Genomic DNA, 115,343 nt, shown 5'->3' with positions numbered 1-115,343 from the left:
CATTGGGTGAAGCAACGCCCCTCGGGCGCCTGGGCGATCCGTCGGAGATTGCGGCGGCGGCGGCGTTCCTCGCGTCGGGAGACAGCAGCTTCATGACCGGCGGCGAGCTGTTCGTCGACGGCGGCCTGGCGCAGATATGAGCGGGCGCCGGGCGTCATCGGGGTCTTGACAGGAACAGGCGCCGACCCCCCCTCCCCCGGGGGGCCGGCGCCGTCCGGCAAGCGGGCCTTTCAGATCTGCACTTGCCCGCCGTCCAAGAAAAGTTCGATCCCGTTGATGAAGCTCGCCTCGTCGGAGGCGAGGAACAACACCGCCCTGGCGATTTCCTCCGGCTGTCCGACGCGGCCGGCCGGGATCAGTCCCGCGAGATATTCCTTGGTTCCTTCCGCCTGTTCGCCGCCGCCGAACAGTTCATTGAGGCCGGCGGTCTCGGTCACGCCGGGGCTGACCGCGTTCACGCGGATGCGGCGGTCCTTCAGGTCCAATATCCAGTTGCGGGCGAAATTGCGCACGGCTGCCTTGGTGGCTGAATAGACGCTCAGCGCCGGCGTGCCCGCCACGCTGGTGGTGGAAGCCGTCAGGACGATGGATGCGCCGTCCTTCAGCAAGGGCAAGGCCTTCTGCACGGTGAACAGCACGCCCTTCACATTGGTGTCGAAGGTCCGCTGATAATGGTCCTCGCTGATCGCGCCCAGCGGGGCGAACTCGCCGCCGCCCGCATTGGCGAAGAGGACGTCGATCTGTGCATGGTCCTGCTGGACCGCGTCGTAGAGCCGGTCGATGTCGGCCAGGTCCGCCATGTCGCCGCGAACCCCCGTCACCCTGCCGCCGATGGACCGGACCGCCGCGTCGAGCGCATCCTGACGGCGGCCGGTGATGAACACCGATGCGCCTTCCCCGGCAAAGGCCTTCGCCGTGGCCAGCCCGATGCCGCTCGTGCCGCCCGTGATCACCACCACCTTGTTGTCGAACTTGTCCGTCATCGTCTGTCTCCTTGAGCATTTCGGCAGGATCGCCTTTGCCCGATGGAGATAGATTCGGGACGATAAGGCTTGTAGTCGGCAGAAATGGCACTTAGCGTTCCTTAAGAGGAACGATGATGAAGATTGATCTCAATGACTATGCCTATTTCGCGCAGGTTGTGGCCCATGGCGGTTTCGCGGCGGCCGGCCGCGCCCTGCGCGAACCCAAGTCGAAACTGTCCCGCCGCATCGCCGGTCTGGAGGAGCGTCTGGGGCTTCGGCTGATCGAGCGGTCCAGCCGCCGCTTCCGCGTCACTGACACAGGCCAGTCCTTTTATGAGCGATGCCGCACCATCCTGGCCGAAGTGGAACAGGCCGAAGCACTGGTCATGCAGGCGCAGGCCGAACCCCATGGCCGGGTTCGCTTCAGTTGCCCTAACGGCCTCGTCGAAATCGTCTCGGACCTGGTTCCCGCTTTTCTCCGGCGCTATCCCGGGGTCCGCCTTCAAATCGTCGCGACCGACCGGGCCGTGGACCTGATCGAGGAACGCATCGACGTCGCCCTGCGGGTGCGCACGACGCTGACGGGCGATGCGGCCCTCACCATGCGTTCATTGGGGAAATCGACGCGCATTCTGGTGGGCAGCCCGCAATGGGCGAGCCGCCTTGCCGATATTGCCGGACTGGCCGATCTGCCCTGCCTGGGTACGAGCGATGCCGGCGATGAAAGCGAATGGCATCTGGAAACCGACGACGGGCGTTCGCATTCCATCCGCTTTGCGCCCCGGCTGGGTTGCGAAGACATGCTGGCGGTGCGGAAGGCCGCGGTGGAGGGCCTGGGGATCGCCCTGCTTCCCGACCATATCTGCAATGCCGCGCTGGCGGAGGGGCAGCTTGTGCATATCCTTCCCGCATGGCGCGGCGTGCAAGGGATCGTGCATCTGGTCTTCACGACCCGGCGCGGCCTGCCCCCGGCGGTCAGGGCCTGGATCGACCATCTCGCCGCCGGTTTCCCGCGGGGGATGCTGGCCGCGCAACCGTGATCGCCCTGGCGTTCCGGCTGTTTCCGCCCCGGCGATCCCGCCGCAGAAAATCCCCGCCCCGGCGAGCGGGGCGGGGACCGGTGCGACCCGATTCCTTCGTGACCGCTGGCGCACTAACTTTCCCTGCATCATGCGCAAACAACATGGATTAGGCGGTCCGGCGTCCTCGGCCCTCATGTCGGATTTTTACAATCCGAATCGGGTGGATTGCGCAAGAGCAGCCCTGCGACCCGAAGGGCTTTCATGCCTTTCTCCTTGGCTCGGCGGCTTCGGCTGCCGGGCCAGTTTTTTGGGAGTGCCGGCCCCCTGTCGGTGGTCATGGGGGCATGGGAAAGGGGCGGGCGCTTCCATGACCCATGGTGCGCGCCCGGCTTCCCTCATCGCCGTCTTTGGGTCGCCCGCTCCTTCAAAGGGCACGGTCCTGCGCTAAAGAAATCTAATAGGTCCCCCAGCATTGCTTGTGAGACTAATCTCTACCATTAAAATAGATAATGGCCATTCCATGCCGGAAGGATGAGTATGAAGCCGTTACGTGCCCTGATAGATTCCTGGCTCCGCTTGCGCGATGCCGCCCGCCGCGAATTTCTGCGTGATCCGAATGTGATCCTCTTCGAGCGCGCGCCGCAGCAGGAAAGCGCCGGTGGTCGCTGAGGGCTGGTCGCGGCGTGGTTTTCTGGCGGCGGGCGCGGCGTCCGGTCTTTTGCTGGCCGGCTGTGGCGCCGGGCGCGGCAGGCCCCGGCTGCGCGCCGCGATCGTCGGCAAGGGCGAGACCGACATGCGGTTGCTGTTCAAGGCCGCTGGCATCCCCCGGCAGGATTTCGACATCCACTATAGCGAGTTCCAGTCGGGACATCTGGTGGTGGAGGCGTTGAACGGCGGGTCGCTGGATTATGGAGGAATGAGCGAGATTCCGCCGATCTTCGCGGCCGCCTCTACGATCCAGAGCTTCCGTCAGATCGCCGTCCTTCACGGCGACGTCAATAATCAGGCGGTTCTGGTGCCCAAGGGATCAAAGGCGCGTTCCATAGCCGACCTGAGGGGCAAGCGCGTCGGTTATGTGCGGGCAACCACCTCGCAATATTTCCTGATCCGGATGCTGGAGGAAGCGGGTCTTGGCTGGGGCGACATTACGCCCGTGGCCATGGGCGTTGCCGACGGCGCGGCGGCCTTTTCCCAAGGCGCGCTGGACGCCTGGGCGATCTATGGCTTTCCGATCCAGCGGGCCATCGCGACCGAGGGTGCGCGGATATTGCGCACCGCTTACGGCATCCTGTCGGGCAACTATCTCGTATGCGCCCATGCCGATGCGCTGGCCGACGCGGAAATGTCCCAGATCATCCGCCAATATCTGGCGCTGGTGCAGCAGGCCTATGGCTGGGCCGTGGCCAATGAAGCCGAATGGGCGGGCATCGTCGCGACGGACATCGGCGTTCCGCGCGATTATGTGGTGGACCAGTTCCGCCGCAAGAGCGACAGTTACGAACTGCGCCCCGTCTCCGATGCGGCCATCGCCTCGCAGCAGCAGGTGGCGGACCTCTTCCTCGCGCAGAAGCTGCTGCCCAAGCCGGTCGATGTCCGACCGCTCTGGGACGCGCGATTCAACGATTCCATACCGAAAAGAGGCTGAAAATCATGGTCCGCCACCCACCCGTCGCCTCAGGCCGCCGGGTGGGAAAGGCCGATCGCGCTCGCTATTCCGGCAGGACGCCAGGGAAGCCGGCGGTCATGCATGAAAAGCAGCAAGGCCGCGACACGGTCGCAAGGCTTCGCGTCGGCATCTCGGCCAGTATGCTCCCGCCAAAGCCCGCCACCGCTGCTGCCGGGCACTGGAACATGCAGGCTCTCCGCCAGTTGGCTCCTTTTACGGCTGACAGGAGAGATCCATGGTTCCCCAACATATTCCCGACGGCAAGGATCAGGCTGACGGGACTGGCGCGTCCCTGGACGACCTGCCCGCAGCGGGTGGTAGAGACCCGCATGGGGCTGTCGGCAGCGGCTCACATCTCACCCCGGACCGCAAGCCTGACATCAGCACCCCACCCGCAGCGGGCACTGACAATCGGGGCAAGCGGCCGAAGGAGGGCATTGGCGAAGTCGAAGGCAGCGGTGCAGGCGCGGGCGGCGGCGGGAATCCCGAGGATTTCGACAGCGACACCGCCGGCGGCGGCGCGGCGCAGTAACGGGCCCGCCGCGCCTTGCGTCTGTGCGAAGACATGCCGGATGGCTTGGTCGCGGTCTGACGCAACATATATGTCCCGGCGATCCGACCACCGTCAAAAGGCGGTCTTCTCCTCCAGATGCTGTTCGACATCCGCGCGATCGATCCACAATGTGCGGAATTTCTTGTCGGCCAGCAGTGGGAGCTGGTCGCTGTTATGCTTGGAGCCCGGCTGGCTGGAATTGCCGTAGCTCATCAGGCCCACCGCCTTCATCGGCGTGCCGAATTCGACCATCGACACCCAGGTTTCGCCGTGGACGGGCGTGCGCTCGCCATTCTTCATCGGCCCCCAGGTGATCGTGCGAAACACGCCGGTGTTGCCGAAGCCTCCATTGGCCGGAAGGTTCACGTCGCCGATATGGAAGCGCGAGACTTCGCCATATGGGCGGTCAACCGCGCCATAGACTTCCCTGGTCTTCGCCACCGCCTGCTTCAGCATGGCGACCGCCGCCGCCGGGGCCTTCAGGCCGCGTGGCGTCTCCAGCGGATCGTCCAGCGTCCATTTGACGGCATAGTTGGATTGATCCGTGAAATTCTTCGGCGCGAAGATAGCGGCCCAGGTCTCGAACAGCAGGGCGGCACGGCTGTCGGGTTCGAAGCGACGGTCCCAACCCTTGAGCAGCGTCACGGCCGTCTGCACATCGGGATCGGCGGAGGCCGACGCGGCCGCCAGCAGATCGGGCAGCAAGCGTTCCGCCATCAGCGATGTCGTCGTCACCTTGCGCGCCACGAAATCCTCGAAGCCGATCTTGTCCGTACCGCTCATCAGCTTGACCGACATCTGCGCACGCTGGCTCATCGGTCCCACCGGCGCGACATAGGCGGGGAAATCCCTGGGATCGAGCGCACGGGGCCAGGTGGCCAGCCATGGCGGATCATTGGCGTTCTGCACGAAGCCGCTGGCGGGATCGAGCACCTTGGGCATGTCGTCATAGCTGTGGACATCCTTCCACAGCGTTGCGGAGGTGTCGCCGGGAACGGGCGCGGACCAATAGCTGAGGTCGCCGTTCGCATGTCTGGGCAACAGGCCGTTGTCGAGATAGAGGATATGGCCCGCACGGTCGGCATAGATGATGTTGAACATCACCACCTGCATCTTGCGCAGCGCCTTTTCGAAGCCGGCCCAGTTTCGCGCCTTCCCCATTTCGAGATATTGCTGGAGCACGCCGGGGCGGTCCAGCCCGGCCACCTTGAGCGCGATGGTCGTTTTGCCGTCGGGCAGGGTGAAGACCGGGCCCTGCACGGCGCTCTTCTGTTCGAAGCTGACGGTTTTCAGCGATCCGTCCGCCTGTTTCACCTTGTAGCTTTTCGTGACCGACCTGAACGGCAGGACCCTCCCGTCGAAGCGATAGCCACTGCCTTCCAGCGTCAGCCTGTAGCTGGTGAAGCCCTGCATCGTATTGACGGTGTTGGTGAAACCCAGGTCATTGTTGAAGCCGAAGCGCAGCACGGGCAGCCCCACTTGCGTGGCGCCATAGATGGCAAGGCCCGGCGCATTGATCTGCGCCTCATAATAAGTGAGCTGGCTTGGCGCCCAGGGCAGATGCGGATTGGCGAGCAGCATCGCCTTGCCGCTCGCCGAGCGGGACGGCGCAACAGCCCAGGCGTTCGATCCGCCCGCTTCGTTGATCGATGGATCGCTCAACACCTTCCGGTCGGATGCGATATAGCCGAAGTTCATCAGCCTTTGCGCATGACCGATGATGTCCACCCCGGTCAAGGGGAGCACGACCTTGACCTCCGGCGCGATCCTGTCGGGATGCGCGGCGGCATAGGCATTCACCCCGGCAGCGAAAGCGTCGAGGTTCTTCCGCATCTGCGGGGTCTGCTGCCTGAACCATGATTTCGACCGTTCGGGAACGTCGTTGGCGATCAGCCATTTATCCTGGCTCTCATATTTCGCCCCCCAATATTCCGCGGCCCGGGCGCGGCTTTCGCCATACATGCGCAGCAGCAGATTGCCGTGGCTTTGCGCCTGGGCATAGCCGAAACCGTAGAAGCCGCCTTCTTCCGTCCTGGCATAGATGTGCGGCACGCCGAAGCTGTCCCACAAAATCTCGCCCCCGCCCCATTTGGCCGAAGGGGCGGCGACGGAGGCAGTCATTGCGGAGGAAGCGGCCAGCGCCGCCAGCCAGATCGTCATGTGGCGCATCGCCATCATCTCCTGTCATCGCGGAAAATGCGCCGCCTCTGTGGGAAGGCGGCGCTTCATGGTCCTGTGGGTTAGAAGTTCAGTCCGACACGGGCATAATAGAACCCGCCGGTGAAGCCGATGGGCGAAGTGCCGGGATAGGCGCCCTGGCCCAGCGTGGCGCTGATCTGCCCGGTTTCGTCGGGATAGACGTTGAACAGGTTGTTCGCGCCGACGGCCAGGTTGACCAGCGGCGTGACCTGCCAGCCCAGTTCCATGTCCGTGATCCACTTCGCGCCATAGCTGCGGTCGTTCGGATAGGTCGTGACGCCGCCGCTGGTCACGCCGTTCTGCAACACCTGGAACTTCCCGAAGCGCGTCAGGCGGGAGGAGAGCGTGAAATCGCCCAGCGTCGCGAGATTGCTGATCGACAGCTTCGTGCGCGGCAGGTTGGTCGTCATATTGCTGCGCCGGGCGCGGTCGAACAGTTCGAAGCTGATCGTGCTGAGTTCCGGCGGGTTGTCGATGATGTCGGTGATCTTGGTCTTGTTGTAGTTGTAGCCAAGGTTCCACTGCATGGCGAGCGCATCGAACAGGTTGTGTTTGTATGAGGCGACGATGTCGATGCCGCGAGTCCGGGTGTCGATGGCATTGGTATAATATTGGGCCGACAGGGTATTGGCCTGCGATGCGGGAATACCGCTGGCGATCAGGATGTTGGAAACCGCCGTGCCGGTCAGCGTGCTGGTGATGGTGATGCGGTCGTCGACGTCGATCTGATAGGCGTCGATCGTCAGGTTGAAGTTCGGCAAGGGGGTCAGCACAACGCCGCCCGATATGTTGAACGACTTTTCGGGCTTCAGCGGCTTGGCGCCCAGCGCGACCGCCGCCGGATCGTCCACCGCCAGCGTCTTGATCTGAAGCAGGACGTTGTTCACGCCATTGACGGTGCGGAACTGGTTGGTAGTCTGGGTATAGATCTGCTGCGCCACCGCCGGCGCGCGGAAGCCGGTATTCGCCGCTGCGCGCAGGGCGATCCACGGTGCGATGGCATAACGGCCGTTCACCTTCCAGATCAGCGTATTGCCGCTGCCGTCGTCATAATGCTCGAACCGGGCAGCCGCGCCGATGGTGATGTCCTTGCTGGGGTCCCAGGCGACATCGCCATAGACGGCATAGTTGTCGCGCGACATATAGGCGGCGTCGCTGGGCTGGAAGCCGGCGGAACTCTGCGCGCCGGGCGTCATGCCCGATGAGATGAAGGTGCCGACCGCATAGCTTGCCGGATCGCCCGCGAAGGTCTGGTAGCGCTCGTGCCGCTGCTGCGCGCCGGCCGACACCTGGAGGTTGCCGCCGCCGACGTCGAAGCCGCGCGTCAGGTCGAGCGAGGTGACGAACTCCGACGACTTCAGCGTGCCGATGTAGAATTCGGTGGGGCTGAGCGCGCCCAGCGTGGGATTGACCGTGCCTTCGGAAGACTGGCGGGCGCGGTTGCGGCCGTAGCCGGTGGAAAAGTCCCAGTCCCATCCGGACAGTTCACCCTTGGCGCCGACGGTGAATTCGAAATCCTCCTCGTCGATCATGACGTGCGGGCGATAGCCATTGGGGTAGATCGCCATCACATTGTTGACGTCCTTGGGATAGCGGTAGGAATACCACAGGTCCGACCGCCGCTGGCTGTAGGTGCCGAAAGCATAGAGCTGGACGCCGCCAAGGTCGTAGCCGGCGTTGAGCGCGGTATTGATGCTGCGGGAGGGCATGACGCCGAAGCTGGTGGTCACGATCCGCTCCTTGCCCACGGCTGCGGCATCGCGCGGGTCGAGCTGGCCGCCGATCAGCGGATAGAGGCAGGTGGTCGTCGCCGTCACCGAACAGTCGGCCAGCGGCAGCGCCCGGTTCGACATCTCCTGCTTCTTGAGGTTGAGGGAGAGGTTGGCGAAGCCGTTGTCGCCCAGCTTCATGCCGAAGTTCAGGTCCGCCTGGTACAGTTCGCCGTCGGAACGGTCGAAATTCTGGCCGGCGGTGACGTTGGCGGAACCGCCCTTGGCGTCATCCTTCAGGATGATGTTGATGACGCCCGCAATGGCGTCGGAGCCATATTGCGCCGCCGCGCCGTCGCGCAGCACCTCGATATGATCGACGGCGGAGGTCGGGATCATGTCGAGGTCCGAAGGGACCGATCCGTTGTAGAGGGTGGATACCGCGTTGATGAGCGAGGTCTTGTGGCGGCGCTTGCCGTTGACGAGGATCAGCGCCTGATCGGGATTGAGACCGCGCAGACCGCCGGTCGCGATGACCGTGGACGTCGCGCCTCCGGCCCGCACCGGCAGGTTGAAGGATGGCACCAGCGTGTTCAGCGCCTGGAAGACGCCGGCCTTGCCCGTCCGCGTCAGGTCCGCGCCGGAAATGACGTCGATCGGCGTCGGGCTGTCGGTGACGGTGCGCGCCTGCCCGCGCGATCCGGTGACGACGATGGCGGGACCGTCGGGTTCTTCGGTGCTCGTGGCGCCGGCTTGAGGGGCAGGGCCTGCGCCGGCCGACTGAACGGCGAAGGGCAGGGCGGTGACGCCCAGGCTGGCGACCTCTACCGCGCGTGTCTTCTGCGCCCGGGCGCTCAGCGCCAGCGCCATGACATTGTTGTTCGACAATGTGATCTTCAGACCCGACCCCGCGATCAGCCGCTGGAGCGCGACGTCGGGCGCCATCTTGCCATTCACCGACTGGGCGTGCAGCCCGGCAACCTGATCATAGGGAAAGAGAAGCTGGATGCCCGACTGCTTGGCAAAGAGCGTCAGCGCGGTCTGCATCGATTGGGCCGGGATCTTGAACTGCGTCGGTTCGGCGGCGGCCGCCGACTGCGCGCTCCATGCAATGAGCGCCGCCGTTGCGCACAACGACAGGTTCCGAAAATTCTGCGTCATCGTACCCCCTGTGAAAATTTGCATTGTCAGTGGTGGATACGGAGGCCGATCGCGTTTCTGCTAACGACGCTTGAAAATATCTCATTTTCGTGACGTCGAGGCTCATTCTATCGAATGAAGACCGCTGCGCCGCCAAAGAGACGAAAGCGTAGGGAGGTATCGACAGGAACAGGGGACAAGCGTGGACGTGGAATCGATCAGGGCGAGGCTGGATTGGTTCAAGCAGGCCATCCTGCCGCATGAGGGCGCCTTGCGTTCGCGGCTGCGCAGGGTCGTATCGCGCAGCCACGATGTCGACGATCTTGTCGCGGAATGCATGACCCGCGCCTATGCGAGCGGCGACATCCACCGCGCGCATAGCGGAAAGGCCTTTCTGTTCCAGATCGCGCGCAACCTTCTGATCGACGAGGCCAGGCGGGAAAAGATCGTCTCGCTCGAACTGGTGGCCGAACTCGACGTGCTGCAGGCCGACAATTCGACGGAGGAAGCGCTGCAGGCGCGTGACGAACTGCGTCATCTGCAGGCCATTCTGGACACGCTGCCGCCGCAATGCCGCCGGGCCTTCATCCTGCGCCGCGTGCACGGGAAATCGGTCAAGGACATAGCAGAGGAAATGGAGCTATCCGTCTTTACCGTAGACAAGCATTTGACGCGGGCGGCCGTGAAGATAATGCAGGCTATCGGGCAGTTTGAGGGTTCTGGATTTGGCTGGTCGCTACAGAAGCGCGGAGGACATGCAGGCGATCGAGGCCGAAGCGGCTCGTCTGTACCTTAAGGCGCGGGCAAGCGACGCCGCGGAAGACTGGGACCAGGCCTATGCGTGGGTGGCGCAGGATCCCGCTCACGGCTTCGCCTTCGCCAAGGCGGAGGCGGGCTGGGAACTGACCGGCCGGTTGCAGGAGCTGCCTGTCGGCGGGGACGATCAACCGGCCCCCGTCCCATCGGTTTCTGGCGCCGAGGACGCCGCCGTCCCGCTGATCGGGCGGCGGGGCCTGCTCGTCGGCCTTGCCGCTGCCGCCGCATCGATAGGGGTGGCGGCGACAGTGACGCTCAGGTTGCTGGGTGCGGTCGACCGCTATCGCACGGCGCTGGGCGAGACCCGCACGGTCAAGCTGGCGGACGGATCGCTGGTTCACCTCAATACCAACAGCTCGGTCGAGGTCGCCCTGCGGGACGACATCCGGTCGATCAAATTGCTGAAGGGGGAGGCGCGCTTCGATGTCGCCCACGACGCCAGGCGGCCTTTCATCGTCAATGCCGACGGCACGCTGGTCCGTGCGGTGGGAACCATGTTCAACGTGCGCCTGCGTCCCGACGTCACCGAATTGACGGTGATCGAGGGCATGGTGGCGGTGCGCAACGGAGGCTCCGCCGTCCGCAGGATCGGCAGCGGACGCAGCGCCGCCGTGCGCAGCGGCAGCATTGCCGTCACCCATCTCGAGCCGGCCAAGATGAAGCAGCGGATCGCCTGGCAGGAAGGCATGGTCGAATTCGATGGCGATACGCTGGCGCAGGCGGTGGAGGAGTTCAACCGCTACCGCTCCAACCCCATGGTGATTGGCGATCCCGCCATTGCCAGCCTGCGGATCGGCGGCGCCTTCCGGCTGGACCGGTCGCAGGATTTCGTCCAGGCGCTGGAGAGCGGCTTCGGCGTGCGCGCCGTCCCCGGCAGCGACAGTTCGATTATATTGGTGTCCGCCGAATAGCATTAGCAGAAGGCGGCGGGCCGTCCGTATCAGCAGGGATGGAACATGTTTCGTCTCTCCAGCCGGCCAGCCTGTCCAGGCAGGACCGCCTGCGCTCCATCCTGGGCGGGTCGATCGGCAATCTGATCGAATGGTATGACTGGTACGTCTATTCTGCCTTCACCCTCTATTTCGCCCCCGTCTTCTTTCCTTCGGACGACAGCACCGCGCAACTGCTGAACGCGGCGGCGATCTTTGCCGTGGGCTTTCTGATGCGCCCCATCGGCGCCTGGATCATGGGCATCTATGCCGACCGAAGGGGCCGGAAGGCAGGTCTGACCCTGTCGGTCATGCTGATGGCGGGCGGTTCGCTGATGATCGCGGCGATCCCCGGCTATGCGTCGATCGGCGTGATGGCGCCGCTGCTGCTGCTGTTCGCGCGCCTGATGCAGGGGCTGTCGATCGGCGGAGAATATGGCGCCAGCGCGACCTATCTTTCCGAAATGGCGCAGCAGCGGCAGCGCGGCTTCTTCTCCAGCTTCCAATATGTGACGCTGATCGCGGGGCAGTTGCTGGCCCTGTGCGTGCTGTTGCTGCTCCAGCTTGCCCTGACGGAACATCAGCTCGAAAGCTGGGGCTGGCGCGTGCCCTTCGTCATTGGCGGGCTGATGGCGGTGGGCGTCTATCGCCTGCGCCGGGGCCTCAGGGAAACCGAGGCGTTCGAGCAGAGCGCGGCGGTGGAGGAGCAGCCGCGATCGAGCGGATGGAACCTCATTCGCCGCCATCCCCGCGAAGTGCTGCTGGTGATGGCGCTGACGGCGGGCGGTACGCTCGCCTTCTACGCCTACAGCACCTATATGCAGAAGTTCCTGGTGAACAGCGCCGGCTTCGGCCGGCAGACGGCGACCGCCATCATGGCCTCGGCCCTGTTCATCTACATGCTGCTGCAACCCATGGCCGGATGGCTTTCCGACCGGATCGGGCGAAAGCCTTTGCTGATCGGCTTCGGGGCGGGCGGCGTGCTGTTCACCACGATGATCTTCACGACGCTGGAAACGGTGACCTCCTCTTTCAGCGCCTTCCTGCTGGTGCTGGCGGGACTGGTCATCGTCACCGGCTATACCTCGATCAACGCGATCGTGAAGGCGGAACTGTTCCCGGCCAATATCCGCGCACTGGGCGTCGCGCTGCCCTATGCGCTGGCGAACACATTGTTCGGCGGCACGGCCGAATATGCCGCGCTCTGGCTGAAACATGCCGGAATGGAGGGCGGCTTCTACTGGTATGTCACCGCCATGATCGGGGTCTCGCTGATCGTCTATCTGCGCATGCCCGATACCCGCAACACCAGCCGCATCTAGCTGTGGAAAGAAGGGGGAGCCCCATGAAGACCAAGATCCCGTCCCTGTGCCATATCCTGCCGGCGATGCTGCTCTGCCAGCCCGCCGTCGCCCAAGACGCGGCGCCGGCGGAACCGCCGTTCACCTCCGTCCAGACCGCCGATTTCGCCATTGCCGGTTCGCTGTCCAACAGTTGGGCGGATTTCGACAATGACGGCGATCTCGACCTGGCCGTATCGTTGAAGGGCGGCGACATCCGTCTATACCGCAACGACAAAGGCCGCTTCGTGAATGTCGGACCGGAATTGGGCCTGCCGACCTCCGGCCCGGAAATGCGGGGCGTCGCATGGGGCGATTATGATGGCGACGGGTGGATCGACCTGCTGGGCGGGGCCACCATGCCGGGCGATCTGAGCCTTGTCTTCCACAATGAGGGCGGGCGGAAATTCACCAATGTCGCCCCGGAACTGGGCCTTACCATCCCCAACCGTTCAGCGCGTCAGACGAGCTGGGTCGATTATGACAATGACGGCGACCTCGACGTCTATGCGGCCAACCGCATCGGTCCCAACAGCCTGTTCCGCAACGATGGCGGCAGGTTCGTGCAGGTTTCGCAGGGTGCGGGCATATCCGACCCGCGGCCGACGGTGGGCGCCTGCTGGTTCGACTATGATCGCGACGGTTTTCTCGACGTCTTCCTCGCCAACCAGTCGGGCGCGGCGGACGCGCTCTGGCGCAACAATGGCGACGGCAGCTTCACCGACGTCGCCCCGCAACTGGGCATGGACAATCCGGGCCGGTCGAAGGAGGAAGGCGGGGTCGGCTGCGCCGTCGGCGACTATGACAATGACGGCTTTCTCGACCTGTTCGTGCCCAATTACGGCATCAATACGCTCTATCATTATAATGGCGATGGCAGCTTCACCAATGTCGCGAAGGAATTGGGTGTCGCCATCGACAATCACGCCGTCGGCGCCGCCTGGGGCGACTATGACAATGACGGCTTCATCGACCTTTATGTCACGTCCTACCACGGCCCGCGCGATCAGCAGCAGCCCAGGGACAGCCTGTTCCACAATGAAGGCGGCAGGGGCTTCCGCCAGGTCCTGACAGAAAAGTCCAGGCTGAACGTCGGGGACCATGGGGTGCAGTGGGTCGATTATGACCGGGATGGAGCGCTCGATCTCTCTGTCATGCGCGGCTATACCAGCCAGGGTGGACATTTCCTGTTCCACAATGATCTGGATCGCGCGGCGGCCAAGCGCAGCCTGTCCGTCACGCTACTCGACGCGAAGGGGCGCTTTACCCGCATGGGGGCGGAAGTGCGCCTGTATGACAAGGCGGGCAAGATCCTCGCCACGCGCCAGCTTTCGACCGGCGACGGCTATAATTCGGAAAATGCGGCGCCCCTGCATTTCGGCCTGAAGTCGATGGAAGCAGTGAAGGTGGAAGTCAGCTGGATGGCTCGCGACGGGCGCAAGGTCCAGACGCTGCGTAACGTAAATCCGGCGCGCTATCTGGGCAAATCTCTCGTGATCAGGGAACGGTAGCGCATGACCGTTCCGGAAGGGCGATGGGGCGTCACCTGTCGCCCTTCCGCGGCGACGCCTGTCGGCTGAAACCGGCGCGTCCGGCAGAAGTCAGGATCGAATCGTTCTGCGGGGCATGGGCGCGGCTGCACAGCACGTCGCGATAATGGCGCTCAAGCGGATTGTTGCGGGTAAGCCCGGGATTGCCGGTGGCCTCCACCGCCAGCGCGACGGCATCGATGGCGTTGCCGGTGATGAGATATTTGAGGAGTTGCGCGTCCGACGCGGAAGGCGGCGACCCTTCATCGGTACGGCGGATCAGGTCCTGCAGCAATATCCTGTTGTTCAGCAGAAGCGCGTCCATGCGGCCCAGCAGTTCCTGATAACGATAAAGGGAGGATAGGGGCGCCCCCAGATTTGTCGGTATGCGGCTGCTCGCAAATTCCGCAAACCAGTTGCGCCCTTGTTGCGCCACCGCGTCGTAGAGGCTGCCCAGCAGGCCGACCATCCATGCGAGCTGGAGCGAATTATCCTCGTTCCATTCCTCCGGCCGCCGCAAGTCGACGGCGTGGTCGAACGGAATCGCCACATCGGTCAGGATGACGTCGTGGCTGCCGCTTGCGCGCATCCCCGCATGATTCCAGGTTTCCTCTATGCGTATGCCCGGGCTGCCTGCCGGCACGAGGAAGTAGCCGACAAGCGGATCGTCGCCCTCGGTACGGCCCCAGACGATCATGTAGCTCAGGATCGGGCTTCCGGTGGAAAAGAGCTTGTGACCGGAAATCCGCCAGCCTTCCCCGTCGCGCTTCCCCGTGGTGGCCGGCAGGCCGCCGCGCGTGGGCGTGCCCAGTTCCGGCTCAACACGCAATGCATTGGAAAGCGCCCCCCGCGATACTGCTTCGGCCTCGACACGGCGGCGCAGATGTGCGGGCCAGCGGTCCTTGCCGCGCACGCCGGCGTGGGTCAGATACTGCATGATGAGGACCAGCGCCGTTGAAGGGTCCCCCTTCGCAATCTCCCGCACGACTCGGCTGGTCTCCGCAAGGTCCGCGCCCCGGCCACCTCTTTCGGGCGCAATCGTCAGCGCCAATAATCCATGCTCATGCAAGGCGGCGAAATTTGCAAAGGGAAAGGAAGCGTCGCGATCATGATCGGCGGCGGTTGCAGCGAAACGCTCGCGCAAAATGGCCAAAACTTCGTCCGGGACAGGAGTGGGCCGCAAGTCGGATGCTGTCGCCATTATTTCCCCAGCGCTATATCAAAAAAGGACCGATTGCCGATGGCTGATCGACGTCTTTCCTCGCCGCTTCCGCCCGCTGCCGGAACTCGACAACATCTCCGATCAGGCGAGCGATCAACCCTGTCGAGCCACCATGAAAGCCAATGGACGCAACAAAAGGGCGCGTCAATTTTATATCATAAATCCCAATATCGCATTTTCTCATTGGGGCAGGCGCCTGATGTTCCCCACCGGCTTCTCCTCCAGCCATAATCGGAATCCCCATGAAGTGTCGCCCTGAATTCGGTCGCCCCCGGTGAGCCATTAAATTCTCGAGTTCATGCTTGAGAAAAATTCAGATGTGAGCGCGGGCAGCCAGGTATATTCCCTATGCCGATCCTTGAGCCTGCCATGCCGACATCGGCTTTGGAGGCAGGAACATCTTGGCTGGAGCAAGCGAGCATGTTCATCGCAACTTCTATCGCGATTTCAAAATGACAACCCATCCTTATCCTGTATCGCCCGCCCGAGCACCGGGCCGGCCGCACGGCATTCATGAGCAACTTGCGCGGCAGGCAGTGCTGGAACACGGACCCTTCGGCAAGAGTCGCCGTGCCGGGGAACTGACATGTCCTTGATCATCGCCAGCCAGTTGGAACCTGATTTCAACCGCAGCCTTGGCCTGCACCCGTCCGCCCCGACCCTGATCGACGTGGCGGAGGATGAACCGTGGACCGCCGCGAACGAGGCGGACATATTGCTGGTGCGGCCTTCCCTTGCCTGGCGGCGATCCACACAGGAGGCCCGGCCGAAAATATGGCCGGGGCGGCTCAAATGGGTCTATAGCGCCTCGGCCGGGGTGGATTTCTACCCCGGCTGGCTGCTGGACGCCCCGCTCGTCACCTGCGGTCGCGGCGTCGCGTCGGAGGAGATCGCGGACTATGTGATCGCCGCCATCTATGCCCATGCCAAGAATCTGGAGGCGGCGACTGCCCGTTCGCGCGATCAGTGGGTTCCTCGCCCGCTGGGCCGCGTATCCGGGACGACCATCGGCATCGTCGGGCTGGGCGCGATCGGCGCAGCGGTGGCGCGGCGCGGCCTGGCGCTGGGCGCGCAGGTCATCGGCCTGCGGCGAAGCGGCGCGCAATCAGGCATCAGCGGCGTGCAGCATGTCCGCGACCTGGAAACGCTGGCGGCGGAGGCGGATCATATCGTCATCGCCGTGCCCGGAACGCCGGAGACCCGCCACCTCTTCAACGAAGCCCTGTTCGCCCGGATCAAGCCCGGCGCGCATCTCATCAACATAGCGCGGGGCTCGGTGATCGATCAGGAGGCGCTGATCGATGCGCTGGACAGCGAGCGGCTGGGTTTCGCAACGCTGGACGTCACCGATCCGGAGCCGCTGCCCGAGGGGCATGCACTCTACACCCATCCGCGCGTGCGGCTGACGCCGCATATCTCCAGCAACTACAGCCTGATCCGCCACCGCTTGCTGGAGAAGGTGAACGACGATCTGTCCCGCTTCATCCGCGGCGAAAAGCCCAGCGACATCGTCGACCCGGCGCGTGGTTATTAGGAAGGAGCCGCATCAGGACCGATCCGGAGCGATGCCGTCGAACATATCATCATCGTCATGCTGAACCGGTTTCGGCATGGCGGTTCGGCGGCGACAATTTGCCGTCCGGCGCGCCAAAGCGATTTCCAGGCAATGACTGGCCAATCCATAACGACAACTACAGGCTAAAAGCTGCGATCCGGTCAATCGGATCCGAAACCGCGCTACAGCGTCTGCACCGTTTCCCGCGCCAATTCGGCCAGCCGATGCGCCGCCTTGTCCAGTTTTTCCCCAGCCCGCAGGATCGCGGCGACGCGCGGGAGTTGCGGCAGGCCGTCATGCTCCAGCACCTGGTCGTTCTCCAGGAACAGATGCGTGCGGCAGGTAATGCCCAGGCCAGCCCCCACCGCCGCCTTCAGCGTCGCCAGATTGGGCGTCTCCACCGCGATCCGCCATTGCAGCCCGCTATCCTCCAGCGCCCGGATCGCCGCCTCCCGGAAACGGCAAGGTTCCTCCAGCACGGCGAGCGGGATCACCTCCCGCTCCGCCAGCGTGGCCTCGCCATACCAGCTCATCGGCGCGACCGTCACCGCATGCGGATCGTTGGGCGCGGCGAAACCCAGCAGGATGTCCAGCTCGCGCCGGTCGAGCAATGTCTGCAACTCCGCCGTGCCGGCGACCCGCGCATAGATCTGCGCATCGGGATGCAGTTCGGAAAAGCGCGACAGCAGTCCGCTGAGCAGGCTGTCCGCGAAATCCTGCACCATGCCGATGCGCGCCGGGCCGGCGAAACGGCCTGCGCTGACCGCCGCGACCGCCTCGTCATGCAGCATCAGCACCCGCCGCGCATAATCGAGCAGCACTTCCCCGGCAGAGGTCAGGTTCAGCCGCCGGCCTTCCCGCAGGAACAGGGTCTGCTGCACCAGTTCCTCCAGCCGCTTGATCTGGAGGCTGAGCGCGGACTGGGTCACGAACACCTGCTCCGACGCGTTCAGCATAGACCCCGTGTCCACGATGGCGACGAAGCTGCGGAGCAGATTGGTAGGCAGATTGACCGGCATGAAAACCTCATAGCAAGGGAAGCACAGCCGATCCGAAGCCGGGAACGGAGTCGCAGCCTTATCGCGAAGACTTATATATCAATCAAAATAGTAGAGATTTAAAGAGGGCATAAAAATCTTGGCCACAACGATCCGGACGCGCAAACCCGCCATTTTCTGCGGTCGGACGCGTCCGATTCAGGCTCAACCGGTTCAAATGAGCGCTGCTCATAGGTCGGCCAATTAAAACTTAATTGAAACAGTAGAGAATTCATGTTGGGCTTTCCCTCACCTATCGAGAGGGCGAGTTGATGACGGTTTTGACGGCGGACAGGCGCGGCCATGCGCATGGCGGGGTGCAGAAATTTTCCCTGGCGCGCTTCGGCGGACGCTGGCTTTCGCCTGTCCTCCTGCTGCTGCTGTGGGAATTGGGGTCGCGCAGCGGCCTGATTCCCGAACGCACGCTGGCCGCGCCCTCGGCCGTTATCGGGACGCTGGTGGAGATGCTGCTGTCGGGCGAATTGCCCGCGAACCTGCTGGTGTCCTTCGCCCGAGTCGCCGTCGGCCTGCTGATCGGGGTGGGGCTTGGCCTCGCCCTCGGTCTGGTCGCCGGACTGTCCCGCACCGGAGAACTGGCGGTCGACCCGCTGATGCAGATCAAGCGGACCATTCCCGTGCTGGCGCTCACGCCGCTTTTCATCGTCTGGTTCGGGATCGGGGAAACGCCCAAGATCGCGCTCATCGCCTTCGCGGCGGTCTTTCCGGTCTATCTCAATCTCTACAGCGGCATCCGCGGCGTCGACCTGCGCCTGCTGGATGCGGCGAAAAGCTTCGGTCTCAGCCGTTGGGAGCAGATCTGGCACGTCGTCCTGCCCTCCGCCTTGCCTTCGCTGCTGGTCGGGCTGCGCTATGCCCTGTCGGTCGCCATATTGGTCCTGGTCGTGGCGGAGCAGATCAACGCTTCGGCGGGGCTCGGCTATCTCATCAACAATGCCCGCGATTTCATGCGGACCGACATCATCGTCGTCTGCCTCATGGTCTATGCCATTCTCGGCCTTGGCGCCGACTGGCTGGTCCGCACCGTCGAAGCCCGCGCCCTGATCTGGCGCCCCAGCATAGTGGAGCAATAAGCATGGACGCCCGTCTCGGATTCACCGCCCTGCAAAGCGCCGCCGGCCACAGCGATATTCCGCATCCCGAACCGGTGGTGAGGCTGCGCGATTTCACCCGACGCTTCGGTCCCAACACGATCATCGACGGCCTGGACCTCGACATCGCGCCCGGCGAGTTCATCGCGCTGCTGGGTCGTTCGGGTTCGGGCAAGACCACCCTGCTGCGGACCCTCGCCGGGCTGGACGAGGTGCGGGGTCAGGATGTGGAAGTCCCCGATTCCCGCGCCGTGGTGTTCCAGGATGCGCGGCTGCTGCCCTGGAAGCCGGTATGGAAGAATGTCGCCCTGGGCCTCAAGGGCGACCGGGTGCGCGACCGCAGCGAAGCCGCGCTCAAGGAGGTCGGCCTTGGTCATCGGCTCGACGCCTGGCCGCTGACGCTCTCCGGCGGGGAGGCGCAGCGCGTCGCGCTCGCCCGCGCTCTGGTGCGCGAACCCAAGCTGCTGCTGCTCGACGAGCCCTTCGCCGCCCTCGACGCGCTGACCCGTTATCGCATGCACGACCTCGTCCTGTCGCTCTGGCGCGCGCACCGGCCCGCCGTGCTGATCGTGACCCATGATGTGGAGGAGGCGATCGCGCTGGCCGACCGGGTGCTGGTGCTCGACAAGGGGCGCATCGTCGCGCAGGAGCGGATCGCGGTTCCGCGCGGCGAACGCTCCGCTATTTCCGGGCGGCTGCGCGAAAAACTGCTCTCCTATCTCGGTGGCGAGGATCATGGCGAGGGCGTCGTTCCTTTCGCGCCTATTGCCGAGGCAGCCGAATGAACGCTGTCTCGACCCTGCAACGACCCGTCGAGGGCGCCGCGGACATCGGTCGCCTGCGCGGCTTCGTCACCGCCTTTGCCGACCTGCTGGCGGCGACCCGCGATGAAGGGGCGATATTGGAAAGCGGACGCGCCCTGCTGAGCCGCCTGATCGCCAGGGACGACTGGCTGCCGGAGCAATTCACCCGCCCGCATCCCGACCGCTATCAGCAATATCTGCTCCATTGCGACAGTCGGGAACGGTTCAGCGTCGTCAGCTTCGTCTGGGGGCCGGGCCAGTCGACCCCGATCCATGATCACACCGTCTGGGGCCTGGTCGGCGTGCTGCGCGGCGTCGAAAAGGTCGAGCGCTTCCGCCAGTCGCCCGACGGCCGGCTGATCCCCCATGGCGAACAATTTCTGCGCGAGGGCGAAGTCGACGCCGTCTCCCCCCGCATCGGCGATATTCATCGCGTGACCAACGGCCTGCCCGACCGGCCGTCGATCAGCATCCATGTCTACGGCGCCAATATCGGCGCGGTCGAGCGGGCGACCTATGCCGCCGACGGCACGCCCAAGACCTTCATATCGGGTTACGCCAACGGCGTGATCCCCAACCTCTGGGACAGATCGAGAAACGCATGACCACCGATACGCTGGACCGTATTCAGACTGCCACGCCGCAGGATATTCGCCGCGCCCTGCTGGTGGGCAGCGAGATCGCGCTGATCGACGTGCGCGAGGAGCATGAATTCGCACAGGGCCACCCCCTCTTCGCGGCCCAGATTCCGCTGCGCCGTATCGACGAGGAAGCGCGCTGGCGCATCCCCCGGCTCGACACACCGATCGTCGTCTATGACAATGGCGAAGGTCTGGCGCGCAAGGCGGCCGTGCGGTTCGAGGGGCTGGGCTATACCGACGTCCGCGAACTGGAAGGCGGCCTCACCGGCTGGCGCGAGGCGGGCTATGAGCTGTTCGAGGATGTGAACAGCTATTCCAAGGCCTTTGGTGAACTGGTCGAACATCGCCGCCATACGCCCTCGCTGGCGGCGGAGGAGGTGCAGGCGCTGATCCGGGAAAAGGCCGACATCGCGATCCTCGATGCCCGCCGCTACGACGAATATAACACGATGAGCATTCCGACCGGCACCAGCGTGCCCGGCGCCGAACTGGTGCTGCGCGCCCGGACCATCGCGCCCGATCCCGATACGACGATCATCGTCAACTGCGCTGGCCGGACGCGGTCGATCATCGGCACGCAGTCGCTGGTCAATGCGGGCCTGCCCAACCGCATCTTCGCGCTGCGCAACGGCACGATCGGCTGGACGCTGGCCGGGCAGGAGCTGGAGACCGGCCAGACCCGCGTCGCGCCGGAGGTGGACAATCGCTCGGCGGAGGAGGCCCGCGCCCATGCCCGCGATGTCGCTTATCGCGCCGGGGTGAAGCGTATAGGCTGGGGCGAACTGGAGGAGCTGAAGGCGGACAAGGCCCGCACCCTCTATCTCTATGATGTGCGCCAGCCACGCGAATATGAGGGCGGCCATCTCCCCGGCTTCCGCAATGCGCAGGGCGGCCAGTTGGTGCAGGAAACCGACCATAATGCCCCGGTGCGCGGCGCGCGCATCGTCGTCACCGACGACCTCGGGCCCCGCGCCGACATGACCGCCTCCTGGCTCGCGCAACTGGGGTGGGAGGTCTTCGTGCTCGACGTCGACTGGTCCGCCGTGACGCTGGAGAAGGGGCCGGATGGCGCGCCCGGCCCGCGCGGGCCGGAGGGCCGCTACAAGCGCCCTTATGAAGGCACCGACAACAAGGCCGCCGCCATGCAGGCCTATCTCGACTGGGAATATGGCCTCGTCGCCCAATTGGAGCGCGACGGCACCCACGGCTTCTTCGTGATCTGATCGGGAAGGAAACGATCATGAGCGTCAAGTTCATCGGCTATATCGGCTTCAACAACAGCTCCGAAATCCAGTCGGCGGTGCGCAGCCGCGCGCTCGACAGGGATTATGTCGAAGCGGCGGCGAAGGCGCAGGAGGAGGGCGGCTTCGACCGCGTGCTGATCCCCTTCAGCTCCAACAGTCCGGAAAGCCAGATCGTCGCGGCCCATGCGGCGGCGATCACTTCGACGCTGGGCTTCCTGGTCGCGCACCGGCCCGGCTTCACCCAGCCCACCGTCGCGGCGCGCCAACTGGCGACGCTGGATCAATTGTCGGGCGGCCGCGTCGCCGTCCACATCATCACCGGCGGCGCCGACGAGGAAATGGCGCGGGACGGCGACACCAGAAGCGTGAAGGCGGAACGCTACGCCCGCACCGACGAATATCTGTCGATCCTGCGACAGGAATGGACAGCGGCCCAGCCCTTCGACCATCAGGGCAGGTTCTACGACGTCAAGCAGGCGTTCAGCGCCGTCAAGCCCGACAATCTGCCGGTCTTCTTCGGCGGCTCGTCGCCCGAGGCGATCGAGGTCGCGGGGCGCCATGCCGATGTCTATGCCCTTTGGGGCGAAACGCTGGAGGCGGTGCAGGACACCGTTCGGCAGGTGCGCCGCTCGGCGGTGCGCTATGGCCGCGATCCCGGCTTCTCTCTGTCGCTGCGCCCGGTGATCGCGGATACGGAGGAAGCGGCGTGGAAGCGCGCGGCGGAGATCGAGGAGCAGGTGCGTGAGAGCCGCACCGCCGCCGGGCTGCCGCTGACCGGCCACCGCCCGCCCAATGCGGGGTCGCTCCGCCTGCTTGAAACCGCCAGCGCCAACCGGCGCGACAAGCGGCTATGGACCGGCGTCGCCGCGCTGACCGGCGCATCGGGCAACAGCACGGGGCTGGTCGGCACGCCCGAGCAGGTGGCCGACGCCATGCTCGATTATTATGACGTCGGCATCGACCATTTCCTGATCCGCGGCTTCGATCCGCTGGCTGATTCCATCCTCTATGGCCGGGAACTGCTCCCCGTCGTGCGGCGCAAGGTGGCCGAGCGCGAAAAGGCCGAACTGGCGCTGGCGGGCTGACATGGCGAAGAACAGGGGTGCGATCATCGCGGTGGCGCTGGTGGCGGTGGCGGGCTTCGGCCTTGCCGCCGCGAAATTCGGTGGCGGCGACGACAAGGTGCTGCGCGTCGCCAACCAGAAGGGGCAGGTCAAATCCATGATGATCGCCTCGGGCGTTCTCAAGGATGCGCCCTACACGGTCGAATGGTCGGAATTTCCCGCCGCCCAGCCCTTGCTGGAAGCGGTGGGCGGCGGCGCCGCGGACCTCGGCCTTGCCGCCGACGCACCCTTCATCTTCGCCTATCAGAGCGGCAGCCCGGTCAAGGCGATAGGCATCCAGACGCCCTTCGCCCAGGCTGGCGAAGCGCTGGCCATATTGGTGAAGAACGGATCGCCCGCGCATTCGATACAGGATCTGATCGGCAAGTCGGTCGCCACGACGCGCGGATCGATCGGCCATCATCTGCTGCTCCAGGCGCTGGAGCGGGCGCATATCCCGGCGGATCGGGTGCGCGTCACCTTCCTGCCGCCCGGCGACGCCAAAGCCGCCTTCGACAGCGGGGCCATCGACGCCTGGTCCATTTGGACGCCCTATACCAATGTGGCGATCAAGGAAGGCGCGCGGGCCGTCGTCGATGCGAAGGATTATGGCCTGCCGGTCTATATCGACATCGCCCATGGCGATTCCATCGGCCCCAAGCGCGCCCTGCTTGCCGATTTCCTCCGGCGGGAGGCGAAGGCCGTCGAGTGGGCCCGCGCGCATCCGGACGAGTTCGCGCAGGTGCTGGCCAAGGAAACCGGACTGCCGCTCGACATCGCCCGCGCCAGTTTCGACCGCAACAACCGCGTGGCGCGGCCCATCGACGGCAAGATCGTCGCGCATGAGCAGGACATCACGCAGCGCTTCCAGAGAGCCGGTCTGACCGAGGGCAAGCGCCCGGTGGCCGACGCCTTCGACCGCAGCTTCGGCACAGGCGGATGAAGCTGAGCTTCGTCGCCGCCAAGCATATCTAAAATTCAGATTTACTCATGAATCGGCTAGCGAAGTCATTTCTCAATCATATCGATAGTAAATAGATGGTCCCCGGAAACCGGGGGATATATTCATGAACCTTGACCGCCTTTATCTGTGTTCCACCGCGCTTGCCGCGGTACTTCTGACGTCCGCGCCCTCGCTCGCGCAGACCGTTGCAACACCTGACAGCGCGGATGCCGAGGCGGCCGATTCGAGCGCCATCATCGTGACCGGCGTACGCGGCGCGCCCCGCACCGTGGCGGAAAGCCCCGCGCCCATCGATGTGGTCGGCGCGGAGAAGTTGCAGGCCACCGGCTCGGCCGAATTTGGCGAAGCGCTGTCCAAATTGCTGCCCTCGCTCAATTTCGGCGCGACCCATGCGGGCGTCTTCTCCATCGGGCGCCCCGTCACCAATCGCGGCCTGGCGCCCGCCTACACATTGGTGCTGGTCAACGGTAAACGGCGGCACAATGGCGCCTTCCTCAACAATTCGACCGCCGACACCTCGGGCGCGAACCCGGTCGACATCGACCTCATTCCCACCAGCGCGATCGACCGGATCGAGGTGCTGAAGGACAGCGCCGCCGCCCAATATGGCACGGACGCCATAGCCGGGGTCATCAATATCCAACTCGCGAAGAAGGAAGGGCTGAGCGGCGATTTCACCTATGGCACGCTCTACGACGCCAATGGCAGGCCGGACAGCTGGAAGGGGACGATCCGCTACGGCACGAAGATAGGGGAGGACGGCTTCCTGACCCTGAGCGGCGACATCCGCAAGCGCGGCGGCGCCTGGTGGAATCTGCCCGCGACCGACGCGAACATCTACGGCCTTCCCGCCAACCGCACGGTGGACCAGGTGGCGGCGACCAGCGGCCTCACCCGCGATCAGGTGCTGGCCAATGTCGCCGCCGCCAATGCCCGCAACGCCCAATGGAGCCGCGACGGCGCGCATAATGGCGACCCGCAGATCAAGGCGTTCAACCTCTCCTATAATGCCGAACTGCCGGTGACGGAGAATGTCACCCTCTACAGCTTCGGCACCTATGGCGAGCGCGACGCCCAGATCGGCAATAATTTCCGCCGCCCCAACAGCACCGCCAATTTCACCGCGCTTTTCCCGGACGGCTATTATCCGCTCAACAATATAGACGAGAACGACTTCCAGTTCGTCGGCGGTCTTCGGGGGACGCTCTGGGGCTGGGACTATGATGTCAGCTCCTCCTTCGGCCGCAACTACAGCCATCAATATTCGAAGCTGTCCGTTCGTCCTTCGCTGGGACCGACCAGTCCGACAAGCTGGCCCAATCTCGCCAATTTCGAGTTCCGGCAATGGACCCATAATGTCGATCTTCACCGGGAGGTTGAGATCGGCCTGGCCCAACCGCTGCAAATCTCCATCGGCGGCGAATATCGGCTCGACCGTTTCCGCACCTTCGCGGGCGATCCGCTGGCCTATGAACCGGCCACATACAGCTTCCGTCCCGGCGACCAGCAATATGACTGGAATGTCGGCGTCACCGCCTCGCCGGTGGTGCAGGGGGGCATCGTCCTCTCCCCCGCCGATGAAGCCGACATCAGCCGCAAGGTCTATGCGGGCTATGTCGATCTTGGCATCTATCCGCTCGACGCCTGGTATATCGGCGCCGCGATCCGCGCCGAACATTATAGCGACGGTTCGGGCAGTCCGGTCGGCCTGAAACTCAACAGCCGTTATGAGGTCAGCCCCACCTTCGCCGTTCGCGGCACGGTGGGCACCGGCTTCCGCGCGCCGTCGCTGACGCAGATCGGCTATGCGCAGACCGATGGGCGCACCTCCTCCTTCTTCAACGCGCAGACCGGCCAGACGGAATTGCGCCCCACCGTCGCCAAGCTGGTGACGGCGGATTCCGCGGTCGGCCAGCTGCTGGGCGCGAAGCCGCTCAAGGCGGAAAAGACCTGGAATGCCGGGCTGGGCTTCGTCTTTACGCCCACGCCGTCCCTGTCGGTGACGCTGGACGGCTATTATATCCGCATCAAGAACCGGATCGAACGCACCGGCCGCCTGTTCGGGCCCGGCATTTCCGCCATCCTCGCCGCCAATGGCCTGTCGGACATCGAACAGGCTGAATATTTCATCAACGCCGCCGACACCACGACCAAGGGCTTCGACCTGGTGGCCGATTATTCGAGGAACCTGGGCGATCTGGGCAAGCTGGGCCTGACCTTCGCCTTCAACTATTCGAAGACCAAGGTGACGGACGTCGTCGCCACCCCGTCGCAACTCTTCGGTCCCACCGGCGCTTCGCTGCTGGGGGCGGGGTCGGTCTTCTTCGGCGGCGACAAGATCGGTGAGCTGGAAGTGCTCCAGCCGCACACTAAACTGGTCAGCACGCTCAACTGGAGCAAGGGCATTTTCGGCTTCAGCCTCACCGCCACCCGCTACGGCAAATATACGCAGCGCACGGCGGCGGGCGACGACCGTCATTTCGGGGCGAAGGTCATCACCGACGCCAGCGTCAGCGCGAAGGTGACGGAATTCGCCACGCTTTCGGTGGGCGCCACCAACCTGTTCGACGTCCGCCCGGAAACCAACGGGCCGGGCAATCCCCAGACCGGGCAGGGCTATTACGGTCCGTCCCCCTTCAACCCCGCAGGCGGCTATTATTATGGACGGATCGCGCTTGCTTTCTGATCGCCGGACCTTCCTGGCGGGGGCGGCCGCCCTCGGCCTCGCCGCCTGCGCGGGGAAAAGCGGCCGCACGAAACTGGTGCTGGGCGACCAGGTCCATCTGCTGGAGTCGAAGGCGGAGGCGGCGGGCGCCCTGAACGACCTGCCCTATGATGTGCAATGGGCGAATTTCGTCGGCGCCGCGCCGCTGCTGGAGGCGCTTAACGCCGGGGCGGTCGACACCGCTCCGGCGGGCGACCTGCCGGTCGTGCTGGCCGCCTCGGCCGGCGTGCCGCTGAAGATCATCGCGGGTTCGATTTCATCGACCAGGGACATCGGCATTCTTGTGCCCGGCGACTCTCGGATCCGGTCCGTCGCGGGCCTTGCGGGCAAGCGCGTGATCGTGTCGAGCGCGAGGGGCAGCATATCCCATTATCTGCTGCTCGAAGCGCTCAAGGAAGCGAAGCTCGACCGGCGAAAGGTCGACATCGGCTTCATGCTGCCCAATGACGCCGCCGCCGCCTTCGCCGCCGGGCAGATAGAGGCATGGGCGACCTTCGGCACCTACCAGCTCGCGGCCGAACAACGCGGCGCGCGCGTGCTGCGCGACGGGGAGGGGATCAACAGCGGTCTGACCCTAATCGCCGCGTCGCAAGCGGCGCTCGACAACCCGGCGAAGCGCGAAGCCCTGCGCGACGTCCTCGCCCGCCTCCGCAAGGCGAGCCTGTGGTCGCAGGCGCATCCCGCCGACTATGCCCGTATCTTCGTCCGGCAGACGAAGGTCGACCCCAAACTCGCCGCCCTGATCGTGGAACGGCAGAACCCGCTGCTGATCCCGCCCGACGCGACGGTGGTGAAGCCGTTGCAACGGGTGGTCGACCGCTTCCATGCCGATGGCGAGCTGCCGGCCCATATCGACGTCGCCTCGATCGTGGACGCAGGCTTGTTCCCCGCATGAGCGCCGCCAATCGATCGATAAGTCATTCTCATTGGGCGGTGTCCCGCCGCCTCCCTAAAATACCGCGCAAAGGAGCAGCGCCATGGCCACAGTCTTGAAGGACGACCGTTTCCGCCAGTCGGGCATCAGCGAAGCGGAATGGAAGGTCCGCGTCGATCTTGCCGCTTTCTATCGCCTGTCCGCCCTCTATGGCTGGGACGATTTCATCTACACCCATATCTCGGCGCGCGTGCCGGGGCCGGAGCATCATTTCCTGATCAACCCCTTCGGCCTGATGTTCGATGAGATCACCGCCTCCAGCCTGGTCAAGGTCGACCTCGACGGCAATGTCATCGGGGAAAGCGATTATGGCATCAACTATGCCGGATATGTGATCCACAGCGCGATCCACGGCGCGCGGGACGATGCCCATTATATCGCCCATTTCCACAGCGCCGACGGCATGGCGGTATCGGCCCATGCCGAAGGGCTGCTGCCGCTCAACCAGCGCGCTCTGGCCCTGATCCCGCGCCTTTCCTACCATGATTATGAAGGCGTGGCGCTCAATCTGGACGAACGCGAACGGCTGGTGGCCGACCTGGGCGACACCAATGTCATGCTGCTGCGCAATCACGGCACGCTGGCGCTGGGTTCGACGCCGGGCGAGGCGTTCAGCGGCATCTATCATCTGGAGGAAGCCTGCAAGGCGCAGGTCCGCAGCCTTGCCGTGGGCCGCGACAGGGTGCTGATCGCCCCGGAAGCCGCGCAGGAGGAAGTCCGCCGCCAGATGAGCCGCGAGCGCAAGCCGGTCGAAGGCGCCAGGTCGCATTACGACCTCGTCTGGGAGGCCGCGCTCCGCAAGGCGCAGCGCCAGTCGCCGGGCTTCGACGCCTGAGGGCATGGCGCAGGAAGGATGCGCGGCTGTGTTCGCCGCGCTCCTCTCCTTGTCGGTGACTGTCCGTTGAGCGCGTGCTGGGCGATGCGCGCATCGGCTTGCGCCCGGTTGAAACCCTATGCGGTCGATTAGGCCGGCGAACGGATGCGCAGCGGGCGCGGGCCTGCATTCAATCCTCGAAGGAGATTTCCAGCGGCGGCAATCCGGCGATGGACGCGACCAGCCTGTCGCCTCTTCCTATCGGCCCCACTCCAGCGGGCGTACCGGTGAAGATGAGATCGCCGGGGGCGAGCGCCACATAGGTCGAAAGATTGGCGATGATTTCGGGCACCGACCATATCATCTGGGACAGGTCGCCGGACTGGCGAAGCTCTCCGTTGACAGCCAGCGAAATGGCCCCCAACGACGGCGGCAGACCGGGGCGCAGGTCTCCGACGGGTGCGGAATCGTCGAACCCCTTGGCCATGTCCCAGGGGCGGCCCGCCTTCTTCGCCTCCGACTGCAGATCGCGGCGTGTGAGATCGAGGCCGACGGTCCAACCCCAGATGGCCGCGCTTGCCTGTTCGGCGCCGATCTTCGCACCGCCCGAACCAAGCGCCACCACAAGTTCGACCTCATGATGCAGATCGCTCGTCAAGGGCGGAAAGGGAAGGCGCGATCCATTCGCCGCGACGGCGTCGGACGGCTTTGAAAAGAAGAAGGGCGGCGCCCGGTCCGGATCGGACCCCATTTCCCGCGCATGGTCCGCATAATTCTGACCGACGCAGAATATCCTGCGAACGGGAAAGCGCTCCTGCGATCCTTCTATGGCGATGGTTGCGGGGGAAAGCTTCGGGATCGCATGCATGGCCAGTCCTCATTCTGCCGGGCGCCGACGAAAGCGGGAGGATGCGACCCTCCCATGGCGCGCTGCCCCCGATGAGCACAGTTGCCCCCGATCAGGCAATAGCCCTGCTGTCGCGAAAGGCGTTGGGAAGGTTTTTTGCGGGCAGGGGCACCCAAAGCCCAGCTTCACGGCCTGCAATTTCTGGACGGCCCCAAGCCAAGCGGCGCTTCGGTCTCTGAGGTTCAGCCTCGTGGCGGCCGCGTCTCGGGAAGCGTCAGCAGCACGGGAAGCACCGCCAGCGACACCAGCGCGATCATGATGCCCGGCGCCGCGGTCGATCCTGTTCGCTCCGTCAGCAGTTGCGCGAGCCACGGCGTCAGGCCACCGAACAATGCGGTCGCGGTCGTGGCGCCAAGGGCTAGCCCGCTCAGCCGCCCTTCGGCCGGAACCTGTTCGGCCGTCGTCACCGCGCCCACGGCACTGACGCCGCCGGCCAATGCGGCGAGCACCACGGCGCCGGCCAGCGCCGACGACGTTCCCGCTCCGGCGAGCAGTCGGAAGGACAGATAGGGCAGCGCAGCCGACAGGACGGCCAGGGCGACGAGCACCGGGCGACGCCCGAACCGGTCGGCGGCCAGGCCCACAAACGGCGTCACGACAATCACCGCGACCGCCGCGACGGTCGCCAGTTTGAGCGCCTCCGCCTCGCTGAGCCCGCCAGACGAGACCAGATGGATCGGCAGGTAGGTGATGCCGACATAATAGGTGATCGATCCCAGGGCCGAGATGGCGAAGCCCCTCGCCACGCCCGCTCCATGGCGCGATACCGCATGACCGAGCGGCCTGCTCACCAGCGTCCCTGCCGCGCGATGAAGCGCGAACTCTGGCGATTCCCGCATCGCCGCGCGGGCCACCAGGATCGTGCCCGCCAGCGCCGCGCCGAACAGGAACGGCAATCGCCAGCCCCAGCTTTCAAGCGCCGGAGCGGGAAGAAGGCTCACGGTCAGCGCCGACGCGCCCGCGGCCAGCAACCCGCCGACCTCGCTGGTCACCGCCGCCATCGACGTGACGAGCGCGCGACGATGCGGCGCCGCGCCTTCCAGCAGATAGGCGACGACGCCGGTATATTCGCCCCCCACCGCAAATCCCATCACGCACCGCAGGGCCAGCAGCAATATCCCGGCGAGCGGGCCGATCTGCGCCACTGTCGGCAGCAGGGCGCTCAGCAGCATCGCCACCGTCATCAAGGCCATGGACAGGAGCAGCGTCGCCCTTCGCCCATGCCGGTCCCCGAAATGCCCGAACACCATCGCGCCCAGCGGCCGCATCAGATAGGCGACCGCAAACCCCGCCAGCGTCGTGAGCATCGCATTCCCGCCCACGAAGAACACGCGCGCCAGCACCGTGGCCAGGTAGAGGAACAGGGTGAAATCATACCATTCGACCACGGTGGACAGCGCCGCAAGGGTGAGCGAACGGCGGTCAAGTGGTTCAGAGGCGGGCATAAGCCATCCTTATCACCATCCGGCATGGCGGCAATCGCCGCCCCGACCTTTTGTGGAACGGGCGCGATGGACCGGTTGTCCGCCCTTCAGGAAAACTGGCCCGCGGCGGCGGGCGATCCGATGCGCTGCGCGAGCGCCCGCATCAGGAGCGAGCTTGACGCCGGATCGCACCGATCATAGCGTCCGCGACGGTTTGATGTTGCATTCGGAGACCTACTCCCATGGAAGAAAGCGCCAAGGAGCGTCCCCCCGGCTATCGATATTCGCGGCGGGGCACTTTGGCGCTGATCCGCGATCTTTCCGTCATCGACGATCGCCGCAACGCTCTGCTGCTCGTCCTCCAATGGGCAATAGCGATCGGGGCCGGGGCGATCGCCATCCATGTCGACCGAATTCCGGTTTACCTGCTGGCCGGCATCGTCATCGGAACGCGCATTCAGTGCCTGGCAGTGATGATGCACGATGCATGTCACGGCATGCTGTTCAGCAATCGGCGCCTCAACGACCTGATAGGGGACATATTCGTCGCCTATCCGCTCGGCTTCAGCGTCGACCTGTACCGCGCCAATCACCTGCATCACCACCGCTACACCAACACGCTGCGCGACCGCGATTATCGTGTCCAGCGGCGGGATTCCGACCAGCATTTCCCGAAAAGCGCCGCTGCCATGGCCTGGCTGCTGGTCCGCAGCGTGACCGGGCTCAACCTCTATCGCATGGCGCGGGACAGCCGTGTCTGGGCGCCCTTCGCCAATTTCCACAATCCCCGGCGCTTCGGTTATGATTTTCCCCTGGGCCTGCGCATCCGCTATGTGCTGTGGGCGCTGCTCTTCTACGGCCTGATCCTGTTGTCGCCCTATCGCTGGAAGATATTGGGGCTCCTGCTGATCCCGCAGTTCATCTGGGCGAATGTCTTCAATCGGATCCGGGCAATGGCGGAGCATAACGGCGTCTCCGACGAAAGCGAGCTGAAGGGCACGCGCACGGTCATCCCCACCCTGCTCGACAGGTTCCTGATCGCGCCCTTCAACGTGAGCTATCACCTGGAACATCATCTGTTCCCGTCGGTGCCCTGGCCCAATCTGCGCCGGCTGCACGCGCATCTGATGACCGATCCGGTCTATGCGGCGGAAGCGCACGTCACGCAGAGCTATTGGGGCGTGATCCGGGAGTTGATGCCGCCGCCCCTGTCGGCAGGGGAAGGCGAACTTGTCGCCCGCCCGGAAGTAAATCCCTGATGCCGACCTGTTTTCGCGCCTGACGCCCGGCGCTTCTTGCCGATGAAGCGCGAAATCCCGGCGCCGCCCGACTATCCTGGTTCAGGACCGGGCAACGGCACGGCCCCATCCACTTGAAGTCGCATTTTCATTATCTATCGCCCGTTGCAGCTGTCGGCGCACCTTCACGGCCGCCAGATCGTTGGACAGCAGCATGGGTTTGAGGTCGAAGAATTCCTCGCCCCCCATCTCCCTTTGGCTCGCGGCGATGATGGGGCCATCTTCCGTCTCGAACGCCGCGTGCATGGCCGCCGTCTTGAACCTGTTATAGTCTCCATCCTCTTCCGCATGGTTTCGGCGCGTGGCGAAGAAATAATGGGTCTCATTCTCGTCGCCGGGCGTGCAGCTGTGCAGGTCATATTGGCTGACGCCCTGTTCGAAAGGCACATCGTCCTGCGCGGCCGCGATCGACAACTGGATATTGGCGGGCGCCGTCCATGTGACGCGGATGCTGTGCCGCGCCGTCTCCTCCGGGCGGGGCAGGAAGGGGGCGAAGATTCCGATGGGCGGGGTCTGGCTGTAGTCCCAACTGGCCGAAACGCTGTGATCCGTCTCCTCCACCTGCGGGATCAGCGGCGACAATTGTCCGCGCGTCGTGATGATCTCGCCATGGACGTAGTCGACATGGCTGAGGTCCATGACATTGTCCAGGATCAGCCGGTAATCGACCGGCAACTTCATATAGGTGTGGCCGACGCCGTTGGCATGGCCCTCGTCCAGCGGCGCGAAGTCGGGCAGCAGCGCGGGATCGGCGGCCTCCTCCGCCATCCAGATCCACAGGAAGCCGTGCCGTTCGATCAGCGGAAAGCTGCGCACGACCTGTCCCTTGGGCAATTGGCCGCGGCCGTGCGGGTTGTGGACGCAATGCCCGCCCGCGTCGAACCGCAGTCCATGATAGGGGCAGGCGATGGCGTCGCCCATCCGGCTGCCCATGGAAAGCGGGGCGAAGCGGTGCGGGCAGCGGTCCTGAAGGGCGACCGCCTCTCCCCGCGCATCGCGGTAGATCAGGATCGACATGCCCAATATCCGGCGGTGGAAAAGCTGCGTCGCATCGACTTCGCTGGAGAGGGCGGCGACGTACCAGGCGCGCTTGAGATACAGGCTCTTTGCAGACATGATGATCCTTTTCCCATGGTCGCCGCACGGATGGCGGCTGATGCGGATCGTTCAGCAAGCAGCGTGCCAGATTGCGCGTCTCCGCCCCGTCCGTTCCGCATAAGCGGGCCGAAATCCCGTTCTTCCCGGACAAGGGGTGGGAAGGACATGCCGCGCACGACCACCTGGATGGGGGTGGAACAGGATCGGACTGTTGAAAATCATCTGCTTCTTCCCCTATGGTTGTCGAATAATCGACAGGAGTGGGGCATGGCGCGGGCAGGCGGATCGGCATCGGGCAAGTCGGGACTGGGGACCGCATTTCACGATGGCGGAGTCGCGCCCACCGGCGACCGCGACCTTGCCGACCTGCGCGACAGCTTCCATTTCGACCCGGCAAGCGCGGAGATCCGCCTGGGCAAGCGGCGGATGCTGCTGGTCGACGACATCGTCCTGGGCCAGTTGCGGCGCGAACTGGTGCGCGCGCTAGGCTATGAAAGCGCGCGCATGCTGATGTCGCGCATCGGCTACGGCACCGGCGTCGCGGATGCGCAGCTCGCGCAGGAATTGCGGCATCGCGGCAGCCTGGAGGACATCTATCGCGCCGGTCCGCAATTCCATGCGCTGAAGGGGGCCGTGCAGGTCGAGGAACTGGCGTTCGAGGCGGATTTCGAGGGCGGCCGCTTCTACGGCGAATATGTCTGGCACAATTCGGCGGAATGCGCGTCCCATGTGCAGGAAATGGGCATCGGCGCGCATCCGGCGGGATGGCAGCAGGCGGGATATGCATCGGGCTATGCCTCCACCTTCTTCGGCCGGCCGATGGTGTTCCGCGAACTGGAATGCATCGCGATGGGGCATGACCGCTGTTATCTGGTCGGGCGGCCGGCGGACGAATGGCCGGACGCCGACGCCGAACTGCGCTGGTTCCGCGCCGACACGTACAGCCGTCGGCCGGTGCCGCCGGACAGCGCAGGGCCGGTGGACGTGGACCTGCATATGGGCGCGCGCGCGATCGTAGGCGCGTCGTCCGGCTTCAACACGGTGCTGCATCTGGTGGACAAGGTCGCGCCCACCATGGCGCCCGTGCTGTTCCTGGGCGAAAGCGGCGTCGGCAAGGAAGTGTTCGCGCGCGAACTGCACAAGCGCAGCCGGCGCGCCGACAGGCCGATCGTCGCGGTCAATTGCGCCGCCATTCCGGAGACATTGCTGGAGGCGGAATTGTTCGGGGTGGAGAAGGGCGCCTTCACCGGCGCCGTCGCGACGCGCCCCGGCCGGTTCGAGCGGGCCGCCGGCGGCACCCTGTTCCTCGATGAGATCGGCACGCTGTCCCTCGCCGCGCAGGGCAAGCTGCTGCGCGTTTTGCAGGACGGCGATTATGAGCGGGTGGGCGGGACGAAGACGCTGACCGCCGACGTCCGCCTGATCGCCGCCACCAATGCCGACCTGCGCGCCGAGATGGAGGCGGGCCGTTTCCGCGCCGACCTGTTCCACCGGCTGAGTCCCTTTCCCGTCTATATCCCGCCGCTGCGGGAGCGCCGGGCGGACATCCCGGTACTGGCCAATCATTTCCTTGCCCGTCTCTGCCAGCGGCACGGCCGCGGCCTGCTGCGCCTGGAGGCGGAGGTCGTGCGCGCCTTCCACGACTATGGCTGGCCGGGCAATATCCGCGAGATGGAGAATCTGGTGGAGCGGGGCGTCATCCTGGCGGCGGATGGGGAGGCGATCGGCCTGCACCATCTGACGCTGGGCGTGGGCAACCGGACAGAGGGCTTCGTGCCCGACCCATTCCGCGATTTCGTCGCGCGCCGTTTTCGCCAGCATGGCAGGGGCGCTGAGCAGGATGTCGGCGCGATGCTGCTCGACAGCGGACTCAGCCAGCAACAGATCGCGGATCAACTGATTGCGGCCGCCCTGTGCCGCAGCGGCGGCAATGTCAGCGCCGCCGCCGCCGCGCTGGGCATGACGCGCGCGCAGGTGCAATATTGGAAGGGGCGGCGGGGCGGATGAAGGGCCCCGCCGGAAATCAACGGCCGTGGTCGGACGGCCGTTCCGTCACCGTCTTCACCGCCTGCCGGAAACCGTCGATCAGCGGCGATTCGTCGCCGGAACGGTAGATCATGCACAGGTCGAACGCGGCCGGACCGTCATCTTCGGCCAGCGGCACATAGACCACGTCCGGCAATTGCAGCGTCCGCGCCGATTCCACCGCCGCCGCCAGTCCCACGCCGCTCGACACGAAGGCGACGGCCGTCACCACGTCGTCGACCGTCTGCACGACATTGGGCTCGATGTTGAGGTCGTGAAAGGCGCGCAGCAGGAAATTGCTGAACCCGCCCGACTGGCTGGCGCGGGGATAGAAGATCATCGGTTCCCCCGCCAGGTCCGACAGGGCGATGGATGCGCGGCCCGCCAGCCGGTGGTTGCGCGGCATGGCGATGATCATCGGCTCGTGCACCACGGTTTCCCATTGCAGTCCGGGATATTCCAGGAAGAATCGGTTGAAGCCGATGGCGATCCGCCGTTCCTGCAACGCCTTCACCTGTGTGTCGCGGTCCATATTGTGCAGGATCACCTCGACATTGGGATAGCGCTTTCGGAAATCGAGCACGATGCGCGGCACGATGTCGAGCACGGCGGACCCGAACACGCCCACGTCCAGCCGGCCGAGCGCGCCCTGACCGATCAGTTGCGTCGTGGCGCAGGCCTGCTCCACCAGGTTCAGGATGTTGACCGCCTCCGTATAGAGGGCCTGCCCGGCGGCGGTGGGTTCGACGCCATGACGCTTGCGCACCAGCAGGGACACGCCCAGCACTTCCTCCAGATACTGGATCTGGCGGGTCAGCGGCGGCTGGGACAGATGGAGTTCCTGGGATGCGCCCCGGATGCTGCCATGGCGCACGGTCTCCACGAAATAGCGCAGGTGGCGGATGTCGATGCGGTTCGCGAACATGTCTTGCGCCTTTCGATGCCGTTCGAGATATGCCTTACAGGTATCTCAAAGCGTATAAAACAGTATTATTGGGTAAGGCTATCCTTCGTTAGAAGGTCAGGCGACGACATGGAGAGGACAGTTGGCGCATTTCCAGCATTTCATCGACGGAACCTTCACGCAGGGAACGTCCGGCAGGACTTTCCCCAAATATCGGCCCAGCGACGGAGCGCTGATCGGCCATGTGCATGAGGGCGGCCGCGCCGAAATCGACCTGGCGGTGCAGGCGGCGCGGGCGGCGCAGAAGGGCCCCTGGGCAAGGCTGACGGTGGACGATCGGTCCGACCTGATGCGGGCCGTCGCGGACGGCATCGTCCGGCGCTTCGACGATTTCGTGGCGGCGGAAATGGCCGATACCGGCCAGCCCCGGTCGATGATGGAACATGCCTTCATCCCGCGCGGCGCGGCCAATTTCCGGATCTTCGCCGACGTCGTGAAGAATGTCGCGACCGAGAGCTTCCAGACGCCGACCCCGGACGGGCGGGGCGCGCTCAACTATGCGATCCGCAAGCCCAAGGGGGTGATCGGCGTCATCTGTCCATGGAACGCGCCGCTGCTGCTGATGACGTGGAAGGTCGCGCCGGCGCTCGCCTGCGGCAACAGCGTGATCGTGAAGCCGTCGGAGGAGACGCCGGGCACCGCGACCCTGCTGGGCGAGGTGATGAACGATGCGGGCGTGGCCGCGGGCGTCTATAATGTCGTCCACGGCTTCGGCCCGGACAGCGCGGGCGGATATCTGACCCAGCATCCGGGCGTCGACGCGATCACCTTCACGGGGGAGACGCGCACCGGCACCGCCATCATGCAGGCGGCGGCGCATGGCCTGCGCGACGTGTCCTTCGAATTGGGCGGCAAGAACAGCGCGATCGTGTTCGCCGACGCCGATCTCGACGTGACGCTGGAGGCGCTGGGCCGATCCGTCTTCCTCAATTGCGGGCAGGTGTGCCTGGGCACCGAGCGGGTGCTGGTCGAGCGGCCGCTGTTCGAGGCGCTGGTCGCGGGTCTCAAGGAAAAGGCGGAGGCGCTCAGGCCCGGCGCGACCCTGGGCCCGCTCATCTCCGCCGAGCACCGCGAAAAGGTGCTGTCCTATTATGCGAAGGCCGTGGAGGAGGGCGCGAATGTCGTGACCGGCGGCGGCGTGCCGACCATGCCCGACGAACTTTCGGGCGGCCATTGGGTGCAGCCGACGATCTGGACCGGCCTGGCGGAAGAGGCGTCGGTCTGGAACGAGGAGATTTTCGGTCCCTGCTGCCACATCCGTCCCTTCGACAGCGAGGAGGAGGCCATCGCTGTCGCCAATGCGACCGATTACGGCCTTTCCACCGCCATCTTCACGCGGGACCTGTCGCGCGCGCACCGCGTCGCGGCGGAGGTCGACGTGGGCATCACCTGGGTCAACAGCTGGTTCCTGCGCGACCTGCGCACGCCCTTCGGCGGCACCGGGCATAGCGGCATCGGCCGGGAAGGCGGGGTCCACAGCCTCGAATTCTATACCGAGCTGCGCAACATCTGCGTGAAGCTGTGACCGTGCTGGACGCGGCCGCCATCGCCCGGCACGGCGACGAACTGTACGAGGCGCTGGTCGCCGGCGCGACCGTCCCCAATCTGCGGGACCGGGTGCCGGGCATCACCATCGTCGATGCCTACCACATCCAGGCCCGCATGATCGGGCGGCGCGTCGCCGCGGGCGAGACGGTGGTCGGCAAGAAGATCGGCGTCACCTCCCGGGCCGTGCAGAACGCCATCGGCGTGTTCGAACCGGACTTCGGCATATTGACCAGCGCCATGGCCTATGACGATGGCGCGACCGTCCCCATCGAAGCACTGATCCAGCCCAAGGCGGAGGCGGAGATCGCCTTCGTCCTGAAACGCGACCTGAAAGGCCCGGGCGTCACGGCGGCGGACGTGCTTGCGGCGACGGACCATGTCCGCGCCTGTTTCGAGATCGTCGACAGCCGCATCACGAACTGGGACATCCGCATCCAGGACACGGTGGCCGACAACGCCTCCTGCGGCGTCTATGCGCTGGGTCGCGAGAAGATCGATCCGCGCGACGTGGATCTGGCGCTGGCCGGCATGTGGGCGGAGCGCAATGGCGAGCAGGTGGCCGTGGGCGTGGGCGCGGCCGTGCAGGGTTCGCCCGCCAATGCGGTCGCCTGGCTAGCCAACACGCTGGGCCGGCTCGACATGCCCTTCCTGGCCGGGGAGGTGATCCTGTCCGGCGCGCTGGGGCCGATGTTCCCGGTGGGCGAGGGCGACCATATCGCCATGCGCATCGGCGGGATCGGCGATTGTTCCCTGACCTTCGGCCGGAGGACCGCCGATGCTTGATGCAGCAGCCATTGCCGAACTGGCGAACCGGGTGGACGGCGCCCAGTCGAACCGCCACACCATCGCGAAGCTGACCGACGATTATCCGGGCATGACCGTCGATGACGGCTATGCCGTGCAGGACGAATGCCTGCGCCGCTGGCAGGCGCGGGGCCGGGCGCTGATCGGCTACAAGGCCGGTCTCACCTCGCGGGCCAAGATGATCCAGATGGGCGTCGACGTGCCGAGCTTCGGCCTGCTGATGCGCGACACATGCGATGCGGAAGGCGGCGTGGTGCCGACCGCCGGGCTGATCCATCCGCGCGTCGAGGGGGAAATCGCCTATGTCATGGCCCGCGACCTGTCCGGGCCGGACGTTTCCATCGATCAGGTCCATGCCGCGACGGACTTCATCCAGCCCGCCATCGAGATCCTCGACAGCCGGTTCGAGAAGTTCAGGTTCGACCTGCCGAGCGTCGTCGCGGACAATGGCTCCAGCGCGCGCTTCGTCATGGGCGGGCGGATGCGGCGGCCCGATGATGTCGACCCCGCGACCATCGGCATCGTGCTGGAAATCAACGGCGAGGCGGCGGCGCTGGCCTGTTCGGGCGCGGTGCTGGGCCATCCCGCCCGCGCCGTGCAGATGCTGGTCGCCTGGCTCCATGAGCGGGGGCGGATATTGCCCGCCGGATCGGTGGTGCTGACCGGCGCCGCGACGGAAGCGATGCCGATCGCGAAAGGCGACATCGTATGCGCCCGCTTTCAGGACATGGGCAGCATCAATGTGAGGATAGACTGATGCCGATTATATCCGTGGTCATAGGCGAAGGCCGCTCGATGGAAAAGAAATGGGCCTTCATCCGCGCCCTCACCAGGGCGACGGTCGAAACCATGGACGTGCGTCCCGACCAGGTGCGCGTGATCCTGAACGAAACCCCCTTGGACCATTATGCCGTCGCCGGCGTGACGTTCGGCGAAAAGGCGCAGCAGGGACAAAGTTGATGACCAAAGTGAAATGCGCCATCATCGGGCCGGGCAATATCGGCACCGACCTGCTCTACAAGCTGCTGCGTTCCGACCGGCTGGAGCCGGTCTGGATGGTCGGCGTCGATCCGGCGTCCGAAGGGCTGGCGCGGGCGCGGGAGCTGGGGCTGAAGACCACCGATGCGGGCGTCGACGGCCTGGTGCCGCATGTCGCGAGGGACGGCGTGAAGATCGCGTTCGACGCGACGTCGGCCTATGTCCATGCCGAAAACAGCCGCAAGCTGAACGAGCTGGGCGTGCTGATGATCGACCTGACGCCGGCGGCCATCGGTCCGCTTTGCGTGCCGGCGGTCAACCTGGCGCAGCAGGCGCGCGACGGCGCGGTCAACGTCAACATGGTGACCTGCGCGGGTCAGGCGACGATCCCGATGGTGAACGCGGTCAGCCGCGTCCAGCCGGTCGACTATGCGGAGATCATCGCGACGGTGGCGTCAAGGTCGATCGGCCCCGGCACCCGCAAGAATATCGACGAATTCACCCGCACCACCTCCGCCGCGATCGAGAAGGTCGGCGGCGCGGCGAAGGGCAAGGCGATCGTCGTCGTCAATCCCGCCGAACCGCCGCTGATGATGCGCGACACCGTCTATTGCGAGACCGCCGACGAGCCGGACCGGGACGCGATCGCCGCTTCCGTGCAAGAGATGATCGCGCAGGTGCAGCGCTATGTGCCGGGCTATCGGCTGAAGAACGGGCCGACCTTCGAGGGGCGCAAGGTCTCCATCTTCCTGGAGGTTGAGGGGCTGGGCGACTTCCTGCCCCGATATGCGGGCAATCTGGACATCATGACCGCCGCCGCCGCGCGCACGGGCGAGATGTTCGCGCAGGAGATGATGGAGAGCGTGCAATGACGACGACGGCGCAGATCAAGGGCCGGAAGGTCAAGCTGCATGACATGTGCCTGCGCGACGGCATGCATTCGATGCGGCACCAGATCAGCCTGGACCAGATGATCGCCATCTCGACCGGGCTGGACGAGGCGGGCGTGCCCCTGTTGCAGGTGACGCATGGCGATGGGCTGGGCGGTTCGTCGCTCAACTATGGGCGCGGCGCGCATAGCGACCGCGACTATATCACCGCCGTCGCGTCCCGCATGAAGAACGCCACCGTGTCGGTGCTGCATGTGCCGGGCATCGGCACGCTGGACGAACTGCGCATGGCGGCGGATTGCGGCGCGGGCTGCGTCCATGTCGCGTCCCACTGCACGGAGGCGGACGTGACCGAACAGCATATCGGCCTCGGCCGGAAGCTGGGGCTCGACACCGTGGGCTTCCTGATGATGGCGCACATGACCTCGGTCGAAACGCTGGTCGAACAGGCGCTGCTGATGGAAGGCTATGGCGCGACGACCGTCTATTGCGTCGACAGCGCCGGCTACATGCTGCCCGAAGACGTGACGGCGCGGATCGGCGCGTTGAAGGGCGCGTTGCAGGCGGAGACGGAGATCGGGTTCCACGGCCATCACAATCTTGGCCTTGGGATCGCCAATTCGCTGGCCGCCGTGGCGGCGGGCGCCAGCCGGATCGACGGGTCCGCCGCCGGTTTCGGCGCTGGCGCCGGCAACACCCCGCTCGAGGTATTCGCCGCCGTGTGCGAGCGGATGGGGGTGGAAACGGGCGTCGACACCTTCCGCCTGATGGACGTCGCGGAGGAGCGGGTGCTGCCGATGATGGCGAAGCCCCCGCGCGCCGACCGGGACAGCCTGACGCTGGGCTATGCCGGGGTCTATTCCACCTTCCTCTACGCGGCCAAGGATTGCGAGCGCAAATATGGCCTGCCCGCCCGCGACCTGCTGGTCGAACTGGGCCGCCTGAAGATGATCGGCGGGCAGGAGGACATGATAGAGGATACCGCCCTCACCATGGCGAAGGAGCGCGGGCTGATTTCGGCCTGACGCCCGGTTTTCAGATCGGAGTGAAGAGCATGTCCGTTCCGGGCAGGAATTTCGGCGCCCATTGCGTGGTCGTCGGCGCGAGCGGCGCATTGGGCAAGGCGATCGTCGCCGGGCTGGTGGCGCGCAAGATGCATGTCGTCGCGGTGGCGCGGTCGCGCGAGCCGCTGGAGGCGCTGGTCGATCGCCATGGCGCGGGCGTGGTGATGCCGGTCGTGGCCGACTTCGCGTCCGACGATGCGGTCGATGCGCTTCGGGCGCGGCTGGACCGGCCGGTCGCCATGGTCGTCCATGCGCCCGGCGTGCCGGTGGCGGGCGGCATTCGCGCCGCGCCCACCGACGCGCTGGTGGAGGCCTGCAACATCAAGGTCGGCGGCTTCGTCCGGCTGGTGCGCGCGGTGGAGGACCGCCTGCGCCGCCACAGCCGCCTCGTCGCGATCGGCGGCCATTACGGGTTCGAGCCGACCGCCTATGCCGCCACCGCCGGGGTCGCCAATGCGGCGCTCGCCAATGTGGTGCGGCAGATGAGCTGGGCCTATGGCGGGGAGGGGGTCACCGCCCATCTGGTCGCCCCCGGCCCCGCCGATACCGATCGGCTGCACAAGGTCGCGGCGGCGCGGGCGTCGGAAAATGGCGGCTCGGTCGCGGACGAGCTGGACGCGATGCGCGGCGAATCCGCCATCGGCGCGCTCACCACCCCGGGCCAGGTCGTCTGGGCCGTGGCGATGCTGCTCGATGCGGAGGCGGACGCCATGGCGGGCGCGGCGATAATGCTGGACGCGGGCCGTCGGCGCGGCCTGCCCTGAGGAAGGAGAAGCGGCATGCCCATCGTGCAATTCCATCTGGTGGCGGACCAATATCCGGAAGAAGCCGTCGCCGCGCTGCTGGAGGCAGCCTCGTTCTTCTATGTGCAGGCGCTCTATCCCACGGTTTCGCCGCCGCCCCTGGAGCGGGTGCGCGCTTTCGCCACGAGCGTGCCGGCGCATCGCTGGGCGACGGGCGGCCGGCTGGTCAGCGATGGCGCGGCGCCCGCGCCCTGGTTCACCTGCATCGCCCTCGAAGGCCGCCCGACAGAACAGTTGCAGGCCCTGGCGGCGGGGTTCACCGACCTTGTCGAACGCCATCTGGGCTGCGACCGGTCGCTGATACGCGGCACGGTGATGCCGGTCGCCCCCGCGCTGTGGAGCATCGGCGGCGTTCCCGCCAGCGAGGCGCGCGCGTCCGAAGCGTCGTTGCGCGCCGGATGACGGGCCACGGATGATGGCAGGGGTGATACGCATGGAGTATCACGGGTGAGCGGAAAGGGTATTTGTCGGTAATTCACCCCATGATTATGATCGGTGAAAAGAACAGAATGACTGGCAGGAGAGAGATCGGATGGACGATCGCGATGTTGAAGGCCTGACCCAAGCGGCGCCGTTTCAGATAGAGATAGGGGGCGTGCGCTTTCCCTGCCGCGCCGACCAGAGCCTGCTGGCGGCGATGATCGCGTCCGGGCGCAAGGCGCTGGCCGTGGGATGCCGCAGCGGCGGGTGCGGCGTCTGCCGCATCCGGATACAGGCGGGCCGCTGTTCCACCGGGCATATGAACCGCGCCGTGGTGAGCGCCGCCGATGAGCAGGCGGGCATCGTCCTGGCCTGCCGCGCCTATCCGTCGAGCGACATTCGCGCCGTGCCGTTGCCGCGCGCATCCTTCGGCGCCGCCCCGGTCGGCCGCGCCGCATGAGCGCGATTGCGGAGATCGGCGCCCCCGCGGCGCAGGCGGTGGAGCGGATGCTGTCCGCCGGCCGCGCCCGCGCGGAGGCGATCGGCGCCCGCGTGCACGTCGCGGTCGTGGATGGGGCGGGCAATCTCGCGGGCTATCTGCGGATGCCGGGATCGTTCCTTAGTTCAGGCGAACTGGCGATCGACAAGGCCTATACCGCTGCCAGCTTCGCAATGGCGACGCGCGATTTCGGCGCGCTGCTGGAGCAGGCGCCCCGCCCGGTGCGCGACGGTTTGCTGCGCCGGCCGCGCCTGACGGAAGTTCCGGGCGGCTGTCCCGCCGAGATGCAGGGGCGCCTGATCGGGGCGGTCGGCGTGTCGGGCGGCAGCGAAGTGGAAGACGAGGACATCGCCGCAGCCGCCCTGGCGGCCATGCTGCGCGACGATATTTCTGGGAGAGAATGAATGGCGATTCGTGGATTGCTCCGGGTCGGCGAAGTGTGCGTCAGGGTGTTCGACATCGACGACGCGCGCCGCCACTATGGCGAGCGGATGGGTCTTATCGAAACCTATCAGGGCGACCCCGACAAGCTCTATTACAAGGTCGCGGACGAGCATGACTGGTATTCGCTGGTCCTGCAGAAGGCCGATGCGCCCGGCGTCGAATATTTCGCCTTCCGCACCTATGAGGATGCGGAGATCGACCATTTCGCCGCGGCGCTGACCGAATATGGCCTTGCCGTCGAACATGTCGAGCCGGGCGTGTATCCCAAGAGCGGCCGGCGTATCCGCTTCACCCTGCCGTCGGGCCATGTCATGCACATCTATGCCGATAAGGAGAAGATCGGCAACGGCATGCCGACCCGCAACCCGGGCACCATTCCCGACGAAGGCTATATTCGCGGCTTCCGCTGCGTGCGGCTGGACCATGTGCTGCTGGGCGGCCCCAACATCGTCGAGAACAGGGACATCTTCACCGGGATATTCGGCTTCACCGTCAGCGAGGAACTGGTCACGCAGGGGGACGAGACCCGGCTTGCAGTCTTCCTTTCCTGCTCCAACAAGCCGCATGACATCGCCTTCATCCTGCAACCGGATGGCAGCCGCTTCCACCATGTCTCCTTCCTGCTGGATTCGGTGAACGACCTGTTCCACGCGGGCGACCTGATCGGCAAATATGAAATCCCGGTCGACGTGTCGGTGAACCGCCATGGGGTGACGCGCGGCGCGACCATCTATTTCTTCGATCCGTCGGGCAACCGCAATGAAGTCTTCACCGGCGGCTATGTCCATTATCCCGACACGCCGACGCTGACCTGGGACACCAGCCAGTTGGGCAAGGCCACTTTCTCGCAGGACAATATGCCGCGCGAGAGTTTTCTGAACGTTCTGACCTGACGGTCATCGACAAGACAGGCCGCGACAAGGCGGCCGATACATAAGGGACAAGGGGAGTTTTATCATGAAGTCTGGAATTTCGAACGGCGCGTCCGCGCTGGCGGTGGCGCTCGTCCTTTCGACATCGGCCGCGATGGCGCAGGACGCCGCCGCGCCGCAGGAGAATGTCGGCCTCCAGGACATCGTCGTCACCGCGCAGAAGCGGTCCGAAAGCGCGCAGCAGGTGCCGATCGCCATTTCCGCCGTCACGTCGGAAGCGCTCCAGTCCAAGGGGCTGACCGACATCGCCAGCATTTCCGGACAGGCGCCCAACGTCACCCTGAAAAGCTCCGGCGCGTTCGGCGGGTCCAGCTCGACCCTCTTCACCTATATCCGCGGTATCGGCCAGAATGATTTCGGCTTCAACCTGGAACCGGGCGTGGGCGTCTATGTCGACAATGTCTACCTCGCCCGCAACATCGGCGCGAATGTCGACCTGCTGGACCTTCAGCGCGTCGAAGTGCTGAAAGGACCGCAGGGCACGCTGTTCGGCCGCAACACCATCGGCGGCGCGCTCAACATCGTCACCTCCGATCCGGGCGACGAATGGAAGGTGAAGGGCGAAGTCACGACCGGCCGCTACGATCGCATCGACGTGCGCGGCGCGCTGGAAGCGCCGTTGGCGCCGGGCGTGCTGCACATGGGCCTCGCCTTCTCCACCAAGCATCGCGACGGCTGGCAGAAGCGCATTCCCTATGAAGGCGATACCGGCAACAACCCGATCTGGCTGCTGGCGACCGGCGGCGCGTCGGGCGGCCCCGCCAACGGCAATACGGACGGCGCGATCCTCTTCCCGACGACGGCGAAGGACAGGCCCGACCGGTCGGGCAACATGAACCAGACCGCCGTGCGCCTGAAATTCCTGTTCACGCCCAATGACAGGCTCACCATGCGGCTGATCGGCGACTATCTGAACGTGGATGAGCAGGCGACGCCCTTCTCGCTGCTGGCGGTCAACCAGAATGCCTATGTCGCGCTCTACAACACCTGCATCTCGGGCAATCCGGCCTTCTACGCGCCGGTCGCCGCGCTGGCGGGCGTGCCGGCCGCCGGCGTGACCGACCTGTGCCAGGGCGTGCGCGGCAATGCCGGGTCGCCGGCGGGCATCCAGCCTTCGCTGGAAAGCCAGGCGGGGCAGAACCTGCCCTATGACAACCGCTATGTGATCCGCAACGCGGACGGCAGCATCAATCCCGATCTCAGCTACGCCAGCGGCGCCAATTACAACAAGATCGACAATTACGGCATCAACGGCCAGATCGATTACGACCTGACGGATGCGCTGACGATCAAGTCGATCACCGCCTATCGCCGGCTGAAGTCCAAATTCGGCGCCGACATCGGCGGCGCGCCCTTCTCCGCGCTCGCGCCCACCTTCGCGGATTGGGAAAACCAGCTTTCGCAGGAAGTGCAACTGGTCGGCAATATCTGGGAAAACCGCTGGAAATTCGTGCTGGGCGGCTATTATTTCCATGAATATGGCCGCCACGCGGACCGGGTGCCCTTCATCGGCGGCATGATCCAGATCGTCTCGAACGACCGTTACGACACCAAATCCTATGCCGCCTTCATGCACAACAATATCGATGTCATTCCCGACAGGCTGGGGCTGACCCTCGGCATCCGCTATACCCGCGACGACAAGCGCTTCACCGGCACGCAGCGGGACGAAAACGCCTTCGGCCTGCGCCTGACCCAGGCGCCGCCCGCGCTCGTCCTGCCCGATCCCAACGACATCTACCGCGTCTATCCGCTGGGCGAAAACAGCATGTCGTTCGAAAATGTCTCCTACCGGATCGGCGCGGAATATCACATCGACCGCCGGGTGATGGCCTATGCCTCCTACGCCACGGGCTACAAGGGCGGCGGCTGGACCACGCGCCTGACGCTGCCCAATTTCACCGTCGTCAACGGCGTGCCGGTCAAGCTGCCCGCGCCGACCTTCGGTCCGGAAAAGGGCTCTGTTGCAAACTCTGACACGGTTTCCAAGATTGGGCTCATGTACTGTCAAGGTCAGTTGCGATGAACGATTTCAAAGGACGGCATTTTACCGGCGAGGTCATCCTATGGGCGGTGCGCTGGTATTGTCGATACGGCATCAGCTACCGTGATCTCGAGGAAATGCTGTCCGAGCGTGGGATCGATGTCGATCATACGACGATCTATCGCTGGGTGCAGCGCTACGCGCCGGAGATGGAGAAGCGTCTCCGCTGGTTCTGGCGGCGCGGCTTTGATCCGAGCTGGCGTCTGGATGAGACCTACGTAAAGGTGCGGGGCAAATGGACCTACCTGTACCGGGCGGTCGACAAACGGGGCGACACGATTGATTTCTATCTGTCATCGACACGCAGCGCCAAAGCGGCGAAGCGCTTTCTGGGCAAAGCTCTTCGTGGCCTGAAGGACTGGGAAAAGCCGGCCAAACTCAATACCGACAAGGCACCCAGCTACGGCGCAGCAATCGCTGAGCTGAAACGCGAAGGCAAACTGGCGGCGGAAACCGAGCACCGGCAGGTGAAATATCTGAACAACGTGCTCGAGGCCGACCACGGCAAGCTGAAGATGCTGATCAAGCCGGTACGTGGCTTCAAGTCGATGCCAACGGCCTACGCCACGATCAAGGGCTTCGAGGTCATGCGCGCCCTACGCAAAGGACAGGCCCAGGCATGGTGCCTGCAGCCAGGTATCATGGGGGAGGTGCGCCTGGTTGAAAGAGCATTCGGAATTGGACCCTCGGCCCTGACCGAAACCATGATTATGCTCAATAAGCATTTCGCCAATGCTGCCTAATCCCCCAACTGGGTGACGCCGCGCGGCCGTGCCCCATGTTTGCAACAGAGCCCGGAAAAGGCCTATACGACCGAAATCGGCATCAAGTCCGAACTGTTCGACCGCCGCGTCCGGCTGAACGTCGCGGCCTTCAACACGGAATATAACAGCATCCAGCTCACCTTCCAGAACGGATCGTCCCCGGTCACCGCCAATGGCGGGGACGGGCGCATCCGGGGCGTGGAGGCCGAGCTGAACCTGGCCCCGGTGCGCAACTGGACGCTGGACGCCAGCCTTGGGTATCTGGACGCGGAATATCAGAGCATCCTGCCCGGCGTGCCGCTGACGGGGAAGGAGAAGTTCGTGAACACGCCCAAATGGCAGGCGCAGGCGGGCACCGCCTACACTTTCGAAACCAGCGGCATCGGCAGCTTCACGCCGCGGGTCGACTGGACCTATGCCAGCAAGACCTACAATGACGAGGCGAATACGCCGGTGCTGGCCACGCCGGCAGGCAGCTTCTTCAACGGTTCCGTCACCTGGCGCGCGCCCGGCGAACGCTACGAACTTCAGGCCGGGGTCACCAACATCGCCGACCGCCGCGCCGTCGTGTCCGGCTACACCAATGCAGAGGCGATCTATTCGGGCGTATTCAGCCGCCCGCGCGAATGGTTCCTGACCCTGCGCGTGCGCAACTGAGGACAAGGGGGTTCCCGTGGCCGGTCGGGCGTCGCGGGACAGAGGGCGCAAGGGACGGTTCCCGCGCGCGGCCTGCCATGACCGTCCGGATCGGCCGCCTCCGCAGCCCGGTCCGGGCGGTTCTTTTTTTTGGGCGGGAGGGGGCGGGCGCGATTTCGACAAAATTGTCGACGGCGGCCCGCCCATGACAAAATTGTCGATGCGGCGTGCGCGAAAAGTCCGGATTTCCGGGAAAGTCGAACTGGCATGGGCCTTGCTAAACAGAAAGGACAAGGCAACAGCCGGGAGAGGAAGATGGCGGAACGACCGCAATCCGACATATTGGAAGCGAAGTTCGTGCGCGTCCGCAATCGCCGCGAAAACGGCCTGATCGAATTCGACTTCGCCATCGGCGCCCCGGAAATCTTCGTGGAACTGCTGATGCCGACCGCGGCGTTCGAGGAATTCTGCGCCGTCAACCGCGTGACCGACGTGACCGGCCAGCCGCTGGAGCAGGACGATTTCGACGCCCGGCTGGCGCGGGTGCTCGCCGGCGAAGCCCGATAAGCAAGAGAGGAGACACCGACCCCATGCAGATGGACCTGCGCACCGTCACCATCGCGCCGCAGCGGCAGACCTATGGCCATGTCGCGCGCCATATCGGCGGCGACAAGCCGGCGTCCCGCTATCAGGAGGGCACGATCGGCCTCCAGACCACGGGCAACCAGCATTATCGTCCGCTCTGGGACCCGGCCCACGATTATTTCGACGAAAGCCGCACGAAGCTGAAGATGGCGGACTGGTACGCCTTCCGCGATCCGCGCCAATATTATTACGGCAGCTACGTCTTGGCCCGCGCCAGGCAGCAGGAAGCGGCGGAGGCCGCCTTCGACTTCGTGGAGACGCGGGGCCTGGCCGACGCTTTGCCCGACGACATCCGCGCCCTCGCGCTCGACCTGATCCTGCCGCTGCGCCACGTCGCCTGGGGCGCGTCGATGAACAATGACTTCATCGCCGCCTATGGCTATGGCACGGGCATCACCCAGCCGGCGCTTTATTATGCGATGGACCAGCTGGGCATCGCGCAGTTCGACACGCGCCTTGGTCTGCTGCTCGCCGAACCCGAAGCGCTGGACGCGGCCAAGGAGGCGTGGCTGCACGACGTGCGCTGGCAATCGCTGCGTCGTCTGGTCGAGGACCTGTTCGTGGAGCAGGACTGGTTCGAACTGTTCGTAGCGCAGGATCTGGTGCTCGACGGCCTGCTCTATCCCCTGGTCTTCCAGACGATCGTCGACGGCGACCTGGCGCAGCGCGGCGGCGCCGCGGTGGCGATGGTCACGCAGTTCCAGAATGAATGGGCGGCGGAAACGCGCAAATGGGTCGACGCGCAGATCAAGGCGGCCTGTGCCGACGATGCGGGCAATGCCGCGCTGATCGGCCAGTGGATCGCCAAATGGACGCCGCGCGCCGCCGCCGCGCTCTGCCCGCTGGCCGAAATGGGGCTGGGGGACCGGTCCGCCGCCGTCATGGACGAACTGTGCGCCGCGCTCGACGCCCGCGCCGCCAGGGCGGGGGTCCGCGCATGAGCAGCACCGTCTTCCTCGCGCTTCAGGCCAATGACGACACCCGCCATGTCATCGACGCGATCATGGCGGACAATCCCGCCGCCAGTCTGGACCCGCAGCCGGCAATGGTGCGCATCACCGCGCCGGGCACGCTGGTCGTGCGCCGCGAAACGATCGAAGAGCTGATCGGCCGCGATTTCGACCTTCAGGAGCTGCACGTCAACATGATCTCCCTGTCGGGCCGCGTGGACGAGACCGACGACATCTTCACTCTGAGCTGGGACCGCTGAGCCATGGACATGCCCGTCACGAAGAAGAAGAAACTCGGCCTCAAGGAACGCTATGCGCTGATGACGCGTGGCCTAGGCTGGGAACCGAGCTATCAGCCGATCGACGACATCTTCCCGATGGACCGGTTCGAGGGGATCAGGATCCACGACTGGGACGCATGGGAAGACCCGTTCCGCCTGACCATGGACGCCTATTGGAAATATCAGGCGGAAAAGGAGCGGAAGCTCTACGCCATCGTCGACGCCTTCGCCCAGAGCAACGGCCATCTCACCCTGTCCGACGCGCGCTACATCAATACGGTGAAGCTGTTCGTCAACGGCTTCGCCCCGCTGGAATATATGTCGCACCGAGGGTTCGCCCATATCGGGCGGCAATTCCGGGGCGTCGGCCCGCGCGTCGCCTGCATGATGCAGTCGCTGGACGAAATGCGCCATTCGCAGACGCAGATCCACGCCATCAGCAATTATAACCGCTATTATAGCGGCATGGCGGAGTTCCGCCATCATCACGACTATCTGCCCTATCTTCAGGTGCCCAAGAGCTTCTTCGAGGATGCGGCGACCGGCGGCCCGTTCGAATTCATCGTCGCCATCGGCTTCGCCTTCGAATATGTGCTCACCAACCTCGTCTTCGTGCCCTTCATTTCGGGCGCGGCCTATAATGGCGACATGGGCGCGATGACCTTCGGCTTTTCCGCCCAGTCGGACGAGGCGCGGCACATGACCCTGGGGCTGGAGGTCATCAAGTTCGTGCTGGAGCAGGACCCGGCCAATGTCCCCATCGTCCAGAAATGGCTGAACAAATGGACCTGGCGCGGCGTGCGGCTGCTGACGCTGGTCGCGATGATGCAGGATTACATGCTGCCCAAGCGGGTGATGAGCTGGGCGGAGGCGTGGGAAATCTATTTCGAGGAGAATTGCGGCGCCCTGTTCCGCGATCTCGCCCGCTACGGCATCGTCATGCCGCCCTGCGTCGAGCAGATCAGGCTGGAGCGGGACCACCTGTCCCATATCGCATGGTGCCATTTCTATCAGGCGCGCGGCACCAGCGACTTCCATGTCTGGCTGCCGTCGAAGGAGGACATGGACTGGCTGTCCGCCAAATATCCGGACACGTTCGACCGCTATTACCGTCCGCGCTATGAATATTGGGCGAAGTGCGAAGCGGAAGGAAAGCCGTTCGAGGCGACGGCCGTGCCGATGCAATGCCAGGTCTGCCAGATTCCGATGATGTTCACCGAACCGGGCGATCCGCTGACACTGTGTCAGCGCCATGCCGACTACAAGGGCGAGCAATATCATTTCTGCTCCGACCATTGCCGCGACATTTTCGAGGATGAGCCGGAAAAATTCATCCAGTCGAAGATCGCCGGGCATGAGGTCTTCAAGGGCAACGCCTTCCGCCCCGGCACGGACCCGACGGCCGAGGGCTTCAATCCCGCCGCCGAGGCGCTGGCTTTCTTCCGCATCGAACATGGCCGCGACAACGGCCTGCACAACGGGTCCACGGATGAAAGGAACTTCGCCATGTGGCGCGGCCTTGCAAAGGCCAACGACTGACAGCCGGCCACACCGCCCTCACGGAAGGGATCATATTCCAGGAGAGACATCATGGCCGTCAAAGCCATCGACACCTATGAATTCGAACCGGCCGACAAGGCTGAAAATTTCCACGGCGCCTGCGTCATCTATGCCGGCTGGGACGGGCATCTGCTCTTTTCCAGCCCCTATGCCTGGCCGTTGCCGCCGGACCTGCCCTTCGCGCACTTCATCGCCGGACCCATGGCGGAGATTTTCGGCCAGCATCCCGACTGGGCGGGGATCGACTGGAACAGCGCCGTCTGGACCCGTAACGGCGAAGCCTTCGCCCCCGACATGCAGGCCAGCATCGCGGCCAACGGCCTCAGCCACAAGGATGCGTTGCGCTTCCGCACGCCTGGCCGCGACGGCCTGAACGGAGCCGGCATCTGATGAGCTACACGCTGACCATCGAAACCACCGGCGACGAGGTGGAAGTGGCGGAGGGGCAGACCATCCTCGACGCCTGCCTGCGCGCGGGCATCTGGTTGCCGCATGCCTGTTGTCATGGCCTGTGCGCCACCTGCAAGATCCAGGTGACGGACGGCGAAATCGACCATGGGGAGGCGTCCAGCTTCGCGCTCATGGATTTCGAGCGCGACGAGGGCAAGGCGCTGGCCTGCTGCGCCCGCCTTGAAAGCGATGTCAGCATAGAGGCGGATATAGAGGAAGACCCCGACGCATTGGGAATCCCGGTCGAGGATTTCGAGGGCGTCGTCACCCGCATCGATCCGCTGACCCCGACCATCAGGGGCATCCATGTCGCGCTGGATCGCCCGATCCGCTTCCAGGCGGGGCAATATGTGAACCTGACGGTGGGGGAGGAGGGGGTTCTGACCCGCGCCTTCTCCCTCGCCAGCAATCCCCATGCGCCCGGCGCCGTCGAACTCAATATCCGCATCGTGCCCGGCGGCGTCGGGACGACATGGATACATGAGCATCTGAAGGAGGGCGACCGGGTGAAGCTGTCCGGCCCCTATGGCCGCTTCTTCGTGCGCCATTCGGCGAAGGCGCCCATGCTCTTCCTGGCCGGCGGTTCGGGCCTGTCCTCGCCCCGCTCGATGATCCTCGACCTGATCGCCCGCAACGAGACGCTGCCGATCACGCTGGTCTATGGCGCGCGCAGCCGGGAGGAGCTTTATTATCATGAAGAGTTCGAGGCGCTGGCCCGGACCCATGCCAATTTCCGCTACGTCCCCGCGCTTTCGGACGAACCGGCGGACAGCGGCTGGGCGGGTTTTCGCGGCTATGTCCACGAAGCCGCCAGGGCGGCTTTCGACAATGATTTCCGCGGACACAAGGCCTATATTTGCGGTCCGCCGGTGATGATCGAGGCCTGCCTTGCCACGCTGATGCAGGGGCGCCTGTTCGAAAAGGACATCTACACCGAAAAATTCTTCTCCGCCGCCGACGCGCAGCAGGTTCGAAGTCCGCTTTTCAGGCGCATCTGACCGGATATTGCGCTAGGATCGGGCTGAAAGCGGCGAAACGGCCGGACCGGCGAGGGGAGAAGGGCAAAGATGGCGAGCAAGGCGCTCGACGACCGATCGGGCCGGATCGACCTGTGGTCGAAATTGCGGTTCGACCCCGGCACCGGGACCGTCTGGCTGGACGAACAGCGGATGCTGCTGCTGCACGCCGGGTCGCTGGGCGCGCTGCGGGCGGAAATGGTGCGCACGCTGGGCGAAGGCCGGGCCGGCGCGCTGCTGATGCGCATGGGCTATCAATCCGGCATGCAGGATGCGGAGATCGCCCGCAAGATGGTGGGCGACCGCGATTATGAGGAGGTCTTCCTGCTGGGCCCCCGGCTGCACAAGCTGGAGGGGCTGGTGCAGGTGGAGACCATCCGGTGCGAGCTGGACCTGGACGCCGGGCGTTTCCACGGCGAGTTCCGCTGGACCGAAAGCTGGGAGGCGGAAAGCCAGATAGTCCATTTCGGCATCGGCGAACACGCCACCTGCTGGAACCAGTTGGGCTATGCCTCCGGCTATGTCAGCGCCTTCATGGGCCGCCCCGTCATCTTCCGGGAGACGATGTGCAAGGCGAAGGGCGACCCGCATTGCACCATCGTGGGCGAGATCGCGTCCGACCTGCCGGCGGACGACCCCTATCTGAAGGCCATGCACCCGGAGGACATAGCCGGCCAGTTGCGCGCCATGGCGGAGGAAATCGGGGAACTGCGCGCATCCCTGCGGCGGGAAAAGCAGGCCGGATCGCTGATCGGCCAGTCGCCCGCTTTCCTGAAGTCGATGAACCTGCTGCGCCGCGCCGCCGACAGCAGCATCACCGTCCTGCTCACCGGGGAAACGGGCGTCGGCAAGGAAGTGTTCGCCCATTGGCTGCACGACAACGGGCCGCGCCGCGACAAGCCCTTCGTCGCGATCAATTGCGGCGCCATCCCCCATGACCTGATCGAAAGCGAGCTGTTCGGCGTCGAGCCCGGCGCCTATACCGGGGCCCAGCGGCAGCGGCTCGGCCGGTTCGAGCGGGCGGACGGCGGCACGCTGTTCCTGGACGAGGTGGGCGACCTGCCCCTGCCCGCGCAGGTCAAGCTGCTGCGCGTGCTCCAGACGGGGGAGGTGGAGCGGCTGGGCGGCGACAGGCTGCGCCATGTCGATGTCCGCATCGTCGCGGCGACCAATGTCGATCTGGCGTCGGCGGTGGCGGCCCGGACGTTCCGCGCCGACCTCTTCTACCGGCTCAACCCCTTTCCCGTCGCCATCCCGCCGCTGCGCGATCGGGCGGCCGACATTCCGCTGTTCGTCGAGGCGCTGGTGGAACGGCTCACCCGGCGGCACGGCAAGCCGGTGCGCGGCGTGTCCGACCAGGCGATGCGCGCGCTGATCGCCTATCGCTGGCCGGGCAATGTGCGCGAGCTGGAGAATGTGCTGGAGCGCGGCGTGCTGCTGGCCGAACCGGGCGGGCGGATCGACGTCGACACCCTGTCGATCGTGCTGGAACCGGACAGCCGCGAACAGGCGCATGTGCGCCCGGACGGCAGGCTGGCGGTCACCGGCGCGCCGCTGATACCCGACATCGAAAGGGCGCCGCTGCTGCTGGCGGATTATGAGGCCGCGCTGGTGGAGGAGGCGCTGCGCCGCGCCGGGGGCAATGTCGCGGATGCGGCGCGCATGCTCGGCATGTCCCGGCGGCAGCTCGACTATCGATTGAAGCAGGCGGGCGGCTGAACGCCGCGAACGCCCTTCATTCCCCGGGGCGGTCGGCGAACTTGCCCAGCATGTCCTCGCTATAGCTATGCTCCGGATAGGGCAGCATCTGCGCCAGCCAGCCGGCATGGGCGGCCTTGAGCTCGGCGACCTTGCCGGGCATCGCCGCCTTGCGGTCGGCCCGTTCGCGCTCATCCTGCGACAGGTCGAACAGATAGTCCCGCCCGTAGGACCGCAGATATTTCCACTGGCCGCTGCGCACCGCGATCTGGTCGCCGGCGCGGTGGCGCCAGAACAGCGTGCGGTCGGTCCTGCTGTCGACGTCGCGCAGGAAGGGCATCAGGTCGATGCCGTCCAGCCCCTCCACCCGGCCGGGGTCGCCGCCCGCCGCCGACAGCAGCGTGGGCAGCGCGTCCATCGACATGGTCACCTGCGCGCTGTCGCGCCCCTTGGGCAGATGGGCGGGCCAACTGACGATCAGGGGCACGCGGATGCCGCCCTCCAGCAATTCGCCCTTCATCCCGGTCAGCGGCCAACTATCGGAAAAGCGCTCTCCGCCATTGTCGCTGGTGAAGATCACGATCGTGTCCTCCTCCAGCCCCAGCCGCGCCAGTTCGGCCAGCACGCGGCCGACATTGGCGTCCATGCTCTCCATCATCGCGGCATAGGCGCGGACATTGCCGCCGTCCATCTGGCGCGGATCGGCGGTGGCGCTGCCCTGGGCAGCGTCGCCGGGGCCCTGCCAGGGCCAATGGGGGGCGGTGAAGTGCAGGCTGATGAAGAAGGGGCGGTCCTGCCGCGCCGCCTGCTGCATCCGGTCGATCGCCTTCGCGCCCAGCAGGTCGGTCAGATAGCCGGGGCGGTCGATTTCCGTCCGGTTCTCGAACAGCTTGCCCATCTCATGGCCGTTGATGCTGGTCGCATGGGCGAAATAGTCGGTGCCGCCCGACGCTATGCCGAAGAAATAGTCATAGCCGTGATCGAGCGGGCTGGAGGCCGGCAGTTCCCCCATATGCCATTTCCCGACCAGCGAGGTCGTGTAGCCCAGATCCCGCAGCAGGCCGGGCAGGGTCCTGGTGCCGCGGGGCAGGGACAGTTCGGCGCCGTTGAAGGCGATCGGCTCCTCCAGCCCGATGCGGAACCGCCCCTGGTAACGGCCGGTCAGCAGGGCGACGCGGGTGGGTGAGCAGACGCAGCTATTGGCATAGGCGTTGCCGAACTTCACGCCCCGCGCGGCCATGGCGTCGATCGCCGGGGTCCGGATGTTGCGGCTGCCATAGCAGCCCAGGTCGGCATGGCCCATGTCGTCGGCCATGATATAGAGGATGTTGGGCCGGCGCGGGCCGGATCGCCCGCCGCGGGCGACGGCGGGGGCCGCCACCGCCGAACCCAGGGCGGCGAGCGCCGCCCGGCGCGTCATCGCGCCGGTCATCGATGTCTTCATGTCGTCAAACCTCCTGTCCGGTCACCAGCGCGTCGACAGCGTCACGCCGTAGAGGACCGTTCCTTCGTTGGGCACGCAGGTGTTGGTGTTGCTGAGGCCGTCGAACGGCTCCTTGCGCAGGCAGGTCTTTTCCGAGGTCAGATTGTCCGCGTAGAAGGAAATCTGGTGCCGCCGGTCCCGCCCGAAATCGAAGCCGATGGAGGCGTCGACGAAGAAGCTGGGATCGATATAGCCGCTGCGCGCCTTGGTCAGTTCATTATATTGCGCGCCGACATAGCGGCCGCTGAGCCGCCCGGTCAGGCGATTGTCGCCCAGCTCGACGGTCTGGCTTGCGGTCCCGTTGAACGACCAGCGCGGCGATTGCTGGAGCGGCGCGCCCTTGAGCGCGGTCTGCGGGGTGAGCGCGCCGACGTCGATCACCTCGGTGTCGAGGAAGGCGCCCGCCAGGTCCAGTTCGAAGCCGCCGCCGGGCGCGATCTTTGCCTCCGCCTCCACGCCGGTCAGCCGCGCCTTGGGCAGGTTGATGAAGGCCGGGCCCAGCACCGGCACCTGGCCGAAGGTCTGCAGGTCCTTCCAGTCGTAGCGGAACGCCGCGACGTTGATCTGCACCCGGCGATCGAACAGGCGCGACTTGAGCCCGAGTTCATAGGCGTTGAGCGTTTCCGGGCGGACCGGGGTGTTGCCGGTGCCGTTGAACACGCCCTGGGCGCGGATGTCGAAGGAACCCGACTTGAAGCCGCGCGAATAGCTGAGATAGGCCATGACGTCGGTCGCCAGCTCGTAATTGACGGAGATTTTGCCCGCCAGCTTGCTGACATCCTGCTTCAAGGGCGTGAGCGGGCCGTGGCAGCCGACCACGCCGGCCGCGCAGGGCAGGGTGAAATTGGCGGCGAGGCCGGTCAGGAAGCCGCGCGAGAAGAAGAAGTCGGCGGGCAGGCGGGCCGCGCCGGGCAGGCCGGTCACGCTGTCGAGGGCGGTGATCACGTCGCGCAGGCCCTGCCGCCTGTCATTGGTCCAGCGCAGGCCCGCGCTGATGTCCAGCCGGTCGGTCAGCGCATAGTCGAGTTGCCCGTAGAAGGAGGCGATCTCCGCCTTCTGGTCGATGGCGACCATCGGCACCACCGCCAGCGTCGGCGGTCCGGCGAAATTGTTGCGCACGATGGTGGCCAGGCTGTCCTTTTCATAGGACCAATAGGCCCCGGCGATCCATTTCAACGGCCCGTCCGTGCCGGAGGTCAGCCGGACCTCCTGCGAATAGACGTCGTAGAGCGCGTCCTGGAACACCTGGAACTGGGCGTAGGGCAGGCCGCCGCCTTCCTCCGCATAGAGAACCTTGGTGCGGTCGAAGGCGGAGATGGCGGTCAGGGAGAAGCCGCCGAAATCATGGCGCAGGCGCAGCGATCCGCCCTCGAAATCGACATCGGCCAGATTGCTGCCCGCGTCATAGGCGTCGCGCCAGCGCGACAGCGAGGGATTGAAGGTCAGGCCGCCCTTGCCGGTCGACACGCAATTATTGACGCGTTCGAACTGTTCGACGCCCAGATCGTTGGCGGGGCATGGGGTGACGCCGTCGGGCAGGAAACGGCCGACCGCCTTGCGCGGCGGGCGCGATCCGCGATTATAGCCGACATGGCCCGACAGCAGCAATTCCGTGTCGTCATCGGGTTGCCAGCCGATGCCGAAGCGGCCGGAATAGCGCTTCGTCGATCCGATCTTCTCGCCGGTCGCGACATCCCGGAACACGCCGTCGCGGGTCTGCACCTGCCCCGCCACGCGGATGGCGAGCGTATCGGTCAGCGGCACGCCGATCGCGCCTTCCACATCGATCCGGTTGAAGCGCCCGGCATTGATGCGGGCATAGCCGTTGAAGCCCTCGCCCGCGTCGGGCCGGCGCGACACATAGTTGATCGCGCCGCCGGTGGTGTTGCGGCCGAACAGGGTGTTCTGCGGCCCGCGCAATATCTCTACCCGTTCCAGGTCGAACAGGCCGAAGGTGCTGGAGAAAGGCGTCACCAGCGACACCTCGTCCAGATACTGGCCCACCGCCTGTTGCGCCGTAAGGTGGAAATTCTGGGTGCCGACGCCGCGGATGGAAATGCCTGCATTGACGGCAGAGCTCTGCTTGAAGCTCAGGTTCGGGAATTGCCGGACCAGATCGGTCGGATCGGCGATCCGCCGTTCGGCCAGGGCCTCTCCGCCCAGCGCGTTGATCGCGATCGGGATGTCCTGGACATTTTCCGCGCGCTTCTGCGCGGTGACGACAATGTCCTGGATGCCGGCCGATCCGGCATCGTCCTGCGCGGCCGCCATCGCCGGCAGGCAGAGCCCGGCGAGCAGCGCCAGCCTCGGCATGCGGCGCGCCAGATGTCGTTTCCCGTTCATATCTCCCCCTCCATGATCTGGCCGATCATCCGTCGGCCCCGCTTGTTCCGGGCACTGTCGCCATAAGGGGGCGGCAGGACAATGGGGCTCGACCTTGCCCGGTGACAAGGTGCAGCCTATACCCTGGTGCAACGCCCGCAGAGGCGCGGCAGCAGCAGGGGGGAGAGATCGGCCATGTTCCGTTTCACGCCGCGCCAGTTGGAAATCTTCCTGGCGGTCGGCCGGGCGCAGTCTTTCCGTCAGGCGTCGGAAAATCTGCGCATATCGCAGGCCGCCGTCAGCGAGCAGATGCGCGCCTTGGAACAGCAGATCGGCGCCACCCTGTTCCACCGCAGGGCGGGACGCAGCATGCGCCTGACAGCCGAAGGCGAACGCTTCCAGGAAGGCGTCAAGACCTTCGTCCAGAAGGGGCATGAGCTGGGACGGCTGTTCCGCGGGGCGACGCCGCAGAAGCTGCGCATCTTCATCGGCACCTTCCTGCTTAACGAATATGTGCGGCCCGCGCTGCCGCGTTTCCTGATGGAGAATGCCGATATTGCCCTGGATTTCGTCCACAACGCGTCTGGAGCGGACGTCGACGATCAGGTGGCGCGGGGCATTCTGGACTGCGCGATATTCTCCCGCGAGCAATCCGATCCGCAAGGCGGGTTCGAACCGATCTTCGCAGAGCCGGCCTTCGTCTTCGCCACGCGGGAGTTGCGCGACCAGGCGAAGCTAAGGGGCTTGCAGTCGCTCCCCTTCATCAGTTGGAACATTCCGCCGCTGCGGACCTGCGACCAACTGCGCATGCTCGCATCGGCCGGAGTCATGCAACCGGTTTTGCACAGCGAGGTGCAGCATCACGAGGTTGCCGTGGAACTGGCCACGCAGGGCGCGGGGGCCGTCATCATGCTGCATTCCACTGTGCAGAGGCTGGATCGCCAACACCGCCTGGTGCCGATTGTCAAGGTCGGCACCTGGGAGAGGCGGCTGTTCCTCTCCCAATCTCTCGATCAGGGCACGCGCGACCGCCTGGCTTTGTTCTTTCGCGAAGTCGTCGGCAACGGGGAAGCGCGCCGTGGGTGATTTCGATCCATCAGCTCTTCGATCTAAAGGCTCCAGTCACTTGCGACAGGATGGCGTTCTTCAGCTACACGACGTTCATGCCGGCAGATCGGACGCACCAATATCTTTTGCGATACCTGTCCTTTTGGGCGATCATTGGCGGTCCCATGGGTGCCTCTGATCCTAACAACGACCGTCTCCAATCTTCACCGCAGAATTGCGGTCGGCAGCCCAAATCGCAAGCGTCAATATGCGGCGCCTGTCTCCGTTCGCGCGGGCCGCCGGTCGATCTCGGGCATGGCATAGCCCAGGGTCGGAGCAACGCGCCGGACCAGCGGTTCCCATTCCTGCCGCGCCGCGACATATGCCTCGATGCCGTCCGCCTTCACCGCGATCCCGGCGTTTCTGAGCGTCCGGGTCGCATGCAGATAGCTTTGGCGGAGGCGCTGGGCCTCGGCGGCGGCATCGCTGCGGACGTCGGCGGTCGGGAAGTTCGCATCCAGCGTCTCCAGCAGCAGCCGGGCGCCGCGTCGCATCGAGGCGGCCGGGGCGAAGGCCGCCGCAGCGCCATGGCGCCGCGAATCCAGCGCGGTTTCGATCAGGGTAGCCGCGTCGAGCAGGACGAAGGTCAACCGCGACACGGCGTAGAGCGGCTCCTCGAAGCGGAAGTAGAACAGCAGCGGATAGAAATGGTGCGCCTCCTTGGTCGCGGCGAGCGATCGGGCGAGATTGCCCAGCTCGCTGGCCGCGTTGCTCGCCTCGCCTTCCGGCATGAGGCGCGCCAGCATCACCGCCGCATCGCCGGTTCCATCGGTCATCAGGTCAACCGCGAGCGCCAGGACATTGCGTTCGCGCAGGCCGGAATAGACCTGGACGAGATAGCTCAGCACCAGTGACAGCACCGACGCGCCGATCAGCGAATTTATGAGGAAGAGCAGGCGCGTGCCGGTCGTGTGCGGCGAATAATCGCCGCCGCCGACGATCGACAGACTGTTCCCCGCGACCAGAAGCGCTGTCACGAAGTCGGTCGGGGACTCGCCGCTGGACGGCCGGATCGCGGTGCCGAGTTCCGGCCGGATCACGAGCGCAGCGCCCAGCGAAAGGCCGATCGCCCAAAAGCCTATCAGCGAAACGACGATGAGCGGGCCGGCGAATGAGAGCATCGTGCCGCGACGGCGGCCCAACAGCCCGGCGATGCCGTGGAGCAGCGCCCACATCCCACGGTTCCAGTGGGGCGCGAGCAGCCCGGTGCCCGCCCGCGCATAGAGCACGGTCAGGAAGATGTCGGCGAGGAACAGCAGGATCAACGCCGCGCCGAATATCTGTTCGATGATCATGTCCTACCCTCAACAGGCAATCGGGCGGCCGGGGATCTGCGCCCGGTCGGCAGTCCGGTTCCCACCGGCGCGCTCTTTCGGCTCCTCGACCCTTATATGGCGGCGGCATCCCCGTGGACCGGTGGCGCGGACTTCCGCAGGGCCTGGGCGACCGCTTCGCCGACGCCGCGCGCGCTCGCCGGGTTCTGGCCGGTGATCAGCCGCCCGTCCTCCACGACATGCTTGCCGAACGGCAAGACAGCCTTGGTGTAGCGCGCGCCGCGCGCCTTCAATTCTTCCTCCAGGTTGAACGGCACGATGTCTTCGCGATTGTCGGCCTGTTCCTCGGCCCAGGAGAAGGCGGTCAGGTCCCTGTCCTGCACAAGCCAACGGCCGTCGCCCAGCTTTGCCTCCATGAACCCCACCGGGCCATGGCAGACGGCGGATACGATCTTCCCGCTGTCGTGGAATTCGGCAAGGAGGCGGCCAAGCTCAGGCGAGCGGAAATCCCACATCGTGCCATGGCCGCCCGCCAGATAGATGGCGTCATAGTCCGCGACGCTGACCTCGCCAAGCGGCAGGCTGTGGTTGAGGCGGTCCATGAACTGCCTGTCACGATAATGGCGGGTGACGTCGCCGCCAAGGCGGCTGTTGTGCCCCATTTCGGGCATCATCAGCCCCTGGGGATCGAGCGGCACCCAGCCGCCCGACGGGCTCGCAATCTCGCTTTGGAAGCCGTGCTCCTCGACCGCATCCCAGAAATGGGTAAGCTCCCCAAGCCAGAGGCCGGTCCTGAACCCCACTCGATCATATTGGTCGACATTGGTCACGACGATAAGGATTTTGCCGGTTCGATCCATGATCATCCCTCATTCGTTCAAAGTGCGGCCGGGCTCCGCTGTCGCCGGCGAACGCCTTCGCCGGGTCGGGGATTCGCGACGCTAGGCGACCAGGTGAGGAACAGCGTCCGCCGTCTGGCCCTCCGCCCGATAATCCGGCGGAATGTCGAAGTCCTCGCGGGCAAGCCCGCGTGAGGCCTGCGGTCCCCGCGGAAGGCCCGACCGATCGGAATAGTCCCGCTCCCCGGAATGTGGGTCGCGGCGGTGCACAGCCTTGACGCCCGTATAGGCGAGGATGTCGAGCAGGGTGATTCCCGCCACCAGGGCGATGGCGATCGCGGCATTGCCGCGCTTGGGATTGTCGCGGTGCAAGCCGGTTGCCAGGGTGGCCAGGTCGAGCGCGTCGCCGCCGATCCGGGCTGCGAGCCCCAGCGGCTTGTCCACCGACAGCGTCGGGATCGCGCTGGACAGTTCGCGCACGCCATAGGCACGGATCAGGCCTTCCTTGTCGTCAAGGCCCAGCGCGCGGGCGATGCGGCCGGGCGCCACCAGTTCGGTGATGCCCAGGCCGATGGAAAACCAGCCGAGCGCGCGCGCCAGCCGGTCGGCACTGCTCATCGAACTTGGACCCTTCTGCTCGACGCGGGGGTCCCCGTCGGAGCGCGCGATACCGGTGAGATTGGTGAGAGGCATGGGTGCTTCCTTCAGGGTTGGAGCATGACCTTGATGCAGCCATCCGCCTTGTCGCGGAACGTGGCGTACATCTCGGGACCTTGGGACAGGTCGACCTTGTGGGTGATGACGAACGAGGGGTCGATCTGGCCGTCCTCGATCCTGCGGAGGAGATCGCCCGTCCAGCGCGGGACGTGCGCCTGCGCCATGCGGAAGGTCAGGCCCTTGTTCATGGCTTGCCCCATCGGAATCTTGTCGACCAGGCCAAGATAGACGCCGATGATCGAGATGACGCCGGCAGGCCGGCAGACATAGATCATCTCGCGCAGCACATGCGGCCGGTCGTTCTCCACCATCAGCATCTGCTTGGCGCGGTCGATCAGCGTGTCCGGCTGGCCCAGATTGACATGGCTCTCGGTGCCGACGGCGTCGATGCACTTGTGCGGCCCCTCTCCGCCGGTAAGCTCGTTCAGCCGCTCGACGACGCTTTCCTCCTCGAAGTTGATGGTGATGGCGCCCGCCGCCGCGGCCATGGACAGGCGTTCGGGAAGGTGGTCGATGCCGATCACCTGCTCGGCGCCCAGCAGGATGGCCGACCGGATCGTCATCTGGCCGACCGGGCCGCAGCCCCAGACCGCCACCGTATCGCCCGGCTGGATGTCGGCCTGAACGGCGGCCTGCCATCCCGTCGGCAGGATGTCGGAGAGGAAGAGGAGCTTCTCGTCCTCGATCCCGTCGGGCACCTTGATGTGCGTGGTGTCCGCGAACGGCACGCGCAGATATTCGGCCTGACCGCCCGGATAGCCCCCGGTCAGGTGGGTGTATCCGAACAGCCCCGCCGTCCTGTGGCCGAAGGCCTTGTCGCCCAGTCCGCCCTTCCGGTTCGTCCGCTGACAGACCGAGAAGTTGCCGCGCCGGCACTGGTCGCATTCCCCGCACTGGATCGTGAAGGGTATGACGACGCGGTCGCCTTTCTTGAGCGAATCCTTGGCCGCGCTGCCCACTTCGACGACTTCGCCCATCGTCTCATGGCCCATGATGTCGCCGGGCAGCATGGCAGGGATCAGATTGTGGAAAAGGTGAAGGTCGGAACCGCAAATCGCGCAGCTTGTAACCTTGATTATGGCGTCGCGGGGGTTTTCGATCGAAGGATCGGATACGGTATCATATCGGATGTCCTCCTTGCCGTGCCAGACTAGGGCTTTCATGCCGGTCTCCTTGGTTGGATGGCGCCCATCTGGGGCTCGCCCCGCCCGCAACCCATAAGGGCGATCCCTAGGGAACCTTCCCCGGCCACCGGCTTTTGCCGACTGGGCGGCAAGCGTTTGAGGAGAGCCGGCGCCGTGGTGCAAGAGTTACGACCAACGGCCGCCCGGGAAGGCAATGAAGCGCTCTGTTCAGACGACGACGGGCCGGCGCGCGATGCCAGCGAATGGCGGCGGTTCGCGGACGCCCTTCGCAGTAGCGAAGCCCGTCTGAGGGCGGCGACAGAACTGGTGGGCATCGGCATCTACTCGTGGAACCCGGACACCGGATCGCTGGAGTGGGACGAGCGGCTAAGGGCGATGTGGGGCCTGCCTGCCGATACGGCGGTCGATATGACGGTGTTCGAAGCCGGCATTCATCCCGACGATCGCCAGCCAGTCCGCGATGCGATCACGCGCTGCGTCGATCCCCGTGGCGACGGCAGCTATAATGTCGAATATCGCGTGATCGGGAAAGAAGACGGCATCACGCGCCGCATCGCCACCTCCGGCCGCACAAGCTTCGCCGACGGGCGCGCGGTCGGGTTCATCGGCGCCGCGATCGACGTGACGGCGCAGCGGCGGGCGGAGGCCGCGATCCGCGCGAGCGAGGCGCAATTCCGCAGCTTCGCCGCGCATAGCAGCAACCTGATCTGGATCGGCGATCCGGTCGCCGGCGCCATCATCTACCGGAGCGCCGCCTATGAGCGGATCTGGGGCGTGCCCTGCCAGGAGGCGGCGAGCGACTTCGCCGAATGGATGAAGGACGTGCACCCGGAGGATCGCCCGCAGGTCGGCCACGCCCTCGCCGCCGTGAAGGCCGGAGACGTCGTGCAGTTCGAATACCGGATCGTGCGACCCCGCGATGGCGCCATGCGCTGGCTTCGGGACACCAGCTTTCCGATTTTCGACGAGGCGGGCGCTGTGACCCGGATCGGCGGGATCACCGAAGACCTTACCCAGGACGATGTCCGCCATGTCTATGTGGTGAGCGGCAAGGCGGCCGAGGCGCGCAAGCTGAGCGCGCTGGTTCGGGCGCTGGGTTATCGCGGACGGACGTTCGACAGCGGTTCCGCCTTTCTCGACATGGCGCCCGTCCTCTCGCCGGGCTGCGTGCTCCTGGACCTGCGCAAGGGGCGGGACGAGGGGCTGTCCGTGCCACGCGAGCTCAGGGCGCGGGCGATCACGATACCCACCATCGCGCTGGACATGGCGGGTGCGGATGTGACGTGCGCGGTTTCCGCGATGAAGGCGGGCGCCGTCGACTACATCCTTGCTGGAGACGAGGCGTCGATGCGCGCCAGCCTTGCCGGCGCCATTGCGGAGTGCCAGGCTTCGGCGCGGGCGCCAACGCGGGACGAAAACGCCAGCGCCCGCATCGCGCGACTGACGCCCCGCGAACGCGAGGTGCTGGTCGGCCTGGTCGACGGCGGGACCAACAAGATCATCGGGCAGAAGCTCGGCATCAGCCCCCGGACGGTCGAACTGCACCGCGCCCAGGTGATGAATCGGCTGAACGCGAACAGCCTGACCGAACTGCTTCAGCTCGCCCTGGCCGCCGGGATCACGCCGGCGAGCGGCGAGGGCGGTGAACAGCGGGGCGTCACCTAGGCTCAGAACCCGCCAGTAATGGGTCCTGAGCCTGGGCCCGTCTGCGATGGCCAGCTTCGATCTCCATGCCGGCACAGGCCCACCCGACCGGGAAATTCTCACGAAAACCGGCCCGTTCGCCGGCTCGGGGCCCTCGAATACAACCGATCTATGATCATTCTTCGTGATTGACCGGGCAAGTCTCATTGGTGGCGGTCGCCGGTCGCCGCCAAAATGGAGGAGGTGCACGGCGAAGGAGATCATCATGGCCACGACAGTCAACGAAACGCTCAAGGCCCGCTATGCCGCTTTGCAGGCGGAGCGGGAGAGGAGCTGGCCCCCGGCCCAGCTTGAGGGCAATGCCCGGCAACGCAAGCAGTTGCTGGACCGTTTCGATCCCGCCGCCGTGGCCCAGCCGGGCACCGTGCTGCCGCCTCTGTCCTTCGTGGAGGTGGGGGGCGATACCCTCGGCCTGGACGAACTGACGTCAGGCGGCGCCGCGCTGTTCCTCTTCTTCCGCTATGCCGGTTGTCCGGCCTGCAACATCGCCTTGCCCTATTATGCCGATGCGCTGTTCCCCGGCCTTCGCCAGCGCGGCATTCCGCTCGTGGCGTTGAGCCCGCAACCGCCGTTGCTGCTGCGGGAGGTCAAGACGCGGCACGATCTGCCCTTTCTCGTCGCAACCGACGCGGATAACGCGCTGGCGCGGCTGCTGAACATCAGTTTCCAGCCCGATCACCGTCCCTCGCCGCCGCCGGCCGGCTGGATCGGTGAAGTGACGGGCACGGGCAGTTGGGAACTGCCCCAGCCCGCTTTCCTGCTCGTCGGCGCGGGGCGCGTGCTGCGCTGGTTGCAGGTCAGCCCCGACTGGCTCGACCGCCCCGAAGCGGAAACCGTCCTCCACCATGTGGACCAGCATATCGGCTGACGGAACACCTCGCCTTTCCCATGGCCAATGCGGGGAAGGCGAGGGGACGGCCCGCCTCCTCAGGCATCATCGATCGATCGTTTCACAGCGGCAGAACCGGCTCATGCGCCGGCATCGCTCCCCGCCCTGTCCGTCACTCACGCCCTGTCGGACGCCTGGCGTTCGGCATAGCGGCGCGCCGCGATCTCGGCGCCTTCGCGCAGCAGCGGGCCAAGCTGCCAGAAGTCATGCAAATGGCCCGTGCTGCCCGGCTCCGGCTCCCGGTCCCAGCCATGGTCGTGGCGCAGCCGCCCCAGATGCCCGGACGCCAGGATCGCCTCTGGCGAGATCGCTTCGGCCTGCCTCTGGTCCGGACCGACATAGATCGCGTCGGCTTCGCAATGAAGCTCGCACAGGAAACAGGTCTGGCATTGGTCCAGCCGCGCGATCCGGGGCGCGCCATCGGGCCCGGCATCCAGCACATGGGTGGGGCAGGCCGAAACGCATGCCTGGCAGGCGGTGCAACGGTCTTCGAAGATATGGGCGATCATGCGGCGGCTTCCTGCAAGGCGGGGGTTTCGAAACGGGTCCAGACCTTGTCGGTGCCGCCGGTCAGCAGGCGGCTGGCAAGCGCGGCGTCCGTCGCGGGGCGGTCCGCACGCATATGCATGCCCCGGCTCTCGTCGCGTCTATGGGCGGCCGCGGTCACCCAGCGCGCAGCGGCGATCATCGCGGCATGTTCGCGCAGCCCGACCCTGTCCAGCCCCACGCCCTGGCCATGATCGGCCAGCAAGCGCCACGCGCCGTCCAGCGCGTCACGCGCCCGAGCCAGCTTGGGCGCGCTGCGCCAAAGGGCGTCGTCATAACCGATGGTGGCATGCTGAACGACCGGCAGGACCGCCTTCAGATCGACCGGGCGCGGGGAAGCGGCCGGGCGCAACCCCGCCTGGCCGACGGCCCGCGCCGCCGCGCCCAGACGCCGCCCGTCGCGCTTCGCCCGTGCCGCCGCGGCCGCACCGGCGATCCGGCCGGAGGTCAGCGCCCAGGCGGCATTTTGCGCGCCGCCGCCGCTCGTCGCCCCGGCGACCAGTTCCCGGGTCGCGCTGTCGCCGGCGGCATAGAGTCCGGACAGGCTCGTCTGGCAATGCGCGTCCACGACCTGCAACCCGCCGGTCCCCCGCACCGTGCCTTCCCCAAACAGCTTGATCTCGAACCGGTCCCGGAAAATATCCAGCCCGCGCCGCTCGAACGGCGTGGGGGAGGCGGGCTGGATGCGCCGCAATATCGGCTTCAACCCCTCCGGCGCATCGCTGAGGTCGGCGATGACCGGCCCGGCCAGCATGGCGCTCGCCAGTGCCCTCAGATGCGCGCCTTCCCCGCCTATGGGCGGCGGAATGTCCAGTTCCCGGCCGTCTTGGTCGAAGAAGCGCGCGGCGAAATAGGGCAGGGTGCGTGTCGAGTTCCACGCGGGGGAGAGGGAATAGGAAACGGAAAATTCCATGCCGGACAGCGCGGCGCCCGCCTCCGCCGCCATCAGCAGCCCGTCGCCGGTATTGCCATGGCTGCCGATCAGCCCGGAACGGAAGGCGCATCCGCCCGTCGCCATGATCACGGCGCCCGCCCGGGCCCGCCATGATTGCCCCGTCAGGCGCGCATGCCCGGCCGCGCCCGCGACCGATCCGTCGTCATGCACCAGCAGTTCCAGCGCCGGATGATGGTCGAGGATACGGACCCCCGCATCGGTCGCGTAGCGCCGCAGCGCGCGCATATATTCCGGACCGCGGACGCCGGGATAGAAGGTGCCGCCCCTGCCGTCGCCGCCAAAGGGATAATAGCGGGCAAGCGTGGGCAGGGCGATCCAGCTTTCCTCGATGATGCGCGCCATCCAGTGCCGCTCGGCCAGTCCGAAGCTGCGCGCATGGCGTTCCTCGACGGCGGCTTCGCGCTTGCCGGGTTCGGGGGCGACCCACCAGTGATTGGGGCCGCCCGTCGCCGTGACGCCGCTGGTGCCGACGAATCCCTTGTCGACCAGCAGCACGTCGGCGCCTGCCTGCGCCGCGGCGATCGCCGCCCAGCAGGCAGCCATGCCGCCGCCGATGATCAGCACGTCGGCCTGAAGGTCGATCCCTTCCTCCGTCATTCCGCGGCGATCGCGTGCTGTTCCCGCGCATGCCGGTTTTCCGGAACCGGCAGGCCCAGATGTCCGCGCAAGGTGCGGTGCGCATAATCGTCGCGGAACAATCCGCGCGCCTGCAGGATCGGCACGACCCGCTCCCGGAACAGCCTGAAATCCTTGGGCCGCGTCACTCGCAGCAGGAAACCGTCGGCGGCGCGCCCGGTGAACCAGCGCTCGATTTCGTCCGCTATGGTCTCGGGCGATCCCACGAAGTCCGTCCGCCACTGGCCGAAGCGATAGGCCGCCTGGCGCAGCGTCAGCCCTTCCTCCCGCGCCACGCGGATGATCCGTTCGGCATGGCCCTTGTAGCTGTTCAGCGTGACGCCGCTCAGGTCGGGGAAGGGCGCGTCCAGATCGTAGCGGGAAAAGTCGTGATAGTTGAACGCCCGCCCGATCTGCACCAGCAGCTTGCCGACGTCGAGCGCTTCCTGCGCGGCCGCGGCGATGGCCTGCGCCTCTTCGTCGGTCTCTGCGATGATCGGCGCCAGTCCGGGCAGCACCTTGATCAGGTCGGGATTGCGCCCCAGCGCCGCCGCCCGCGCCTTGATATCCGCATAATAGGCCCGCCCGGTCTCGAAATCCTCCGCGCTGGTGAAGGTGCCCTCGGCAATGGCCGCGCCCAGGTTGCGGCCCTCTTTGCTGTCCCCCGCCTGGAAGATCACCGGCTGTCCCTGCGGCGACCGGCTGAGCGCCAGCGGCCCGGCGACCGAAAAATGCGCGCCCTTGTGGTCCAGCCGGTGCTGCTTGGCCTTGTCCAGGAAAATGCGCGCCTCGCGGTCGCGGGGGAAGGCGTCGTCCTCATAACTGTCCCACAGGCCCTGCACCACATCGACGAATTCGCGGGCGCGGGCATAGCGCAGCTTGTGGTCGAAATGCTCCTCCCGCCCATAATTGCGGGCGGCGCCCTCCAGCCCGGTGGTGACGACGTTCCATCCGGCCCGGCCCCGGCTGATCTGGTCGAGCGACCCGAATTGCCGCGCGACATTATAGGGCTCCCAGTAAGAGGTGGTGAGCGTGCCCACCAGCCCGATGCGCGACGTCGACGCCGCCACCGCCGACAGCAGGGTCAGCGGCTCCAGCCGGTTCAGGAAATGCGGCGCGGTATCGGGCGTGATGAAGGGCGAATCCACGATGAAGACCAGGTCGAACTTCGCCGCCTCCGCCGCCCGGGCATTGTCGATATACCAGTCGATGTCGATGCTGGCGTCGCCCGGCAGCTCGGGGTCGAGCCAACTGACATGATCCGCCCCGACCCCTTCCAATATCGCGCCAAGATGCAATTGCCGCTGCGCCGTGTCCGCCATGTCCAAATCCTCCGAATATGGGAAAAGTCTAGACCAGGCGGTGGGACAGTGACCAACGAGGCCTTCTCATAGGCTGTTTGAAGCTTCTGAACGGAACCGCTTATTTCGCCTTGACGGCGACCGCCTCGATCTCGACCAGAAAGCCCGGATTGGCGAGAGCGGCGACCTGCACCGTCGACCGGGCGACCTTGTTGGGCTGCGCCGCCGTGCCGAAGAACTGGGCGTAGCCTTCGGAAAATCCCTTGAAATCCTGCTTTCCGCCCAGCTTGGGATCGCCCACCAGAAAGACGGTCAGCTTGACCACGTCCTGCAGGCCATAACCCTGTGCCGCCAGCAGCGCCTCGATCTTGCGGAAGATGCCGACCGTCTGCGTCCGCGTGTCGCCATAGGCGGCGGGTGTCGTGGGGTCGGCCGCCTTGTCGGCCACGGGCGGCACCTGCCCGCTCAGATAGAGCGTCTCCGCCCCGGCGGGCACGGTCACGCCGGTCAATATGGGCGATGGGCCCTCGGCGCCATGCCGGACGACCTCCGACGCGGCATGGGCGCTGCCGGCGCCGCCGACCAGCAGGCCCAGCGCGGCGAGGGGACGGATGAGGGGATGGGACATGATGGAAACTCCTTCTTTCAGGCGTGACGGGGGGTGACGTTTGCGGGCGACGGTACCAGCGCATCGGCGGCGCGCCGGGCGGAAAGCACCGCGCCTTCCTGCCAATGGCCCGAATATTGGGACAAATGGCTGCCCGCGAACAGGAAAGGGCCATCGGGCTGGTTGAGCAGGCGAAAATCGTCCAGGCTGTTGCCGTCCGCATGCCAGTCCAGCCAGGGCCCCAGATTATGGGGCGTCTTGCGCCAGTTGACGACGACCGGGGATTGCAGGTCCGCGCCATGGCCGGGATGGATGCGATCGACGGCCGCGCGGGCCAGCGCGATCTGCTCCGGGATCGGCCGCGCGGCAAAGCTCTTCGCCGCGTCCAATGCCATATAGGCGGCGAGCAGGACCGCCTGCGGCTGCTGGAAACGGTCGGACGGATACCAGATGACGGAGGTTTCGCCGCCGACGAAGGACAGGCCGCCATAAACCTGCTGCTCTTCCCAGAAGGGACGGCTCTGGAAGGCGACCTTGACCGTATCCTGATAATGAGCGGCGGCTATCGCCCGCTTCACCGGCGCGCTGAAATCGCCCTTGATGCCCGCCAGCACCGGCAGGGGCAGGGTGATGATGGCGCGGTCGGCCCGCACGACCTGCGCGCCGCCCTTCGCATCGCGCCAGACGATGCCGACGCCCGCGCCGGCCCGCCTGATCTCCACTATGTCCGCCCCGGTGACGACGGGCTTGCGCAGCGATGCTGCCAGCGCACGGGGAATCCGGTCCATGCCGCCGACGGGCGCCAGCATGGTCGCCTGCATGTAGATCTCTTCCTCGAACAGCAGGCCCGCCAGATTGGGATTGGCGAGCAACTGGTCGAGCGTTCGCGGCGCCACCGCCTGCTGCACCTCGTCGAACGCGCCCGGCGGCCGCGCCAGCCCCGACCGCGCGCTGCCGCCATAATGGCCGTCCGCCGCAAGGTCGCCATAGCCGGTGAGGAAGCTTTCCAGCGCCTTGCGCGTCGGCGCATCGATCGTCTGGTCGAACGACCCGGCGCGCAGTCCCTTTTCCAGCAGGGCGGACAGATGCCCGCGCAGGTCGTTCGCCGCCTGCCGCAGCCGCAGCGGCCCGTCCGCATCCGCGATGAAGGCGCTGCGGCTGCTGTTCACCAGCACCTCCAGCGGCACATGCAGGTCCCGGCAGAGGCCCAGAACGCCGTCATGATGGCTGGGAATCCGCGCCGCGCCCGCATTCAGGTACAGCCCGTCGCCAAAGCCGACCCGCTGCGTCGTCCCGTCTGTGTCGGTAAAGCTGTCGCCGCCGCGCAGCGTCCACACCCGCCCGCCGACGCGCTCGCGCGCCTCCAGCACGGTGACGTCGACGCCGCGTTGCTCCAGTTCCCTTGCGGCGACCAGCCCGGCGATGCCCGCGCCCAGGATGACGACGCTCCCCACCCCGTCCGTCCGGGTCGCACCAACGACCGGAGCGGGAAGCGCCGCCGCGAGCGTGGCGCCGCCCAGCGACCGGAGCAGGGCGCGCCGGTCGAGCGGCGCCACGCCCTTAAAGCTCCGCTGAGACACGGAGATACCAGAATCCGCCCAGCACGCCGAGCGGCGAGGCGTCGGGATAGACGAACCCGCTCGCCGGAGCGCCGGTGGAAGGATAGAGCAGCCGGGTCTCGCGGTCGGGATAATTGTCGAAGATATTCTCCCCGCCCACGGCGATCCGGAGCTTGTCCGCGACCTTCACGCCGACCTCCAGATCGAAGGAGACTTCCGCGCCGAAAGTCTTGTTCCCGCCATTGGAGGCAAGCTGGTTATTGGTGAACTTGCCGAAATAATTGGCGCGGGCGACGACATCGACCGGCCCCGCCTCCGCCGTCTGGGTGAACACGCCGCGCCAGCGGGGCAGCAGTGTCTCGATGTCGCGCTTGCGCTCGTCGTCGATCAGTTGCAGGGACCGTCCGCCCGGCAAGGTGATGGTCCGGCGATAGCTGAGCTTCGTACGGTTGTAATTGACCGCCAGCGACGATCCCAACTTGCCCCATCCCGTATTCGCCCGATAATTCGCTACAAAGTCCACGCCCTGGGTCCGGGTGCCGAAACCATTGGTGAAATATTGGACCGCGCCCAGCGAATTGGGATCGACCACGCCCAGCGCGGCCAGTTGCACCCGATCCGCATCCGTCACCGAAACCCGACTGGTCAGTCCGATGCGGTTCGTCACCTTGATATTATAATAGTCCGCCGTGATGGTGAAGGACGGTGTGGGCGTCAGGACAAGACCGCCGCTGAAATTGACCGACTCCTCGGGCTTCAATGCGGTCGCGCCATAATATCTGGCGGCGGCGTCTTCGGGCGACAATGTGGCGATCTGCACCGGCACCGGATTGGTACCGATGAAGGAGGTCTGCAGGTTGCGCAGGTAAAGCTGCCCCGGCGTCGGCGCGCGGAAGCCGGTGCTGGCCGCCCCGCGCAACGCGATGGCGTCGCTGAACGCATAACGCGCCGTCGCCTTCACATTGGTCGTGCCGCCGAAGTCGTCATAATGTTCGTAACGCACCGCCCCGCCCAGGGTGAAGCGCGGCGTCACGTCCACCTCCAGGTCCAGATAGGCCGCCTGGCTGGCGCGCGACCGGTCGACGATCGATGTCGGGCCATAGCCGGGAAAGCCGTTGGAGCCGACCGGATGCGTGACGAGGAAGGTCGAACCGTCGGCGCGCCGCACCGTCTGGGACGCATAGATGCCCTGCGTATAGGACGCCGCGTCGCCCGCGCCGATCAGGAAGCTCTCGCGCCGATATTCGAAGCCGCCTGCAATGTTGAGCGGGCTGGCAAGGCCGATCTCCAGCGGATAGCTGAGGTCCAGATTGGCGTTCAGCTCGCGCTGCTCCAGCGACCCGTCATAGAAGTCGGTCGGTGAATCCGGCCCCAGCGACGGGTTGAATGTGTCGCTGATATAATATTTGATCCGGTTCTGGCCGTAACCGATGCTGGCGTCATAATGCAGTCCGCCGATTTCGCCCTTATAGCCGCCGACAGCGGAAATGTCCGTATTGGTGCTGCGGAACCGCGGCGTGAAGCCATTGGGAAAGATATTGGCGTCATTCCAGGTCCGCCCATCGGCATTCCATGTCCCATCGGCATTGCGGTCGAGATAATAGAGCGAAATCGACTTGCCGAAGGTGAAGGGACTGCCGGCCGGCCCTGTCGTCGTCACGGCGATCGGACGCCGATAGTTGAAGTCGATGACCTGATCCGAATAGCCGTAATTGCCGAAGAAATAGAGCGCGTCGTCGCCCAGCGGCAGTTCTGCGTTGACGAAGAAGCGATAGGCTTCGGTGTCGGGACTGCCGAACTTTGTCACCGGCCGCTTGACGTCATAGCCCAGCGTTTCCAGAACCACCGCGTCCGGACGCTGTACGGCGCGATTGGTGTCATGGGCGTTGATATATTCGCCAGTCAGGTTGATGAAGCCGCCTTCATTGCCCAGCTTCAATCCCCAATTGCCCGACAACTGGATGTCGCGCCCGTCGCCCTCATAATATTCGCCATAGCGCGCGTTGAGGCTCAGCCCTTCCGCATTGCTCTTGAGCGCGAAGTTGATGACGCCGGCAATCGCGTCCGATCCATATTGGGCGGCGGCGCCGTCGCGCAACACCTCGACCCTCTGGACCGCCGCGCCGGGAATCTGCGACAGGTCGGCGCTCTGCGACCCGGCGGCGAGCGACCCGCCGCTCACCTGCACCAGCGCGGAACGGTGGACGCGCTTGCCGTTGATCAGCACCAGCGTCTCGTCCGGCGGCAGGCCGCGCAACGTCGGCGGCCGGACGAAGGCCGATCCGTCGAACAGCGCGTTGCGCTGAAGGTTGAAGGAGGGAACCAGATTCTTGATCGCGGCCTTGATGTCGCTGGTCGCCTGCGACGCCAGGTCGCCGGCGCTGAAGACGTCCACCGGCACGGCGGATTCGCTGACCGTGCGATCCGTCCGGCGCGTACCCGTGACGATGATCGCGTCGCGTTCACTCGCCGCCGCGGCCGCCGCATTGTCGGCGGGCTGCGCCTGCGCCTGCGCGCCTTGGGCAAGCGCCACCGCCGCCAGGGCCACGCCGGCCCCGGCCCAGATTTTCACCGAATGCATGAAGTCCCCCTGCTTATGATTTGTCGCATGATCCGCGCGGGCGGGACATGGCTTCGGTCCCGTCCCTGCGCTGAATTATCTACTATATCGGTAGATTATTGAGGCAATCGAGTTTTCGTCATAGATGGAACGATGCGGAATATAGGGCGATTTCCGGACGATCGATCCCGCTCCGTTCGCGATCCAACCCGCGGCAAGGGGGAGCGACCTTGCCGCTCCCCTCCGTCAAAGCCCGGCCTGCGGTCGGGCCGCGGGCGATCAGGCGGCGCTCTTTTCGGCCGCCTTGCTGCTGTAGCGATTGTCCGGCTGGGCCAGGCCCAGATGTTCGCGGAAGGTGGTGCCTTCATATTCGGTGCGGAATAGCCCGCGCGCCTGCAGGATCGGGATCACCCTGTCGACGAACAGGTCGAGCTGCCCGGGCAGCGGCTCGAACACGACGAAGCCGTCGGCGGCGCCGCTTTCGAACCATTGCTGCAACCGGTCGGCAACGGTCTCGGGCGATCCGACGAAGGCGCCGCGCGGCGTCGCCAGCCTTTCGGCCACTTGCCGCAGGGTCAGCTTTTCGGCGCGCACCAATGCCAATATCCGCAACGTCGCGCTCTGCTGGCTATTGATGCCGATATGCTCGACGTCCGGGAAGGGCGCGTCCAGATCATATTGGCGGAAATCATGGTCGTTAAAGGTCCGCGACAGGAAGCCAAGGCCGGTATCGATCGATTCCAGCGACGCCAGTTCGCGATAACGCGCCTCCGCATCCTCGTCCGTCTCTCCGACGATCGGGGCGATCCCCGGCAGGATAAACAATTGGTGCGGATCGCGGCCGAAACCCTTGGCCCGCGCCTTCACATCGGCATAATAGGCCCGGCCCGCCTCCTCGTCCTCGGCATGGGTGAAGATGACCTCCGCCCGCTTCGCCGCGAAATTGCGCCCGTCGTCCGAAGCCCCCGCCTGGAAGATGACCGGCTGGCCCTGCGGCGTCCGCTTGATGTTGAGCGGCCCGCGCACCTGGAAGAACTCGCCCTTGTGGTCCAGCCGGTGGAGCCGCTCCGGATCGACGAACTGGCCGCTTTCCTTGTCCGCGACATGGGCGTCCTCCTCCCAGCTGTCCCACAGGCCCTGGACCACGTCCAGATATTCCCCGGCGATGCGGTAGCGCACGGCATGGGGCGGATGCTCGGTCTTGCTGAAATTGGCGGCGGTATCGCCCAGCCAGGACGTCACGATGTTCCATCCCGCCCGGCCGCCGCTCAGATGGTCGAGCGAGGCGAACTGGCGCGCGACGTTGAACGGCTCGGAATAGCTGACCGTCAGCGTCCCCACCAGCCCGATGCGGGATGTGGTCGCCGCCAGCGCGGACAGGATGGTGATCGGCTCGAAGCGGTTGAGATAATGCGGACTGGACTTCTCCGTGATCGACAGGCTGTCCGCGACGAAGAGGAAATCGAACTTGCCGCGTTCGGCGGTGGCCGCCTGCTTCTGGTAAAAGGCCAGGCTGGTGCTGGCATTGACGTCGCGGCCGGGGTGCCGCCAGTCGTTCCAGGTGCGGCCGACGCCGTGCAGGATGAAGCCGAGCTTGATGTGACGGTGCTGGGACATGATCGGTTCTCGCTCAATGATTGGCGCGGACCGGTCTATTATTCCGCCCATCGGCCGACCAACGCATAATGGTCGGCCATTTATCGATTCTGCAAAACCATTGAGCGCGGCTCGTAATTGGGCAGCGACGGCAAATATGCCGGATGCGGCAACTCCCCGGCGCGCGGTTCCAGCTTCGCCAACACTGTCCACAGCCACAGCGCATCGTTCGCCGCGCGATGGCGGGCCGGGCAAAGCCGGTCCGCATGCCGCTGCGCCGCGAATATGTCCTCGCTCGTCACCGCCAGCGCGTCGAGGATGGCGGAGACATGCTCGATCGGACGGGCGCTTTCCCGGCCAGCGGCCTTCGCCAGCATATCCCACCAATAGGCGTCGATGCCGCTGTCCGCGACAAGGCGCCGTCCGCCGACCGCCCGGTCGAGTTCGGCGAAGACCCGATCGGCCGGCATGCCCTCCTGCTCCAGCTGCTCCGGGCTTGTGCCGTGCAGGTCCAGCGCTTCCCGCGTCCAGTCCCATGCACGCCAGTCGGTCAGGGGACGGATCAGCCAGGACCGGGCGCCTTTCGCATCGGCTATTCCGACCTCGATGGGAAAGGACCGGCCATGACGGGGAAGGCAGCTCGCTTCGAAATCGATCGTCACATAATCCATCGGCGCGATCTCCGTTATTCCGGCAATTGCCACGATCCCGACCGGATGTGGCGACGCTCCTTCCGTTCCGATCTACAGGCTTCGGACGGCGAACAGCTATTTTCTCTGCCCGAAGAACCATGAATGATTGGAATAGGAGGGCCGATGAATTGTTCCGCCAAGGCAATGATATTGAACGAACCGTATTTCCACATGGATGAGTATTGCCAATAATATTCGTATATTCAAAGCATGCCGACCAATCATCATAACCGGACGGCGCATCCATCCCTTAGCAATGGTCCTGCACGGAAATCGTCCGGCGACCTTGAAAGGTGATGATATGTCCTCCGCAGCAGCAGATATTCTGGACCGCGCCGATGGGATCATCGGCATCCGCCCCCTGCAACCGACCATCGGCGCCGAAATCGACGGCGTCGATCTCAGCAGGCCGCTTTCCCCCGGACAGCGCGACGCGATCCGCGCCGCCCTGTTGCGCTACAAGGTCGTGTTCTTCCGCGACCAGCCGCTGACCAATGAACAGCATGCCGCCTTCGCCGCGGCCTTCGGCCCGCTCTACACCCATCCCAGCACCACCGCCGATTCCAGGATCGCGCCCATCCACAAGATCGCGGCGGCCGACGCGGCCCGATATGAAAAGCGCATCCATCGGGACGTAAGGCCGGGCGACGCCTATCACAGCGACACGAGCTGGCGGCTGGTGCCGACCTGGGGCGCCGTGCTGCGCGCCGTCACCCTGCCCGATGTCGGCGGGGACACCATCTGGGTCGACGCGCATCTCGCCTATGAAGGGCTGTCGGACGACGTCAAGGCGCGGCTGGAGGGGCTGCACGTCACCCATGACTTCCGGGAAGCTCTGGTCGGCGCCGGGCACGGCTATCCGATCGTCGCGCATCCCGTCGTGCGCACCCATCGCGAAACCGGGCAGAAGATCCTCTGGGTCAACTATACCCAGCGGCCGCAGATATTGGGCGTGGAACTGGCGGAGAGCCGCGAATTGCTGGAGGAGATCGTCCGGCAATATAAGCGGCCCGAATATCAGGTCCGCTTTTCCTGGCGTCCCAACTCGGTCGCCTTCTGGGACAATCGGGCGGCGGTTCACTATGCCGTGCGCAACTATGGCGATTTCCCGCGCGTGCTGGAACGCATCCTGATCGCGGACGAACCGCTCTACGCGAACCTCTGATCCTTGGCGGGCCGGTTGCGGCTGCCGCCGCCGCCGGTCCCGGAGACGCCATGACGCGCACCATCCTCTCCCGGCGCAGGGTTCTTCTTCCCTGGATCGTCCTCTTCGCCCTGATCGCGCTCGCCGCCATCGGCTTCGCCTCGCTCCGCCCGCATGGCGGGGGCGATCCGGGCCGCCCCGTCCTGAAGATCGGGGACCAGCGCGGCGGCGCGCAGGCGTTGATGCGCGCCGCCGGCGAACTGGACGATCTGCCCTACCGGATCGAATGGGCGCAGTTTCCGGCGGCCTCTCCCTTGCTGGAGGCGCTGGCGGCGGGCGCGATCGATGTGGGGGGCGTCGGCGCTCCGCCCTTCGCCTTCGCCTATGCGGGCGACGCGAAGATCAAGGCGGTCTTCGCCTATCGCCCGCAGGGCCCCGGCGTTGGCCGCGCCTCCGCCATCGTCGTGCCGAAGGACTCGCCGGTCCGGTCCGTCGCGCAGCTCAAGGGGCGCAAGCTTGCCACCGTGCGCGGTTCGGCCGGGCAGGATCTGGCGCTCCGCCTGATCGAACAAGCGGGCCTTGCGTCGTCCGATGTCCGCTGGACCTATCTCGACAACGGCGCGGCCAAGGCGGCGCTGGAAAGCGGCGCGATCGACGCCTGGTCGACCTGGGGCAGCTATGTCGGCATCGCGGTCATGGAAAATGGCGACCGGGTGCTGGCCGATGCCAGCGGCCTTCCCGCCCAGACGGGTTTCTTTGCGGCATCGGACTCCGCGATCCACGGCAAGCGGCCCATACTGGCCGATTTCCTGGCGCGGCTGAGCCGGGCGCGGCGCTGGGCGGCGGCGCATCCCGACGCCTTCGCCCGGACGCTGGCGCAGGAGACCGGCCTGCCCTTCAAGGTCGCCCGCTTCTCCATCACCGCCTATATCGGCACGGCGGAACCGATAAACGATGCACTGGTTCGCGAACAGGCCGAAATCTTTGCCCGTTACCGCCGCGCCGGCATCATCCCCGCGCTGCCCGACATTCGCGGCGCCTATGACCCGTCCTTCAACGCCACGGCCCTGGCCCGGCGGGACTGACGCTCTCCTTTTTCATTTCGAAGGATCTCCGATGAAAAGCCTGCTTCTCGCCGGCGCCGCACTTTCCGGCGCCGTCCTTCCATCCTTCGCCGCCGCGCAGGAGCTTGCCGCCGCCGACGATGCGGAAGCCGCCGGATCGGCCATCGTCGTCACCGGCACGCGCCGGGGCGGGGGACGGACGGTGGCGGACAGCCCCGTGCCCATCGACGTCATCAGTCCCCAGGAATTGCAGGCCACCGGCCGCACGGGCCTCAAGGAAGTGCTGGGCAACATCATCCCCTCCCTCACCATGCCGGCGCTGGGCGGCGGCGGCACCTCGGCCAGCGTGCGCCCCATCTCCATCCGGGGCCTATCGGGCGATTATCTGCTGGTGCTGGTCAATGGAAAGCGGCGGCACACGACCGCGCTCATCAATAACCTTTCGCGCATATCGGGCGGTTCCACCCCGGTCGACATCGACCTCATCCCCACCAACGCCGTGGGCCGGATCGAGGTGCTGCGCGACGGCGCCGCCGCCCAATATGGGTCGGACGCGATTTCCGGCGTCATCAACATCCTGCTGGACGACGCGCCGGAGGGCGGCTCCTTCTCAGCCACCGCCGGGCAGCTTTACGAAAAGGGCGGCGCACTGGTGCAGCAGGGGCTAAGCTACGGCACCCGCATCAGCGGCGACGGCTTCGTCCGCATCGCCGTGGAGGGGAAGTATCACGACCGCGCCGACAGCTCCGCCGAACCCGTGCCCTATGTCTATCCTTTCGTGAACGGCGCCCCGGACCCGCGCGAAACCCATGCCGATCATCTGATCGCGGGCGGCTATGGCCGGTCCAACCGGGACAAGATCGTCAACGGATCGGTCAATGCCGAACTGCCCCTCGGCGCGCTGACCGCCTACAGCTTTTCCACCCTCAGCTATCGCGACATCGATGACAAGCGCGGCGCGATCTTCCCGGCGACCACCGGCTATGGCGGGCAGGCGAATGTGCAGGGCCAGACATCCCTTCCCGGCCTCTATCCCTCCGGCTTCCAGGCGCGCCGGCGCATCAAGGAATGGGACTGGCAATCCGCCATCGGCCTGCGCGGCGATCTGACGGCAGGCTGGTCGTTCGACCTCTCCACCAGCTATGGGCGCGACCATGTGAAGCTGGGCGCCGAAGGCACCCTCAACCCTTCGCTCGGCCCGTCCAGCCCGACAAGCTTCTTCATGGGCAAGCAGATACAGGACCTCTGGGTCAACAATCTGGAATTCACCCGCGGCTACGACATCGGCACGGCCCGTCCGCTCGACGTGGCCATCGGGTTCGAGCATCGCTGGGAGAAGTTCCGCAACCGCGCGGGGGAGCCGGACAGCTATCGCGACGGCGGCTATGTGATCCCCGCCGACGGAACGCCCTTCGGCAACGCCTATGGCGGGCGGTCGCCATCGCCGGGACTGGTTTCCTTCACCGGAACCTCTCCGGCGGACGAGGCGACGCTCAGCCGCAACAACATCGCCGCCTATGTCGACCTGTCGACCGACCTGACGCCCGGCTGGTTCGTCGGCGTCGCCGGGCGCTTCGAACATTATGACGACAGCGCGGGCGACACGGTGTCGGGCAAATTCTCGACCCGTTACGAATTCGCGCCCGGCCTTGCCGTCCGTGGCGGCGTCAACACCGGCTTCCGCGCTCCCTCGCTGGCGCAGGGCGGCTTTTCGACCACGCAGAACACGGCGACGATCATCGGCAATAACCGGGTCAGCACCACATCGAAATTCCTGCCGGTCGGCAGCATCGCCGCGCAGGCGCTGGGCGCCACCCCGCTCAAGCCGGAAAAGTCGCTCAACTATACGGCCGGCCTGTCCTTTGAGCGCGGCCCGTTCCGCCTCACCGTCGACGCCTATCAGATCGCGGTGGACGACCGCATCGTCAAGACCGAATTCCTCGGCACGGCGGCCAATGGAGGGGCGGCCATCCGCGCCATCCTGGTCGCCAACGGCATCGACGATGTCGACAGCGCCCAATTCTTCGCCAACGCCATCGACACCCGCACGCGCGGCATCGACGTCGTGACGGAATATACGCTGCGCACCGGCGCGCTCGGCAGTTTCCGCCTGAACGCGGCCTATAGCTATAACCGCACGAAAATCACCCATGTCGTCGACACGCCGCCGGAACTCGCCTCGCTCAACGTCACCCTGTTCGGGCGCCAGGCGCAGCGCGACCTCGTCGCCGCGACCCCGCGCACGAAGCTGGTGCTGACGAACGACTGGTCGCTGGGCCGCCTGCATGCGCTGGCGCGGCTGACCCGCTTCGGCCGCTATGTGGAATCGAGCAATGTCGCGACCGGCGACCGGCGCTTCGGCGCGAAATGGATCGCGGACCTCGATGTCGGCTATGACATCAGCGATCGGCTGACGCTGTCGGTCGGCGCGAACAATCTGTTCGACGTCTATCCCGACCGCCATGGCGTGATCGCCTATGACGGATCGGGCGCCTACGGCAATTTCGCGCCGTTCGGGCTGAGCGGCGGCTTTTATTATGGGCGCGTTTCGGCGCGCTTCTGACCGCCGCCGCGCTGCGGGCTCAACTGCTGGTCCAGCCGCCGCCCAGCGCCCTGAACAGGTCGACCTGGGCGAAGGCCACCACCCGGTTCGCCGTCGCCAGATCGCTCTCCGCCGCCGCCAGCGTCCGCTGCGCGTCCAGCACGGTCAGGAAATCGATCTGCCCCTCCCGCTGCCGGGCAAGGCTGATGCGGGCCGCCCGCCCGGCGGCCTCCCGCGCGGCCTTCAGCGTATCGCGGCGCTCCAGCGCATGGGCATAGACGGACAGCGCCGTCTCGGTTTCCTCCAGCGCCTGCAGCACCGTGCCGTCGAACGCCGCGAGCGACCCGTCGGCATCGGCCCTGGCGGCTGCGATCCGGGCGCGATTGGCCTCCTGATTGGGGAAGGCCCAGTTGATCAGCGGCCCCAGCAGCCAGCGGAACGGCCCGCCGCCGAAAATATCGCCGCCGCCCACCGCCGTCGTGCCGATCGATCCGCCCAGCGTGATGCGCGGATAAAGGTCCGCCGTCGCCACCCCGATCCGCGCCGTGTCGGCGGCCAACCGCTGCTCGGCGGCCCGCACGTCCGGACGCCGGGCCAGCAGGGCGCGCCCGTCCCCCACCGGTATGGGCTGGCTGAGGCCGGGCGTCGTCTTCTGGTCCTGCACCGGCGCGGGCAGCTCCTGCGGCGTCCGCCCCGTCAGCGTCGCCAGCCGGAACAGCGCGCTGTCCCGGTCCGCGATCAGGCTGGGGATGATCGCCGCCTGCTGGTCGCGCAGCGCCGTCACGCGGATCACGTCCAGCCGGTCCGACCGGCCCACCTCGAACCGCGCATTGGTGATGCGGATGCTGTTGTCGAGCAGCGCCACCGTCTGCCGCGCCACGGCGATCCGCTCCGCCGAACTGGTCGCGTCGACATAGGCGCGCACCGTGTCCGCGACCACCGCCACGCGCACCGCGTCGGCGTCGGCCGCGGCGGCGTTGACGTCGCCCTTCGCCGCCTCGATGCTGCGCTTCACCCGCCCGAACAGGTCGACCTCATAGGCGACGTTCAACCCCGCATCGACGGTCCAGTTCTCGCGGTCGGCCCCCGGCAGCGTCTGCGCGGCCGACGCCCGGCCATAGCTGGGCGAACCGCTCAGGGTCGTCTGCGGCAGCCTGTCGGAACGGGCGCCGCGCAACTGGGCGCGGGCCTTTTCCAGCCGGGCGACGGCCACGCGGATGTCGCTATTGGCCTTCAGCGCGTCCTGCACCAGCCCGTCCAGCATCGGATCGCTGTAGAGCCGCCACCAATGCTCGTCGGCCTGCGCCGTGCTGACTGCTGTGCTGGCCGCCGGACTGGCCGCGCCGATAAAGGCCCCGGCAGCAGCGGTCGGGGTAGCCGGGGCCTTATAGTCCGGCCCTGCGGCGCAAGCGGTCAGGGCCGACGCGCCGAGCAGAAGGGGGAGGAGTGTCTTGATCATCATGCCGTTCCTTATTCGGCGGGTTGCAGCGCGGCGGGGGCCTGACCCTTGCCCTTGCGGGAAAAGCGGTCGCCCAATGCGCGGCACACGACATAGAAAGTGGGGGTGAAGAGCAGGCCGAAAGCCGTCACGCCGGTCATCCCGAAGAAGACGGCCGTGCCCAAAGCCTGCCGCAGCTCCGCGCCCGCCCCGCTCGCGATCACCAGCGGCACCGCGCCCAGGATGAAGGCGAAGCTGGTCATCAGGATCGGACGCAGACGGGTCTGCGCTGCCTGAACGGCGGCATCCACCGGCGAAAGTCCCTGTTCCTCCTCCGCCTGCTTGGCGAACTCGACCACCAGGATCGCGTTCTTCGCCGCCAGGGCGATCAGCACGACCAGCCCGATCTGCGTTAGGATATTATTGTCCATGCCCCGCAGGTTCACGCCCAGCATGGCCGCGAACAGGCACATCGGCACGATCAGGATGATCGACAGCGGCAGCGTCAGGCTTTCATATTGCGCCGCCAGCACCAGGAAGACGAAGAACACCGCCATGGCGAAGACGACGCCCGCCGTATTGCCGGCGATCACCTGCTGATAGGCGACGCCCGTCCATTCCTTGCCATAACCGGCGGGCAGGGTGGAATCGGCCAGCTTCTCCATCGTCGTCAGCGACTGGCCCGAACTGTATCCGGGCGCGGTATCGCCGTCGATCTCCACCGCCGGCAGCAGGTTGTAGCGCACCACGCGATAGGGGCCGGTCTTGTCCCTGAAGGTCGAGACGGAACCGATGGGCACCATCTGCCCGCTGTTCGACCGGGTCTTCAGATTGGCAATGTCCGCCACCGTGCCGCGATGGTCGGCATCGGCCTGCGCGGTCACGCGATAGGTGCGCCCCAGCAGGTTGAAGTCGTTGACGAAGGCGGAGCCCAGATAGACCTGCATCGCTTCGAACACGCGCTCCGGCGGCACGCCCAGCAGGTCGGCCTTGCGCCGGTCCACATCGGCATAGACGCGGGGCGTGCCGACATCGAACAGCGTATAGACCATGTTGAGTCCGGGCGTCTGGTTCGCCTTGGCGATGAAGTCCTGGGCGACCTTGTTCAGCCCGGCATAGCCATGATCCTCACGATCCTGCACCATCAGGCGGTATCCGCCCGCCGAACCGATGCCCTGGATGAGCGGCGGCGGCACGAGCAGGATGCGGGCCTTGTCATAACCGGCGACGGCCTTGTTCGCCTGCTCCATGATCCCGGCATAGGTGACGCCTTCTTGCCGACGCTCGGCGAAGGTCTTGAACGGGAAGTAGATGGCGGCGCTGTTGGGCGCCTGCGTCTGCGAAGGGCCATGGAAACCGGCGAACATCACCGCGCCGCGTAGGCCCTTTACCGGCAGGATTCTCGCCGCGACCTCCCGCGTCACCTTGTCGGTGCGTTCCAGCGAAGCGCCGGAGGGCAACTGCACCACGGCCAGGAAATAGCCCTGATCCTGCGCGGGGATGAAGCCGCCGGGCGTCACCCAGAACAGGGCGATGGTGGCGGCGATCAGCCCCGAATAGGTCAGCAGCATCTTCTTGGGCCGCGCGACGAGGAAGCGGGTGAGGCGGGCATAGCCAGCGCTCAGCCGGTCGAAGCCGCGATTGAAGCGGTCGGCCGCCTGCCCGGCCAACCGGCGCCAGCGCGGCGCATTGTCCAGATCATGCCCGCCATTTTGGGCATGGGGCTTCGACTTCAGCAACAGCGCCGCCGCCGCCGGAGACAGAGTGAGCGAGAGGATCAGCGAAATGATCGTCGCGGTCGAAATGGTGACGGCGAACTGCTGGTAGAAAGCGCCCGAAATGCCGGTGATGAACAAAGTCGGCACGAACACCGCACACAGGACGAGGACGATGGCGATCAGCGCCGTGGACACCTCATCCATGGACACGCGGGCGGCCTCCAGCGGCGACATGCCATGCTCGATATTGCGCTCGACATTCTCGACCACGACGATGGCGTCGTCGACGACGATGCCGATGGCCAGCACCAGCCCGAACAGCGACAGATTGTTCAGCGAATAGCCCAGCCCCGCCAGGATCGCCGCCGTGCCGATCAGCGAGACCGGAATGGCGATGATCGGGATGACCGCCGCGCGCCAGTTCTGGAGGAAGACCAGAATGACGAGCACGACCAGGATCACCGCTTCGAACAGCGTGTGATAGACGGCGTCGATGGACTGGGCGATGAATTCGGTCGGATTGTAGATGACGCTATATTCCAGCCCCTTGGGGAAGCGCTTGGAAAGCTGCTCCATCTCCGCCTTCACCTTCTCCGCCGCGTCCAGCGCGTTGGAGCCGGGGCGCTGCATCGTCGCGATGACGACGGTGGGCTTGTTCGACAGATAGGTGTTGATGCCATAATCCTGCGCGCCCAGTTCGACGCGGGCGACGTCGCCCACCCGGACCTGACGGCCGTCCGCATCGGTGCGGATGACGATGTCCGCAAACTGCTGCGGCTCGGTCAGGCGGCCCTGCATCTCGACGCCAAGCTGGAAGGCTTCACCGCGATCATAAGGGGGCTGGCCGATGGAACCGGCGGACACCTGCACATTCTGGGCGCGCAGGGCCTGCACGATCTCGCCCGCGGTCAGGTTGAGCGCGGCGGCGCGGTCGGGGTCGATCCAGATGCGCATCGCATAGTCGCGCGATCCGAAAAGCTGCACGTCGCCCACGCCGTCCAGCCGCGCCAGCCGGTCGCGCACCTGCGTCAGCGCATAGTTGGAGATATAATCGCGGTCGAACGTCCCGTCCGGCGACTGGAGGTTCACGACCATCAGGAATTCCGGGGTCGTCTTGCGCGTGACGACGCCCAGCCGCTGCACCTCTTCGGGCAGGCGCGGGATGGCGACGGCGACGCGGTTCTGGACCAGCACCTGCGCGGCGTCCAGATCGGTGCCGACCTTGAAGGTGACGGTGATCGTGACCTTGCCGTCGCCGGTCGACTGGCTGCTCTGGTAGAGCATGTCGTCGACGCCGTTGATCTCCTGCTCGATCGGCGCGGCGACGGTGGACGCGACGGTTTCGGCGGATGCGCCGGGATATTGGGCGGACACCGTGACCGTGGGCGGCACGATGTCCGGATATTGCGAAACGGGCAGACCGACAAAGGCGATCGCGCCGACCACGGTGATGATCACCGCGATCACGGCGGCAAAGATCGGCCGGTCGATGAAGAAACGGGAGAGGCGCATCGGACGAATTCCTCGATGGCGTGAAAAGGGGTTCGCGATCCGGGGAGCGCGCGTTTCAGCTTGATTTCCTACCTCTGCCTCCGTTCGCCCTGAGCTTGTCGAAGCCTGTCCTGAGCGCCTGCCTTGCAGGCAGTCGAAGGGGGCTTCACTTCTCTTCAAGGAAAAGTGCAGGGCTTCGACAGGTTCAGCCCGAACGGGGAGGGCGTGATGCCTTAGCGCGCAAAGGTCGCCTGCGCCGCAACCGGCGCCGCCGCATCCACCGCCGCAACCGGCGCCGGAGCCGCCTTGATCGCCGCCGGCTTCGTCGCGACCTTCGCACCCGGCATGGCCGCCTGAATGTTCGACACGATCACCCGGTCGCCGGGCGTCAGCCCCGCGCGGATGATGCGCAGCCCGTCCACCACCGGACCCAGCTCCACCGGCTTCGCCGCGACGCTGTCGTCCCGCCCGACCACCAGCACGGTCTTGCGCGCCTGATCGGACTGGATCGCCTCATCCGGCACCAGCAAGGCATTGACCTTGCCGCCATTGGCCAGCCGCATATTGCCGAACAGCCCCGGCGTCAGGAACATGTCCGGATTGTCGAACACGGCCCGCACCCGGATCGTCCCCGAACGCGGATCGAGCCCATTGTCGGTGAAGTCCAGCCGCCCCTTGTGCCGATAATCCGCTTCATCCTGCAACCGCACCTCGACCGCCCCGCCAGCGCCCCTGTCGCGCTGCGACTTCAGATACAGCGCCTCGGACGCATCGAAGTTGAAGTAAATGGGATCGAGCTTGTTGACCGTGGTCAGCAATGTCGCGCCCGCCCCTTCGCCCGCCGAGACGAGATTGCCGATATCGACCCGCCGGTCCGAAACCCGCCCCGAAATCGGCGCGCGGACCTGCGTGAACTCCATGTCGAGCGCCCGCTGCCGCTCCCGCGCCTGCGCCCCCGCCAGCGCGGCCTGCGCCGCCTGCAACCGCGACCGGAGCGAGTCCACTTCACTCGCCGAAACCGCCTCATCCCCCGTCAGACGCTGGACGCGGCTATAATCATTCTGCGCCAGCAGCAAGGCGCTGCGGGCGCTCGCCGTGCTGGCCTTCGCCTCCGCCAGAGCCGCCAGGAAGGGCCGCTGGTCGATGGTGAAGAGCAGTTGCCCCGCCTTCACATAATCGCCGTCCCTGAAGTGGATCGCCGTCACCGACCCCGACACGCGGGGACGAATCTCGACCGTCTGGCTGGGCGCGAAGCGTCCGACATAATCGTCCCACTGCGTCACCGCGCGGGTCAGCGGGGCGGAGACGCCCACGGTGACCAGCGGGGTGGCGGCGGCCTGCGCCTCGGGCCTGTCGATCAGCTTCCACGTCACGCCGCCCAGGATGGCGAGCGCGATCACGCCCAGCGAAACATGGCGCTTTCGCCAGCGGGCGAGGGGGGTGGCCGACCTGGTGTCGACGTCGATGGGGGTGTGCATGTTCATGGTGTCAGCTCCGGGAACCTTGGAAGCGCCGTTGCGCGCTGATGCTGGCCAGCAGCGTTTCGAGCTGGCCCTCGTTGAATCCGGCCTTCAAAAAGGCCTTCAGGAAGGAAGGACGGACCGCATAGCCGCGATGCCAGGCGTCGACCGCCAGACGGCGCAGGCTCTCCAGCCGCTTGTTGGCAAGGCGCGGATTGGCCCGCTCCCCAAATATCCAGCTTTTCACCCGGTCCCAGCGGTCCGGCGCGCGCAGCGACGACAGGCCGTCCCCCCGCGCAAGCTGGATGATCTGCCATTCGACGGGCGCGAAACCGGCGTTCGCCGCCCTTTTGACGCCAATCGCTCCGCCATCTTCGGCCAGCGTGGCAAGTTGCAGAAATGCCATGGCAATTCCCCTGTGCATGACGCGCAACCGGGAATCGGGCCGACGCATCGTCGTCCGCTGCGAGCCATCCCGGCCGAACGTGGAAAAAAAACCTCTCCGCCGCGCGACCGGCGGGCCGCGCGTCGAACAATGGAATGATGGTCAGGTCGCGCCGCCCTGTTGGGCTGGTCGCGTCAGGTCGTCAGCGACGACAGGATTTGAGAAACGTCCGCATCATGTGACCTCTTTTGGAGAGCAGGTCTATTCAATACTGACTGGTATATAATGCGGTGCAGCAGCAGGGTCAACAGGCTTTTTATACCGTTTGGTAATTTTTCGGTATGGAATTCCGGAAAGCCCGGTTTTCCGTCACTTCCCCGGCCAGACGGCCAGCGTCGTCTCCACCAGTTGCTCCAGCAGTTCACGCGACATCCCCGCGCTCGCATGCACGGCCATGCCCTGCACCACGGCGGTCAGATAGGTGGCCAGCGCCTTCGGCTCGATCGTGTCGGGAAAGTCGCCTTCCTCCCGCGCCCGTTCCAGCCGCGCCACCAGGGCCGCGTCGGAGGAGGCGCGGCGGGCGATGACCTCGTCGCGGATCGACTCGGCCTGCGTGGCGCAGGCGACCGCGCTGATCACGCCCAGGCAGCCATGCGGATCGGTCGTCCCGGTCTGGATCGCCAGCGACCCGCGCAGCAGCCGTTCGGCCACGCCCTTTGCGGTGGGTTCGTCCAGCGCGGACTTGATGTAGCACAGCTTGTCGCGCTCATAGAGGTCGAGCGCCTTGCGGAACAGCGATTCCTTGTTGCCGAAACAGGCGTAGAGGCTGGGCTTGGTGATGCCCATCGCCTCGGTCAGTTCCGCCATGGACGCGCCTTCATAGCCACGCCGCCAAAAGACGGTCAGCGCGGCACTGAGCGCTTCTTCGGGATCGAACTCCCTCGGGCGTCCCCTCGCTGTCTGAGTCTGTGTTTCCATACCGAGCGGTATATAGTGAGAGTTGCGCCCATCGTCCAGACCCGGCTTCTACGGAGCGCCACTTTGCCCTATCAGCCGGAAAAAAGAGAGTAAAGCGCGCATGCAGACCCGCCTTCTTCAATATTTCCTGGCCCTGGAGAGGGAAGGGCATTTCGCCCGCGCCGCCGCTGCCTGCCATGTCTCGCAGCCCACGCTCTCGGCCGGCATTTCCGCGCTGGAGGCGCAACTCGGCAAGCGCCTGATTCAGCGCAACCGCCGCTACGCCGGGCTGACCGAGGAGGGCCGGGCGATCCTCCCTTGGGCGCAGCAGCTTGTCGCGGCGGCGGACAATCTGATGCAGGCGGCGGCGGTCGCCAAGGGCCCCTTGCAGGGCGAATTGCGCCTGGGCGCGATCCCGGCCGCCATGCCCGCCGTCGGCCCGCTGGTGGAGGCGCTGCTGGAGCGGCATCCCGGCCTCAACATCTCGGTCCGGGCGCTGACCTCGCGCCAGATCGAGCGGGAGCTCGCCGCCTTCGAACTGGACGCGGGCCTCACCTATCTGGATTTCGAGCCGCCCTCCCACATGCTGGCCGCGCCCCTTTATGTCGAGCGCTACATGCTGGTGGCGGCGCGGGGCGTGCTGGATGAAAAGCGCCCGCCGGACTGGGAGGATGTGGCCGCCCTGCCGCTGTGCCTGCTCCATCAGGGCATGCAGAACCGGCGCATATTGGACGCCCGGCTGGGCGAACGGGGCCTCGCGCTGCGCCCGGTGGTGACGGCGGACAGCTATGTCGCCCTGTTCGCGCTGGTGCGGCAGGGGCGGCTCTGCTCCATCGTGCCGGACAGCCATGCGATGCTGCTCGACGGTCTGGACTGGGTGCGCACCTTCGCGCTGCCGGACGCGGAGGAGGGGAGCCGCATCGGCGTCATCGTTTCCGATCGCGCCCCGCTGGGCCCGCTGGCGCAAGCGGTCCTGACCGTGGCCCGGGATATTTCAGGACGGAGCGAGGCGGTTTAAGGAGCGCCCCCACTCCCCGTCATGCTGAACTCCTTTCAGCATCCATTGGGCCTCCCAAGCGGAGCGTTCTGAAAGGCCCCGCCCTAAACCTCAAGTGGACGCATCTCACTGAGGCGATGGGTAAAAGGACTATCCTCTCTCCTCCTCCCTTTCCCCCAACACAATCGCATCGATCCGCCGCAACATAGCCACAAAAGCCTCCACCTCCTCCGCACTGAAATGCGAGAATATCCCGCTCTCCAGCTCCAGCGCCCTGGGCGCGATGGCCCCATGCAACCGCCGCCCTTCCTCCGTCAGCGCCAGCAGATGCGACCGCCGGTCCTCCGCATTGGGCAGGCGCTGGACAATCCCCTGCCCGCTCAACGCAATCGCCGCCCGGCTGACCGTCACCTTGTCCATGCGGCTCCGGGCGCAGATCTGCTGCTGCGTAACGCTGCCAAGCTCCGCCACCCAGGCAATGACCCGCCATTCCGCAATGCTGATCCCGAACAGCCTCTCATAACTTTGCGCGATGGTGTCGCTCAGCAACGCCGCCGTGAAGGACAGGCGATAGGGAATGAACTGATCGAGGCGCAGCGTCTTGGCGGTCATCCACAACTGGTAACATTTGATACTTCATCGGCAAAGCGCTATGATGGTAACAATTGATACCACAGGAGTCGCGCCGAAATGGGAGAGAGCAGGCCATCCGCAGCCGCCATGCTGACAGGCTTCGGCAATCATTTCGCGACGGAGGCGGCGCCCGGCGCCCTGCCGGTGGGCCGCAACTCCCCGCAACACGCCCCCTATGGCCTTTACGCCGAACAATTGTCCGGCACCGCCTTCACCGCGCCCCGTGCGGAAAACCGGCGAAGCTGGCTCTACCGCCTGCGCCCCGCGGCCAATCACCCGCCCTACCGCCCCTATGAGGCCGAAACCCTCCTGCGCAGCGGCCCCTTCGACGAAGCCCCCCCGACGCCCAACCGCCTGCGCTGGGACCCCCTGCCGCTCCCCGAACGATCGGTGGATTTCCTCGACGGCCTCATCAGCTATTGCGGCGCGGGCGATCCGGCGGCGGGCGAGGGCCTGGCCGTCCATCTCTACGCCGCCAACCGCCCGATGGAAAAGCGCGCCTTCACCAATGCCGACGGCGAAATGCTGATCGTGCCGCAGCAAGGCAGGCTGCGCCTCACCACCGAAATGGGCGTGATGGATGTCGCGCCGGAACAGATCGCGCTGATCCCCCGCGGCGTGCGTTTCAGGGTGGACCTGCCCGACGGAACGGCGCGGGGCTATGTCTGCGAAAATTACGGGGCCTTGTTCCGCCTCCCCGACCTCGGCCCCATCGGCGCCAACGGCCTCGCCAACGCCCGCGATTTCGAAACCCCCGCCGCCTGGTTCGAGGATGACGACAGCCCCCACGAAATCGTCCAGAAATTCGCCGGCCAGCTGTGGACGACGACGCAGGACCATTCCCCCTTCGACGTGGCGGCCTGGCACGGCAATCTCGCGCCCTGCCGCTACGATCTGCGCCGGTTCAACACGATGAACACGGTCAGCTACGACCATCCCGATCCGTCGATCTTCACCGTGCTGACCTCCCCCAGCGACCGGGCGGGAACCGCCAATTGCGACTTCGTGATCTTCCCGCCGCGCTGGATGGTGGCGGAGGACACATTCCGCCCGCCATGGTTTCACCGCAATGTGATGAGCGAATTCATGGGCCTGATCCACGGCGTCTATGATGCCAAGGCAGGCGGCTTCGCGCCGGGCGGCGCGTCGCTGCACAATTGCATGGCGGGCCACGGCCCGGACAAGGCCAGCTATGAAGGCGCGCTGGCCGCCGAGTTGAAACCGCACCGGATCAGCGACACCATGGCCTTCATGTTCGAAAGCCGCTTCGCCTTTCGCCCGACCCGCTTCGCGATGGAAACGCCGCTGGGCCAGTTGGACTATGACGATTGCTGGTCCGGCTTCACCAAGGCGCAACTGCCGCAAGGGGCCGGCTCAAGAGAAGAGGAGGGGGCATGAGCTTCCCGCAGATAGACGAAACCCATGATCCCGCCCGGTCGAGCTGGGTCGAGGGAGCCGATGGCCATCCCGACTTCCCGGTCCAGAACCTGCCCTACGGCATTTTCTCGCCCCCCGGCGGCGCGGCGCGGGCGGGCGTCGCGATAGGGGAGCGGATTTTCGACCTGCGCGCCGCCGCCGAAGCGGGCCTGCTTCCCGCCGCCGCCGCCGCCGTCCTGCACGGAACCACCCTAAACGCCCTGATGGCGCTCCCGGCGGCGGACCGGCTGGCGCTGCGCCGCTGGCTCAGCGCCCTCTTCAGCGATGAAGGACAGCGCCACGCCGTCGAACCCCTGCTGCACCGGGCGGCGGATTGCGCGCTGCACCTGCCCGCCGCGATAGGCGATTATACCGACTTCTATGTCGGCATTCACCACGCCACCAATATCGGCAAGCTGTTCCGCCCCGACAATCCGCTGCTGCCCAATTATAAATATGTCCCCATCGGCTATCATGGACGGGCATCCTCCATCCGGCCGTCAGGCGTGCCGGTGATCCGCCCGCAGGGCCAGCGCAAGGCCCCCGATGCCGATGCTCCGGTGGTGGGGCCCAGCCAACGACTGGATTATGAGCTGGAACTGGGCATCTGGATCGGCGCGGGCAATGCGCTGGGGGAGCCTGTGCCGATTGCCGAGGCGGCGAACCATATAGCGGGCTTCTGCCTGCTCAACGACTGGTCGGCGCGCGACTTCCAGGCATGGGAATATGTGCCCCTGGGCCCGTTCCTGGCCAAGAATTTCCAGTCCACCATCTCCCCCTGGGTCGTGACGGCGGAGGCCATGGCCCCCTTCCGCATCGCCCAGCCTCCAAGGCCGCAGGGCGACCCGCAACCCTTGCCCTATTTGTGGGACGAACAGGATCAGGCCCATGGCGCACTGTCCGTCGATCTGGAGGTCCATCTGTCGAGCGCAAACATGCGGGCGCAGGGCCTCGCGCCCATGCGCCTCTCGCGCGGCCCCGCTTCCTCCATGTACTGGACCGCGCAGCAGATCGTCGCCCATCATGCGTCCAACGGCTGCAACCTCAATCCCGGCGACCTGCTGGGGACGGGCACGCTCTCCGGCCCGACGCCGGACAGCTATGGCAGCCTCATGGAACTGACCGAGGGCGGCAAGACGAAGATCCTCCTGCCGACCGGTGAGGAACGCGCCTTTTTGCAGGATGGCGACGAACTGGCGCTTAAGGCGGTGGCGCGGGCGGACGGCTATGTCCCCATCGGCTTCGGGGAATGCCGCGCCCTGATCGAGCCGGCGCGATGAGCGCGCTCACCCTCCACGGCTATTGGCGTTCGACCAGCTCCTATCGCGTACGGATCGCGCTGAACCTGAAGGGCGTGGCCTATGATCAGGTCACGCACGACCTGCGCACCGGCGCGCAGCGGGAACCGGACTATCGTGCCCTGTCCCCGCAAGGGCTGGTCCCCGCCGTGGAGGCGCAGGGTTTTGCGTTCACGCAAAGCCCCGCCATTCTGGAGTGGATCGAGGAACGCTGGCCGCAACCGCCCCTGCTGCCGCCCGATGCGGAGGGGCGGGCAATCGTGCGCTCCATGGCGGCGCTGATCGGCTGCGACATCCATCCGCTCAACAATCTGCGCGTCCTTCAGGCGCTGAAGCAGGATTTCGGCGCGGACCAGCCCGCCCTCGACACATGGATCGCCCGCTGGATCACGGACGGCTTCGCCGCGCTGGAGGCATGGGTGATGCGCCATGGCCGGGGCTTCGCCTTTGGCGATCGGCCGGGGCTGGCGGACTGCTATCTGGTGCCGCAACTCTATTCGGCGGAGCGCTTCCATGTCGACCTGTCCGCCTTTCCCGCCCTCGTCGCGGCGGGGGAAAAGGCGCGGGCGCTGGACGCCTTTGCAATGGCCCATCCGTCCGTCCAGCCCGACGCCGATCCATGAGCGAGGACGAACGGCTGACCGCGACCCCGCCGGGCGTGGCCCTGGCTCCGCTCGACAGCATAGCGGACGGCAAGGCGCGCAATTTCGTGATCCAGATGCGCAAGGGCCGCTTTCACGGCTTCGTCCTGCGCATCGGGAACGAAGTCCGCGGCTATGTCGACCGCTGCCCCCATATGGGCCTGCCCCTGGCACAGAAGCTGGACGATTATCTGACGCCGGACGGCGCCCTGATCGCCTGTAGCTGGCACGGCGCCCTCTTCGCGCCATCCGACGGCGCATGCCTGGGCGGCCCCTGCGCGGGCGCTGCGCTGATCCCCTGGCCGGTGACGGTCGAAGACGGAATGATCGTGACGGCGGTTTGATAGATAATCTCTATCAAACATGATCGTCTTCGATTTGACGCCACTCCCGCCAGCGCGCAGCATGGCGCGCAGGAAAGGGCGGAAAAGATGCAGCAGGAAGACGCGACGAGGCTGATAGAGGACTGGACCCGGACCCATGGCCGCACCCGCGACCGCCTGCTCCCGCTGCTGCACATGTTGCAGGAAGAGATAGGCTTTATCGATGATGCAGCCATCCCCGCCATCGCCACCGCACTCAACCTCAGTCGCGCAGACGTTCATGGAGTTGTGACCTTCTACCATGATTTCCGCCGAACCCCCGCCGGCCGGCATGTCGTAAAACTCTGCCGCGCCGAAAGCTGCCAGGCCCGCGGCGCCACGGCAATCGAGAAGGCCGCAACCGATCGGCTGGGCGTCCCCATGGGCGAGACGCGCCCGGACGGACAGGTCACGCTGGAACCCGTCTATTGCCTCGGCCTGTGCGCCGTCGGTCCCAACGCCCTTGTCGACGGAAGGCCGGTCGCGCGGATCGATGCGGCCACGCTGGACCGGATCGCGCAGGAGATCGCGGCATGAAGCGGGTCTATGTCAGCCGGGACATGGCCTCCGTCGCCCTGGGCGCGGACGAGGTTGCCCACGCCTTCGAAGCCGCAGGATGCGAGGTGGTCCGCACCGGCAGCCGGGGGCTCTTTTCCATCGAGCCCTTGGTCGAGGTCGAAAGCGAGGGGAAGCGGATCGGCTTCGGGCCGGTCGGCCCCGCCGACATAGCGGCCGTACTGGACGGCAGCCATGAAGCGCGGCTGGGCGACGTGGCGGCCTTGCCCTTCTTCGCCGGGCAGCAACGCTTCACCTTCGCGCGCTGCGGAGTGATCGATCCGCTCAGCCTGAAGGACTATGCCGAACATGGCGGCTGGCGCGGGCTGGAAACGGCGCGCGGCATGACGCCCCAGGCGGTGGTGGATGCGGTGAAGGCATCCGGCCTGCGCGGGCGGGGAGGGGCGGGCTTTCCCACCGGCATCAAATGGCAGACGGTGCTGGATGCGGTTTCGGACGCCAAGTTCATCGTCTGCAATGCCGATGAAGGCGACAGCGGCACCTTTGCCGACCGGATGCTGGTCGAAGGCGATCCCTTCTGCCTGATCGAAGGAATGACGATAGCCGGTCATGCCGTGGGAGCAAGCCACGGCTATATCTATATCCGCAGCGAATATCCCTTCGCCATCGCCGTCATGCGGGAAGCGATCCAACTCTCCGCCGAACGGACCGCGCCTTTCACGCTTGAAGTGCGTGTCGGGGCGGGCGCCTATGTCTGCGGCGAGGAAACCGCGTTGCTTGAAAGCATCGAGGGCAAGCGGGGGCAGGTGCGGGCAAAGCCGCCTCTCCCGGCGCTGGCGGGGCTGTTCGGACGACCGACGGTGATCAACAATCTGCTCAGCCTGGCGGCGGTCCCCTTCATCCTGGCGGAAGGGGCGAAGGCCTATGCGGACGTCGGCTTCGGCCGGTCGCGCGGCACGATCCCGGTGCAGCTTGCGGGCAATGTGAAGCATGGCGGCCTCTATGAGATCGGCTTCGGCATCACGCTGGGCGAACTGGTGAACGACATCGGCGGCGGCACTGCCAGCGGGCGGCCCGTCCGCGCGGTGCAGGTCGGCGGCCCCCTTGGGGCTTATTTCCCGCCCAGCATGTTCGACCTGCCCTTCGATTATGAGGCTTTCGCGCAGGCTGGCGGGCTGATCGGCCATGCCGGGATCACCGTGTTCGACGACAGCGTCGACATGGCGCACATGGCCCGCTTCGCGATGGAATTCTGCGCGGTCGAAAGCTGCGGCAAATGCACCCCTTGCCGGATCGGGTCGACGCGGGGCGTCGAGGTGATGGACCGGATCATCGCGGCGCGGGACAGCGCGACCGTCGTTCAGGCCGGACGCAACTGGGAGGGGCATCTCCAGAAAGCGCTCAATTCCTGCACGCCCGACCGGATCGATACCGGGCTGGAGGCGCAGACGGCCTTGCTGCGCGACCTTTGCGACACGATGAAACATGGCTCGCTCTGCGCGCTGGGCGGTTTCACGCCCTATCCGGTGCTGAGCGCGCTCGATCATTTCCCCGAGGATTTCGGTGCCAAGTCGCCGGTGAAGGAAGCTGCGGAATGAGCTACACGCGCGAAACCGACCATGGAACCCCGCCCGCCATATCGACCGGCAGGAGCGTGACCCTCACCATCGACGGCGATACCGTGACGATGCCGGAAGGCACGTCGATCATGCGGGCGGCCTCGCTGACCGGCTGTTCGATCCCCAGGCTGTGCGCGACCGACAATGTCGAAAGCTTCGGTTCCTGCCGCCTCTGCCTGGTCGAAGTGGAAGGACGCAACGGCTATCCCGCATCCTGCACCACGCCGATTGCCGAGGGCATGGTGGTGCGGACGCAGAGCGAGCGGCTGAAGCAGTTGCGGCGCGGGGTGATGGAGCTGTACATCTCGGACCATCCGCTCGACTGCCTGACCTGCCCGGCCAATGGCGATTGCGAATTGCAGGAGCAGGCGGGGGCCGTGGGCCTGCGCGACGTGCGCTACGGCTATGACGGCGCGACCAATATGGGGCAGGTGAAGGACCAGTCGAACCCCTATTTCGACTTCGATCCCAGCAAATGCATCGTCTGCTCGCGCTGCGTGCGCGCCTGCGACGAGGTGCAGGGCACATTCGCCCTGACCATCGAAGGGCGGGGCTTCGACTCCAGGGTTTCGCCATCGCAGGGGCAGGATTTCCTCTCGTCCGAATGCGTGTCCTGCGGCGCCTGCGTCCAGGCATGCCCGACCGCGACCCTGACCGAGAAGAAGGTGGTGGAGACCGGCACTCCGGATCGCGCAGTCGTCACCACCTGCGCCTATTGCGGCGTCGGCTGCACCTTCCGCGCGGAGATGCGGGGCGAGGAACTGGTCCGCATGGTGCCGTGGAAGGACGGCAAGGCCAATCGCGGGCATAGCTGCGTCAAGGGCCGCTTCGCCTGGGGCTATGCCCAGCACCGCGACCGTATCCTCAAACCCATGATCCGCGCCTCCGTGAACGAACCCTGGCGCGAAGTGTCGTGGGAGGAGGCCATCGCCCATACCGCCAGCGAGTTCCGGCGCATCCAGGCCAAATATGGCACGCGCAGCATCGGCGGCATCACCTCCAGCCGCTGCACCAATGAGGAGACCTTCCTCGTCCAGAAGCTGATCCGCCAGGGTTTCGGCAACAATAATGTCGATACCTGCGCGCGGGTCTGCCATTCTCCCACCGGCTATGGGCTGAAGACGACCTTCGGAACCTCGGCGGGCACGCAGGATTTCGACAGCGTGATGCAGGCCGACGTGATCCTGGTCATCGGCGCCAATCCGACCGACGGCCATCCGGTCTTCGCCAGCCGCATGAAGAAACGGCTCAGGCAGGGCGCCAAGCTGATCGTCATCGATCCCCGGCGGATCGATCTGGTGAAGTCGCCCCATGTCGAGGCTTCCCATCATCTGCCGCTCCGGCCCGGCACCAATGTCGCCATGCTGACGGCGCTGGCGCATGTGATCGTGACGGAAAAGCTCTATGACGAGGCGTTCATCCGCGATCGCTGCGATTGGGATGAATTTGCCGAGTGGGCCGATTTCGTTTCCGAACCGCAGCGCTCGCCCGAAGCGGTCGAGCCCCTTACCGGCGTCGAGGCGACGGAGGTCCGCGCCGCCGCCCGGCTTTATGCGACCGGCGGCAATGGCGCGATCTATTACGGACTGGGCGTGACCGAGCACAGCCAGGGCAGCTCCACCGTCATGGCCATCGCCAATCTCGCCATGGCGACCGGCAATATCGGGCGCGAAGGCGTGGGCGTGAATCCCCTGCGCGGGCAGAATAATGTGCAGGGCGCCTGCGACATGGGCAGCTTCCCGCACGAATTTTCGGGTTATCGCCATGTCTCCGACGATGCGGTGCGCGGCCAGTTCGAACAGGCCTGGGGCGTCACGCTGGATGCGGAGCCGGGGCTGCGCATCCCCAACATGCTCGATGCAGCGACGGACGGCACGTTCAAGGGCATCTTCATCCAGGGCGAGGATATTCTCCAGTCCGATCCCAACACCCATCATGTCGCGGCGGGGCTTGCCGCGATGGAATGCGTCGTCGTGCAGGACCTGTTCCTCAATGAGACGGCCAATTATGCCCATGTCTTCCTGCCCGGATCGACCTTCCTGGAAAAGGATGGAACCTTCACCAACGCCGAACGCCGCATCCAGCGCGTGCGCAGGGTGATGGCGCCGCTCAACGGCCATGCCGATTGGCAGATCGTCCAGTTGGTCGCGCAGGCCATGGGGCTGGGCTGGTCCTATGCGCACCCTTCCGAAATCATGGACGAGATCGCCGCGCTGACGCCCACCTTCGCGGGCGTGCATTATGACCGGCTGGATGCAGAGGGATCGCTGCAATGGCCTGCCAATGATGCAGCGCCCGACGGCACGCCGACCATGCATATCGGCGGCTTCGTGCGGGGGAGGGGCAAGTTCGTCGTCACCGACTATGTGCCGACCGATGAGAAGACCGGGCCGCGCTTCCCGCTGTTGCTGACCACCGGGCGCATCCTCAGCCAATATAATGTCGGCGCGCAGACGCGGCGGACCGCGAACGCGGCCTGGCATCCGGAGGATCGGCTGGAAATCCATCCCAACGACGCCGAAAATCGCGGGATCAGCGATGGCGACTGGGTCTCGCTCAAGAGCAGGGCCGGGGAAACCAGCCTGCGCGCCCTGATCACGGAGCGGGTCGCGCCGGGCGTGGTCTACACGACCTTCCATCATCCCGACACGCAGGCCAATGTCATCACCACCGACTATTCGGACTGGGCCACCAATTGCCCGGAATATAAGGTGACGGCGGTCCAGGTCATGCGCTCCAACGGACCGAGCGACTGGCAGCGCGACTATGCGGAGCAGGCACGGCACAGCAGGCGCATTGCGCCCTTGGAAGCGGCCGAATAGGATCGGGCGCATGAGCGATGAAAATGAAGTCATGTCGACCGAGGACCGCCTGATCTACATGGCGAACCAGATCGCCCGCAATGTCGCGGCGTTGGGCGAGGCGGAAGCTGTCGCCATGACGGCGGACCATATCCGCGCCTTCTGGGATCCGGCGATGAAGCAGCGCATTGCCTTGCTGGCGGCTGCGCGTCCCGGCGCACTGTCTCCCATAGCCGCCGCCGCTGTCGGCTGGGTCGTGGCGCCTTGAGCGCCGCGCCCGAAGATCGGCCCTTCACCTTCAGGCACATAACGCCGGCAGGCCCCATCACCCCGGTGACGCGGGAATTGGCAGAGGAAGTGCCGATCGCCATCGAATTCAACGGCATCGGCTATGCCGTGCTGATGGCCACGCCCGCCGATGTCGAGGAACTGGTGCTGGGTTTCACGCTGGCGGAGCGGTTGATCGGCCGGGAAGATGCGCCGTTCGAGGTGGATGTGCATGCGACCGAACAAGGGATCATTGCCCGGGCGACCCTGCCGGAGGAGCGAACGGAGGCCTTGCTGAGCCGGGTGCGGCATCGCGCCTCGGAATCGTCCTGCGGAATTTGCGGGGTGGAGAATCTGGAACAGGCGATCCGGCCCCTGCCATCCGTCACGGTTTCGACACGGGCCGACAAACAGGCGGTTTTTCGGGCGCTGGGGGAATTGAAAGGACATCAACCGCTCAATGCGAGAACCGGCGCGGCCCACGCGGCGGCGCTGGTGGCGGCAGACGGCACGATCCGCCTGGCGAGGGAAGATGTCGGGCGGCATAATGCGTTCGACAAGCTGATCGGCGCGATGTGGCGGCGTGGATGGACATGGGATGGCGGCTTTGCGCTGCTTTCCTCGCGCTGCTCCTATGAATTGGTGGAGAAGGCCGTGCTGGCGGACTGCCCCCTGCTGGTGACGATCTCCGCGCCGACGCGCCTTGCAGCCGAACGGGCGGCGGGGGCGGGGCTGGCTCTGGTGGCGCTGGCGCGCGCTGACTCCATCCTGTTATTCGGGGAAGGGGGGCTGGACCTCGATCAGTGAAGAAGCGCAGGGCTTCTGCCGCGATACTGGTTTCGCGGGAATCCGGATGCGCTCCAGGGCCGGGCCCTAATTCGGCTGCCCGGCGGATCGGAAGCGCAGGCGGATCGTTCCGTTCGCCGGCACCGTCATGGCCCAGACCTGCTTGCCCGGCTTTTTCGTCAGGCGACCGCTGAAGCCGCTGAATAGCCGTCCGCCGTTCGCTGGAAAGTCGATCTCGAAACGGATGGGGAAGGGATTGGCGTTGCGCACGACAAGGTTGTGATGGAGGATGCCCTTGCCCGCCTCTTCCTGTTCCGGTTCCAGTGTCAGGTTGCTGGCTTGCGCGAAGGACCATTCGACTTCCTCGTCGACGGTCTTGTCGCCTGTGGTGCTTTCCCCGACATACATGCGGCCCCAGGGGCTGTCCTGATAGAGAACCGCGCGTCCCGCCGGAAGGGGATCGCCCAGGCCATCCTTCCTGCCGTTGCGGAAGCGGAACAGCATCCGGGGATCGTCCGGCTCTTCCCACCTCATCTCCGTGCGATAGACCAGGCTGCCCTTCACCTTCTGCTTCACCAGAAACGCCACCTGCTTCTGTGCACGGGCGGCGACGGTGACGGGAACGGGAATGCGGTACAGCTTGAGGTCGCCCAGATTTTCCGCCCTGGCGACCACGGCGACAGGAGCGGGGGCCGACAGCATGCCTTCCTGCCGCCGCTGGGCCGTCACGACAATGTCTTCGCCCGCCATCATCATGGCCATGGGCGGCGGTGCAGGCGGCGGCGGCGTGCCGCTGCCCAGGTCGCTCGTCGTCCCGGCGGGCCAGCAGGCGCTGAACCTGTTCAGATAGCGGGCTTCTTCACGCGCCCTTTCGCCGCTGTCGTCGCGGCTGTCCTCCGAACGGTTCACCCTTCCGGCTATGGCGGAAGCGGTTGCATCGGCAAAGCTGGTGTCGTCCGCGCTCGCCAGCGTCAGCCAGCCGAGCAGGTCCAGCGATTGGCCGTGCGGGGCCAATGTGCCGACATAGGTCGCATCCCAGTCGAAGCCGGTGGCGATATAGGCCAGGGTGATCGTCGCAGGTCCGCCGGGCTGGTCCCTGGTCGTCATGGTCAGCACCGGCTTTGCGGAGAGGGTCGCGGGCGCCCCCGGATAGAGGAGCGTCTGGTGCAGTCCGGAGCAATAGAGCGCCTCCACGCCTCGCATGGTCGTCACCACCAGACGGTCGGCGGCGGATCGCACGGTCGCGCTTTCCTCGACCGTCCTGCCGCTTGCCGGGTCGGTGCGGCGAAGGATCACCCGTTGCCCGGTAAAGGCGTCAACCAGCCCCTTTTGCGACAGCAGCGCCGCGTCGCGATTGCGCTCCCGCGGGGGCGCGCCAAAGAGGATCGCCGATTGCGGCACGATGCCGCTCGCCACCCCCTCGAACCGGATCACGGCTTCGCCCGGCGGCAACATAACCGTGCGCGTCTCCGCGATCAGGGCGAAGGCGCCGGGCTCATCGCGGTCGAGCGGAGCCTCTCCCCGCTCCGGGTCGCGGTAGAGCGTGACCGCCACCTTGTCCGGACCGCTGGAGATCACGACCGGCAACTGCGCCCTCGCGGCCAGGGGCGCCCAAAGCGGCAGGATCATCAGCCACAGCCACAGGCGGGGCATGGCCGCGCTTACCAGGGGGTGAGGAAAGTGGCGGTCAGTTCGACCTTGCCATTGGCGGGCACCGGCACCACCCAGCGCCGCAGGTCAGCCGTTTCCTGCACGCCGGGAATGCTCTCCTCCGGCACGCGCAGGTCGCGCCACCACCACCATTGGGACAGGCCGGACTGGACCACGTCGACATTCACCGGCACCGGCTTGGCATTGGTGACGATGTAGCGCATCCGCGTGCGAAAATATTTCTGCGGCCGCTCGACATAGCCTTCCGCCTTTGTGCCGTCGGGATAGGCGACGCGCCAGCGCTCGGTCTTCGTCCATTCGTCCGTCGTGATCGTGTCGCGCTGCTCGACCACCGGCTGCACCTTCACGTCGAAGGCGTCGCCCGTTCGCAGGGCGAGGGTGGAGCCGCCGGGCGTGTGCGGAATGCCGCTTTCCCCGATGAACTGGGCCTGCCCGCGCGCATCCCGCATATAGACGCGAACCGTGCCCGCGGGCAGGGCCGCGCCGATTCCGGAAGCCTTGGCATTGGAGAATTTGAGCACCGATGCGGCGCTTTCCGCCTGGTCCTTGCTTTCCATCCAGTTGCTGCGGAACTCGTAACCGCGTTCCGCCGGCACGCCCGATGCGTCGAGGAAGCTCACCTGCTTGGTCTGGGCATTGGCGATCGTCGTGCGACCCTCGATCGGATAGACATGGAAGTCGCCCAGTTGCTCGCCGCCGCTCTCCGTGCCGGGCCGGTTTCCGCGAGGCTGGGGCCGGCCGCCATTATAGCCGCCATAAGATTGCTGCACCTGTCCGACTTCCCCGGCGACCAGCAGGGCGCGGGCGTTGGCGAAAGCGGTGCCGGTGCTGTTGTTGAGCGTGATCCAGCCCTGCATGTCGAGCTTGCCCGCTTTCTCGTCGAACAGGGCGACATAGTCTGATTTCCAGCTCATGCCCGGCGTCAGGTAGCTCAGCGTCACCGGCCTTGCACCGCCCTGCGGCGCATCCATGGTGACGCTCAGCGTCGGGCGCGCGCGCAGATTGGGCGGAATGGAGGAGAAAATGACCCGCACAGGCAGACCGTCGTCGCGCAGCACCTCGATCCGCTCACCGATCTTCAGCACCACCCCGCCATTGGCCGCCAGCACCATTGCCTGTTCCCGCGTTTCCGCGCCGGTGGCTGGGTTGGTGCGCAGCAGGGTGATCGTCTGGCCCACCGCCTTTTCCATCAGCGATGCGGGTGACAAAAGGTCATAGTCGAAATTCTGCTCGACAATGCCGATGCCTTCTCCCGACAATGTCACCGTTTCCGGGCGAATGCGCGCCGAGACATCGGGAAATTCCTGCCGGGAGCGTCCGGAGGGCAGGGTGATGCGGCGGAGGTCCTGCACCAGCGCCAGATCGTTATTATAGATGGTGACGGACAGGTCGCCCTGGGCATTCGGCGCGGAAGGCTGAGCAAAGAGCGCCTGGGGAGCCAGGACCGCAACCGAGATTATCGCAGGACATATCAGACGCATGAAGCCCCCCTCCGCCAATCCTGCAAGACATGCCGCAAAAACAAAGGTCGTTCCAGAGGCATAATCCCGGAACGACCTTTGTCGCCTTTCAAGATGACGGTGGTGCAGGGCGGACAGGACTGCGCCATTCTTCCGCCCCGCTCGCGAAGGCGTCCAGCCCGCACCCGGCCCGCCGCCCTTCCATCCGTTCGGATGCTGCGGAGGGAGGCGCCAGTCCGTCGCTCAATGCAGGCCCGAACCGCCGCCAGCCAGTTCCTTGGCGATGGTGCCGACCATGTCCTTGGCATCGCCGAACAGCATCTGGGTGTTGCTGTTATAGTAGATCGGATTGTCGATTCCGGCGAAGCCCGCATTCATCGAACGCTTGATCACGAAGACCGACTTGGCCCGATCCGCCTCGATGATCGGCATGCCCGCGATCGCGCTCTGCGGATCGTCGCGCGCCGACGGATTGATCGTGTCGTTGGCGCCGATGATCAGCGCCACGTCCGCCTGCGGCAGTTCGGGGTTGATGTCGTCCAGCTCGATCAACTGCTCATAGGGCACGTTGGCTTCGGCCAGCAGCACGTTCATATGTCCCGGCATGCGGCCCGCGACCGGATGGATCGCGAACTTCACATCGACGCCCTTCTTGGTCAGCGCCTGATACAGTTCGCTCACCTTGTGCTGCGCCTGCGCCACCGCCATGCCATAGCCCGGAATGATGACGACGCTGCTGGCGTTTTCAAGCTGCAACGCCGCTTCCTCGGCCGAGGCCGAACGGACAACGCGGTCGTCCTTGCCGCCCGCCGCGCCGGCCACGACCTTGCCGAAGCCGCCGAACATGACATTGGCGAAGCTGCGGTTCATCGCCTTGCACATGATGACCGCCAGGATGAAGCCCGACGCACCGTCCAGCGCGCCCGCCACGATCAGCAGCTTGTTCCCCAGGGCAAAGCCCATGGCGCTCGCCGCAAGCCCCGCATAGCTGTTGAGCAGCGCGATCACGGTCGGCATGTCCGCCCCGCCGATCGGGATCACCAGCAATATGCCGAACAGCAGCGCCAGCGCCACGAAGGCGGGGAACAGCCAGGTCTGCGTCGGATCGAGCGCGAGCATCGCGGCGATCACCAGCGCCGCCAGCGCCACGGCGCCGTTCACCACCCGCTGCCCGACGAAGGAGACGGGACGGCTGCCCATGATCTCCTGCAACTTCGCGAAGGCGATGACCGATGCCGTGCAGGTCAGGAAACCCAGCAGCATCTCGAACATCAGCGCCCACATGATGAAGCTGCCGGCATATTCGCCATGGGCGTGCTTGTAATATTCCGCCGCGCCGATCAGGCCCACGGCAAGCGCGCCGAAGGCGTGGGAGATGGCGGTCCGCTGCGGGATCGCCGTCATCGGCATCAGCAGCGCCATCGGGATGCCGGCGGCCGCGCCCGCGACCATGGCGATGAGGATCAGGTTGTAATCGACCACCTCATGCTGGACCAGCGCGCCGACGATGGCGACCAGCATGCCGATCTCGCCCGCGCGCACGCCCCGGCGGGCCGTCGACGGGTGGCTCATCCACATCAGCGCCAGGATGAACAGCGACGATGCGATGATCGCCGCAAAGGGTACGAATGCGTTCATCTCACTTCCCCCGCGGCTTGAACATCTTGAGCATGCGGTCGGTGATCATGAAACCGCTGACCAGATTGACCGTGGCGCAGAACACCGCGACGAAGCCCAGCGTCTTTGCCAGCGGCGTCGCGCCTTCCTCGCCCGTGATGCTGATCGCGCCCACGATCACCACCGCTGCGATGGCGTTGGTCAGCGACATCAAGGGCGAATGCAGCAGCGGCGACACCTTCTTGATGAGCTGAAAACCGACGAAGGCCGCCAGGATGAAGACGAACAGATAATCGGGATTAAGCGAACTCATGACAGTGCCCCCGTCAATTGAAGCAGCCTTTCGCTGACGACTTTCCCACCCTGCGTCACGCGGATGGCGTTGCCGATTTCCTCGTCCAGCACCGGCGCGTTCCGGTCCTTGTTCCAGAAGGCGGAGAGGAAGTTATAGAGGTTGCGCGCAAACAGGGCCGATGCGTCGGCGGCGAGGCGCGAGGGCACATTCTTGTGCCCGACGATCTTGACGCCGTGCCGTTCGACCACTTCGCCCAGCACCGCGCCCTCGACATTGCCGCCCTGCTCGACGGCCAGGTCGACGATCACGCTGCCCGGCTTCATCGACGCGATCTGCGCGTCTGAAATCAGGCGCGGCGCGGGCTTGCCCGGAATCAGCGCGGTGGTGATGACGATGTCCTGCTTGGCGATATGGCCGGACACCAGCTCGGCCTGCGCCTTTTGATAATCCTCGGACATTTCGGTGGCATAGCCGCCCTTGCCCTCGCCCTCGATGCCCGCGACGCTCTCGACGAAGATCGCCTTTGCGCCCAGGCTCTCGATCTGCTCCTTGGTCGCGGAGCGCACGTCGGTGGCGGAAACCTGCGCGCCCAGCCGCTTCGCGGTCGCGATCGCCTGCAGGCCCGCGACGCCGACGCCCATGATGAACGCCTTTGCCGGCGACACCGTGCCCGCCGCCGTCATCATCATCGGGAAGGACCGGCCATATTCGGCCGCCGCGTCCAGCACCGCCTTGTAGCCGGCAAGGTTGGACTGGGAGGAGAGAATGTCCATCGACTGCGCGCGGGTGATGCGCGGCATGAACTCCATCGCCAGCGCCTCGAAACCGGCGGCGGCATAGGCGTCGACCCGCGCCCGCTCGACAAAGGGATTGAGGCCCGCGACGATCCACGCGCCGGGCTTGGCGCCCGCGATGCTGGCCACGTCCGGCCCCTGCACGCCCAGGATGATGTCGGCATCCGCCACAGTAGCGACGCGATCCGCCACCGTCGCACCCATGGCGGCATAGTCCGCATCGGATATGGCGGCGGACAGGCCCGCCCCTGCTTCCACCGCGACTTCCGCGCCCAGCGCCTTGAATTTCTTGACCGTTTCCGGCGTGCCGGAAACGCGGCGCTCACCGGGCGCCATCTCTTTCACTATGCCGATCTTCACTGCATCCACCCTCGTCCCATGTTGGCAGGGCTCTGGCGCGGCCAAAAGCCGTCCTATCCTCAGCCCATACTAATATGCCCATTATCGACCCCTATGAATCGCAATACCGCCAAACCGGAAAGAATCAAACAAATAATATGCACATAATAGGACAGGATGTATGAGGAGTGCCCTTTTGCCGGCAAATTCGCTATGGGCGGTCGGACCCCAGACGAGGAGTAAGATGAGCATCCGCAAGCAGAATTCCCGCGAAGGACTGGTGACGGCGGCCGTGGCGAAGCTGCGTGACATGATCGTCGCCCAGCCGCCCGAAGCGCAGATCGGATCCCTGCCCGATCTGGCGAAGGCGCTGGGCGTGGGCATCGTCACCGTGCAGCAGGCGGCGCGCGTGCTGGAGCATGAGGGTTTCCTGAAGGTTCGGCGCGGCCCCGGCGGCGGCTATTACGGCACCCGGCCCGATGCGGAGGGTTTGAGCCAGGCGATTTCCGGCTTCCTGGCGCTGCATCATTCGGCGCATCCGGAGGCCATCGACATCATCACCCTGCTCGACTGCGAACTGATGGCGGCGGCGGCGCGCGCCACGGACGAGGCGCTTCGGCAGGAGCTTGCGGCGCTGGTCAAATCCATCGACGGGCGCAATACGGCGCGGCAGCGCGGCGCATTCGACCAGAGCATGCTGGACATTCTCTACCTGATGGTCGACCGCCCGCTGATGGAACTGCTCTCCCGCGTGGCCGTGCACCATTATGCCGAATATCCGCGCGGGCCGGTCTATGGCGGAAGCGAGGGCAAGCAGCGCTGGAAGCGGGAAAGACGCGCCATCATCGCCGCGATCCTCGACGGCGATCCGGAGCGCGCCCGCTTCGAAGCGCAACGGCGCCGACGGGAGATCATGCGCCAACTCGACGCGGCCATCTGAGGAGGCCGGCTCGGGCAAAGATGAAGCGCCGGTCCCTTCATCGGGAACGGAGGCTTCGCGGGCATTTAAGGATGTGCTAGCGCCGCCACGATGACAAAGCCTGTGCCGCCTTCTGGACCGAATGACGAGCCATCGTCGCGCCGCCGCCAGATATTGGAGATCGCCGCCCAGCTATTCGCGAAAAAGGGTTATCGCGGCACCTCCATGCGCGACATCGGCGAGCAGGCGGGCGTGCTGGGCGGTTCGCTTTACCATCATATCAGGTCCAAGGACGCCTTGTTCGTGGAACTGCACAATGCCGCGCTCGACAGGGCGGAAGAACGCATAGCCGCGGCCGTGCGGGCGCAATCCGATCCTTGGGCCCGGCTGTACGCGGCCTGCGCGACATTGTTGGACATCCAGCTTGCCCCCGGCTCCCTCACCACGCCGATGATGAACGACTTTCGGGAAGTGCCGGATGATGTCCGCGAACAGCTGATCGCGCGGCGCGACCGGTTCGAAGGGCTGTTTCGTTCGCTGGTCGAGGAACTGCCGCTGCCGGCCCCTATCGACCGGTCGATCTATCGCAACCTGCTTCTGGCGCAATTGAACGCCACCGCCGACTGGTACCGTCCCGGCAAGCTTGCTCCGGCGGAGATTGCGGCGCAGATCGTCGCCGTCTTTCGGCATGAATGATCTCTGCCCCGCCGGGGGAGGGCGTCCGCGTGCTAAAATTCGATGGAAATCTGCACCTTGAGCTTGCTCACCCCGGCCGCTTCGGCAATGCGCGTCTTCGCCTGATCGATGACCTCCTTCAGCGACCGGGCATAGGCCTCCGCGCCCGATGCGTCGGTTTCCCGGAGCGGCGGACGCCCCTTGCCGTACAGCAGCTGTTGCTCGGACAGGCCGAAGACCGCCGCAAGAATGCGCAGATTTTCCCTTCTCGGGGTCGTCCTGCCTGTCTCCCATCCCCAGATGGTGGGCTTGCTGAACCCCGTCCGCTCGGACAATGCCGTGCGGCTCAGCCCCTTTTCATGCCGCAGCCGCAGCAGGCGTTCGCCCAATCCTTCGGCGGCGGCTTCCTCCGGCGGATCGGCGGCAGGCTCCACATCGTCGCGCCCTGGACTGCGCAGCCTGATCGCGCTTACCGCGCCCTGGGGCAGCGACGTTTCGAAACGACAGCCGAACAGGGTCTCGTTCTGCCAGACGACACGGGCCACGACCCGGTCGGCATCGGGCAGGGACAGCATGATGCTCTGCCCGATCTCCAGCGTCGACCTGGTTTCTATCAGCATGCCGGCGGTCGAGATGTCGTGGATCACCACATTCGTGCTCGCGCCGTCGGACGTGCCGGGAAGTTCCAGGCGAATGCGCCAACGCGCGGCGTCTCGCCTGTTTTCGGACTCGGGTGGCTGGTCGACGATCGCTGGTATGGGCATTTTCCGACTATTCGCACCGGCGGGTTTCCGGAATGTTAATAAGTCGGTCGTGGACCTTGGGGATTGCCGAATGGCAGGGGATGCGCCGCGATTGACTGTAACAGATGTTTGGTATAGCAGAGGCCCGCGATTTCCAGGAGAGTCCCGATGTTCAGCTATGTTCCCCCGATAGACGATTATCGCTTTCTGTTGACGGAGGTTCTCGGCTTCGACCGGACAATGGCGGACGTTGGAAAGGAGGTCGATGCCGACCTGGCGGTGGCCGTCCTGGAGGAAGCGGGCCGGATGTGCGCCGACCGGCTGCACCCGCTCAACCGCCATGGGGATGAGGAGGGAAGCCATCTCGTCGACGGATCGGTGAAGACGCCGGAGGGTTTTGCCGACGCCTGGCGGGACTTCGCGGCTGCGGGCTGGGCATCGCTATCGGCGGAGCCGGAATATGGCGGGCAGGGGCTGCCCTTCATCCTCCAGCTCTGGCTGGACGAGATGCTGTCGGCGGCGAACCTGTCCTTCGGCCTGTTCCCGGGCCTGACACGCGGCGCGTGCGAGGCGATCATCGCCCATGCCAGCGATTCGCTGAAGGCCACCTATCTGCCGCGCATGGTGAGCGGCGAATGGACCGGCGCCATGGCGCTCACCGAAAGCGGCGCGGGCACGGACCTGGCGCTGCTGAAGACCAAGGCGGCGCCCGGCGCCGACGGCAGCTACGCCGTCACCGGGCAGAAGATCTTCATTTCCTCGGGCGATCATGATTTCGGCGGCAACATCGTCCATCTGGTGCTGGCGCGCCTGCCCGATGCCCCGGCGGGGGTGAAGGGGATCAGCCTGTTCCTGGTGCCCAAATATCTGCCCGACGCCGATGGCGGCTTCACGATCCGCAACGCCATGTCGGTGGGCGCGCTGGAAAAGAAGATGGGCATCCACGCCCAGCCGACCTGCGTGATGAACTATGACGGCGCGACCGGCTGGCTGGTGGGGGAACCGAACAGGGGCCTGGCCGCCATGTTCACCATGATGAATGCCGAGCGCCTGATGGTCGGCATTCAGGGGCTGGGCATTGCCGGCGCAGCCTATCAGCAGGCCGCCGGCTATGCGAAGGAGCGGCTCCAGGGACGCAGCGCCGATGGCGCGCGGGGTCCGGTGGCGATCATCGAACATGCCGATGTGCGGCGCATGCTGCTCAATATCCGGGGTTTCGTGGAGGCCGGACGGGCGTTGGCCGGGTGGACGGCCTTGCAACTCGACCGGGCGCATCATCATCCCGATGCCGCTGAGCGGGCGAAGGCGGATGCCCTGGTCGCGCTGCTGACGCCGGTGGTGAAGGCGGCCTTCACCGACTTCGGCTTCGAAAGCGCGGTGCAGGCGCAGCAGGTGTTCGGCGGGCATGGCTACATCCGCGAATGGGGCATGGAGCAATATGTCCGCGATGCCCGCATCGCCCAGATTTATGAGGGCACCAATGGCGTGCAGGCGATGGATCTGGTCGGACGCAAGCTTCCCATGGCGGGCGGCGCGGTGGTCGATGGCTTTTTCACCTTGGTGGACGCGGATCTGGAAGCTGGGGCGGGGCTGGACATTGCAGCGAAGACGGGCGACGCGCTCACCCTTCTGCGCGGCGTAACCGCGTCGCTGCGCGGCGCGGGGGTCGACGCAGCCGGAGCGGCGGCGGTCGACTATCTGCGCCTTTTCGCGCTGGTCTCCATGGGCTGGATGTGGACGCGCATGGCCACCGCCGCGCGGGGGGATGCGCCGCTGCATGCGGCGAAGCGCGCGCTGGCCGACTATTTCGCGCAACGGATGCTGCCGCAGGCCCAGGGGCTGGCAGCCGGCATCGCGGCGGGTGAGGCCACGATCATGGCGCTTGGCGCCGACGCCTTCTGAACGAAAGGATCATCATGGCCGTCGAGATGACCCGGGCGGGTGCGACCATCGTCCTGCGCCTGTCCAACGGGCCGGTAAATGCCCTTTCGGTGGGCAACGGCTTTGTCGAGGAACTGGGGGCGAAAGTCGGGGAAGCGGCGAGCGATCCCGCCTGCCGCGCCATCGTGATCGCCGGCGCCGGCCGGATGTTCTGTGGCGGCGCCGACATCGGCGATTTCGACGGTGATCCCGAGCAGGTCGACCGGCTGCGGCATCTGATTGCGACGGTCGAGGCGTGCGCCAAGCCGGTGATCATGGCGATCCACGGCATGGCGCTGGGCGGTGGCCTGGAACTGGCCATGGCGGGCCACTACCGCGTTGCCCAGGCGGGAAGCCGCCTTGGCCTGCCCGAAGTGACGCTGGGCCTGCTGCCCGGCGCGGGCGGTACGCAGCGCCTGCCGCGCCTGATCGGGGCAGGCGCAGCGCTCGACATGATGCTGTCGGGCAAGCCCGTGACGGCGGAGCGCGCATTGTCGGCGGGACTGGTCGATCAGTTGGTGGACGGCGATGTTGTGGAGGCGGCGCTGGAGGTGGCGCGCAACGTGCCTCCGCTGCGCCGTTCGGGCACGCTGCCGGTGCCTGCCGACCTCGCCGGGGCCGTCGCGTCGCGCCGGGCGAAGCTGCGGGCCGGGCTGAGCCAGGCGCCTGCCCGGATCGTCGATTGCGTCGCGGCGCTGTCCGGCGATCTGGCCGCCGGTTTGGCGCTGGAAGCGGCGCTGTTCGGGGAATTGCTGCGCTCCGAGGCTTCTCGCGGCCTGCGTCACGTATTTTTCGGGGAGCGGACTGTGGCGCGCATTCCCGGATTGGCGCCGGACGTGCGCCCCCGTGACGTCGGTCATGTCGGTGTTGTGGGCGGCGGCCTGATGGGCACGGGCATCGCGCTTGCGCTGTTGAATGCGGGCCTGCCCGTGACGATGGCCGAACTGCGTCCCGAGGCGCTCGCCAAGGCGGAAGCCACCATTTGCAAGACGATCCAGCGCGATGTGGAGAAGGGCAGGATCGGTCAGGCCGTGGCCGATGCGCGCATCGCCGCCTTCACGGCGGCGACCGAACTGGAGGCGCTCGCGGATGCCGATCTGGTGATCGAGGCGGTGTTCGAGGATATGGGCGTCAAGAAGCAGGTCTTTTCCGCGCTCGATGCGATCACCCGGCCGGATGCGATATTGGCGAGCAACACATCGACGCTCGACCTCGACGCCATCGCCGCGCTGGTGGCCGATCCGTCGCGGGTCGTCGGCCTGCATTTCTTCTCGCCCGCCAATATCATGCGGTTGCTGGAAGTGGTTCGCGGCAGGGAAACCGCGCCGGATGTGCTGGCGACCGCGATGGCGCTGGGCAAGCGGATCGGCAAGGTCGGCGTCGTGTCGGGCGTGTGCGACGGCTTCATCGGCAACCGCATGTTCGAGGAATATCTGCGCCAGGTCTGGTTCATGCTGGAGGAAGGCGCGCTGCCGCAGCAGATCGATGCCGCCATGGAGCGGTGGGGCATGGCGATGGGGCCGTGCCGGACGATGGATCTGGCCGGACAGGACATCGGCTGGGCGATCCGCAAGCGCCGTATGGCGGAACAGCCCGACCGGCCCTATTCGGGCGTGATAGACCGCATCTGTGAACTGGGGCGGTTCGGACAGAAGACGGGCAAGGGCATCTACGCCTATCCGGATGGCCGGACGGCGGAAACCGATCCGGAAATCACAAGGCTGATCGAGGATTACTCCGCCGAGACAGGCCTTGAGCGGCGCGCGTTCAGCGATGAGGAAATCGTCGGCCGTTGCCTGCTGGCTCTGGTCAATGAAGGCGCGCGGATCGTGGAGGAAGGAATCGCCTATCGTCCCGTCGACGTCGACATGATCTACATCCATGGCTATGGCTTCGGCCGCGAACGCGGCGGACCGATGTTCCAGGCCGACATCATGGGCTTGTCCACCGTTCTGGACCGGCTTCGCGCCCTTGCCGTCGGCCGTAACGGCTGGGCATGGACGCCCGCCCCGCTGATCGAGCGGCTCGCTGCCGAGGGTGGGCGCTTCGGGGATCTCAACATTCAGGACAGGAACAGCATATGACGGATGTCTTTCTGGTATCGGCGGCGCGGACGGCCATCGGCAGCTTCGGCGGCTCGCTCAAGGACCAGAAGCCGGGCGAACTGGGTGCGCATGTGGCGCGGGCGGCGATAGAGCGCGCGGGGCTCGAGGCGAGCCTGATCGGCAATGTCGTGCTGGGCAATGTCATCCCTTGCGAGCCGCGCGACGCCTATGCCGCGCGCATAGCGGCGATCGGCGCGGGCATTCCGCAGGAAACTCCGGCGCACAACGTCAACCGCCTCTGCGGATCGGGTTTGCAGGCGATCCTTACCGCAGCCCAGTCGATCATGCTCGGTGACTGCGACATCGCGCTGGGCGCGGGCGTGGAGATCATGAGCCGCGCGCCTTATTTCCTGCCCGCCGCCCGCTGGGGCCAGAAGATGGGCGATGCGTTGGTGCAGGACGGGTTGACCGGCGCGCTGACCGATCCCTTCCACGGCATCCATATGGGCGTCACGGGGGAGAATGTCGCTGCCCGCTACGGCATTTCGCGGGAAGACCAGGACGCGCTCGCCCATGAAAGCCAGAAGCGGGCGGCGAACGCCATCGCGCAAGGCTATTTCAGGGAGCAGATCGTGCCGGTGGAGGTGACGGTGCGGCGCAAGCCGGTGCCGTTCGACACCGACGAATTCGTGCGCGCCGATGCGGCCCCGGAGGATTTCAGCAAGCTGAAGCCCGTCTTCCAGAAGGATGGGACAGTGACGGCCGGCAATGCGTCGGGGATCAACGACGGCGCCGCCGCCGTGGTGCTGGCAAGCGGGGAGGCGGTGAAGGCGCAGGGATTGAAGCCCCTCGCGCGACTGGTCGCCTATGGCCATGCGGGGGTCGATCCGGCCTATATGGGCATCGGCCCGGTGCCCGCCACGCGCAAGGCGCTGGAGCGGGCGGGGATCGGCGTGGGCGATCTGGACGTGATCGAATCCAACGAAGCCTTTGCAGCGCAGGCCTGCGCCGTCTCGCGGGAGCTGGGCTTCGATCCGGCAAGGGTCAATCCCAATGGCAGCGGCATTTCGCTGGGCCATCCGGTGGGGGCGACGGGCGCGATCATCACGACCAAGCTGGTCTATGAACTGCAGCGCACCGGCGCCCGCCTGGGCCTGACGACCATGTGCATAGGCGGCGGCCAGGGCATCGCGGCCATCTGGGAACGAGTGTGAGGCCTGGCTCGCCCCTGGCCTGACGGACGAACCGTCAGGCCAGGGGCGTGCTCACGGGCGAAGAGGCGGAGCCGCCCCGCCGCTTATTTCGCGCTGAGATCGAGCGCGACGTCGACGATCATATCCTCCTGACCGCCGACCATCTTGCGACGGCCCACTTCCGCAAGGATGCTGCGCGTGTCGAGGCCATAGTCCTGCGCCGCCTTTTCCGCATGGCGCAGGAAGCTGGAATAGACGCCCGCATAACCGAGGGTCAGCGTTTCGCGGTCCACGCGCACCGGCCGGTCCTGCAGGGGGCGGACCAGTTCTTCGGCGGCGTCCATCAACGCATAGAGATCGCAGCCATGGTTCCAGCCATAGCGGTCCGCTGCGGCAATGAACACCTCCAGCGGCGCATTGCCGGCGCCGGCTCCCATGCCGGCCAGGCTGGCGTCGACGCGGACCGCGCCGTTCTGCACGGCGACGATGGAATTGGCGACGCCCAGCGAAAGATTGTGGTGGGCGTGCACGCCACGCTGCGTCTCGGGCTTCAGCACGCGATCATAGGCCTGAAGCCGCGCCGCATATTGCTCCATGTTGAGCGCGCCGCCGCTGTCGGTGACATAGACGCAGTGCGCGCCATAATCTTCCATCAGCTTGGCCTGCTGCGCCAGCGCATCCGGATCGGTCATGTGGCTCATCATCAGGAAGCCGGACACGTCCATGCCCAGGTTGCGCGCCGCCTCGATATGCTGCTTCGAAACATCCGCCTCCGTGCAATGGGTGGCGATGCGCACCGACCGCACGCCCAGATCATAGGCATGCTTCAGATCGTGCACCGTGCCGATGCCGGGCAGCAGCAGCGTCGTCAGGACGCTATGTTCCAGCACGTCCGCCACGGCGACGATCCAGTCATGGTCCGTATGCGCGCCGAAACCATAGTTGAAGGACGACCCGCTAAGGCCGTCGCCATGGGCGACCTCGATGGCGTCGACCTTGGCGTCGTCCAGCGCCCGGGCGATCTTCTGCACATGGTCGATGCTATATTGGTGACGGACGGCATGCATGCCGTCGCGCAGCGTGACGTCCTGGATGTAGAGCTTGGTCTGGGTCGGATCGAAGGTCATGCGACGGCTCCTTCATGCATGCGGACGGCGATCTTTTCGGCGGTGCGCAACGCGGCCGAGGTCATGATGTCGAGATTGCCGGCATAGGCGGGCAGGTAATGGGCGGCTCCCTCGACCTCCAGGAAGACGCTGACCTTGAGGCCCGTGAATTCCCCGTCCATCTCCGGAATGCGCAGGGGACGGTTCGATCCGATATGTTCGAACTGCACCGCCTGCTTCAGCCGGTATCCCGGCACATAGGTCTGCACTTCGGCCACCATGCGGTCGATGCTGGCGCGGATCTCGTCCTGGCTGGCGTCGTCGCACAGGCAATAAACGGTGTCGCGCATGATCAGCGGCGGCTCGGCGGGGTTGAGGATGATGATGGCCTTGCCGCGGCTCGCCCCGCCGACGTCGACGATCGCCTGGCTGGTGGTCTCGGTGAATTCGTCGATATTGGCGCGCGTGCCGGGACCTGCGCTCTTGGAGGCGATGGAGGCGACGATCTCGCCATAATGCACCTTCGCGACGCGGTTGACGGCATGGACGATGGGGATGGTCGCCTGGCCGCCGCAGGTCACCATGTTGACGTTCGACGCGTCCAGGTTGGTTTCGCCGTTGACGGGCGGAATGGTGTAGGGGCCGATGGCCGCGGGCGTCAGGTCGACCACCCGCTTGCCATGCGCCTGGAGCAGTTCATTGTGCCGCTTGTGCGCGCCTGCCGACGTCGCGTCGAACACGATGGCGATGTCCTTGAAACCCTCCAGCGCGATCAGGCCGTCAATGCCCTCCGCCGTGATGGGCACGCCCATGCGGGCGGCGCGCTTCAGCCCGTCCGATTCCGGATCGATGCCGACGAAGGCACCCATTTCCAGCGTCTCCGAAAGACGCATGATCTTTATCATCAGGTCGGTGCCGATATTTCCCGATCCGATGATCGCAACCTTGGTTTTGGCCAT

At 65.9% G+C, this 115,343-nt stretch carries 100 protein-coding genes (1 of these 100 running past the window's edge); 62 read left to right on the top strand and 38 right to left on the bottom strand.

Annotated elements, in window-relative coordinates:
- Window positions 1-140 carry the 3' portion of an SDR family NAD(P)-dependent oxidoreductase gene (locus LDB29_RS20810; RefSeq protein WP_099186588.1) on the top strand. The gene continues 595 nt to the left of window position 1, outside the view, so the window shows 140 of its 735 coding nt (coding positions 596-735); its start codon lies off the left edge, out of view; it ends in the stop codon at window positions 138-140.
- A gap of 90 nt (window positions 141-230) precedes the next feature.
- Here LDB29_RS20810 and LDB29_RS20805 read toward each other — a convergent pair whose 3' ends face one another.
- Entirely contained in the window at window positions 231-983 is a 753-nt protein-coding gene (locus LDB29_RS20805; protein ID WP_065846465.1) for an SDR family NAD(P)-dependent oxidoreductase, read from the bottom strand.
- A 113-nt stretch (window positions 984-1,096) separates the two neighbouring features.
- Between LDB29_RS20805 and LDB29_RS20800 the strand changes: the two genes are divergently transcribed.
- From LDB29_RS20800 to LDB29_RS20790, 3 genes are all read left to right on the top strand, one after another.
- Entirely contained in the window at window positions 1,097-2,005 is a 909-nt protein-coding gene (locus tag LDB29_RS20800) for a LysR family transcriptional regulator (RefSeq protein WP_238320153.1), read from the top strand.
- 640 nt (window positions 2,006-2,645) lie between these two features.
- Complete coding sequence (locus tag LDB29_RS20795; protein ID WP_065846463.1) at window positions 2,646-3,632, top strand: ABC transporter substrate-binding protein; 987 nt, start codon at window positions 2,646-2,648, stop codon at window positions 3,630-3,632.
- A 256-nt stretch (window positions 3,633-3,888) separates the two neighbouring features.
- Window positions 3,889-4,185, top strand: a complete 297-nt coding sequence (locus tag LDB29_RS20790) for a hypothetical protein (protein ID WP_065846462.1) — start codon at window positions 3,889-3,891, stop codon at window positions 4,183-4,185.
- 93 nt (window positions 4,186-4,278) lie between these two features.
- Here the strand turns inward: LDB29_RS20790 and LDB29_RS20785 are convergent, their stop codons facing one another.
- Window positions 4,279-6,366 carry a penicillin acylase family protein gene (locus LDB29_RS20785; protein ID WP_257557581.1) on the bottom strand — a complete coding sequence of 696 codons (2,088 nt, stop codon included), beginning with the start codon at window positions 6,364-6,366 and terminating at the stop codon, window positions 4,279-4,281.
- An 80-nt stretch (window positions 6,367-6,446) separates the two neighbouring features.
- The gene (locus tag LDB29_RS20780; RefSeq protein ID WP_065846461.1) at window positions 6,447-9,275 is read right to left on the bottom strand and encodes a TonB-dependent receptor; all 2,829 of its coding nucleotides are present in this window, start codon (window positions 9,273-9,275) and stop codon (window positions 6,447-6,449) included.
- Between the two features lie 181 nt (window positions 9,276-9,456).
- Between LDB29_RS20780 and LDB29_RS20775 the strand changes: the two genes are divergently transcribed.
- Genes LDB29_RS20775 through LDB29_RS20760 form a run of 4 tightly spaced genes read left to right on the top strand, consistent with a single transcriptional unit; the run spans window position 9,457 to window position 13,850 of the window.
- Window positions 9,457-10,050 carry an RNA polymerase sigma factor gene (locus LDB29_RS20775; protein WP_082166057.1) on the top strand — a complete coding sequence of 198 codons (594 nt, stop codon included), beginning with the start codon at window positions 9,457-9,459 and terminating at the stop codon, window positions 10,048-10,050.
- Entirely contained in the window at window positions 10,010-10,981 is a 972-nt protein-coding gene (locus tag LDB29_RS20770) for a FecR family protein (RefSeq protein WP_025549474.1), read from the top strand. Before LDB29_RS20775 ends, LDB29_RS20770 begins: the two co-directional genes overlap by 41 nt.
- A gap of 38 nt (window positions 10,982-11,019) precedes the next feature.
- Entirely contained in the window at window positions 11,020-12,321 is a 1,302-nt protein-coding gene (locus tag LDB29_RS20765) for an MFS transporter (protein ID WP_025549475.1), read from the top strand.
- Between the two features lie 23 nt (window positions 12,322-12,344).
- Window positions 12,345-13,850, top strand: a complete 1,506-nt coding sequence (locus tag LDB29_RS20760; RefSeq protein ID WP_065846460.1) for a CRTAC1 family protein — start codon at window positions 12,345-12,347, stop codon at window positions 13,848-13,850.
- 31 nt (window positions 13,851-13,881) lie between these two features.
- Here LDB29_RS20760 and LDB29_RS20755 read toward each other — a convergent pair whose 3' ends face one another.
- Window positions 13,882-15,069: an acyl-CoA dehydrogenase family protein gene (locus LDB29_RS20755; RefSeq protein ID WP_025549477.1), complete on the bottom strand. Its 1,188-nt coding sequence runs from the start codon at window positions 15,067-15,069 to the stop codon at window positions 13,882-13,884.
- Between the two features lie 13 nt (window positions 15,070-15,082).
- Window positions 15,083-15,334 carry a hypothetical protein gene (locus LDB29_RS20750; RefSeq protein WP_128830762.1) on the bottom strand — a complete coding sequence of 84 codons (252 nt, stop codon included), beginning with the start codon at window positions 15,332-15,334 and terminating at the stop codon, window positions 15,083-15,085.
- Window positions 15,335-15,676: 342 nt separating this feature from the next.
- On the opposite strand from LDB29_RS20750, the gene LDB29_RS20745 reads away from it, so the two are divergent.
- A complete protein-coding gene (locus tag LDB29_RS20745; protein ID WP_025549478.1) occupies window positions 15,677-16,624 on the top strand; it encodes a D-isomer specific 2-hydroxyacid dehydrogenase family protein in 948 nt (315 codons plus the stop codon).
- A 203-nt stretch (window positions 16,625-16,827) separates the two neighbouring features.
- Here LDB29_RS20745 and LDB29_RS20740 read toward each other — a convergent pair whose 3' ends face one another.
- A complete protein-coding gene (locus LDB29_RS20740) occupies window positions 16,828-17,664 on the bottom strand; it encodes a LysR substrate-binding domain-containing protein (RefSeq protein WP_257557577.1) in 837 nt (278 codons plus the stop codon).
- A 290-nt stretch (window positions 17,665-17,954) separates the two neighbouring features.
- On the opposite strand from LDB29_RS20740, the gene LDB29_RS20735 reads away from it, so the two are divergent.
- The 9 genes from LDB29_RS20735 (at window position 17,955) to LDB29_RS20695 (ending at window position 28,040) form a co-directional block, all read left to right on the top strand.
- A complete protein-coding gene (locus tag LDB29_RS20735) occupies window positions 17,955-18,773 on the top strand; it encodes an ABC transporter permease (RefSeq protein ID WP_025549480.1) in 819 nt (272 codons plus the stop codon).
- Window positions 18,774-18,775: 2 nt separating this feature from the next.
- On the top strand, window positions 18,776-19,576 hold the full coding sequence (locus LDB29_RS20730) for an ABC transporter ATP-binding protein (protein WP_044661067.1): 801 nt from the start codon (window positions 18,776-18,778) through the stop codon (window positions 19,574-19,576).
- On the top strand, window positions 19,573-20,199 hold the full coding sequence (locus tag LDB29_RS20725) for a cysteine dioxygenase (RefSeq protein ID WP_025549481.1): 627 nt from the start codon (window positions 19,573-19,575) through the stop codon (window positions 20,197-20,199). Before LDB29_RS20730 ends, LDB29_RS20725 begins: the two co-directional genes overlap by 4 nt.
- Window positions 20,196-21,458, top strand: a complete 1,263-nt coding sequence (locus LDB29_RS20720) for a rhodanese-like domain-containing protein (RefSeq protein ID WP_044661068.1) — start codon at window positions 20,196-20,198, stop codon at window positions 21,456-21,458. Before LDB29_RS20725 ends, LDB29_RS20720 begins: the two co-directional genes overlap by 4 nt.
- A gap of 17 nt (window positions 21,459-21,475) precedes the next feature.
- On the top strand, window positions 21,476-22,564 hold the full coding sequence (locus LDB29_RS20715; RefSeq protein ID WP_048575949.1) for an LLM class flavin-dependent oxidoreductase: 1,089 nt from the start codon (window positions 21,476-21,478) through the stop codon (window positions 22,562-22,564).
- Between the two features lies 1 nt (window position 22,565).
- Complete coding sequence (locus LDB29_RS20710; RefSeq protein ID WP_044661070.1) at window positions 22,566-23,525, top strand: ABC transporter substrate-binding protein; 960 nt, start codon at window positions 22,566-22,568, stop codon at window positions 23,523-23,525.
- Between the two features lie 124 nt (window positions 23,526-23,649).
- Window positions 23,650-26,232, top strand: a complete 2,583-nt coding sequence (locus tag LDB29_RS20705) for a TonB-dependent siderophore receptor (RefSeq protein WP_257557566.1) — start codon at window positions 23,650-23,652, stop codon at window positions 26,230-26,232.
- On the top strand, window positions 26,222-27,166 hold the full coding sequence (locus LDB29_RS20700; protein ID WP_157846844.1) for an ABC transporter substrate-binding protein: 945 nt from the start codon (window positions 26,222-26,224) through the stop codon (window positions 27,164-27,166). The genes LDB29_RS20705 and LDB29_RS20700 overlap by 11 nt, the downstream gene beginning before the upstream one ends.
- Before the next feature lie 82 nt (window positions 27,167-27,248).
- Window positions 27,249-28,040: a class II aldolase/adducin family protein gene (locus LDB29_RS20695; RefSeq protein ID WP_044661071.1), complete on the top strand. Its 792-nt coding sequence runs from the start codon at window positions 27,249-27,251 to the stop codon at window positions 28,038-28,040.
- A 169-nt stretch (window positions 28,041-28,209) separates the two neighbouring features.
- On the opposite strand, the gene LDB29_RS20690 is transcribed toward LDB29_RS20695, so the two are convergent.
- Together LDB29_RS20690 and LDB29_RS20685 are read right to left on the bottom strand one after the other, a co-directional pair.
- Window positions 28,210-28,887, bottom strand: coding sequence for a fumarylacetoacetate hydrolase family protein (locus LDB29_RS20690; protein WP_257557561.1), 678 nt, complete (start codon window positions 28,885-28,887; stop codon window positions 28,210-28,212).
- Between the two features lie 221 nt (window positions 28,888-29,108).
- Complete coding sequence (locus LDB29_RS20685) at window positions 29,109-30,371, bottom strand: MFS transporter (protein ID WP_257557559.1); 1,263 nt, start codon at window positions 30,369-30,371, stop codon at window positions 29,109-29,111.
- 221 nt (window positions 30,372-30,592) lie between these two features.
- Between LDB29_RS20685 and LDB29_RS20680 the strand changes: the two genes are divergently transcribed.
- Window positions 30,593-31,609 (top strand): fatty acid desaturase family protein, encoded by a 1,017-nt coding sequence (locus LDB29_RS20680; RefSeq protein WP_257557557.1) that lies wholly within the window; start codon window positions 30,593-30,595, stop codon window positions 31,607-31,609.
- 81 nt (window positions 31,610-31,690) lie between these two features.
- Here the strand turns inward: LDB29_RS20680 and LDB29_RS20675 are convergent, their stop codons facing one another.
- On the bottom strand, window positions 31,691-32,764 hold the full coding sequence (locus LDB29_RS20675; protein WP_257557555.1) for an aromatic ring-hydroxylating dioxygenase subunit alpha: 1,074 nt from the start codon (window positions 32,762-32,764) through the stop codon (window positions 31,691-31,693).
- Between the two features lie 249 nt (window positions 32,765-33,013).
- Here LDB29_RS20675 and LDB29_RS20670 point away from each other — a divergent pair, with 249 nt between their 5' ends.
- A complete protein-coding gene (locus LDB29_RS20670) occupies window positions 33,014-34,753 on the top strand; it encodes a sigma-54-dependent Fis family transcriptional regulator (protein ID WP_099186570.1) in 1,740 nt (579 codons plus the stop codon).
- 16 nt (window positions 34,754-34,769) lie between these two features.
- Here LDB29_RS20670 and LDB29_RS20665 read toward each other — a convergent pair whose 3' ends face one another.
- Entirely contained in the window at window positions 34,770-35,696 is a 927-nt protein-coding gene (locus LDB29_RS20665) for a LysR substrate-binding domain-containing protein (RefSeq protein ID WP_048575941.1), read from the bottom strand.
- Window positions 35,697-35,817: 121 nt separating this feature from the next.
- Between LDB29_RS20665 and LDB29_RS20660 the strand changes: the two genes are divergently transcribed.
- The 21 genes from LDB29_RS20660 (at window position 35,818) to LDB29_RS20560 (ending at window position 54,182) form a co-directional block, all read left to right on the top strand.
- Window positions 35,818-37,260 carry a 2-hydroxymuconic semialdehyde dehydrogenase gene (locus LDB29_RS20660; protein ID WP_257557548.1) on the top strand — a complete coding sequence of 481 codons (1,443 nt, stop codon included), beginning with the start codon at window positions 35,818-35,820 and terminating at the stop codon, window positions 37,258-37,260.
- Window positions 37,257-38,066, top strand: a complete 810-nt coding sequence (locus LDB29_RS20655; protein WP_083199059.1) for a fumarylacetoacetate hydrolase family protein — start codon at window positions 37,257-37,259, stop codon at window positions 38,064-38,066. The genes LDB29_RS20660 and LDB29_RS20655 overlap by 4 nt, the downstream gene beginning before the upstream one ends.
- On the top strand, window positions 38,059-38,844 hold the full coding sequence (locus LDB29_RS20650; protein WP_048575939.1) for a 2-keto-4-pentenoate hydratase: 786 nt from the start codon (window positions 38,059-38,061) through the stop codon (window positions 38,842-38,844). The genes LDB29_RS20655 and LDB29_RS20650 overlap by 8 nt, the downstream gene beginning before the upstream one ends.
- Window positions 38,844-39,047: a tautomerase family protein gene (locus LDB29_RS20645; RefSeq protein WP_025548043.1), complete on the top strand. Its 204-nt coding sequence runs from the start codon at window positions 38,844-38,846 to the stop codon at window positions 39,045-39,047. The genes LDB29_RS20650 and LDB29_RS20645 overlap by 1 nt, the downstream gene beginning before the upstream one ends.
- Complete coding sequence (locus LDB29_RS20640; protein ID WP_172451731.1) at window positions 39,044-39,937, top strand: acetaldehyde dehydrogenase (acetylating); 894 nt, start codon at window positions 39,044-39,046, stop codon at window positions 39,935-39,937. Before LDB29_RS20645 ends, LDB29_RS20640 begins: the two co-directional genes overlap by 4 nt.
- Complete coding sequence (dmpG, locus tag LDB29_RS20635) at window positions 39,934-40,980, top strand: 4-hydroxy-2-oxovalerate aldolase (RefSeq protein ID WP_257557541.1); 1,047 nt, start codon at window positions 39,934-39,936, stop codon at window positions 40,978-40,980. Before LDB29_RS20640 ends, dmpG (LDB29_RS20635) begins: the two co-directional genes overlap by 4 nt.
- Before the next feature lie 29 nt (window positions 40,981-41,009).
- Window positions 41,010-41,783 carry an SDR family oxidoreductase gene (locus LDB29_RS20630; protein ID WP_257557539.1) on the top strand — a complete coding sequence of 258 codons (774 nt, stop codon included), beginning with the start codon at window positions 41,010-41,012 and terminating at the stop codon, window positions 41,781-41,783.
- 15 nt (window positions 41,784-41,798) lie between these two features.
- Window positions 41,799-42,224, top strand: a complete 426-nt coding sequence (locus tag LDB29_RS20625; protein WP_257557537.1) for a tautomerase family protein — start codon at window positions 41,799-41,801, stop codon at window positions 42,222-42,224.
- Window positions 42,225-42,354: 130 nt separating this feature from the next.
- Window positions 42,355-42,702, top strand: a complete 348-nt coding sequence (locus LDB29_RS20620; RefSeq protein WP_025548035.1) for a 2Fe-2S iron-sulfur cluster binding domain-containing protein — start codon at window positions 42,355-42,357, stop codon at window positions 42,700-42,702.
- A complete protein-coding gene (locus LDB29_RS20615; protein ID WP_099186562.1) occupies window positions 42,699-43,145 on the top strand; it encodes a heme-binding protein in 447 nt (148 codons plus the stop codon). The genes LDB29_RS20620 and LDB29_RS20615 overlap by 4 nt, the downstream gene beginning before the upstream one ends.
- Entirely contained in the window at window positions 43,146-44,078 is a 933-nt protein-coding gene (locus tag LDB29_RS20610) for a catechol 2,3-dioxygenase (protein ID WP_048575933.1), read from the top strand.
- A 64-nt stretch (window positions 44,079-44,142) separates the two neighbouring features.
- On the top strand, window positions 44,143-46,143 hold the full coding sequence (locus LDB29_RS20605) for a TonB-dependent receptor (protein ID WP_257557532.1): 2,001 nt from the start codon (window positions 44,143-44,145) through the stop codon (window positions 46,141-46,143).
- Entirely contained in the window at window positions 46,140-46,904 is a 765-nt protein-coding gene (locus LDB29_RS20600; protein WP_006949122.1) for an IS6 family transposase, read from the top strand. The genes LDB29_RS20605 and LDB29_RS20600 overlap by 4 nt, the downstream gene beginning before the upstream one ends.
- A 39-nt stretch (window positions 46,905-46,943) precedes the next feature.
- Entirely contained in the window at window positions 46,944-47,582 is a 639-nt protein-coding gene (locus LDB29_RS20595; RefSeq protein ID WP_257557530.1) for a TonB-dependent receptor domain-containing protein, read from the top strand.
- Between the two features lie 294 nt (window positions 47,583-47,876).
- Window positions 47,877-48,128 carry a phenol hydroxylase subunit gene (locus tag LDB29_RS20590; protein WP_257557529.1) on the top strand — a complete coding sequence of 84 codons (252 nt, stop codon included), beginning with the start codon at window positions 47,877-47,879 and terminating at the stop codon, window positions 48,126-48,128.
- Window positions 48,129-48,151: 23 nt separating this feature from the next.
- Window positions 48,152-49,147, top strand: a complete 996-nt coding sequence (locus LDB29_RS20585) for a phenol hydroxylase (RefSeq protein WP_044661077.1) — start codon at window positions 48,152-48,154, stop codon at window positions 49,145-49,147.
- Window positions 49,144-49,416 (top strand): MmoB/DmpM family protein, encoded by a 273-nt coding sequence (locus LDB29_RS20580; RefSeq protein WP_007684796.1) that lies wholly within the window; start codon window positions 49,144-49,146, stop codon window positions 49,414-49,416. Before LDB29_RS20585 ends, LDB29_RS20580 begins: the two co-directional genes overlap by 4 nt.
- Window positions 49,417-49,419: 3 nt before the next feature.
- The gene (locus tag LDB29_RS20575) at window positions 49,420-50,976 is read left to right on the top strand and encodes a YHS domain-containing protein (protein ID WP_102999895.1); all 1,557 of its coding nucleotides are present in this window, start codon (window positions 49,420-49,422) and stop codon (window positions 50,974-50,976) included.
- Between the two features lie 51 nt (window positions 50,977-51,027).
- A complete protein-coding gene (locus LDB29_RS20570) occupies window positions 51,028-51,387 on the top strand; it encodes a phenol hydroxylase subunit P4 (RefSeq protein ID WP_025548022.1) in 360 nt (119 codons plus the stop codon).
- Window positions 51,387-52,445 (top strand): NADH:ubiquinone reductase (Na(+)-transporting) subunit F, encoded by a 1,059-nt coding sequence (locus tag LDB29_RS20565; RefSeq protein WP_257557528.1) that lies wholly within the window; start codon window positions 51,387-51,389, stop codon window positions 52,443-52,445. Before LDB29_RS20570 ends, LDB29_RS20565 begins: the two co-directional genes overlap by 1 nt.
- Window positions 52,446-52,514: 69 nt before the next feature.
- On the top strand, window positions 52,515-54,182 hold the full coding sequence (locus LDB29_RS20560) for a sigma-54-dependent Fis family transcriptional regulator (RefSeq protein WP_025548019.1): 1,668 nt from the start codon (window positions 52,515-52,517) through the stop codon (window positions 54,180-54,182).
- Between the two features lie 16 nt (window positions 54,183-54,198).
- On the opposite strand, the gene LDB29_RS20555 is transcribed toward LDB29_RS20560, so the two are convergent.
- Together LDB29_RS20555 and LDB29_RS20550 are read right to left on the bottom strand one after the other, a co-directional pair.
- On the bottom strand, window positions 54,199-55,605 hold the full coding sequence (locus LDB29_RS20555) for a sulfatase (protein WP_257557527.1): 1,407 nt from the start codon (window positions 55,603-55,605) through the stop codon (window positions 54,199-54,201).
- Between the two features lie 21 nt (window positions 55,606-55,626).
- Window positions 55,627-57,987 carry a TonB-dependent receptor gene (locus LDB29_RS20550; RefSeq protein WP_257557525.1) on the bottom strand — a complete coding sequence of 787 codons (2,361 nt, stop codon included), beginning with the start codon at window positions 57,985-57,987 and terminating at the stop codon, window positions 55,627-55,629.
- Window positions 57,988-58,161: 174 nt separating this feature from the next.
- Between LDB29_RS20550 and LDB29_RS20545 the strand changes: the two genes are divergently transcribed.
- Window positions 58,162-59,052 carry a LysR family transcriptional regulator gene (locus tag LDB29_RS20545; protein WP_037481824.1) on the top strand — a complete coding sequence of 297 codons (891 nt, stop codon included), beginning with the start codon at window positions 58,162-58,164 and terminating at the stop codon, window positions 59,050-59,052.
- A 224-nt stretch (window positions 59,053-59,276) separates the two neighbouring features.
- Here the strand turns inward: LDB29_RS20545 and LDB29_RS20540 are convergent, their stop codons facing one another.
- The 4 genes from LDB29_RS20540 to LDB29_RS20525 form a co-directional block, all read right to left on the bottom strand.
- A complete protein-coding gene (locus LDB29_RS20540) occupies window positions 59,277-60,368 on the bottom strand; it encodes a potassium channel family protein (RefSeq protein ID WP_257557523.1) in 1,092 nt (363 codons plus the stop codon).
- A gap of 92 nt (window positions 60,369-60,460) precedes the next feature.
- On the bottom strand, window positions 60,461-61,207 hold the full coding sequence (locus LDB29_RS20535) for a type 1 glutamine amidotransferase domain-containing protein (protein WP_257557522.1): 747 nt from the start codon (window positions 61,205-61,207) through the stop codon (window positions 60,461-60,463).
- Between the two features lie 81 nt (window positions 61,208-61,288).
- On the bottom strand, window positions 61,289-61,879 hold the full coding sequence (locus LDB29_RS20530) for a hypothetical protein (RefSeq protein WP_257557521.1): 591 nt from the start codon (window positions 61,877-61,879) through the stop codon (window positions 61,289-61,291).
- Window positions 61,880-61,890: 11 nt separating this feature from the next.
- Window positions 61,891-63,066, bottom strand: coding sequence for a zinc-dependent alcohol dehydrogenase (locus tag LDB29_RS20525; RefSeq protein ID WP_025548007.1), 1,176 nt, complete (start codon window positions 63,064-63,066; stop codon window positions 61,891-61,893).
- A 135-nt stretch (window positions 63,067-63,201) separates the two neighbouring features.
- Between LDB29_RS20525 and LDB29_RS20520 the strand changes: the two genes are divergently transcribed.
- Window positions 63,202-64,713 (top strand): PAS domain-containing protein, encoded by a 1,512-nt coding sequence (locus LDB29_RS20520; RefSeq protein ID WP_257557520.1) that lies wholly within the window; start codon window positions 63,202-63,204, stop codon window positions 64,711-64,713.
- Between the two features lie 244 nt (window positions 64,714-64,957).
- Window positions 64,958-65,620, top strand: a complete 663-nt coding sequence (locus tag LDB29_RS20515) for a peroxiredoxin-like family protein (RefSeq protein WP_048576910.1) — start codon at window positions 64,958-64,960, stop codon at window positions 65,618-65,620.
- Window positions 65,621-65,757: 137 nt separating this feature from the next.
- Here LDB29_RS20515 and LDB29_RS20510 read toward each other — a convergent pair whose 3' ends face one another.
- The 8 genes from LDB29_RS20510 to LDB29_RS20475 form a co-directional block, all read right to left on the bottom strand.
- Window positions 65,758-66,150, bottom strand: a complete 393-nt coding sequence (locus LDB29_RS20510; protein WP_257557519.1) for a ferredoxin family protein — start codon at window positions 66,148-66,150, stop codon at window positions 65,758-65,760.
- Complete coding sequence (locus LDB29_RS20505; RefSeq protein WP_257557518.1) at window positions 66,147-67,739, bottom strand: FAD-binding protein; 1,593 nt, start codon at window positions 67,737-67,739, stop codon at window positions 66,147-66,149. Before LDB29_RS20505 ends, LDB29_RS20510 begins: the two co-directional genes overlap by 4 nt.
- Window positions 67,736-69,079, bottom strand: a complete 1,344-nt coding sequence (locus LDB29_RS20500; RefSeq protein ID WP_257557517.1) for an LLM class flavin-dependent oxidoreductase — start codon at window positions 69,077-69,079, stop codon at window positions 67,736-67,738. Before LDB29_RS20500 ends, LDB29_RS20505 begins: the two co-directional genes overlap by 4 nt.
- 100 nt (window positions 69,080-69,179) lie before the next feature.
- Window positions 69,180-69,686, bottom strand: a complete 507-nt coding sequence (locus LDB29_RS20495) for a RidA family protein (RefSeq protein ID WP_025547998.1) — start codon at window positions 69,684-69,686, stop codon at window positions 69,180-69,182.
- A gap of 17 nt (window positions 69,687-69,703) precedes the next feature.
- On the bottom strand, window positions 69,704-71,221 hold the full coding sequence (locus LDB29_RS20490) for an FAD-dependent oxidoreductase (protein ID WP_306812585.1): 1,518 nt from the start codon (window positions 71,219-71,221) through the stop codon (window positions 69,704-69,706).
- Window positions 71,222-71,225: 4 nt separating this feature from the next.
- A complete protein-coding gene (locus LDB29_RS20485) occupies window positions 71,226-73,805 on the bottom strand; it encodes a TonB-dependent siderophore receptor (protein WP_140043069.1) in 2,580 nt (859 codons plus the stop codon).
- Window positions 73,806-74,063: 258 nt separating this feature from the next.
- Window positions 74,064-75,401, bottom strand: coding sequence for an LLM class flavin-dependent oxidoreductase (locus LDB29_RS20480; RefSeq protein WP_048576877.1), 1,338 nt, complete (start codon window positions 75,399-75,401; stop codon window positions 74,064-74,066).
- Window positions 75,402-75,481: 80 nt separating this feature from the next.
- Window positions 75,482-76,051 (bottom strand): hypothetical protein, encoded by a 570-nt coding sequence (locus LDB29_RS20475; protein WP_257557512.1) that lies wholly within the window; start codon window positions 76,049-76,051, stop codon window positions 75,482-75,484.
- Between the two features lie 322 nt (window positions 76,052-76,373).
- Here LDB29_RS20475 and LDB29_RS20470 point away from each other — a divergent pair, with 322 nt between their 5' ends.
- Genes LDB29_RS20470 through LDB29_RS20460 form a run of 3 tightly spaced genes read left to right on the top strand, consistent with a single transcriptional unit; the run spans window position 76,374 to window position 80,843 of the window.
- The gene (locus LDB29_RS20470; protein ID WP_257557510.1) at window positions 76,374-77,237 is read left to right on the top strand and encodes a TauD/TfdA family dioxygenase; all 864 of its coding nucleotides are present in this window, start codon (window positions 76,374-76,376) and stop codon (window positions 77,235-77,237) included.
- Between the two features lie 50 nt (window positions 77,238-77,287).
- Complete coding sequence (locus tag LDB29_RS20465; RefSeq protein ID WP_140043068.1) at window positions 77,288-78,301, top strand: ABC transporter substrate-binding protein; 1,014 nt, start codon at window positions 77,288-77,290, stop codon at window positions 78,299-78,301.
- A gap of 31 nt (window positions 78,302-78,332) precedes the next feature.
- Window positions 78,333-80,843, top strand: coding sequence for a TonB-dependent siderophore receptor (locus LDB29_RS20460; RefSeq protein ID WP_025547984.1), 2,511 nt, complete (start codon window positions 78,333-78,335; stop codon window positions 80,841-80,843).
- A 19-nt stretch (window positions 80,844-80,862) separates the two neighbouring features.
- Here LDB29_RS20460 and LDB29_RS20455 read toward each other — a convergent pair whose 3' ends face one another.
- The 5 genes from LDB29_RS20455 to LDB29_RS20435 form a co-directional block, all read right to left on the bottom strand.
- Complete coding sequence (locus LDB29_RS20455) at window positions 80,863-82,284, bottom strand: efflux transporter outer membrane subunit (RefSeq protein ID WP_373278218.1); 1,422 nt, start codon at window positions 82,282-82,284, stop codon at window positions 80,863-80,865.
- An 8-nt stretch (window positions 82,285-82,292) separates the two neighbouring features.
- Entirely contained in the window at window positions 82,293-85,490 is a 3,198-nt protein-coding gene (locus LDB29_RS20450; RefSeq protein ID WP_044661086.1) for an efflux RND transporter permease subunit, read from the bottom strand.
- A 212-nt stretch (window positions 85,491-85,702) separates the two neighbouring features.
- Entirely contained in the window at window positions 85,703-86,953 is a 1,251-nt protein-coding gene (locus LDB29_RS20445; RefSeq protein WP_025549483.1) for an efflux RND transporter periplasmic adaptor subunit, read from the bottom strand.
- Window positions 86,954-86,957: 4 nt separating this feature from the next.
- On the bottom strand, window positions 86,958-87,335 hold the full coding sequence (locus LDB29_RS20440) for a hypothetical protein (RefSeq protein WP_025549484.1): 378 nt from the start codon (window positions 87,333-87,335) through the stop codon (window positions 86,958-86,960).
- 348 nt (window positions 87,336-87,683) lie between these two features.
- Window positions 87,684-88,292: a TetR/AcrR family transcriptional regulator gene (locus LDB29_RS20435; RefSeq protein WP_025549485.1), complete on the bottom strand. Its 609-nt coding sequence runs from the start codon at window positions 88,290-88,292 to the stop codon at window positions 87,684-87,686.
- Window positions 88,293-88,392: 100 nt separating this feature from the next.
- On the opposite strand from LDB29_RS20435, the gene LDB29_RS20430 reads away from it, so the two are divergent.
- Window positions 88,393-89,289, top strand: a complete 897-nt coding sequence (locus LDB29_RS20430) for a LysR family transcriptional regulator (RefSeq protein ID WP_099186545.1) — start codon at window positions 88,393-88,395, stop codon at window positions 89,287-89,289.
- A gap of 129 nt (window positions 89,290-89,418) precedes the next feature.
- Here LDB29_RS20430 and LDB29_RS20425 read toward each other — a convergent pair whose 3' ends face one another.
- Entirely contained in the window at window positions 89,419-89,880 is a 462-nt protein-coding gene (locus tag LDB29_RS20425; RefSeq protein WP_257557499.1) for a MarR family winged helix-turn-helix transcriptional regulator, read from the bottom strand.
- Window positions 89,881-89,958: 78 nt separating this feature from the next.
- On the opposite strand from LDB29_RS20425, the gene hmgA reads away from it, so the two are divergent.
- The 9 genes from hmgA (at window position 89,959) to fdhD (ending at window position 99,628) form a co-directional block, all read left to right on the top strand.
- Window positions 89,959-91,299 (top strand): homogentisate 1,2-dioxygenase, encoded by a 1,341-nt coding sequence (gene hmgA, locus LDB29_RS20420; protein WP_025549488.1) that lies wholly within the window; start codon window positions 89,959-89,961, stop codon window positions 91,297-91,299.
- Complete coding sequence (gene fahA, locus LDB29_RS20415; protein ID WP_044661089.1) at window positions 91,296-92,597, top strand: fumarylacetoacetase; 1,302 nt, start codon at window positions 91,296-91,298, stop codon at window positions 92,595-92,597. Before hmgA ends, fahA begins: the two co-directional genes overlap by 4 nt.
- Complete coding sequence (gene maiA, locus LDB29_RS20410) at window positions 92,594-93,238, top strand: maleylacetoacetate isomerase (protein ID WP_044661090.1); 645 nt, start codon at window positions 92,594-92,596, stop codon at window positions 93,236-93,238. Before fahA ends, maiA begins: the two co-directional genes overlap by 4 nt.
- On the top strand, window positions 93,235-93,600 hold the full coding sequence (locus tag LDB29_RS20405; protein WP_025549493.1) for a Rieske (2Fe-2S) protein: 366 nt from the start codon (window positions 93,235-93,237) through the stop codon (window positions 93,598-93,600). The genes maiA and LDB29_RS20405 overlap by 4 nt, the downstream gene beginning before the upstream one ends.
- A gap of 87 nt (window positions 93,601-93,687) precedes the next feature.
- Window positions 93,688-94,155, top strand: a complete 468-nt coding sequence (locus LDB29_RS20400) for a formate dehydrogenase subunit gamma (protein WP_025549494.1) — start codon at window positions 93,688-93,690, stop codon at window positions 94,153-94,155.
- Complete coding sequence (locus tag LDB29_RS20395) at window positions 94,152-95,732, top strand: NADH-ubiquinone oxidoreductase-F iron-sulfur binding region domain-containing protein (protein ID WP_257557488.1); 1,581 nt, start codon at window positions 94,152-94,154, stop codon at window positions 95,730-95,732. Before LDB29_RS20400 ends, LDB29_RS20395 begins: the two co-directional genes overlap by 4 nt.
- The gene (gene fdhF, locus LDB29_RS20390) at window positions 95,729-98,575 is read left to right on the top strand and encodes a formate dehydrogenase subunit alpha (RefSeq protein ID WP_257557486.1); all 2,847 of its coding nucleotides are present in this window, start codon (window positions 95,729-95,731) and stop codon (window positions 98,573-98,575) included. Before LDB29_RS20395 ends, fdhF begins: the two co-directional genes overlap by 4 nt.
- 10 nt (window positions 98,576-98,585) lie before the next feature.
- A complete protein-coding gene (locus LDB29_RS20385) occupies window positions 98,586-98,822 on the top strand; it encodes a formate dehydrogenase subunit delta (protein WP_082166172.1) in 237 nt (78 codons plus the stop codon).
- Entirely contained in the window at window positions 98,819-99,628 is an 810-nt protein-coding gene (fdhD, locus tag LDB29_RS20380; RefSeq protein ID WP_025549497.1) for a formate dehydrogenase accessory sulfurtransferase FdhD, read from the top strand. The genes LDB29_RS20385 and fdhD overlap by 4 nt, the downstream gene beginning before the upstream one ends.
- A 66-nt stretch (window positions 99,629-99,694) precedes the next feature.
- Here fdhD and LDB29_RS20375 read toward each other — a convergent pair whose 3' ends face one another.
- From LDB29_RS20375 to LDB29_RS20355, 5 genes are all read right to left on the bottom strand, one after another.
- Entirely contained in the window at window positions 99,695-101,260 is a 1,566-nt protein-coding gene (locus LDB29_RS20375; protein ID WP_052628177.1) for a DUF4139 domain-containing protein, read from the bottom strand.
- Between the two features lie 8 nt (window positions 101,261-101,268).
- Window positions 101,269-102,759: a DUF4139 domain-containing protein gene (locus tag LDB29_RS20370; protein ID WP_025549499.1), complete on the bottom strand. Its 1,491-nt coding sequence runs from the start codon at window positions 102,757-102,759 to the stop codon at window positions 101,269-101,271.
- 222 nt (window positions 102,760-102,981) lie between these two features.
- The gene (locus LDB29_RS20365; RefSeq protein WP_044661092.1) at window positions 102,982-104,376 is read right to left on the bottom strand and encodes an NAD(P)(+) transhydrogenase (Re/Si-specific) subunit beta; all 1,395 of its coding nucleotides are present in this window, start codon (window positions 104,374-104,376) and stop codon (window positions 102,982-102,984) included.
- Window position 104,377: 1 nt separating this feature from the next.
- A complete protein-coding gene (locus LDB29_RS20360; protein ID WP_025549500.1) occupies window positions 104,378-104,668 on the bottom strand; it encodes an NAD(P) transhydrogenase subunit alpha in 291 nt (96 codons plus the stop codon).
- Window positions 104,665-105,804: an NAD(P) transhydrogenase subunit alpha gene (locus tag LDB29_RS20355; protein WP_025549501.1), complete on the bottom strand. Its 1,140-nt coding sequence runs from the start codon at window positions 105,802-105,804 to the stop codon at window positions 104,665-104,667. Before LDB29_RS20355 ends, LDB29_RS20360 begins: the two co-directional genes overlap by 4 nt.
- 223 nt (window positions 105,805-106,027) lie before the next feature.
- Between LDB29_RS20355 and LDB29_RS20350 the strand changes: the two genes are divergently transcribed.
- The gene (locus tag LDB29_RS20350) at window positions 106,028-106,723 is read left to right on the top strand and encodes an FCD domain-containing protein (RefSeq protein ID WP_025549502.1); all 696 of its coding nucleotides are present in this window, start codon (window positions 106,028-106,030) and stop codon (window positions 106,721-106,723) included.
- A 90-nt stretch (window positions 106,724-106,813) separates the two neighbouring features.
- On the top strand, window positions 106,814-107,398 hold the full coding sequence (locus LDB29_RS20345; protein WP_025549503.1) for a TetR/AcrR family transcriptional regulator: 585 nt from the start codon (window positions 106,814-106,816) through the stop codon (window positions 107,396-107,398).
- A gap of 32 nt (window positions 107,399-107,430) precedes the next feature.
- Here LDB29_RS20345 and LDB29_RS20340 read toward each other — a convergent pair whose 3' ends face one another.
- Window positions 107,431-108,141, bottom strand: a complete 711-nt coding sequence (locus LDB29_RS20340; RefSeq protein ID WP_025549504.1) for a helix-turn-helix domain-containing protein — start codon at window positions 108,139-108,141, stop codon at window positions 107,431-107,433.
- A 147-nt stretch (window positions 108,142-108,288) separates the two neighbouring features.
- Here LDB29_RS20340 and LDB29_RS20335 point away from each other — a divergent pair, with 147 nt between their 5' ends.
- The 3 genes from LDB29_RS20335 to LDB29_RS20325 are packed head-to-tail and all read left to right on the top strand — an operon-like array spanning window position 108,289 to window position 113,299.
- Window positions 108,289-110,022, top strand: coding sequence for an acyl-CoA dehydrogenase family protein (locus tag LDB29_RS20335; RefSeq protein ID WP_257557481.1), 1,734 nt, complete (start codon window positions 108,289-108,291; stop codon window positions 110,020-110,022).
- Between the two features lie 14 nt (window positions 110,023-110,036).
- Window positions 110,037-112,124, top strand: a complete 2,088-nt coding sequence (locus tag LDB29_RS20330) for a 3-hydroxyacyl-CoA dehydrogenase NAD-binding domain-containing protein (protein ID WP_257557480.1) — start codon at window positions 110,037-110,039, stop codon at window positions 112,122-112,124.
- Entirely contained in the window at window positions 112,121-113,299 is a 1,179-nt protein-coding gene (locus tag LDB29_RS20325) for an acetyl-CoA C-acyltransferase family protein (RefSeq protein ID WP_257557479.1), read from the top strand. The genes LDB29_RS20330 and LDB29_RS20325 overlap by 4 nt, the downstream gene beginning before the upstream one ends.
- 83 nt (window positions 113,300-113,382) lie before the next feature.
- Here the strand turns inward: LDB29_RS20325 and dmpG (LDB29_RS20320) are convergent, their stop codons facing one another.
- Together dmpG (LDB29_RS20320) and LDB29_RS20315 are read right to left on the bottom strand one after the other, a co-directional pair.
- Window positions 113,383-114,405, bottom strand: a complete 1,023-nt coding sequence (gene dmpG, locus LDB29_RS20320) for a 4-hydroxy-2-oxovalerate aldolase (protein WP_137708870.1) — start codon at window positions 114,403-114,405, stop codon at window positions 113,383-113,385.
- On the bottom strand, window positions 114,402-115,343 hold the full coding sequence (locus LDB29_RS20315; protein WP_061936050.1) for an acetaldehyde dehydrogenase (acetylating): 942 nt from the start codon (window positions 115,341-115,343) through the stop codon (window positions 114,402-114,404). The genes dmpG (LDB29_RS20320) and LDB29_RS20315 overlap by 4 nt, the downstream gene beginning before the upstream one ends.

Origin of the sequence: Sphingobium sp. CFD-2 (assembly GCF_024611135.1) — a bacterium.
GTDB classification, from domain to species: domain Bacteria; phylum Pseudomonadota; class Alphaproteobacteria; order Sphingomonadales; family Sphingomonadaceae; genus Sphingobium; species Sphingobium fuliginis.
This window is presented reverse-complemented; position numbering and strand designations above follow the sequence as displayed.

Excerpts from the sequence above, each read along its gene's own strand:
- LDB29_RS20470 (WP_257557510.1), top strand. The coding sequence starts at position 76,374 with ATGTCCTCCGCAGCAGCAGATATTCTGGACCGCGCCGATGGGATCATC.
- LDB29_RS20585 (WP_044661077.1), top strand. The coding sequence starts at position 48,152 with ATGCAGATGGACCTGCGCACCGTCACCATCGCGCCGCAGCGGCAGACC.
- LDB29_RS20610 (WP_048575933.1), top strand. The coding sequence starts at position 43,146 with ATGGCGATTCGTGGATTGCTCCGGGTCGGCGAAGTGTGCGTCAGGGTG.
- LDB29_RS20805 (WP_065846465.1), bottom strand. The coding sequence starts at position 983 with ATGACGGACAAGTTCGACAACAAGGTGGTGGTGATCACGGGCGGCACG.
- LDB29_RS20560 (WP_025548019.1), top strand. The coding sequence starts at position 52,515 with ATGGCGAGCAAGGCGCTCGACGACCGATCGGGCCGGATCGACCTGTGG.
- LDB29_RS20375 (WP_052628177.1), bottom strand. The coding sequence starts at position 101,260 with ATGCCCCGCCTGTGGCTGTGGCTGATGATCCTGCCGCTTTGGGCGCCC.
- fahA (WP_044661089.1), top strand. The coding sequence starts at position 91,296 with ATGAGCTTCCCGCAGATAGACGAAACCCATGATCCCGCCCGGTCGAGC.
- LDB29_RS20445 (WP_025549483.1), bottom strand. The coding sequence starts at position 86,953 with ATGAACATGCACACCCCCATCGACGTCGACACCAGGTCGGCCACCCCC.
- LDB29_RS20345 (WP_025549503.1), top strand. The coding sequence starts at position 106,814 with ATGACAAAGCCTGTGCCGCCTTCTGGACCGAATGACGAGCCATCGTCG.
- LDB29_RS20670 (WP_099186570.1), top strand. The coding sequence starts at position 33,014 with ATGGCGCGGGCAGGCGGATCGGCATCGGGCAAGTCGGGACTGGGGACC.
- LDB29_RS20395 (WP_257557488.1), top strand. The coding sequence starts at position 94,152 with ATGAAGCGGGTCTATGTCAGCCGGGACATGGCCTCCGTCGCCCTGGGC.
- fdhF (WP_257557486.1), top strand. The coding sequence starts at position 95,729 with ATGAGCTACACGCGCGAAACCGACCATGGAACCCCGCCCGCCATATCG.
- LDB29_RS20370 (WP_025549499.1), bottom strand. The coding sequence starts at position 102,759 with ATGCGTCTGATATGTCCTGCGATAATCTCGGTTGCGGTCCTGGCTCCC.
- LDB29_RS20545 (WP_037481824.1), top strand. The coding sequence starts at position 58,162 with ATGTTCCGTTTCACGCCGCGCCAGTTGGAAATCTTCCTGGCGGTCGGC.
- LDB29_RS20685 (WP_257557559.1), bottom strand. The coding sequence starts at position 30,371 with ATGCCCGCCTCTGAACCACTTGACCGCCGTTCGCTCACCCTTGCGGCG.
- LDB29_RS20480 (WP_048576877.1), bottom strand. The coding sequence starts at position 75,401 with ATGTCCCAGCACCGTCACATCAAGCTCGGCTTCATCCTGCACGGCGTC.
- LDB29_RS20385 (WP_082166172.1), top strand. The coding sequence starts at position 98,586 with ATGAGCGATGAAAATGAAGTCATGTCGACCGAGGACCGCCTGATCTAC.
- LDB29_RS20475 (WP_257557512.1), bottom strand. The coding sequence starts at position 76,051 with ATGGATTATGTGACGATCGATTTCGAAGCGAGCTGCCTTCCCCGTCAT.
- LDB29_RS20760 (WP_065846460.1), top strand. The coding sequence starts at position 12,345 with ATGAAGACCAAGATCCCGTCCCTGTGCCATATCCTGCCGGCGATGCTG.
- LDB29_RS20735 (WP_025549480.1), top strand. The coding sequence starts at position 17,955 with ATGACGGTTTTGACGGCGGACAGGCGCGGCCATGCGCATGGCGGGGTG.
- LDB29_RS20435 (WP_025549485.1), bottom strand. The coding sequence starts at position 88,292 with ATGGAAACACAGACTCAGACAGCGAGGGGACGCCCGAGGGAGTTCGAT.
- LDB29_RS20615 (WP_099186562.1), top strand. The coding sequence starts at position 42,699 with ATGAGCGCGATTGCGGAGATCGGCGCCCCCGCGGCGCAGGCGGTGGAG.
- LDB29_RS20405 (WP_025549493.1), top strand. The coding sequence starts at position 93,235 with ATGAGCGAGGACGAACGGCTGACCGCGACCCCGCCGGGCGTGGCCCTG.
- LDB29_RS20780 (WP_065846461.1), bottom strand. The coding sequence starts at position 9,275 with ATGACGCAGAATTTTCGGAACCTGTCGTTGTGCGCAACGGCGGCGCTC.
- LDB29_RS20705 (WP_257557566.1), top strand. The coding sequence starts at position 23,650 with ATGAACCTTGACCGCCTTTATCTGTGTTCCACCGCGCTTGCCGCGGTA.
- LDB29_RS20495 (WP_025547998.1), bottom strand. The coding sequence starts at position 69,686 with ATGTCCCATCCCCTCATCCGTCCCCTCGCCGCGCTGGGCCTGCTGGTC.
- LDB29_RS20720 (WP_044661068.1), top strand. The coding sequence starts at position 20,196 with ATGACCACCGATACGCTGGACCGTATTCAGACTGCCACGCCGCAGGAT.
- LDB29_RS20365 (WP_044661092.1), bottom strand. The coding sequence starts at position 104,376 with ATGAACGCATTCGTACCCTTTGCGGCGATCATCGCATCGTCGCTGTTC.
- LDB29_RS20570 (WP_025548022.1), top strand. The coding sequence starts at position 51,028 with ATGGCCGTCAAAGCCATCGACACCTATGAATTCGAACCGGCCGACAAG.
- LDB29_RS20800 (WP_238320153.1), top strand. The coding sequence starts at position 1,097 with ATGATGAAGATTGATCTCAATGACTATGCCTATTTCGCGCAGGTTGTG.
- LDB29_RS20620 (WP_025548035.1), top strand. The coding sequence starts at position 42,355 with ATGGACGATCGCGATGTTGAAGGCCTGACCCAAGCGGCGCCGTTTCAG.
- dmpG (WP_257557541.1), top strand. The coding sequence starts at position 39,934 with ATGACGACGACGGCGCAGATCAAGGGCCGGAAGGTCAAGCTGCATGAC.
- LDB29_RS20440 (WP_025549484.1), bottom strand. The coding sequence starts at position 87,335 with ATGGCATTTCTGCAACTTGCCACGCTGGCCGAAGATGGCGGAGCGATT.
- LDB29_RS20590 (WP_257557529.1), top strand. The coding sequence starts at position 47,877 with ATGGCGGAACGACCGCAATCCGACATATTGGAAGCGAAGTTCGTGCGC.
- LDB29_RS20770 (WP_025549474.1), top strand. The coding sequence starts at position 10,010 with ATGCAGGCGATCGAGGCCGAAGCGGCTCGTCTGTACCTTAAGGCGCGG.
- LDB29_RS20750 (WP_128830762.1), bottom strand. The coding sequence starts at position 15,334 with ATGGGGATTCCGATTATGGCTGGAGGAGAAGCCGGTGGGGAACATCAG.
- LDB29_RS20740 (WP_257557577.1), bottom strand. The coding sequence starts at position 17,664 with ATGCCGGTCAATCTGCCTACCAATCTGCTCCGCAGCTTCGTCGCCATC.
- LDB29_RS20575 (WP_102999895.1), top strand. The coding sequence starts at position 49,420 with ATGGACATGCCCGTCACGAAGAAGAAGAAACTCGGCCTCAAGGAACGC.
- LDB29_RS20400 (WP_025549494.1), top strand. The coding sequence starts at position 93,688 with ATGCAGCAGGAAGACGCGACGAGGCTGATAGAGGACTGGACCCGGACC.
- LDB29_RS20785 (WP_257557581.1), bottom strand. The coding sequence starts at position 6,366 with ATGACGATCTGGCTGGCGGCGCTGGCCGCTTCCTCCGCAATGACTGCC.
- LDB29_RS20600 (WP_006949122.1), top strand. The coding sequence starts at position 46,140 with ATGAACGATTTCAAAGGACGGCATTTTACCGGCGAGGTCATCCTATGG.
- dmpG (WP_137708870.1), bottom strand. The coding sequence starts at position 114,405 with ATGACCTTCGATCCGACCCAGACCAAGCTCTACATCCAGGACGTCACG.
- LDB29_RS20710 (WP_044661070.1), top strand. The coding sequence starts at position 22,566 with ATGGCGAAGAACAGGGGTGCGATCATCGCGGTGGCGCTGGTGGCGGTG.
- LDB29_RS20360 (WP_025549500.1), bottom strand. The coding sequence starts at position 104,668 with ATGAGTTCGCTTAATCCCGATTATCTGTTCGTCTTCATCCTGGCGGCC.
- LDB29_RS20505 (WP_257557518.1), bottom strand. The coding sequence starts at position 67,739 with ATGACGGAGGAAGGGATCGACCTTCAGGCCGACGTGCTGATCATCGGC.
- LDB29_RS20580 (WP_007684796.1), top strand. The coding sequence starts at position 49,144 with ATGAGCAGCACCGTCTTCCTCGCGCTTCAGGCCAATGACGACACCCGC.
- LDB29_RS20605 (WP_257557532.1), top strand. The coding sequence starts at position 44,143 with ATGAAGTCTGGAATTTCGAACGGCGCGTCCGCGCTGGCGGTGGCGCTC.
- LDB29_RS20515 (WP_048576910.1), top strand. The coding sequence starts at position 64,958 with ATGGCCACGACAGTCAACGAAACGCTCAAGGCCCGCTATGCCGCTTTG.
- LDB29_RS20715 (WP_048575949.1), top strand. The coding sequence starts at position 21,476 with ATGAGCGTCAAGTTCATCGGCTATATCGGCTTCAACAACAGCTCCGAA.
- LDB29_RS20725 (WP_025549481.1), top strand. The coding sequence starts at position 19,573 with ATGAACGCTGTCTCGACCCTGCAACGACCCGTCGAGGGCGCCGCGGAC.
- LDB29_RS20625 (WP_257557537.1), top strand. The coding sequence starts at position 41,799 with ATGCCCATCGTGCAATTCCATCTGGTGGCGGACCAATATCCGGAAGAA.
- maiA (WP_044661090.1), top strand. The coding sequence starts at position 92,594 with ATGAGCGCGCTCACCCTCCACGGCTATTGGCGTTCGACCAGCTCCTAT.
- LDB29_RS20680 (WP_257557557.1), top strand. The coding sequence starts at position 30,593 with ATGGAAGAAAGCGCCAAGGAGCGTCCCCCCGGCTATCGATATTCGCGG.
- LDB29_RS20690 (WP_257557561.1), bottom strand. The coding sequence starts at position 28,887 with ATGCATGCGATCCCGAAGCTTTCCCCCGCAACCATCGCCATAGAAGGA.
- LDB29_RS20645 (WP_025548043.1), top strand. The coding sequence starts at position 38,844 with ATGCCGATTATATCCGTGGTCATAGGCGAAGGCCGCTCGATGGAAAAG.
- LDB29_RS20430 (WP_099186545.1), top strand. The coding sequence starts at position 88,393 with ATGCAGACCCGCCTTCTTCAATATTTCCTGGCCCTGGAGAGGGAAGGG.
- LDB29_RS20425 (WP_257557499.1), bottom strand. The coding sequence starts at position 89,880 with ATGACCGCCAAGACGCTGCGCCTCGATCAGTTCATTCCCTATCGCCTG.
- LDB29_RS20330 (WP_257557480.1), top strand. The coding sequence starts at position 110,037 with ATGGCCGTCGAGATGACCCGGGCGGGTGCGACCATCGTCCTGCGCCTG.
- LDB29_RS20665 (WP_048575941.1), bottom strand. The coding sequence starts at position 35,696 with ATGTTCGCGAACCGCATCGACATCCGCCACCTGCGCTATTTCGTGGAG.
- LDB29_RS20650 (WP_048575939.1), top strand. The coding sequence starts at position 38,059 with ATGCTTGATGCAGCAGCCATTGCCGAACTGGCGAACCGGGTGGACGGC.
- LDB29_RS20350 (WP_025549502.1), top strand. The coding sequence starts at position 106,028 with ATGAGCATCCGCAAGCAGAATTCCCGCGAAGGACTGGTGACGGCGGCC.
- LDB29_RS20675 (WP_257557555.1), bottom strand. The coding sequence starts at position 32,764 with ATGTCTGCAAAGAGCCTGTATCTCAAGCGCGCCTGGTACGTCGCCGCC.
- LDB29_RS20465 (WP_140043068.1), top strand. The coding sequence starts at position 77,288 with ATGACGCGCACCATCCTCTCCCGGCGCAGGGTTCTTCTTCCCTGGATC.
- LDB29_RS20460 (WP_025547984.1), top strand. The coding sequence starts at position 78,333 with ATGAAAAGCCTGCTTCTCGCCGGCGCCGCACTTTCCGGCGCCGTCCTT.
- LDB29_RS20540 (WP_257557523.1), bottom strand. The coding sequence starts at position 60,368 with ATGATCATCGAACAGATATTCGGCGCGGCGTTGATCCTGCTGTTCCTC.
- LDB29_RS20510 (WP_257557519.1), bottom strand. The coding sequence starts at position 66,150 with ATGATCGCCCATATCTTCGAAGACCGTTGCACCGCCTGCCAGGCATGC.
- LDB29_RS20450 (WP_044661086.1), bottom strand. The coding sequence starts at position 85,490 with ATGCGCCTCTCCCGTTTCTTCATCGACCGGCCGATCTTTGCCGCCGTG.
- LDB29_RS20695 (WP_044661071.1), top strand. The coding sequence starts at position 27,249 with ATGGCCACAGTCTTGAAGGACGACCGTTTCCGCCAGTCGGGCATCAGC.
- LDB29_RS20535 (WP_257557522.1), bottom strand. The coding sequence starts at position 61,207 with ATGGATCGAACCGGCAAAATCCTTATCGTCGTGACCAATGTCGACCAA.
- LDB29_RS20325 (WP_257557479.1), top strand. The coding sequence starts at position 112,121 with ATGACGGATGTCTTTCTGGTATCGGCGGCGCGGACGGCCATCGGCAGC.
- LDB29_RS20530 (WP_257557521.1), bottom strand. The coding sequence starts at position 61,879 with ATGCCTCTCACCAATCTCACCGGTATCGCGCGCTCCGACGGGGACCCC.
- LDB29_RS20340 (WP_025549504.1), bottom strand. The coding sequence starts at position 108,141 with ATGCCCATACCAGCGATCGTCGACCAGCCACCCGAGTCCGAAAACAGG.
- LDB29_RS20555 (WP_257557527.1), bottom strand. The coding sequence starts at position 55,605 with ATGAAGACATCGATGACCGGCGCGATGACGCGCCGGGCGGCGCTCGCC.
- LDB29_RS20485 (WP_140043069.1), bottom strand. The coding sequence starts at position 73,805 with ATGCATTCGGTGAAAATCTGGGCCGGGGCCGGCGTGGCCCTGGCGGCG.
- LDB29_RS20315 (WP_061936050.1), bottom strand. The coding sequence starts at position 115,343 with ATGGCCAAAACCAAGGTTGCGATCATCGGATCGGGAAATATCGGCACC.
- LDB29_RS20455 (WP_373278218.1), bottom strand. The coding sequence starts at position 82,284 with ATGATGATCAAGACACTCCTCCCCCTTCTGCTCGGCGCGTCGGCCCTG.
- LDB29_RS20790 (WP_065846462.1), top strand. The coding sequence starts at position 3,889 with ATGGTTCCCCAACATATTCCCGACGGCAAGGATCAGGCTGACGGGACT.
- LDB29_RS20550 (WP_257557525.1), bottom strand. The coding sequence starts at position 57,987 with ATGAACGGGAAACGACATCTGGCGCGCCGCATGCCGAGGCTGGCGCTG.
- LDB29_RS20525 (WP_025548007.1), bottom strand. The coding sequence starts at position 63,066 with ATGAAAGCCCTAGTCTGGCACGGCAAGGAGGACATCCGATATGATACC.
- LDB29_RS20335 (WP_257557481.1), top strand. The coding sequence starts at position 108,289 with ATGTTCAGCTATGTTCCCCCGATAGACGATTATCGCTTTCTGTTGACG.
- LDB29_RS20500 (WP_257557517.1), bottom strand. The coding sequence starts at position 69,079 with ATGGCGGACACGGCGCAGCGGCAATTGCATCTTGGCGCGATATTGGAA.
- LDB29_RS20630 (WP_257557539.1), top strand. The coding sequence starts at position 41,010 with ATGTCCGTTCCGGGCAGGAATTTCGGCGCCCATTGCGTGGTCGTCGGC.
- LDB29_RS20745 (WP_025549478.1), top strand. The coding sequence starts at position 15,677 with ATGTCCTTGATCATCGCCAGCCAGTTGGAACCTGATTTCAACCGCAGC.
- LDB29_RS20755 (WP_025549477.1), bottom strand. The coding sequence starts at position 15,069 with ATGGCGACAGCATCCGACTTGCGGCCCACTCCTGTCCCGGACGAAGTT.
- LDB29_RS20765 (WP_025549475.1), top strand. The coding sequence starts at position 11,020 with ATGGAACATGTTTCGTCTCTCCAGCCGGCCAGCCTGTCCAGGCAGGAC.
- hmgA (WP_025549488.1), top strand. The coding sequence starts at position 89,959 with ATGGGAGAGAGCAGGCCATCCGCAGCCGCCATGCTGACAGGCTTCGGC.
- LDB29_RS20565 (WP_257557528.1), top strand. The coding sequence starts at position 51,387 with ATGAGCTACACGCTGACCATCGAAACCACCGGCGACGAGGTGGAAGTG.
- LDB29_RS20730 (WP_044661067.1), top strand. The coding sequence starts at position 18,776 with ATGGACGCCCGTCTCGGATTCACCGCCCTGCAAAGCGCCGCCGGCCAC.